The sequence below is a fragment of the Lacibacter sp. H375 genome, from assembly GCF_037892425.1.
Taxonomy (GTDB): domain Bacteria; phylum Bacteroidota; class Bacteroidia; order Chitinophagales; family Chitinophagaceae; genus Lacibacter.
On record NZ_JBBKTT010000001.1, the window covers coordinates 3,690,434 to 3,805,776 of the forward strand.

The following is a 115,343-nucleotide window of genomic DNA, read 5'->3' on the forward strand; positions in this document are numbered from 1 at the left end:
GTTGAAAGTAAAGGCAGAACAAAAAAAGAACTCCACCAGGTAATAGAATGGCTCACCGGTTTCGATGAAAAAAAACTGCAGACACTTATTGATGAACGAGTAACGTTTGAAACTTTTTTTAAAAAAGCAAAACTCAATCCCAATGCTCAACTCATTACAGGCATGATCTGTGGTTATCGCATCGAAGAAATTGAAACTCCCTTAACAAAACAAGCCCGTTATCTAGATAAGCTGGTAGATGAATTAGCCAAAGGCAAAAAAATTGAAAAGATATTGCGGGTGGCGTAACTGATAGAACAGCATCTAAACTGTTATCATTTCTTTATGGTGTGCTTCAGCAAAAAATAAGGTTCATCAGCAGCAAATCGCTACTGTTCATCATCCGGGCTTGACGGAATTCTGTTCATCAATTTATTGTTAACTTCAACTTTTTAACCATTATTCGGCTGCAGTTCCGGGCGGACACAACAACAATTATCCCGCCTTCGGCAATACTAGGCCGTTGTACGCAAATTTAGCCAAGCCTCAATCAACATCAGTATGAATATACGTACCTTCCGAAAGGTTGTTTCTATTGTAACTTGTATTGCTTTTTGCTTGATATCCTATTGTCAACGACCCGACTCTCTTAAAATTCGTGCAGTAGATAGCCTGCTCAATGGCAGTATGAAATCAATGAGCATTCCAGGTCTTTCGATATCGGTGTTGAAGAAAGGGAAGGTCATTTATAAAAAAGCCTTTGGCTACAGTAATATTGAACTAAAGTCTCCATCGACAATCCAGTCAAACTATCTCATTGGCTCTGTTACAAAAACATTTACAGCAGTTGCAGCAATGTTGTTATGGGAACAGGAAAAATTCAAGCTTGATGATGACATAGGCACTTATTTACCAGACCTCCCATCTCATTGGAAGCCTGTCACTATCAGGCAGCTTTTGAATCATACTTCAGGTATCACCACTAATCTGGAAAAGCCCGACTCCTTCTGTAAGTTTAATTATACAATTGAGAACTATACACATCGAAATGTCATCGAAGAAACAGCTTGTCTTCCTTTACGTTTTGCACCGGGATCAAAATTTGAATATAGCGGTAGAAATTATTTTTTGATTGGAATGTTGATTGAAAAGCTGGCGGGAAAGCCATACGAAGAGTTTTTGAGGGAGAACATCTTTCTTCCATTGGTCATGGACAAGACAAGTATGATTAATTATGAAAAACTTATTTCGAATAGAGCGGATGGGTATAATCTGGACAACGGTATTTTTATTAATAGTCAGCAAATGAACCCCGTTATTGAATTTTCCGATGGCGGGCTGGTTTCAACAATTGAAGACTTAGAAAAATGGATGGTTGGGCTAAAATCAGGTAACGTGTTGAAGCAAGCTACCTTAGATATGATGTGGAGTAATCCTGTCCTATCAGACGGTAAAACAGCACCATACGGTATCGGATTTGGATTGTCACCCTATAATGGACAGCGAAGAGTTGGGCATACCGGTGGAATCCCTGGTTATTCCAGTTGCATAACTCATTTTATAGATTCAGACGTTATTGTAATTCTGTTATCGAACACTTACCATGAAAACTATAATGTAGGACTTCTCGGTAACCGTGTTGCCGAGCTATTTGGCAAATAAGCTGCGTACAACAGCAGTTTTGCAGAAGCTGGGCTGACGGACTAAATTTAAACTGTCAATCACTATCCATCATTTGTGCATAGGTTGAGCTGACGAATTACAAATAACCAACCTTCGCAAAGCTGATAGACGTTGTACGCTACCAATTGACAGTCCAAATTATTCATCATCGTATGACTGACTTTCTCAAAAAATACTTTCACGATACAGTCGATAATGTAAATAAATTTAACTCACCTGCAACAGATGGACAGATTTTGCAGTTAGAAAATCAATTGCAAATAATTCTGCCAGAAGATTACAAAGAATTTCTGCAACAGACAAACGGGTTTAAAGGACTCGTAAACGAATTCATTGTAGACTTTGACTCGACTGACAAAATCTACCAAAGCACGCAGGATGCTTTGGCTCAATTTTTTCCTTGGGCTATTTATATAGGCACGAACGGTGGCGGAGAAATGTTTATTATTGACAAGCGACAAACTCCTTATCAATTTGGGCTTTTACCCAACATTGCGGACGAGAAGGATTTTCTTCCGTTGGGCGACACGTTTGCAAAGTTTATTCAACGGCTTTATAATGACACAGCGTTTGACAAAATATAGTTGGACTGTCCGAAGGCAGCGTACAAAATTGGGTTTTATGTAAGTTGGGCTTGACAAGCAAACTTCAGCCAATTGCAAATCCAAGTTGTGGTTCGATTTGGATAAACAACTTTCAACTTTAGTTCTTACATTCAATTTTGTATTTTATTCTGCAGCGGTTACAGGCGATCGGAATAGTATTTCCTAATCTTCAAAAAGCGCATGGCCCTGCTTTTAATTTACTGGCCCTTTAAGAAATGCATAAACTTTTTTGTTACATACCGATTTTACTTTCTGTCTTTTCCTGTAAGCAATCAGTTACCGGAGATATTTTAATTGAAAATGTGAATGTAATTGACATGGAAGCCGGTAAAATTATTCCTAGCCAGGATGTAGTTATTACCGCAAATAAAATAACAAACATCGTATATCATGGCGATATTGATATTCATTCAAACACTGTTATTAACGGCAGTAATCAATATCTCATTCCCGGGTTTTGGGATATGCATGAACATATGATGCGGTACCAATGGTACAAATCACAAATGCCACTGTTACGGGCAAATGGCATTACCGGGTTTCGTGAAATGTGGGGCGATCTTACTATTGCAACCTACGTACAATCCCAAATTCAAAACGATAGCTTGCCTTACTTCCGTTTTGTTGCGTCCGGACATATTCTGGATGGAAAAAAAGCTTTCTGGGAAGGCTCAATACCTGTTGCAACTAAAGTCGCCGCTATAAAAATTGTTGATTCATTGCGAAACGCTAAAGTAGATTTTATTAAAACGTATAGCTTTTTGTCGCCTGATGTGTTTTATACAATTGCAGAAAGATGTAAGGAAAATAAGTTTCCATTTGCCGGGCATGTACCTCACACTGTATGGTTAACAGAAGCATCGGATGCAGGAATGGCATCGATGGAACATTTATATGGTTTTTTAACGGAGGCTTGTTCAAATAGTGATTCAGCCATGGCACTTATGAAACGATCGGTAGCAGCATTTGAAAGCGGTAACAAAGAAGAAAGGGCAAAAATATCCCTACTTTTTCATTCCCTTGTTCTAAATAATTTTTCAGAAGAAAAATTAATAACTATTGCAAAGAGATTGAGAAAGAACAATACTTACATCGTACCAACTCTTGTAACGTTGCGGGGGCAATATTTTACTAACGACACGTCATTCACCAATGACCCAAGATTGAAGTATATGTCAAAGGAAACGCTTGAATACTGGAAAGAACAAACCAGAAATGATCTGGAGAAGAATACCGACATTCAATGGCAGAATATGCGAAAACGCTGGCAGATAGAGAAACAGATAATGAGGATATTAATTTCAGAGAAAGTTCCCATAATGGCAGGTACCGATGCTGATAATCCGTATGCATTCCCGGGCTTCAGCCTCCACGATGAAATGGCTTTATATGTTGAGTGTGGAATGACGCCATTAGAAGCCTTACGCTCGGCAATAACTGTCCCGGTAAAATTTCTTAAAATGTCCGATTCATTAGGAACTATTAAAAAAGACAAACTTGCAGATTTGGTTTTATTAGAAGCAAATCCACTTGACGACATAAAAAACACAACGAAGATAAATACGGTTATTGCGAACGGCAGGTTGTATGACAAAAAGTATATTAATTCAATTTTAAAAAAGTAATCAATTCCGTCGGCCCGGGGTCTGGTGCAACCGACCCCGGGAGTTAGAATGCTTAAACAAGGTTTGACAAGAACTCCAAATCCAACAATTAAACAACAACATTCGATACATGAGCATGATTGCCAATTTACTTCGGGTTACAACTTCTGAGCTTGAAGAATATTTGAAAGACAGCTCTTTACTGGAGAGCAGAATTTATAATGATGAGACTGACGAAGAAGACCCCAACTTAGTTGACATCGATCAATCATGGGACGGTATTGTCTTTTTATTAACCGGGAATAGTTTTGAAAATAATACACATCCTTTGGCGAACGTGTTATTCAGCGACCAGGTGATAGACGAAGAACAGGATCTTGGTTACGGGCCGGGGCAGTATTTAACTGCAGAACAGGTAAAAGAGCTGCATGCACAAATTGCAACCATTTCAACCGAAGAGCTAAAGAAGAGATTTGATGCCGGCAAAATGAAGGAGGTGGGCGTTTTTCCAGATGTGTGGGATAACCCGGATACAGTTGATTACCTGATTGAATATTTCGAAACCATTAAGGAAGTGTATGCACTGGCGGCTAAAAACCATGAAGCACTTATTACGTTTATAAATTAGGATGAACAGCCAAACAACCTTTATAAATACCTTACCCAATACGAATGCTCAGGAATCTTTATAAAACACTCTACAAAACATTTTACTACAATCATTTTGTGTATGTGGTGCACGCTCCGTTGGAAACTGTGATTGAGCAGCTTGATCATTTGTTCAGGGAAAAGTCGGGGCTTTTCAAATCGCCCAATTTAAGCGGCAGGTTTATAAGTTTCCCCGGTAGTTTCCGGATGACAGCAAAATGGTCGCTTGGCATTATTCAAAACTTCGAAAAAGACCCTGCCATTTTAAAAGGACTTTTATCCAGTGCCGGCGATACAAAGACAAGGATCGACATTTCAATTCGTCCCAACTCTGTGTTTTTGATTCTATCCATCTTTTTTTTACCCATCGGTTTGTACAATCTTTATCAAGCGGCCACAACAAAAGACGCAAACAGCTTACTCATCGGTTTGTGGATGACGTTTGTTGCAATTCCGGTTTTATTTTTCTTTGCAAGAGGCGCATCAAACGCACTTCGAAAAAATTTTCAACAATATATGAATGTAAGACCCGCCAGTGAAGACGAATTGTTGTAATGGTAAAGCTTTAGAATATATAAATCCCGGGGTCCACTGCGTGATACCCCGGGCATACAACGTAAATTAAAAGCAGGGTAGTGCTTACGTTGCACTGGTTGTCACCGCAGCTGTTACAGCAGCCTGTGTTGCAGCTGAGGCGGCAGCAGCCGATTCGTTTGTAACGCCAGCCATACTAATGAAGTTATAACCCCATCCTTTCAGTTCGTTTACCCATATGAGTGAGCCATCTTTTGCACTTAAGCAAAACAAGATACCCGATGAGGCAACAAAAATTTTGTCGGCTTCAACAGAAATTTGTCCGTAGTTATACCCGTTACTGTTTTTATGGTACTCTTTCAGTTTAATTTCCCAAACAATGGAGCCATCTTTTTTATTTACTGCGGCTACTTTTCCTTTTGACAGAATATAGAGGTGATTGACAGGTTTCATGTTTTTTTTATAAAAATAGGAAATACGCCTGAAGAGAGGTGAAGGAGTTGGTTGGCTATAAAAAAACAATCCGTAAATCTGGGGGACTGTTGCAACCGACCCGGGAGTCAACGTATGAAAATCCGGTCACCATTATTTGAGACCACGGGCAGATGAAAAAGTGCTGTCTAAGCTTTATTTAAAATTTGCCTTTTCGTTTCCTCATCACGCTTGCTTAAATAATTATCAATTGCATCCTGCATATCACGCACTGCCATTGATACTTCCTGGTAATTTGTGCTGTTAATCTCGGCCTTGGTTACTTTCCATTTTTGCCGTTTTAATTCGATTCTTTTTTCCATTAAAATAAAGCGGTCGCTCTTTCCTTTTATTTTAAAACGCTCTACCTGTGGGCTGCTGTAATAATGTTCCACTTCCATACGAAAGCGGCCCTTGGTTGTTGTATCAACCGTTATATAAAAACTTACGTTGATATTCATAGAGACGGCAGATTGTCATAATGAAATTCTTTTGTCGGGTCATCGGCATACAGAAAGTTTTTGGCAACAGGCCATGCTTTTATTTTAACAGGATCGTATTGATGGGTTGCCAATTTTGCAATGCGTTCTTCCGTTAAATCGTTCTGTATCCATTCAAATGCCAGTTCTGGTGGAAGAATAACAGGCATGCGTTTTTTGGTATTGTGTATCTGAATCATGGGGCCCACGGCATTGGTTGTAACAACCGCAAAGGTGGCTGCTTTCTGATCTATTTCGAGATTATGCCACACTCGTGAAACCCCCGCCATAAAAAAATATTCTTCATTATTGTCAACCGTTATATAGTAAGGTATCTTCTCTGTTTCTTTTAACGGTTGCCCACGTTTGCCAATTTTCGGAATATGCCGCCATTCAAAGAATCCGGTTGAAAGTGCCAGTACTCGTCCCTCTAATGCCCCTTCACGATACATCGATTCTCGTCCTTTTTCATTGATGAGAATGTTTTCGCCTTTAGCATTGAGCCAGGTAAATTTTTTACGTGCTGCACTCAGCTCATCAGCATCATGAATTGATTCGGGAATATATTCCCAATGCATCAGCTGTATATCAACATCAGTTCCGTTACCGACAGGTACAATCACCGGCCAGTCACGATATTCGAATCCGTTTTGTACGGGGCGGTTTAAAAAAAGAAGATTCTTTATTTCTTTTTCAATGGCCATAAGGCGTAAGTATTCGGCACGGGTAACCCGGCAACCATTGTAGTAACACATAGTATAAAGATAATTTTTATTCCTGTCAACGATTTTCAAATGATAACAATAAAGTACATGCACACACTTATGCCCCGTTGCATAGTACAGTTAACAACGACATCAGCTAATCGCAATGACACTAACTGGTAACACTTCTAAGAAACTAGTGACTTAAATTTCCTGCTATAATATCTGTATCAGTTTCAAATAAGTTGAGTACCCAGTCAGGCGGTTTCTTATGTAGGTTTTTTACACCGGCGCTTTCGAGTATTTGCCGTAATAGTTGAGGTTTGTCTTTTTTCCATATTAAGGCTCTTGTAATACCCACAGCTTTTGTTTCTTCCTGTTGTTCAAATTTATGGATATGGTACACCCATTTTTCATCCCAGCCCGCTGTGGTTACTTTAAGTGTAAATTTTGTCCAGCGTTTTAGTGGTTTTCTGTAAATGATTTTTTGTGAGCCAAGAGTAGGCGCTAAACCCTTCAAGACAATTTCACGATAAAGTTTTGAACGGGCAATCATCTCCCAACGTATAAAGTCCATATACGCTGCATATTTGAATGCGGTCATCACACGCAACCCATCACAGTCAAATAGTCGAACTGTAAATGTTCTGCTCAGTTCTGCCTCAACGTCTATTTGTTTCTGAAAATTTTTCGCAATTAGAATCCTGATAATACGATACCAATAGTAGAACATACATGATATGTTTTGGTGGTGGGGAAACAAGAGAACGCTTAACTCTTAAATATACGCAGCGCCCTTTAAATTCTTACCTCGTTTTGTCGAGCAAAAGTCTTGTGTAGCCAATCTTGCGAGTTCTACTATATAAATCCAGGTATCCAATAAGTGACAGCACGGGCGTACAAAAGCAAACTGATGTATGGTTCATAAATGATTGGCACGATATTCACACCCTGCATTAAAAAATAACAACTTAATTTATGAAGAATATTTTCTTACTGCTGTCAGGTATCATCATTACCTGTAGCATACAGGCGCAAAATAGCCAGTCGCAAAGAACAGGTGCGGTATATATTACTGTAAACGGGAACAAAAATCTACAGGTTGCCATTGATGGGGTTGTAAAAACATTTATCAGCACAGCCAGTACAAGCACTGTTAATAAAACTGCTCCCATTGCCAATCTTGAAGCAGGTATGCATACCCTCACTTTTCCCGGAACAGGGGCAAACAATAACCGCACAGGTGAAAACATGACAACAGAATTTAACCTGAGACGGAATTTTGATATGCATATTAATGTTAATGCGGATGGCAGCATTGAATTGATTGAAAAACGAAAAGCAGGTGGGGGCAGCAATGCTTCGCAGTTCAATACCACGCTGCGGAACCTGAAAGCACAAACAACCAATCAAAGCAGGAATGCATATTTAAACTCATTATTTAACACGCCTAATACTTATTTTACATCTATACAGGTTGTACAATTGCTGCAACAAATACGTGTAGAGGCCGACAGATTGCCTTTGGCTAAATTATCGTTCCGTACGGTAACAGATCCGGCTAATTTCAGCCCGGTATATGGTTTATTTAATGTGCAGGCAAACAGAACCGAACTGGAGAATTATGTAAACTATTATGATGCAAACACTGCTGGTTCTGCAACAACAACTAATGGCACGGCGATGTCAGACAGTTATTTCAACAGCTTATATCAAAACATCAGGTACCAGTCGCCCGTTTCAACACAGGTAGCTTCAATCAACAATGCATTTAATGTATCAGGTAATTATTTTACATCCAGCCAGGTGGTGCAATTGCTGCAATTGATTACGGCGGAAACAAGCAGGTTACAATTGGCAAAAGCATCTTATCGCACAGTTGTTGATCCAGTAAATTTTACAGCCGTTTCTAATTTATTGTATACACAAAGCAGTCGTGATGAACTTTCGGCGTATATCAATAATGGTGCTACAGGAACCACTACTGCAGGTGCAGCAATGTCGGAGGCAGATTATACAACTTTACACCGTTCCATCAGCTCTCAGTTTATGCCCTTTTCAAAAATAACCATGCTCACCAATACCTTTAATAACACTGCTTATTATTTTACCAGCAGCCAGGTGAGAGGTCTTTTATTATTAATCAGCAGCGAGACAAACAGGCTGCAGTTAGCTAAAAAGGCTTATCGTAATACAGTTGACCGTGTAAATTATACGCAGTTAAACGACTTGTTTACCACTGCAAGTTATAAAGATGATTTAACTGCCTATGTAAAGGCCTACAGAGATTAAATAGTTACTATCTGTTCTTATGGAAGGGTCGTTCTTTTTTAATGGAAGGGAATGATCCTTTTTATTTTTTCGGCAACTTTGTTACGGTTCCATATTAGGATTTTTTCAAAAATGTGAGCGGTGGGCCAATATGTTCAAACCCATGTGCTTTCCTTGCTTTATCTTTTTCTTCTTCCGTCATTTTTGCAATTTCACCATTGTGTACACGGTTAAACCATTCTTCCATTTTACCTGCGGGTTGAAATAACATGAGCAGTTTACTTTCTCCCTTACCCACTTTTGCAAATGTATGTGGCACACCACGTGGGCCAAACACACAATCGCCGGCTTTTGCATGATAAAGTTCATCACCCACTTTTATCATATACTCTCCTGAAATGATGTACCACCATTCGTCCTGTTCATAGTGAAAATGTAATGCCGGACCTCCTTCTTTCAATCTGGTTGAATCAAAGATGTACAGATCGCCATCTGTATCCTTGCCCGATACTTTACAATAAAACTTATCGCCTTCAAAAAGCGACAGGGGTTTGTTAAAACGGTCATTGCCGTTTTTAACCATAATGCCTTTGCCAACCCTGGTTTTTTGTTTTCTACCTGCTTCTGTTTTAAAAGGCGCTGCTGCTATGCTGCCTATGGCCAAACAAAACTTTAGAAAAGAACTACGTTTCATAAAACTTGTTTTTGGCTGAAGAAAGAGTGTTGTTTAAAGCTACTTCATTTTCTTCGTTAACACAATGGCCCCCGCAGGTTTTGTTAATTGAAAGATGTTGCGTAAACTAGCGGAATGTATGTGTTGGTAAGCATGGGTAGTTAAACTGCCCGCACAGGTTTTATCAATTTAAACTACACGTAAATCAATATGAACGGCACGCTACGTTATTTGTTAACAATCAGTTTTATCCTCTGGAAGTTTAGCAGCTCTGCGCAACAATTACATTATACTGCAACGCAAACTGAACTTATACACGACAGTATCAGTAAAAGCAGGTGGGATATTGGCGGAAGTTTATCGCAATACAGTTTCAGGTATATGTCGGAGTTTTTTCCGGTTAGTATAATTCGTAAATCAAACCAGGCTTATGTATTCAGAGCGAACAACAAAAAATCAGTTGACAATATTGTTGTGAAGTCTGGAAAGAATACACTCACGCTCGAAAACTATTTAAAGCAATTACATTTTGCAGGTTTTATTGTTGTGCATAAAGGCGCCATTGCTTATGAAAAGTATTTCTCCATGCTTCCCGAAGATCAGCATACACTGCAATCGGTAACCAAAGTAATTACTTCGCTCTTAATTACCGGATTGATCAATGAAGGTAAAATTGATATGAACCAGTCAGTTGAAAAATACATTAGCGATTTAAAAGGTTCTGACTGGCAGGGTATATCGGTAAAAGATATTCTGAATATGCGTTCGGGCATGGACAGTTATTCGATCGATTTCGCAAGTGGACCGTTTACAAATCCCTTGCATAAAAATTATCAGCTTGAGTCTTCACTGGGTGTGTTGCCAAAAGCGAACAAAACGCCGCTTTCTCCTTACAAATTCATTGCAGGTATAAAAAAAGACAAGATGCCCGGTTTAAATGCCGAATACTCAAATCTTAATACGTTTGTTTTAGGATGGCTTGCCGAAACTGTTACAGGTAAAAAGTATGCTGACCTTGTATCAGAAAGAATATGGAAGCCGATGGGTGCATCATCCAATGCGTATGTATGTGTTTCTGATAAAGGTATTCCATGGACGCATGGAGGTATGTCGGCCACACTCAGAGATCTTGCACGTTTCGGAATGCTTTTTACCAACAGCGAAATCAAAGCAAGAAAAGAAAACCTGATCAGTTTTAAGCAGGTAAAAGAGATTTTTGATGCGCCACCAATAACCAATTCCTTTGCGCCATTTAAATGGGCTTATCAATGGGATCTTGCCAGTGATGGCATTATGATGAAAAGTGGTTTTGGCGGACAGGCTTTATACATTCATCCGGAAAAAGAAATCGTTATTGCCTGTTATAATTATATTGACAGCGATTGGAGTATTATGAACACTATTTCTGATGCGGTGATCAATGATATTATAAAAGCGGTTGAGAAGTGACGCTTGTGAAAAGTAATCATTCTTAAACCGACAAGAATAAACACAATAAAAAGCAAAACCAAATGAGAAAAATTATTTCATTTATGCATATGTCGCTTGACGGATTTGTAGCAGGACCGAACGGAGAAATGGATTGGATCAAAGTTGATGAAGAAATTTTTGATCATGTTGGTAAACGGATAAGCAAAGGGGACACTGCATTATATGGACGTGTAACTTTTGAAATGATGGAAAGTTACTGGCCTACGGCAGCAGACAAGCCAACTGCGACCAAGCACGACATTGAACATTCAAAATGGTATAGCAAAGTGTACAAAGTTGTTTTATCAAAAACATTGAATGACGAAGGTTTTACTAATACACAAATTATCAGCGACAATCTTACTGACAGAATAAATGAAATAAAACAAGGGGAAGGTGAAGATATCCTGCTTTTTGGCAGCCCCACAGCAACACATTCTCTTATTCAATTAAACTTAATTGATGGCTACTGGCTGTTTGTTAATCCAATTATTCTTGGGCGTGGCATTCCTTTGTTTACAAACACCAAAGAGAAAATAAAATTGAACCTTTTAACTACCAGACCATTTACTTGCGGAGTAACTCAACTGAATTACACAGTAGACAAATAATAATTATTTGCAGTTGATGGTGTTAGCCTGCTCGGATTTAACTTCAGCATGCTATAATCAAATATGAAAAAGATTTGCAGAGGCTAGGAGACGTGCCCAGGTTCATGTATTCATAGATTTAAGTAAATTACCGTTCCCTCTTCTTTAAAATCTTCTTCGCCCTTGAATGAAACGCCGCTGTTTCATAATCCCATCGTTCTTCAATAACAGTAATGATCTCGGGTAATATCTCAGGATATTCTTTAGCTAACTGTTCAAGTATGGTTAAGGAGAATGCTTTCACCGCTGCTTTTTCCTGCACATCGCAGATGAAAGAGAAACAGGCATCCATTACATCGCCCTTCAATGCTTCAGGAATGGTGATGTATTGCAGCAGTCTTGTAATATTTCTGCGCACTGCATTGTGGAGGCCGGGCTTTCGTAATAATGCTACAAAGACGGGTAGATGTTTCTTCAGCAACTGTGGTTGTGTTTCGGCAATAGTTCCAATGGGCCAGGCTGCCCGTTGCACCACACGGTACTCATCGGTAAGAAATAAGTGAACCAATTCATCAAAACGTTTTTGTGAACTGCCGATCCATGCAATGATCTTATTGGTTTGCTCTTTGGAATGTTTGGCTAATATTTCTTCACGGAGATTCAAAACCTGAGCTAAGAGATTAAAGTGAGGAAAAAGATAAGGAGAAAAGAGTTAAGAGGTTTGCTGGAGTCTGTTTAATTCGGCCAGGCAGGCAATCACTTCATTGCTGTCAACAGTAACTGCAGTTAAATTTTCATTCATCTGATCATTGATGTATTGCATGCCCGTAGCAACATTCGTTCTTGCTGATGTATGAAACTCAACAGCACCAGTAAACTGAGCAAGCTCCGCAATCATGTTATGTCTTACACCGCTGCCCGGCATAATGATGATGCGTTCATCGGCTGTTGTTACCAATTGTTTCAGCAACTGTTTGCCGCCGGTAACATTGGGCATTAAGCCGGATGTTAGCACACGTTCGCAACCAATATCTATTAGAGTATCCAATGCTTCAAATGCATCACGCACTCGATCAAATGCACGGTGAAAAGTTACACCCATAGGATAAGCCAGTTCAACCAAAGCAGCGGCACGGGCTTTATCAACAGTGCCATCAGCATTCAATAAACCAAACACCACACCATCGCAGCCGAGTTTTTTACAATGTTTAATATCTTCTTTCATTGCATCAAACTCATCAGCAGTATATAGAAAATCACCACCACGTGGACGGATCATTGTATATAATTCAATTGATGCAAGTTCTCTCGCTTTCTTAATAAAACCAAAGGAGGGAGTAGTGCCACCTTCGCCGGGATTATCGCATAACTCAATACGATGCGCACCCGCCTGCTGAATAAGTGAACAGGATTCAATGCTGAAGGCGATTACTTCGAGTTTGTAATTCATTTGAAATACAGTTAAAAGTTTTGGGTTACGGGTTGCCGGTTTCGCAGTTTTTGTTGATTAGTAAGTGTTGGAGTTTAAATGTATTTCACCTTTAACCCGTACTATTACTTCTAAACTTCCTTTAGCTAAACCAACACTTTGGTGTTACTGATTTTTCAAAACCAGCTTTTGTTACAGCCATATCAAAATTCTTCAAAACAGAATAGCCGCCATAGTCGCCTTTTTTATTGATGGCAATAAAACCAACCTGCACATTCTTTGCATTGGTTCCATTGTTCTTTACAATTCTTCTTACCGCTTCTTTGCAGGCTGCTTCAGGAGTTGCACCGTTGCGCATCATTTCAACCACAGTATGTGCACCACATATCTTAACTACTTCTTCTCCAACACCTGTAGCCGATGCAGCACCTACTTCATTATCTACAAACAAACCTGCACCAATAATAGGAGAGTCGCCAACACGTCCACGCATTTTATAAGCCATCCCGCTTGTTGTACAGGCGCCACTTAAATTTCCTTTGGCATCAAGCGCTACCATACCGATGGTATCATGATTCAGCAAAGCAACCGGCCATGGGTAAGGTTCAGGTTCATTCTTTTCATTTTGCTTTTTTTCTAACAGGTTAGGAATGATCATGGGGTCGTACTTCGATGTCTTTAACCATTCCTTCCACATTTTTTCGGCTTCTTCTGTTAACAGGTTTTCTTTTTTAAAACCCTTGCTTAATGCAAACTGCAAAGCACCATCACCCACCAATTGCACATGTGGTGTTTGTTCCATCACCAATCTTGCAACATTTATGGGATGCATTATATGTTCAAGGTGCATCACAGCACCGCATTGTCCTTTCTCGTTCATGATGCAAGCGTCAAGCGTAACTCGTCCATCACGGTCGGGGAGACCACCATAACCCACGCTGATATCAGCAGGGTCTGCCTCAGGCACCATCACGCCTGCTTCCACCGCATCAAGGGCACGGCCGCCTTTACTTAAAATCTTCCAGGCATCCTTGTTGGCTTTCAGGTTGGCTCCCCAGGTTGATACTACAATCGGGCCTTTACCCGATTGGGCACTGCCGGCAAAGCTTTCGGTTGATAATAAAGCAGTTGAGAGACCGGTGAGCTGTATAAATCGTCTTCTGTTTAGCATAGATTTCAGATGTTAATGAGCGGTGAATGTAAGATGATTTTAAAATTTTTCAAGCTTTCCTTTAAACCTTCTTGATGGGCTGTGGTCTGTAATTACGTATCTGAAAACAAAATAAAAAACTTAAAAATCACCACATGAAGAAGCTTATCATTTTATCCGTAGTTGCAATGGCAGCCTTTGTTTTTTCAATTAATGAATCTGCTGCACAAACCAGGCGCAAGCTTGATCGTAAAGAAAACCGTGTTGATCGTCGTGAAGACGTTCGTGACCGAAAAGAAGATGTACGTGACCGTCGTGAAGATGTAAAGGACCGCAGAGAAGACGTTCGTGATCGCAGAGAAGATGTACGTGATGCGAAGCACAATGGTGGCCGCAGAGATCGTATTGAAGATGTACGTGACCGTCGTGAAGATGTGAGAGATCGTAAAGAAGATGTTCGTGATCGTCGTGAAGACAAGCATGACCGCAGAGAAGATGTGCGTGACCGTAAGGAAGATCGCAGAGACCGTAAGCGTGGCCGTTTCTAATCATATAAAACCCTATGCTAGTGAACTCTTCCCATATCCTGGGGTAACATGAAAATGTTACCCTTTTCTATTTTTAGTCGGAACTGTAGGTGAGATAGAAAAAGGCTGTTGTCCGTCCGAGAGGGCGTAATAAATCAATGAATCCTGTCGCCCCTTATCTCCATCCGTTGCATCAACTCTTTTTCAAACGCCAACCATTCTTTCCATCGGTCACGCACTTTCTTTTTAGGAAGATAATGTTCAGCCATGGTGATGAACAAGGTATAATGTCCGGCTTCGCTTTCCATAAACTTGCGGTAGAATTTGCGTAGATAAGCATCGTTCAATCCTTCGCTCAATCGTTTAAAACGTTCGCAACTGCGGGCCTCAATTAATGCCATTGTCAATAGTTCATCAAGAAAACGATCATCCACGTGTCCACCTTTTTTCTGGAAGGTCAATAACTCATTTACATAAATATCTTTTCGTTGACGACCGAGTTTCAATCCACGTTTGTGCAGCTCAGCAAGTACGGCACGGAAATGTCCCCACTCTTCAGTAACAATAGGAGCCAGCTCCGTTATCAGCAATTCATATTGACTATAACGTTGAATAAGTGTAATGCAGGTGGTGGCGGCTTTCTGCTCACAATAAGCATGATCGGTTAATATATCTTCCAGTGAAATGGCCGTAAGATCGACCCAGCGTGGATCGCTGGGTAGCTGCAGGCCGAGTATGTTTTTTACATCAATTGATTCCTTCTCCATGCTGCAAAAATAAAGCTCTCTTAAGAAGAGAGCTTACTTACTTTTCAAAACTTGCTGATGAGAAGGTTGTTTATCATAGGTCTGCAACAGACCACGATTAAGAATGAAAGGTGTAATGGTTAGCTGATTGCACAGCAAAGTGAACGATAATTTTGAATATGAACAATACCTCAAAGCGGGTATAAGCAACACCTTTTTGTTAAGCAAACAGGCTATCTGCTATTCTCACAGTTTAACAAACCAGGTAATTATTATTTTATCAAGAAATCTCTTGCTGTTGCATTTGTAATTAACATTTAATCCTTATTGTTATCAATTAGCAGCTGTGCAAATACTTTTTTTAGCTAATTTTCATTTTTTATACCCCCACAGACTATGCGTTTAATTCCATTCCTGCTTGCAACAACCGTAACCGTTACCCTGGTAATAGTGCTTAACACAAGAATAGGCCCGGCACCTGCACTCGGCAAATTTTTAAGTCCTCAACACGGGTTTTGGCAGAATGCTGACCGTGCATCACAAAGTTTTACAGAAGAACTCAGCTTTCCTCAACTCAATGGAACTGCAAATGTATATTTCGATGAACGGTTAGTGCCGCATGTAGTTGCGGAGAATGATGCAGATGCTTATTTCATACAAGGATACCTGCATGCAAAATTCCGGTTATGGCAAATGGAATTTTCAACACGTGCTGCTGCAGGTCGCATTAGTGAAGTAATTGGCGAACGTGCAGTGAACTTTGATAAAGAACAACGCCGCATCGGGATGGTATTTGCGGCAGAGAATATGTTGAAGGAGATGGAAGCAAATGAATTTACAAAATTGTCGGTTGATAATTATACAAAAGGAGTGAATGCTTTTATCGAAAACCTCACTGAAAGCGCAATGCCTATCGAATACAAAATACTCGGTTACCAACCGGAGAAATGGAATAATCTTAAAACGGCTCTCTTCATCAAACAGATGACGAAGACACTTGCTTTCTCGGTTGATGATCTTCCATTAACGGCCTTGCGTAAAGTATTCAGTGACGATCAGATCGAAATTCTTTACCCGCAATTACAGGATTCGTTAGATCCAATTGTTCCAAAAGGAACAGTGTTTGATCCGCCTGCAGCTGCTGCTGTTGCACCGGCAAGTGTTGATTCATTATACCTGCAGAAAAAAGATTCAGCATTGAAAGTGGCAATGGTTGATCAACCATCCAAAGATAATGGCAGTAACAACTGGGCAGTAAGTGGAACAAAAACAAAAAGTGGTGCACCTATTCTTTGTAATGATCCGCATCTTGAATTAAGCTTACCTGCCATCTGGTATGAAATGCAGATCACCACAAAAAATATGAATGCTTATGGGGTGTCTTTTCCTGGAATACCCGGTGTAGTGATTGGATTTAACGACAGCATTGCATTTGGATTTACAAACGCAGGAAGAGATGTGCGTGATTTTTATGAGATCAAATTTAAAGATGAAACAAAGAAGCAATATTGGTTCAATAATGAATGGCGTGAAGCTCCGCAACGTGTGGAAGAAATAAAAGTAAAAGGCAAACCTTCGGTATTTGATACAGTAGCTTATACGGTATTCGGCCCTGTAACTTATGATGAAAGTTTTTCGACGCCGCTCACCAATAAAAAAGCAATTGCAACGAGATGGATCGCTCATGATCCAAGCAATGAATTACTGATGTGGCATTATCTTGATCGTGCAAAGAATTATGATGATTACTACAATGCCATCAAATATTTCACCGTGCCTGCACAGAACATGATCTTTGCGAGCAAACGTGGCGATATTGCTATCTGGCAGCAAGGGCATTTTCCTTTAAGATGGAATAAACAGGGCTTGTTTGTTATGCCGGGCGAAGACAGCAGTTATATGTGGCAGGGTATTATTCCGCCGGCTGAAAATCCGCACCAGGTTAATCCTGAACGTGGTTTTGTAAGCAGCGCCAACCAACGTCCTGTTGATGGAACTTATCCTTATTTTATTCCCGGTGGTTATGATGTATATCGTGGAGTGGAGATTAACCGGCGTTTAACCAGCATGAGCAATATAACGCCGCAGGATATGCAGCGTTTACAGAATGTAAATTATAATCCGTTGGCAGAAGTGGTAACAAAGCTGATGAAGAAATATACAAACGAAGCTGATCTTGGCGCAGATGAAAAACGTTTCTTCAATATGATCAAAACCTGGGATCTGCAAAACATCGCTGATTCAAAAGCTGCAACTGTTTTCCAGGTTTGGTATGATAGCCTGGAACGTAATGTTTGGTATGATGAGTTAACGCAAAAAGATTCGGTGGTGTATGAGTGGCCGTATGAATATACATTGGCTGATGCACTAACAAAAGATTCCCTGTTTTCATTTATTGATGATGTGCGAACGCCAACAACCGAAACCATTTTCCAGGTGTTTGCATCGTCATTAAAAAAAGCAACTGTTGAATTGCTGCAAATGGAAAAGGAAAACACATTGGATTGGGCGGTGCATAAAAACACAACGGTCTATCACATCTTAAAAGATGCAGTGATGCCTTTTGCACGAAAGGGTTTGCAGATTGGTGGTGGCAAGCACATTATCAATGCAACGCAACATAGTCATGGCCCCAGCTGGCGCATGGTTGTGCATCTCACCAATGAAACAGAAGCGTATGTTGTTTACCCCGGTGGACAAAGTGGCAATCCTGGAAGCAAATATTACGACCAGTTTATTGACACATGGGCCGCCGGTCAATATTACAAAGCATGGGTGATGAAGACAGGAGAGGAAAAGAGTGAAAAAGTAAAATGGACAATGACGTTTAAAAAAGCATAATTCCTAACACGCTCCGTCTGACGCCATCGTCTGACGGATTAATTAAAATACATGAAATTCTTAGTTGCCTTTATACTCACTGCTCTCTTAAGTTACGCTGCTGGTTTTTATTTTCCCTGGTGGAGTATTGCTATTGCCTCATTTGTTGTGGCGACTGTAATTCCGCAGAAGCCCTTTAAAGCATTTCTGGCTGGCTTTCTCTCCTTGTTTTTTATGTGGCTCATCCTTGCATTGTATATCGATATGGGCAACCAGCATATTCTCTCCATGAAAATTGCTGAACTGTTGTTTAAATCTCATTCGCATGCACTCATTATGAGTGTCACCGGTTTGGTAGCAGGTTTGGTGGGAGGTTTTGCGGCCTTGAGTGGGTCGTATCTGCGACAAACAAAGAAAGCAACAACATAGCCTTTTTTGGTGCTGAGAAGGTAGAGCATAGAGATGCCCTCTGTGTTTATTTTTTTCTCATATTCTCTCCGACCAAATTCTCAATAAGAATTAGTTTTTTCCTAACAACAGCACAAGTACTTTCGTGTACCATGCGCATATTATTCCTGCTGTTTACAGTTTGTATTACCTTGTCATCTTACGCCGGAAAAATCACCGGTACTGTCACAAACGAAAAAGGTGAGCCATTACCTTATTCTTCACTCAACATTAAAGGAAGCAAAGAAGGTACATCGGCCAACAGCCTCGGTGTTTATTTTTTTCAATTGTCCGCAGGTACCTATACCATCATATGCAGGCATGTTGGTTACGAACGACAGGAGAAAACGATCACTGTTAGCAATGAAGATGTACAGTTGAATTTTGTGTTGAAAGAACAAACAGTTAGCCTTAGTGAAGTAGTGGTGAAGGCCGGAGCAGAAGATCCTGCATATGCCATCATCCGTAAAGCTATTAAGAAACGTAAGGAATATGTGAACGAAAACGATAGTTATAGTTGCGAAGTGTATAGTAAGGGCACTATGAACCTGCGTGATTATCCGAAAAAATTTATGGGTGAGAAGGTTGATTTTGAAGATGGCGATACAAGTAAAAAGAAAATGATCTATCTCTCTGAAACCGTATCAAAACTTTCAGTTGATAAACCCAATAAAATAAAGATCGATGTACTGAGTACGAGAGTGAGCGGACAAAGCGACGGCTTTGGTTTTGCCGGTGCCCGTTTCTTTTCGTTTTATGAAAACAATGTGCAGATCAGTAATTCACTCAATCCACGTGGTTTTGTTTCACCCATTGCAGAAAATGCAATGCACTTCTACAAATATAAATATGAAGGAGCTTTCAGTGAAGAAGGTAAGCTCATCAGCAAAATCAAAGTAACACCAAAGCGTTTGTATGAACCTTGTTTCAGTGGCTACATTAATATTGTGGAAGATGAATGGCGTATCCACAGTCTTGAACTGAGTATCACCAAACAAAACCAGATGAACTTTGCTGATACAGTTCGTATTGAACAACTGTACAGGCAAATGGGAACAAACTTCTGGGTAATGCAAAGCCAACTGTTATACCCCGCTGTTAAGTTTTTTGGATTTGATGCTTATGGCAGCTTTGCTAATGTATATCGTAACTACAACACAGAACCTGCTTTCGATAAAAAATACTTTGGCAACACCATCTTAAAGTATGAAAAGGGCAGCAACAAAAAATCGATTAACTATTGGGATAGTATTCGTCCGCTTGCGTTAACAAAAGATGAGCAAAAAGATTATGTCAAAAAAGATAGCCTTGAGCAGCTGCGGAAAGATCCGGCATATCTTGATTCACTTGATCGCATCAGTAACAAAGTCAAATTCAATCATATTCTGCTTAGTGGTAAAACATTCAATAAACAAAGTAAGAAGTTGAGTATTGGGTTGCCGGGCCTGCTCTCTGCTGCCAGTTTTAATACAGTGGAAGGGTTGGTGCTGGATGTGCCTGTGACAATCCGCAAAGAATTTACTGATCGAAAAAACCTTACGGTCATACCTCATTTCCGTTATGGCTTCAGTAATGAACGTTTTAATGCATGGGCAACTGCAAGATATAATTTCGGTAATAAATTTTTATCATCTGTAAGTATCGGCGGGGGTAAGCGGGTATTTCAATTGAACAATGAAAATCCTATAGAGCCACTATCGAATACAATTGCCACTCTGTTTTACAAAAACAATTTTATGAAGTTGTATGCTGCTGATTATGCACGCATCAATTTCAGCAAAGGAATAGGTGGAGGAGTTACTATCAACGCTGCACTTCAATACCAAAACAGGCAACCATTAAAAAATACAACTGAGTACAACTGGGCGAATAAAAGTACCAAGCAATACAATCCTAACTATCCTGTGGAGTTAATGTCGCAGAATTTTGATGCACACCAGGCAGCTGTTATAACACTTGGCATAAGTGTTCAGCCGGGAGCAAGGTATATTGAGTTTCCTGATCGTGTGGTGAACGTTGGTAACAAATGGCCCGTGTTTAATTTGCAATACAGCAAGGGATTAAAGAATGTGTTCAAGAGTGACGTTGATTACGATAAATGGCAGTTTACGGTAAGAGATAATCTCAACTTAAAAATGATCGGCCGTTTTAATTACCGTGCACAAACCGGTGGTTTCTTAAATCGTAATGCTGTATTTGTTCAAGACCTAAAGCATTTTCCCGGGAATCGTTTATTCCGTGCAACAGATTTTATGACCACTTTTCAACTGCCGCAATATTATCAATACAGCAACGCCGACAAAATGTATGCAGCGGTATTTACTGAACATCATTTCAATGGGTTCATCACAAATAAAATTCCCGGGTTGAAACAATTGAACTGGCACCTCGTAAGTGGTGTAAGTTCACTATGGTTGCCAAAACATACTTATGCTGAATGGCATGTTGGGTTAGAAAACATTTTCCGTTTCTTTCGTGTAGATGTAGTAACCGGTTATCAACAAACAATGCGTCCGAGAATGGAACTAAGGATCGGTACAACTATTAATGTGGGAGGAAATTCTACAGACTAAAACAGTTCTGAGTTTTGTAGTTCTTAGTTCTTAAGTTGTGGTTAAGAGTTATGAGTTGCGGGTATTGCAACACTCGTTCTTTAATCTCCTGTTTTTTCTTCCTAGGTTTTAGGGTTTTGGTTCTTGTATCTGGTTCATTTATCTTTGCTCCGCTTTCGGATTTTGCCCAACCTGCAATTGGGGTTCAAAGCAGATTTACTGAACTAAAATTCAAACAATGGCCGTATTACACAACCGTATCTCCCGCAAGGAGCTTAAAGAGCGTATTATTAACGATCCTACACCACGCACCACCATTTCTTTTTATTGTTATTTTAAAATTGAAGAGCCAAAAGCTTTCCGTGATCAACTGTACAAAGATTTTACAGCATTGGGTGTGTTAGGTCGTATTTACCTGGCGCATGAAGGCATCAATGCACAGATCAGTTTACCAACTGCAAATATGGATGCGTTTCGAACCTATCTCTATGCTATTGAACCACTCAATGGATTGCGGTTGAATGTAGCAGTGGATGATGATGGCAAAAGTTTTTATGTACTCGACATAAAAGTGCGTAACAAAATTGTGGCTGATGGTATTGATGATCCGACATTTGATATGGCCAACAAAGGCAAGTATGTAAATGCGGAACAATTCAATCAACTCACAAATGATCCCAACACGGTAGTGATCGATATGAGGAATCATTATGAATTTGAAGTGGGGCATTTTGAAAAAGCCATAGAAATTCCCAGTGATACTTTTCGTGAACAATTACCCATGGCTGCTGATATGATGGATGCAGATAAAAACAAGAACATCATCATGTATTGCACAGGTGGCATCCGTTGTGAGAAAGCAAGTGCTTATATGCTGCACAAAGGTTTCAAAAATGTATTTCATCTTGAAGGTGGCATTATCAACTATGTAAACCAGGTAAAAGAAAAGGGTCTAGATAATAAATTCCATGGAAAGAATTTTGTATTTGATCAACGGTTGGGTGAACGGGTAACTGAAGAAATCATTTCCAGCTGTCATCAATGCGGCAAACCTGCCGATACCCATGTGAACTGTGTAAACGATGCCTGTCATCTTTTATTCATTCAATGCGATGAATGCAAAGAAAAAATGGCAGGTACCTGCAGCAAAGAATGTTATGATTTCATTCACCTTCCTGAAGAAGAACAGAAGCGGTTACGCAGCGGTATTGATAAGGGAAGAAATGTGTTTAATAAAGCCAAGTCGAGATTGAAGGATTTGAAAGTGGAGTAGGGGTAGCGATTTTCAACTTTCATCCCACTGAATAAGTTTTATCTTCATTACATGGTATTAGTATTTCAGATCATAACCGTTTTGTTGCTGATCGTGCTTATCATCATCATTGCATTCCGCATCAGGCGGGCAAAGCTGCACAGCCAATTACCTGAAAATTACAAAGAGTTGTTGGCCGACTATGTGAAGTTCTACCGTCAATTAGATGATGAAGGAAAAGTGGCATTCGAAAAAAGAGTAGAGCAATTCTTAGCTGCCGTAAAAATTACCGGCGTCAATGCAGAAGTAGAAGATCTGGATAAAATACTCATTGCAGCAGGCGCTATCATTCCCGTTTATTCCATTCATGATTGGCAGTATATCAACCTGCATGAAGTGTTGTTATACCCCGGCGCATTTAATAACGATTTCGATCAACATGGCGACGACAGGAATATCGCAGGTATGGTGGGTACAGGTGCTTTGCAGAATGTAATGGTGATCACCAAATGGCAACTACGGCAAGGCTTCATCAACAACAACGATGCACGCAACACAGCCATCCATGAGTTTGTACACCTCGTTGATAAAATGGATGGAACAGTTGATGGTGTGCCCGAAATTATTCTTGAACGCAAGTACACAGGACAATGGAAAAACCTGATGGAAGCAACAATACTGCAAATGAAAACACACGGTTCAGATATTGATATGTATGGCGCCACCAACACAGCTGAGTTTTTTGCTGTGATCTCCGAATACTTTTTTGAACAACCGGAATCCTTGCAAGCCAATCATCCGGATTTGTTTTATATGCTGAAACGCATTTACAGAACTGAAATAAGCAGTTGACAAAACCAGCCATCAACAAATCGATGATTAATAATCTGCTATTGCTTTACATGCAATTGGATCAGGTTATTGTCTTTATGAATGGCTGCCCAAAAAAGTCAATTAAATGAATGCTTTCATTAAACAGTGAGTATAAATTTTCACATCTTTATGTGATTGGTATGGCTGTTTCAATTTGTTTTCTTTGTTAGTGAATAATTGCATCCCGGTTTCTAAGGATAGAGGTGTGCGTTTCTTCCATTGTACTTTTAATGATTGTTATGCAGGACATTCAACGGGTTTTAGAGCGTGAAGTAAAAGCGGGTAAAACTCCATCTGTTCAATATTATCTTTTTACAAAAGATGCCATCCTGGAGGAGTTTCGTTATGGATTTGCAGATGTTGAAAAGCAAACATCCATTACAGCTGATCATTCATATACTGCCTACTCTGTTACAAAAACGTTTACAGCCTTAGCTATACTCCAGCTGGCCGAAAAAAAGCAATTGGATCTATGCGATTGTGTTGTTGATCATTTGCCCGATTTTCCATACGGTCATTTAGTTACAATCAGGCATTTGCTGAACCATACAGCAGGTATTCCAAATCCAATTCCATTAAGCTGGATCCATTTAAGTCATGAACACCGTTCATTTAATGCAGCAGCTTTTTTTAAACATATCATTTCGAAAAACAAAAAACCAAAAGCAAAGCCGGGCGAACGTTTTGCCTATTCGAACCTCGGTTATATTTTTCTCGGACAGATCATTGAAAAAGTAACGGGTAAACGTTATGAAGATTATGTCAACGAATTTATAATTGACAAATTACCTGCAGACAGCAGCGATTTAGGATTTGAAACAACCGTTATCAGTAAGCAGGCAAGGGGCTATCATAAACGGTTTAGTTTTACAAACCTTATACTTGGTTTATTTTTAGATAAGCGCAAGTACATGGATAAAGCTGTTGGCAATTGGAAGCCCTTTAAATCTTTTTATGTAAATGGTGCGGCGTATGGCGGCTTAATTGGAAAGCCGTCTGCTTTTGTAAAATATATTCAGGTATTGTTGAAATGTAATTGTCAACTTATTTCAAGTCCGTATAATAAATTGTTATTCCAGGAATACAAATTGAACAACGGGCATAAAACCGGAATGTGTATATCGTGGTTTAAAGGAGAGTTGAACGGACGAACTTATTTTGCACATGCAGGCGGTGGTGGTGGTTACTATTGTGAAATCAGGATATATCCTGAACATAATATTGGCAGCGTGGTTTTCTTTAACCGCACAGGTATGACTGATGAACGGTTTTTAGATAAAACAGACGCACTTTATTTTTCCAGATCTGTGTTGAGCGAAGACACAAGTAACCTGGTTTATTCTTTGTAATGACGAAATATAGATGGTCTGCAATTAATTTATCTTTTGAAGAGAAACTTAAGTATAAAAAACGGGCAGAAGATATCATCTGCCCGTTTCATGTATTGTATAGATGATCTGTTTATTCTTTCTTCGCCGGCATTTCTCTTCCACCCTGGTATAATACCAACGATTCGGTTTTGCCTTCCGCATTTTGTTTGAACTCGATCTTAGCGTCAACACCTTTTGTCTGGAACATTGTCTTACTGATGGCTTGCAGTTCAAGTCTCTGCTGTCCTGTTGCCTGTGCAAACAACTGGCTGCCTTCATGCGTAATCGTGAGTATAAAACCAGGTGCCAATGTATAATTGCCCACATAACCAGCCAGCACCGATGCATCAACTGTTATGAATGTAACGGCTGCGGGTAAGGGCTTGCTGCTTTTTTTCCATGTACTTTCTTCGGTGTTACTTTTAAAGATCAACGATTCAACAGCACCTCTTTGGTTTCGTGTAAATTCAATGATTGAAACAGAATTTTCGAAAAAGAATCTATCCTTCTCAAATTTTTCGATCACGAACTGTGTTCCACTGCCACGTTGCGACGTAAGCTTCCCGTTTGCATAACGGATAACACGTTCTTCTCCCTCATCATTTACATAAACAGCTTCGTATGCTTTTGCATCTGTTTCTGAAATGGGGATAGCTTTAAAATTCAGCGGCTTGCCAATTGCAAGAGCAGCCATTTTATAGGTAACATTGTTAGGAGACTTACATCCGCAATTGCTGAATACGGCCACAAATACATCTTCGGCAGGTAAGTAAATAGCATCGGTTAAGAAACCGGGAATACCACCACCATGTTCAATGGCTTTACTGCCCTGCACAAGATTTATCGATAAGCCATAACCATATCTTGTTGACTTTCCATTGGGCAGCACGTAAGGAGTAGTGGCTTTATCAACCCATTCTTTTTTTATGAATTTATAACTGTACAAGGCTTTGTTCCATTTCCAGAGATCTTCAACTGTTGAAAGCAGGGAACCACCGGCATAAGGTAAGGTCATGCTGATGTAATCAGAATTCTGAAACGTGTTTTTTTCCTTTTCATAACCTTTAGCCCTGTTTTTAATGATCTTCGATTCACTGCCGTAATATGAATTATTCATTCCCGCAGGTGCAAATAAATTTTGCTGTACATATTCTTCATAAGTTTTGCCACTCAGCTTTTCAATAATGTAACCGAGTATGATGTAACCTGTGTTATTGTAATTCCATTTTGTACCCGGTTTAAACTCAAGTGTGTCTTTTGATGTAAGATGGATGATCTCCATTGGCTTCATGTCGGTACGCATCTTTGATGGAAAATCTGCTTTATTCGTGTAACTCACAATGCCACTTGTATGATTAAGCAAATGCTCTACTGTAATGTTTTCTTTAAACGTTAGTTCAGGAACAAATTTTTTAATATCATCCTGCAGCGAAAGCTTTCCCTGTTCAGCAAGTTGCAGAATAGCTACGGCGGTAAATTGTTTTGTGATAGAACCAATACGAAAGATCATATCGGCCTGCAGCGGAACATTCAGTTCCATATCGGCCATGCCAATGGCTTTTTTATAAATCACCTGGCCTTTACGCACCACGATGGCCGTAGCACCCGGTTCGCCAGATTTAAATTCTTTGTTGAGAAGTGTGTCGAACGAGGCTGTAAGAAGCTGATCTGTTTTAGTTGATGTTTGTGCAGTAGTAGTGAAGACTGTCAACAACAAGCACAAACAGGAGATAAGGGTCAAGCGCATATGTTATGGTTTTAAATGAACTGAGGCTAAAAGGTAAAACATGTTTTTGATTTTTTATTTATGGGCTGCAAAATTTACAGCTATCCGGAAGGGTAACTTTTGGCAAACCTGTTTTTACCGTTACATTTGGTAAACAAAAATCGTTACTATGAAGCTGCTGTATGTATTGATATTCTTTTTTCTTGTTGCAGTAAACACAAATGCGCAAACCGATACAAAAGGAAAACTCATTAAGGAAATGCTTGAACTTTCGGGGGCAAAGAAGATGGCCCTCCAAACAATGGAGATGATGATAGCTTCCTATAAAAAGCAATTGCCTGCGGTGGATACTGATTTTTGGGATGAGTTTATGAAAGAAGCCCAGGCCGGCGACCTTATTGATATGATAGCACCTGTGTATGCCAAACATTTCACTGAAGCTGAAATAAAGGAACTTGTTGCCTTTTATAAAACGCCCATTGGTAAAAAGCTGGTGGATAAACTTCCGGTTATTACGCAGGAATCGTATGGCATTGGTGAAGAGTGGGGGAAGGCACTGGGTGAAAAAGTTGCTGCTAAACTAAAAGCAGCAGGATATTTCCAATAGCATTTTAAAAACAACAAAGCCTCACAATTGTGAGGCTTTGTTTAATAAGGCAATATATTAAAATTAATATCTGTTCTTATTGTAGCTGTTGCCATTGTTGTAACCACCACCGCTGCGAGCAGGACGATCTTCTTTAGGCTTAGCTTCTACTACTTTAATAGCACGACCTTCAACAGTTGCGCCATCGAGTTCAGCGATTGCTTTTTTAGAAGCAGCATCATCACTCATTTCAACGAAACCGAAACCACGTGAGCGGCCGCTTTCTCTGTCGTTAATGATTTTTGCTGAAGTTACTTCTCCGTAAGGAGTGAAAAATTCTCTTAAGTCTTCATCTTGTACGTTGAAGCTCAAGTTTGAAACATAAATGTTCATGTTCTTGGAAAAATTAAAATTGAAAATGCTTGAGGCACAAGAAGTAAAAAACTAACTAAGATGCAGATTACTGAGCAGACTAATTAACTATACTGATGCGAGACTCAAATTAACGATGCAAATATAGGGGTTCTTTTGATGTGAGCGATTAAATCTTTCACATACATCCATATTATGGACCTTATGCAACCACACAACTGCATCTTAAATACTCAACAATAACAAACTAACTGCCGCAGGCTAAGCCTGTTACAACCTAACCTGCAGCAATTGTTAATTTAATAAATGTTGCAGCGAAATTTCTTCTAAATAAGGTTCTAAGGGAGCGGTGTTCTCAAACATGCGGTATTCGGTAACCGACCGGTTTGCAACATTGCACCATGTTTCTACATAATAAGCTCCGAGCTGAAATAGAAATACGAGACTGGTTTCCTCCGTGCGTTTTGCAACAAGTACACCCCGGTGCAAAACCGTGTGCTGCTTTTCCGCTTCGCCTAACAAGATAAATTCAGAAAGCTTCATCGTACAATTGTTTAAAAGTGTGAACTGATAAATACAATACTGACGCTAACGATACTGAACTGATAACCTGACTAAACTAACATGTAATACTGATGCTGAAACTGAGCACTCACCGGCAACGTTGTAACAAGAATCTGTGAGGCAGTTGCTTGCCGGTTTAATTAGAGACTTGGTGAAGATACGGAAAGTAAAAAGGAAATGGCAAAAAAGAAGGCACAAGGTACAAGGGACAAGGTGCAAGAAGGAAAATCCAAAATCCAAAAAAGAAGGCGCAAGGTACAGGGGACAAGGTGGAAGGAACAAGAGCCAAAGCCCGATAAACAACCTCCAAAAAAAGGATTGTTTATTATAATTCGGCGGTCGTTGTTGTACGTAAAGTTAATCGTGGTTTTGTAGGTTTGTTTTATAACCTTCAATTCAAAAAACAATCACTACATACGAAATCTGCCATGAACAGAAAATACAAATCCTTGTTGCCGGTTATTGCTTTTGTGGTTTTATCATTCTTACAAATAATTACCATTAACGCATTTGCGCAGGCGCCGGGTCAGCCACCAAGGCCATCACTGCCGCCCATACCCATTAAAGGCGATACCTCTCATACTCTTTCTAAACATTTTATAGTAGCATCGCCCGCTAAAAAAACACCCAATGCCAAAGGATTTATTCAACGTTGGTTGGTGCTTGAACCGGTGAAGAAAGACATTGCCCGGAATAATATATTCACCGACAATTATCTCAAAACAGCTTTTTCAACTGATAATTTTTCCAACGATTACAACACAGTTCCCAAACATGGTGAAATGATAAAACTGGGAAACCAGGAATTGAAATGGCATGCGTTAGAGAGCAAAACATTCAACTTTAATTTATACCATTTTACATATGCTTTAAACAAACCAACTTACGGCATACTTGTTTGGCTTGTTACTGTTATTGATAGCCCGGAAGAAATGAAAAATGTAAGAATGACAGCGGGATGTAATTCAGGAAGCATGTGGTGGCTGAATGGACAGGAAGCACTTATGCTTTCAGGCGACAGGGATATGATTGTTGATAATGTTACCTCTTCACGTTTAACACTTAAAAAGGGAAAGAACATCATCCGTGGCGCAGTAATAAACGGACCCGGTATGGCTAACTTCTGTGTTCGCTTTTTAGATGAAAAAGGAGCACCAATCAAAAACTTCACCATCAGTTACCAATAACATTTGCCACACGGTTCAAGCTATCAATTATTCTGAAATCATTATTATGAAACGAATGAAAACAATTATAACTGCATTGCTGGCAGTATTCACACAAATAACATCAGCCCAGGTAGGAAGACCATTTATTCATGATCCGTCAACCATTGTTGAATGTGAAGGAAAGTATTACACATTTGGCACCGGCGGTGGCGGGTTAATATCAACAGATGGTTGGACATGGTATGGCGGCGCTGTACGTCCCGGTGGTGGTGCTGCACCCGATGCCATAAAAATTGGCGACCGCTATCTTGTAATCTATGGAGCAACAGGAGGCTCAAGCAATCATAAGGGCGCCATACTCACCATGTGGAATAAAACACTTGATCCAACATCACCCGACTTTAAATATTCTGAACCAATTGTAGTTGCAACTTCTGATGGTTATGAAGAAAATGATGCCATCGATCCGGGGGTAATGTTAGACCCTAATACAGGACGTCTTTGGCTCACCTACGGTACTTATTTTGGATTCACCCGTTTGATTGAATTAGATCCCAAAACCGGTAAACTCAAAGAAGGTAATAAACCTGTTGATGTAGCTATTGTATGTGAAGCTTCTACATTAGTTTATCGTGATGGTTGGTATTACTTACTCGCTACTCATGGAAGTTGTTGCGATGGTGCTAACTCCACTTATAATGTAGTGGTAGGTCGTTCAAAACAAATAACAGGTCCTTACATAGATAATGTAGGAAGAAGTATGTTAGAAGGTGGCGGTAAAATGGTGGTTGCCACACGTGGAGGATTAATTGGCCCGGGACATTTTGGTCACATGATTCTTGAGAAAGGAGTGGAGAAAATGTCGTTGCATTATGAAGCAGATCTGGAGCAGGGCGGTCGGAGTGTACTAGGCATACTTCCCGTCGTTTGGAAAGATGGATGGCCCATTGCCGGTGAGAAGTTTAAAGAAGGCACATATGAAATTGAATCGGTAAGAAGAGGATATGCGTTAGAGCTGGCAGTTGATTTTACAAGAATGCCGGGTGGCCCTCGTGGATTTGGACAGCCCAACAACGAACCAATAAAACCCGTTGCTCCCCAGGAACTGGCCGATTTAATGAAGAACTGGCCAACAGGAAATATCAATCTGCGGATAGGGGATTATATGTCCCGCCCTCATCAGAAATGGACCATAACAGATGCTCCTGATACAACAGGGTATTTAGGCGGACCGTATTACAAAATTGTATTAGCAGGAACCGACCGCACTTTAGCAGCCACTGCCGATGCAGAAGTAATAACAGTGCCAGCATTTACAGGTGCTCCTGAACAGTTATGGAGGATTGATCAGTTGACCGATGGCAGCTACAGAATAATGCCGAAGATTGTTCCCAATTCAGGAAAGAAGTTAGCATTGGTATCTTCAGGAGACAGTACACCCACACTTGCAGAATTTGATTTTACCAGTGATAATTCGAAATGGAATTTTAAGGCTCACTAAGGAACCAAAATCCAAAAAACAAAATCCAAGGAACAAGGCACAAGGCAAAGGGGATAAGGTGCAAGAAGGAATCCAAAAGACAAAACCCCAAAAAAAATGTGAACGCAGTTATTATTAGAAGCAATTGTGCAATCCACAATCTAAAAAGCGTATATAGCAGCTGATGAAAATCAAATGGTTGGAAATTTTGAAATTAGTTCGGGTGCGAATATTTATGTCTTAGCAGTAATTATACAACGACTCTTCTGTATTGATAAACAATTTGAAAATCCAATATGATATTCAACCTTAAATTAGAAGACCGACTTAATAAATTCAAGTCTTTAAAATTAACAGGAGTAACAATTTTGGCTTTAGAACTATTATTTGGTGCAGATAGTTTGACACCGAAATTGAACCATTTAAGAACATTACAATTTGGGACAGTTGGTAAAGCAATTGCAGATTTGCTTGACAAAAGACAATACAGGTTAATACCCAAATTTGAGAATCACGATTTAAAACATATAGTTTTGGAATATGAGATGACAATGCAAGACGAAATCAGAATGCAAGCTTATTTGGTGGGTAATGGCAACCTTACTTTACCTTGTTTAACTTTTCTTTCTTTAGGACTATTTTATCCAAGAATTTGGAAAGACTTACCAAAACATTTTAGACAAGGACAAGCTTCAAACTCGATCTATTATCTAACATTAGAACAATGTTTGGACAAAGACTTGATAGAAGTTAGAAATCTTTACGGCCGAAAAAAATAACTACCATCTCAGGCGCAAGTGATCCTGCGGAACACTTACGCCAGTTAAGATTCAACAGCAAAGCACATTGCAATTTTCAGCTTTGTTTTATAACTTGAGTAAGCTGTTTTTAACGGGTAGTTGTAAGGAGTTTAATAAACTTAATTTTTCTGCGTTGCAAAAACCCAAAGGAGATAAGCGCATCATCAACCAAACCGCAAGCTATGATTTATCAATACATAGCCGCCAGTCCTGCTTTACAGGAGTTTGTAAGAGATTACTTAATTGCTCATTTTATTTTTGATAAAGATCAGGACATTCCTTTCAAACCATATTCTCCTAAACCCGAACAAACAATCACCTTTTTACCAAAAGGGGGATTAACGATCAGCAATCCGGTAACAGGTGAAACAAATGTTGCTCCGGCAATTTCTATCAGTGGGCAGCAGATATCGAGATATAATTTTTATCTCACTTCTGAATACCAGATGTTGCGGGTGCATTTTCATCCCGGGGCGCTCTACCGTTTACTTAATATTCCATTGAGTACATTCACAGATGAATGGTTTGATGCAGGAAATGTGATTAACCGTGAAATACAGGAAGTGAATGATCGTTTGGCCAATTGTATAAACTACGCTCAAATGATTGCTGTTGTGGAAGACTTCCTGCTGAAAAAAATTAAAAATGTAAAAGAAGAAGCACACCCGCTTGATAAAGTTGCTTCTCATATACTTGCAAACCCTTCCCGGTTTTCATTGGATTGGCTGGCAAAACAATCATGTTTATGTACAAGGCAATTCAATCGCAAGTTCACTGAAAGAATGGGTGTGGGGCCAAAACTTTATAGCCGTGTAGTTCGTTTTTACAAAGCATATCAATACAAAGAAACTCACCCGCAGGATGATTGGCTTACCATTGCACTGCTGTTTGGTTATACAGATTATCAGCATATGGTAAAAGACTTCCGCCAATTTGCGCAGGTTACGCCCAACTTATGGATCAACCAGGACAATCAATCGCCTGAACGAATTCTGCAACTCGAATAAAAATGTTTTCTTTCTTAACTTATTGTGAGTGGAGGCCCAACCACTTTCATTCCATGTGCTGCAAAAGCTTCTTCAGCTTCCTGTGGTGTTGGTGGTTTTGTCATTTCACAACTTTTCATAAAGAATTCTTCAAGGGAACCTGCGGGTTGCACAGCGAGGAGTAATGATCCGGGTTTGTCGCCCACATAAGCCCAAACATGTGGAATCATTCTTGGAGCAAAGAGAGAATCACCGGCCTGTAATACAAATTTTTCATCGCCCACTTCAAAATGAAATTCACCTTCCATGGCATAAAACCATTCATCCTGTTCATAATGGAAATGACGGGGAGGTCCGCCTTTGCTCATATCAATATGTTCGAAAACAAACAGGGAGCCATCAGTATCTTTCCTTGATACTTTTATCTGAAGAGGAATAACACCCCAGATCATTAACTCCTGTTGAAAACGGTTTTTACCGTTGGGAACAAACACTGCTTTATCAACTCTTGCAGCTTTATCATTTGTTGGTGCAGGTGTTGCAGATTTGCCGGTTTCATTGTTATTACATCCGGCTAGTCCACCAAGGGCTGCTGTAGCTGTACCAATACCCGCCAGTTGTACAAATTGTTTTCTGTTCATAACCTTAATTTTAAAGTTGATGTGGTATAAGTATAACAATTACGAAAACAAACCTACTGCATTGTATAAGCAGGGTAGTGGTAGAAAAAAGACATTTTTATTGAAGGAGGGAATCACCAAATATATTAATGCTAATCACATAGCACATTGTTCGCTGAGGAGTCAGATGAAAAGCATTTACACTTTTCATGACGACTTGTTAAAACGAATGTATATCGAACTCCTGTAAGTTCTTTAATCAAACAACAAGGTCAATAATAAAACAACGCTGCATAGTTTTTAGCAAAGGTTTGCCACGCATCAGTATCCCGTAATTGCCAAAGCACAGAGCCAACCAGTAATACAATAAAAACGGTGAGGAATGGCTTGTAGTTTTTCTTCCGGTATACATCAACACCCAATAAGATGCCAACGATCACAAGGTCGAGCACATCCGTAATCGTTATGGCATCGCCTAAGCTCATTCCAAAACTGGCCCCCAGTCCCCGTCCTACACCGGGCCCTATTGCAAGAATTCCAGTGGCGATCATGTACCGCATGTGCGTATCAGGCACTTTGCGTTTGAGCATGGCAAGGCACCAGAAAATAGCAAAGGATAAAAAGCCCCGCATATCAAGCACAATAAACGTGAGATTTTCATGCTCGGGTACATTTGCCTCTATACCTCTGAAATAACCGCCTCTGCCAATAAGGAAAAGCGAAATAATAATGAGCGGTCCCAGCACCCATGATACTTTACCGATGGTTCTGTGGAGTGCGGCCCTGCCTGTTTGTATCAGTAAAGGCTGTGCTATCAGCAACAGCATCCAGGTCATAAGCAAAGCACCGTGAATATGAACCAGCGGCGTAGCATTTTTAAAATGCGGGAAGTGGCTCGTGTATGATTGGTAAAACCCCCATTGTACACCAATTAAAATGATGAATATAAAAATAGAGGTGTTGAGATATACTCGTTGCATGGCATGTTTTTAAATGTGAAGATTGGGTAAGTTGAAACTAGTTATTTGATTTCATATTTGCAAGCACAGTTCTTTGTAGTTTCGTTCGGCCCGTTATTTGTGCAGGTGGATTGGCATATATTAGCCCGGCAAAAAAAAATCTAAAACAACAAACAGCATTTAAGCAATGATAAAAACGGTACTGGTAATCTTGATGGCAATAACATTTATCAACTGTAGCTCTCAACAACGAAATATCTTCAAACCCAAAGAGGTTTACAAATCAAAAGATTTGATCATCACCCAAATTGCCGAAAACTCGTTTAAACATACCTCGTTTAAGCAAACGCAGGATTTTGGATATGTTCCCTGCAACGGCCTGCTGGTGAGAAATAATGGCGAAGCAATTATTTTTGACACACCAACCAACGATAAAAGTTCAGAAGAGCTGATCAAATGGATAAAAGAAACACTTGGTTGTAAAATCAATGCCATTATTCCAACCCATTTTCACGACGATTGTTTGGGAGGGCTGAAAGCGTTTCATGAAAACAATATTTCCTCTTATGCATATTTTAAAACAATTGCATTGGCAACAGAAAATAAATATGTTGTTCCGAAAAACAGCTTCAACGATTCACTTACTTTAAAAGTGGGCAAGGAGAATGTTGTTGTAAAGTTTTTTGGAGAAGGACATACAAAAGATAATGTAGTTGGATATTTTCCAAGCGAAAGCATCCTGTTTGGTGGTTGTTTAATAAAAGAAGTAGATGCCAGTAAAGGTTATTTAGGCGACGCTAATGTGGCAGACTGGTCGGCTACAGTTGAGAAAATTAAAATGGCGTACCCAAATGTAAAGATCGTTGTTCCGGGACATGGTGAATATGGTAACAAAGCATTGCTGGACTATACTATTAACTTGTTTAAGACAAAATAAAGGTTTTTGAGTGATGAACCCCTGAATTTGCAAATTCTAATTAGTTGATTAACACAAAACAAAATGAGTTTAACGAAAACAATCACAAACAGCGTTGACTACAACATTTGGGTAACAGAGCAATTAGTAAACTGGTTACAGAATTATCCCGAAGACTTATTGCAAAAAGAATGTGCATCGAGTTTTAACAGTATTGCAAAAACGCTGAAGCATATCAGCGATACGCAATTGTATTGGTCGTCGATGATCCGGGGAACGGCAACACCGGCATTTGATTATATTGCTACGAGTGTGGATATTAAAACTGAAATGGAAAATTTAGTAAATGAAGCTAAACTGCTGGCGGCTTATGTAAAGGAGAACAACGAAGCAATGCATAAACAGCATTTGATTGAATCAGAATGGTTCTCTTCAAATTTTCCCAAGTATGAATACTTGCAGCATTTGATTATTCACACAACCTACCATCGGGGTCAAATTGTTACTATCGGTCATCATGTAGGTGTTACTAAAGCACCTATGATGGATTATAATTTTTGGAATGTTATGAGCCAACAGAATAGCGAGCCACAGCTCTCCGGCAACTAATATTCCTTTTTAATTGTTCAATTGGTGCTTTCTTGGCAAGCGAGCCAGTGAAACCGGCTCGCTTGCCAAGAAACTTCTTTCTGAATTAGCTCATACAAAAAATTAAAGTCCGAGCCATTCCCATCCTTTGCTCCATTCATCGGTAATCAGTCCGTCTTTAATACGAAACATATGGAGTGTTTCACCGGTAAGAACTTTGTTATTTGCTTTCATGGTTACCGTCCATGTTTCGTGTGTTGCCACCATATCACCCTCGGCAATAATTTCTTTTACTGTTATTTCAACTTTTGAAAACATACCTAAAAACTCAGTTACAGCTTTTTTAAAACCAGCTAGTCCTTGTTGCTGGCCCTCCAGTGCACCATGATCAAAAATGCCGGGAGCAAAGAACGAATCGATCAGTGCATAATTCTGCTTGTTGGCCATATCGACATAAACACGTTTAATAAGTTCTTTGTTTTTTTGTGTTTCTGTGTCAATGGTGTTTGTAGTAGTTGTTTGATTTGTTTCAGCGGCATCATTCTTGGGTGCACATGCATTTAAAAATAGCAGACAGGCTGCAATTAACAGTTTCATAATAGTTGGTTTTGGGTGAAGAGTGAAGAATTCCTGTTCTAATTTAATTAAATTTTCAAGATATTGCAATGCATATTTGTAGTGAAAATAGCTGCTGATATAACAGCAATAAAGTAATCAGTGCACAAAAAAATAACGACTGAAAAAGCGGGTATCTGCTACAATAAGAGCACCACAGTTAAATATTTTTTTGTGAGAAAGAAATTGGATTGGCATTTGATTCTTCCCAATGTATAACATAACGGATTCGATGTGTGCTTTTACACTAACAATTAACCTCTACTAAAAAACATTGGTCATGGAAAAAAATGAAACCAACAATCAGCCGGTAAATGCTGCTGCAAGTGCTTTTGCGCAAACCTTTTTTCATGGTACAAAAGCTGATCTTAAGATTGGGGACTTTATTGAAACAGGTATCAATTCCAATTATGGTCAAAAGAAAGAAGCGAAATATATCTATTGCACGGCAACGCTTGATGCTTCTGTATGGGGGGCTGAACTTGCAGAAGGTAATAGCCCGGAACGGATCTACCTGGTTGAGCCAACTGGAGCAATTGAAGACGATCCAAATTTAACCGATAAGAAATTTCCAGGCAATCCAACGATGTCTTACCGTTCAAAGCATCCGTTCAGGGTTATAGGTGAAGTTACTGTATGGCAGGGGCATGCAGCAGAACAGGTGAAGGCAATGAAAGATCATCTGGAGAAACTTAAACAGGATGGTATTGAAGCGATAGAAGATTAATGGTTATGTACTTTTTCATTTGCGGTTCCTAACTATCATAGCCATCGATGACGGTCATCATTGGTCAATTGCGTAAACCTTATTCACTTTGTAGTTCCTAGAACCAAAGAAAATGGGACGCAACAGTTTGCTCATCTGCGGAATTCTTGCCATGCTTTGGTATGTAGCTATCAACATACTTGTACCAACGCAATACCCGGGTTATGATATTGCATCGTACACCGTGAGTGAACTTTCTGCAATAGATGCACCCACCCGAACTCTTTGGTTTATTCTTTGTATTTTTTATTCCCTGTTGTTTATTGCATTTGGAGCAGGCGTGTGGTTATCTGCAAACGGAAACCGGAAACTACAGATCGTTGCTGTGGTCATTATCGTCGATTCTGTTTTAGGATTCTTCTGGCCACCTATGCACCAGCGGCAGATCATTGCGGCTGGAGGCGGCACACTCACAGACACACTTCATCTTGTATGGGCTTTTGTTCATCTTACCATGATGTTATTGATGATCGGGTTTGGTGCAGCTGCATTTGATAAAAAAATCCGCATCTTTTCAATATTCATTGTGCTGATCTTTTTTGTGTTCGGCATTTTAACCAGTATCGAAAGCCGGGGTATTGAGGCAGGTTTGCCCACGCCCTATGTAGGTATATGGGAGCGCATCAATATTGCGGCTTATATGCTTTGGGTAATTGTATTTGCCAACTTGCTGCTGAAGAGAAAGGCGGCTGTTGCCTGATTTGTTTACATCTTCTCTTAATTCTGTCGGCCCTGTTTTTCGTTTCCTTTAGTTGGTTAATTGATTAATTTTAAAATCATGAAAATTGAATCAAGCAATTTTAAACGGCTTGTCGGAATTTGGAACACCGAAGGAACAATTCTTTCAGGACTGGAAAATTCTACATTGCATGGAACTGACAGTTATGAATTTATCCTTGACGGAACATGTATGTTGCACAAGGCGGATGTAATGATGGGCAATGAAAAAAGCGAAACGTTTGAAATTATAACATTGGATGATTCTGTTGAACAGATTAAGATGCAGTATTATAATTCAAAAGGTGAAAGCGGTATCATGAAAGGTTCATTGATCAATAACGATTTTAAAATAGAAGGCGATAAGCTGAAGTTTGTAGGTATGCTCAATAGTGATAATTCACTATTAGCTGGCAAGTGGTATCTGCAATCGGCGGAGAATGTGTGGACTGAGTTTATTGAATTGCAACTGACAAAACAAAACTGATTACTCGATATTCTCTATGCAAAAAATTACCAACCTGCTTACGCAAAACCCAAAAATTATTTTCCTGGTTGATGGAATAGGTGCATTTGTAACTGCATTTCTCTTGTTTGCAGTTTTAAGAACATACCACGAATTCATTGGTTTGCCTGGAACAACCTTGACTTATCTTTCTGTTGTTGCAGCAGGCTTCAGCGTTTATTCACTTGGTTGCTTTTACTTTGTAAAAGAAAACTGGCAACATTTTCTGCAATTCATCAGCATCGCCAATTTGCTTTATTGTTGTGTAACGATAATGCTTCTAGTTTATAATTACTCAAGTGTTACTGTGCCGGGCATTGTTTACTTTACAGGGGAGATTATTGTTGTATGCATACTTGTTTCTTTGGAATTAAAAGTATTGCGAAACAACAAGTAAAATTGCTTGACAGGTCACTTAATTCAGCCATATATTCATTACTGTAAAAAAAAGGAGGCTTACATGAGCAAAGCAGAAATTACCGGCATAGCTCCATTCTTTATTGTAAGGAATGTTCCTGCCGCACTGAAGTTTTATCATGACAAACTCGGTTTCGATATCACATTTCAAGGACCGGATGAAGACGATATTTTCTTTGGCATAGTTCAAAGGGATTCGGCTATGATCATGATGAAGGATATTGAGGTTGATACTATACCTAATTACACAAGGGATACCACACATGGCATTGCACGGTGGGATGCTTACCTGCATGTGCCCGATCCGGATGCTTTGGCAGCCGAATTCTCCGCACGCAATGTTGAGTTTTTTCAGCCACTCAGTAATAATGATGATGGATTGCGTGGATTTGAAGTGAAAGATTCCGACGGCTACCTGTTGTATTTCGGATGTCCTTATAACAAGAATGAACCATAAAAATATTAGATAAAATTGTGTAACAAACTTATCAGCAGCCTTTCTTACATTCGAATATGAGCGATGCAAAATATCACACCGGGTTCAGGCGTTTGGGCGCAGCTGTTATCGATAGCATTATTTTTACACCACTTCTGATGCTGGACCTTTGGATACTAAATCAAACAGACAATGTTTGGATTGTTTTTGCATGGACTGCCTTTAATTCTGCTCTGTATTACTTATACAGTATTTACTTTCATTATAAATTTGGCCGCACAATTGGCAAATGGGTGCTGCGTATAAAAGTGCTCGACGTCAGCGAAAACAAATTGCTTACACTCAAACAATCCTTCCTGCGGGATTCGTTGTATATCGTCATTCAGATCGTCGGCTTGTTGTATTTTCTTTTCTTAGTTGCAAAGACAGGTGATCTTGATATCATTATTATGGATTATCGCAACTTTATCGACTATAGTTTTCTTTGCTGGATGGCACTTGAGTTGATCACCATGTTAACCAACGAAAAACGAAGAGCCATTCATGATCGGCTTGCGGGATCGGTGGTGATTGTTGCAAAGTCTCAGGAATAAACCGGTAGAGCCACAATTGATACCTTTCGCAGTTTCCTCGCTAGCGGATTTTATGCGTCGCTGCTGTTACATCTACAACTTCTAAGAATCGCTAACTTTATTCTTCAACTCAACTTGTCATGCTGCGTATCTCTTTTTTCTTTTTGTTGATGTGTTTACAGTTATCGCTACTCGCTCAACAACAACCATTACGTATAGGAGTAATTGGTCTCACTCATACACATGTACATTGGATATTGGGTCGGGCTGACCGTGGCGATATTAAGATTGTTGGCATTGTTGAACCTAACCGTGAACTGGCAGAACGTTATGCCAAACAACATGGATACTCTATGAAGATTGTCTTTAACAGCATGGAAGAAATGATCGCTGCAACAAATCCTGAAGCGGTAACTGCTTTCGGCACCATCTATGAACATTTGCAAGTGGTGGAAACAGCAGCGCCAAAAGGTATTCATGTAATGGTTGAAAAACCAATGGCAGTAAGTATGGAGCATGCACGAAAAATGGAAGCACTTGCAAAGAAGCACAACATCCAGTTGCTTACGAATTATGAAACAACCTGGTATCCATCAAACAAGAAAGTGAATGAGCTGTTGCAAAACGGGACTGTTGGTGGATTGCGTAAGGTAGTGGTGCGTGACGGACACAGAGGCCCGAAACGAATTGGCATCAATAAAGAATTTCTTGATTGGCTTACTGATCCTGTTCAGAATGGAGGAGGTGCATTAATGGATTTTGGCTGCTATGGTGCAAACCTTGTAACATGGCTGCAGCATGGTAAGCGGCCAGCATCAGTAACGGCAGTTACACAGCAATTACAATCGGAAAATAATCCTAAGGTGGATGATGAAGCAACGATCATTTTGAACTACGATACTGTGCAGGCCATTATCCAGGCATCGTGGAACTGGCCCATTGGCCGTAAGGATATGGAAGTGTATGGATTGACGGGTGCACTGTATGCTGATAACCGCACAACAGTGAGATGGCGCAAAGCAGAAGGGTATGATGGATATAAAGAAGAAGCATTTCAATTGAAGGAAAATGAAACACCCTATGATGATCCTTTTGCATTATTTGCTGCCGTTATCAGGAAGTTGGTGGTACTAAAACCGTATGATCTTTCTTCACTTGAAAATAATATGCTTGTCGTTGAGATATTGCAGGCTGCCAGCGAAAGTGCTAAAACGGGGCGTACTGTAAAGCTGAAGTAAACAAATCATAGCAATAGTATGGCCGGATAGGAACTGCGGGTAGTTTTTCCTACCTTGTATTTAAATAGGAATTGTATGAACCAGTATAAATGTTTGCCATCCTTGATTCTTCTCTCTTTATTAACTGCCTGTGGTAATGGGCTTGAAGAAGGAAGTACAACCGCACCCACCACAACAACACCGCCTCCTGTAACTATACAACCGGCAAAACCCCAACCAACTACAACCGCTGCAACAAGTACTGCAGGATTGAATCCAGCACATGGGCAGCCTGGTCATCGTTGTGATATTCAGGTAGGGGCACCTTTGAACAGTGCACCGGCCCAAACAACCGCAACGCCACCGCAACAACAAACCATCGTGATGCCGCCGCCGGCAACAACAACACCTGTTACCACAACAGCAGCCGGAAAAAATCCACCGCATGGTCAACCCGGCCATCGTTGCGATATTGCAGTTGGAGCACCGCTGCCGAAGTAAAAATCATGATTTAATGTAAGGGTGATGATTAATTAAACCACTCACAAAACTTTTTCAGATCTACATTTCCTCCCGAAAGAATAATGCCTGCACGCTTGCCGGCAAACAATTCTTTATTCTTTAGTAAAGCTGCTAATGGTACCACGCAGCTTGGTTCAACTATGATTTTCATCCGTTCGTAAACCAACCGCAGCGTTGAAATAATTTCTTCATCACTTACAGTAAGAATATCTGAAACATATTGTTGAATGATAGGAAATGTTTTATCGCCGAGTTTGGTTAATAATCCATCAGCAATAGTATTGATGTAAGGAGCTGCTTCAATCTTTCCGCTTTTTAACGATAACACTGCATCGGCAGCACCTTCCGGTTCACCTGCATAAACTTTTGTTGTTGGTGAAAAATAATGAGCGCTTAATAATGTGCCGCTTAATAAACCACCGCCACCGACAGGAGCTAATAAAAAATCGAGCGAAGGAATTTCTTCCAGTAATTCTTTGGCACAAGTTGCCTGTCCTGTAATAACACGTTCATCGTTATAAGGATGAATGAACTCTGCACCAGTTCTGTCAACAATGGCTTGCAGTGTTTCTTCACGTGCCTGTTGATTGGGTTCGCAAAAAGTAACTTCAGCACCATAGCCTTTCACTGCATTTACTTTTACGCTGGGCGAATTGTTGGGCATTACGATATAAGCTTTTGTTCCCACTTGTCTTGCAGCATACGCAATGGCCTGTGCATGATTGCCCGATGAATGTGTGGATATTCCTTTCGCTGCCTTTTCTTTTGGTAACGTAAGCACGGCATTCATGCCGCCACGTATTTTAAAAGCGCCGATCTTTTGAAAATTCTCACACTTGAAAAATAATTCTGCACCTGCAAGTTCATTAATAGTGTTGCAGGTAAGAACAGGCGTTTTATGAATGAACGGTTTAATGCGCTCGTGTGCCTGTTCAATTTGCTCTTTAGTAATGCTCATGATAATTATTCTGCTGTTGCTGCGATGCAATCTATTTCAATACCACAACCATAGTTGAGTTGGTTGCAAGGCACAACAATACGTGCAGGTTTATGTTCGCCCATGATTTCTGCAAACACCTGGTTGAATTTTGGCCAGTTGCTGATATCTGCAATAAACACATTTACTTTTAAGATATGATGTAAACTGCTGCCGCTTGCTTTCAGAATTATTTCAATATTCTTCATGCACTGTCTCACTTCATCTTCAATGCTTCCAATTTGCGGTTCGCCTTTTTCATTGATAGCTAATTGTCCGCTTACATACACAGTCCCGTTATGCACAATAGCGGGAGAGTAGTAGCCCTTTGGCGTAGGCATTGATTCGGGATAAATCTTTTTCATTTGACGATATAATTATTTAGTAACGATCCATTTGATGCAAACAGGTTTAGATACTTTGATGCGCTTCTTGGTATCTTCCAACAAACCTGTTTGTTTATCGATCTTAAAGATCACGATCTCATCTGTATCACGATTGGCCACTAGTAAAAAATTTCCTGTCGGGTCGAAATTAAAATTGCGTGGATGAATACCAAGTGATGGTTGAAAACCTATCGGCTGTATCATTCCGTTATCCTGGTCGATCCTGAAAATAGCAATGGAGTTTGCATCGCCACGGTTACTGGCATAAAGAAAATTTCCATCAGGAGATACATGAATATCAGCTGAACCATAAGCACCCTGGTAACTGATAGGGTGCGAAGATGTATTTTGTACCAGTGTTAACTTTCCTTCATTGTATTTGAATACAGTGATGGTGCCAGTAAGTTCTTCGATGAGATAAGCAAAGCCCAGTTTTGGATGAAAGTCGATATGACGTGGACCGGCGCCTGCATTCACATCAACAAAAGGTTCTTCAGCCGGCTGCAAGGCACCACTTCCTGGAGCGACTTTATAAATCATTACTTTATCTGTTCCAAGATCGGGCACAAAAAGAAAACGATTGTCGGGCGAAAAAACTGTTGCATGCACATGTGCCTTCTCTTGCCTGCTTCGGTTTACACTACTGCCTTTTAATTGAATGATCTGCTTTGGTTGATTAAGTTGCCCATCTTGTCTTACTTCCATTACAGCTAAATTTCCGGAGCTGTAATTTCCTGCTACAACAATATTCCCTTTTTTGTTTATGCTTATATAACATGGGCCGGCTCCGGCACTTGTAACCTTGTTTAAAAATTTAAGTGAGCCATCCTGTTTGTTGAATTGAAACGCACTCACCATACCATCATTGTCTGAATTTACTGCATAAACAAATTTGTTATCGGGTGAAACAGCGAGATAAGATGGGTTTGAAGTTTTAACTGAACTCATTGCTGTTGCATCGCCGGTTTGTGCATTAAACTTATAGGTATAGATTCCTTCGCTACCGGCATCTGTGTAAGTACCAACGAGCAAATGATACTGTTGAGCGCAAACAGATCCGGTAAATAACATACAAAGAGGCAGCAACAATTTATACATGAACATAATTTTAAGATAAATGACAGCTGCAATAATGTTCATTTCTTCATTATTGCAACGGCAATAAAGGTAAGGCATTCAATGCCTGGAACAAAAGAGCTGTTGCAGCAGCGGCATAAATAAAACTTAAACCAATGATCTGTTGTTTTGTGCGTGTTACGTAGTAGCCGAGTAAAGGCAAAAGTTGCAACGCATGCATTCCAAAGAAGTGCGCAATACGCAAATCGCCTGATTCCCGGCTCCAGTTTAAAACCGGTAAACCTTGCGTTGTTTCCATTACACTGCCAACGGTATGACTGAGCCGTGCCGCCATCATGCCACCTGAAAATGCAAACACCACAAACAGTAAAAGTCCGAACCGGATGCCCCACAAATATGCTGTTGGTAGTTCCGGAAAAGATCGCTTCCAGAAAAGAATGGCAACATAAGCAGTCCACAAAGTGATAATTGTGATTGCGATGCCCATTAAACTAAACATAAGCCCATTGAATTGGGAAGAAATATTAAAGTGTGATAATTGTCCTTGTGATGCACGCAGTGTGATGTAGACTAATTCAAATGAAAGTGTAATGATGAGCGTCCAGCTATAGAAGATAGTGTGCAAAGGTTTGTTGAGATAATACATCAACCATCCCATTGTACAACTGAAGATCACAGTTGAAAGAAAAAACTTCATGGGTTTATACCATGCGTTAATGCCAAGCACAACAGTATCATTTAGAAAAACCATCGCAATACAAACCAAGGCACCAAACAAACAAATCAAACTAAACAAATACAGCGTTTGATTTCTTCTTTTTAATTCAGTGATAAAGTAATTCATATAATCAATAGTTATCGGCGAAGTATTGTTTGGCATAAGCCAGCCGAATGATGAGATACAGCAATAAGCCAACGGGACCCAACATAAATGTAAAGAACAGGCAGGGGATGAGTATCCAATGATTAATGCCGTGTTTTTGTGCGTTCTTCTTGATCCAGATACCAGTCATGAGATCAAAAGCGAGGTAGTGTACCCATCCGGCAGTAACAGCAGTTTTATCGGTAAACAATTGCATGACGCCTTCAAGTGTATTGAATTTTTCTACATCACCCGGATTGAAGCTTTGGAAGATGAGCCAAGCATAAACAATGGCAAAAAGTGTGATGACCACACCGATCAATAGTTTGTCAACCGCTGGCCAGAATGGGCTTGTGATCAACAGAATTAACCATGAAACCAAAGCAATGCTGCTACATAATTGGAAAATAGAATCGGGGCTCATGCAGAGAAGTTTCATGAAAGATAAAGAATTTTCAAGAGGCTCTTTATCAAACCGATTCTATTTCAATAAAAGCTTACTTCTGTTTTTATGAAGCACAAGTCACATTAAATCTTTACGCAAGTAGCTGTAGAGCGCTAACGATTCGTGATTGAGTTTCTTCATCACTTAGTTCTTCCGGTACAAAAGTTTCTCCAATCACTTTTTCGTAGAGTTCAATATAGCGTTTGCTGATGGTATTGATCCAGTCATCGCTCATTTCCGGAACAGTTTGTCCTTCTTTGCCCATGAAATTATTTTCGATGAGCCATTCTCTCACAAACTCTTTACTTAATTGTTTTTGGCGTTCACCTGTTTGCTGACGCTCTTCAAAACCCTCGGCATAAAAGTAACGGGATGAATCGGGTGTATGTATTTCATCCATCAGGTAAATCGTTTCACCTATTTTGCCAAATTCATATTTGGTATCAACAAGTATCAATCCTTGTTTGGCTGCAATTTCTTTTCCACGTGCAAACAGCTTCAATGCATAACTGCTTAATTGGTTCCATTCAGTTTCTGTGCAAATACCTTTTTCAATGATTTCTGCAGGCGAAATGTCTTCATCATGTCCTGCATCCGCTTTTGTAGAAGGTGTAATAATTGGAGTAGGGAAGTAATCATTTTCCTTCAAACCGTCAGGCATTGCTGCTCCGCAAAGCTCTCTTTTGCCAGAAGAATAAGTACGCCATGCATGACCAACAAGATTGCCACGAACAACCATCTCTATCTTGAAAGGAACACAGCGCTTACCGATACTTACATTAGGTGCAGGAACATTTACCAGCCAGTTGGGGCAAATATCTTCCGTTGCCTTGAGCATATAAGCAGCAATTTGATTTAATACCTGTCCTTTAAATGGAATGGGACGGGGGAGAATAACGTCGAAGGCAGATATGCGGTTACTGGCAATCATCACCAGCCAGTCAGAACCTATGCTGTAAACATCTCTGACTTTGCCTTTATAGTAGTTTGTTTGATTGGGAAATTGAAAAGAATTCATGCGCTCGAAGATAATTTACCTTGCCCAACCAGCGAGTTTTCAACTGTCTTTTTTCTTGAATTCTTTGCTGTTTTCGCAAATAAGCTATCTCAGTTTTGGCAAAAACTAAGTATCGTATCACAGGATCAACTAAAAGGTTGCAGATAATAATAATAATAATGTGGATTTATAACCTGTTTATGGTATTGCTGCTGACTAATAGGAATGTGTCGCAGAGAATAATTAGAATTAACTAATTAATGAAAATAATTTTATCCTGCTGCCGTATGAAAAACTACATCACGTTAAACGAAAAGCCTTCTTTCCCGATTTGTCAACTAAAATTCAAAATAAACGTTTCTAAATGGTTGGAAAGAAAATTTTTGAATAATACTAACAATCAGTATTTTGCTAATTACTTAACCAAAAACGACTTGACCATGCGAAAAAAACTGCCAGTTTTATTACTGCTGTTAACGTCCTGCCTGATTTCCATTTCTTCCTTTGCTCAATCTGTAACCATAAAAGGAAGTGTAAAAGGCACCAGCAACGGAGAAGCCTTGCCGGCTGTTTCAGTAACAGTGAAAGGTTCATCCGCCGGCGTTTATACAAATGACAAAGGGGAATTCAGCATCACAGTTCCTTCGCTACCTGTAACACTTATTATTTCTTCGATTGGTTTCGAAAGCAAGGAAGTAACAGTCAGTTCTGCTTCCCAGGCTGTTAATGTTACACTTGCCACCGCTTCTTCGCTGGGTGAGGAAATTGTTGTTTCAGCAACGAGGGTAGCAATCCGTAAAATTGAATCACCGGTAACAATTGAGCAAGTAAGTGCGGCTAATATCCGTAACTCACCTGCTTCAACCTATTACGAAGTGGTTCAAAATCTGAAAGGGGTGGATATGCTTACATCATCACTTACCTTTAAAACTCCCACAACAAGAGGTTTTAACGGAAGTGGTAATACACGTTTCAACCAGATTACGGATGGCATGGATAACCAGGCTCCGGGTCTTAACTTTTCAGTAGGAAGTATAATTGGACTTTCAGAACTGGATGTGGATAATATGGAATTGCTCCCTGGTGCATCATCGGCGTTATATGGCCCGGGTGGTATGAACGGAACACTACTTATAAATAGTAAGAGCCCATTTAAATACCAAGGTTTTTCTTTCCAGATAAAACAAGGAATTATGCATGCCGACCGGAAATACCGCCAGGAAGTTTCTCCCTATTATAACTGGAATATCCGGTGGGCTGAAAAAATTGGCGAAAGGGCAGCATTTAAAATCACCTCAGAATTTGTGCAGGCAAAAGATTGGTTGGCAGCAGATCAGCGAAACTATAAACGCCTTGGTACAACAGGTAATATTATACCCGGCACACGCAGCACCGACCCGAATTATGACGGAATAAATATGTATGGCGATGAAACAACGATAGATCTGCGACAAGTATTTACAGCTATCGGAGCTCAGGCTCCATTCCTTGTTCCTTATATGAATTCTCTTTCCGGCAGTGCAATCAATGTTTCACGCACAGGCTACGCTGAACGGGATCTGGTTGACCCAAATACTGTAAATTTTAAATTAGGCGGGGCATTTCATTACAAAATAACCGACGATATTGAAGCGATTGCGATGGGATATCTAGGGTCAGGAAATTCGGTTTATACCGGAAGCGACCGCTATTCATTTAAAAATTTTATAATTAAGCAGTACAAATTAGAATTAAACGCAAAGAATTGGTTTATCCGTGGATGGGCCACTCAGGAAGATGCTGGCGAATCGTATAACGCAACCGTAACAACACGTTTAACAAATGAGCGTATAAAACCATCTACACAATGGTATGGTGAATATGGCCAGACATATCTTGCAGGTAAGTTAAGCGGGCTCACTGATATTGATGCTCACAATAATGCCCGTGCATTTGCTGATGCAGGTGCACCAAAACCCGGAAGCACACAATTTAAACAGATATTCGACCAGGTGCGTTCCGTTCCTATTTCTAAGGGCGGTGGCTTGTTCATTGAAAAATCAGATCTGTTTGTTGCAGAAGGACAATATAATTTCTCGCATCTAACAGGTGGTGTAGTTGATATCCTGGTTGGAGGAGATTTCCGCAGATTTGTTTTAGATTCAGAAGGCACTTTGTTTGCCGATTCTGCAGCTCCGATACCGATTAACCAGTTTGGCGGTTATGTGCAGGCCAGTAAAAAGTTGTTTGATGATCGTTTGAACCTGACAGTTTCCGGCCGTTACGACAAAAACGAAAATTTTGACGGACGATTTACTCCACGAGCAACGGCTCTTATTAAATTAAATAAAAACAACAGCATCCGCCTGTCTTATCAAACAGCGTATCGTTTTCCCAGTACACAACAGCAATGGATCAACCTGAGGGTAGGGGGAGATGTGCTCTTGATCGGCGGTGTACAAGAGTTAAGAGATTATTACAAGTTTAACTCCAATCCTATTTACACTTTAGAAAGTGTACAGGCCAACGCTCCAAAAGTGTATGATTACAAGGATTTGAAGCCGGAAAATGTTACCTCTTATGAACTTGGTTATAAAGGGGTGGTTGCAGATAATAAACTGCTGATTGATGTTTATGGTTATTATGGACAGTATGAAAATTTTCTTGCACGTGCTTTAGTTGTGCAATCAAAAACCGGGAATATTGGAGGTTTGGTCTCCGCTTCAACAAGACAAGTGTATTCTGTACCTGTTAACACAGAAGCAATTGTAAAAACTTACGGTTATGGTTTGGGGTTCGAGTATAAGCTTCCGGGTAATTTTGTGGTGACTGTAAACGGATCTTCTGATGTATTGCAGGATGTTCCTCCAGGTTATGTAGCATTTTTTAACTCCCCTAAATACCGTGCAAATGTGATCTTAGGAAATAGCATGTTGGGAAAGCGCAAGAATATTGGCTTTAATATTGCTTATCGCTGGCAGGATGCTTATTTCTTTGAAGGTGATTTTGCAACAGGTGAAGTGCCTGCTATTCAAACATTGGATGCACAGGTTAGTTATAAAATACCTAAGACAAAATCGCTATTTAAGTTAGGCGCAAATAACCTGTTGAATCAATATTATTATCACGCACCGGGTAACCCTTCCATAGGTGGATTATATTATGTGAGTTATTCTTACAACATATTCTAATTCACTTATCGAACATTATTTAATCATTCATGAAACTGACTTCACATATGAAAAAGATTGTAAGCTACTCACTGGTTGCCTTGCTGTTACTGTCTTCGTGTAACAAAGATATTTCAGCGCCGGTACCAAATACATTCCCAACACCAACGGGACAAAGCATTGGCGAGATCATCAACACAGATGCTAATTATTCATTGCTGAAACATGCGTTAACACGTGCAAGTCTTTTAACTGCTGTTACAAACAAGAATTCTGTGTTTACGTTATTTGCCCCTAGTAATGCAGCCTTTACGGCGTCTGGTATACCAAGCACAGCGGTAATTGATGCGGTGCCATTAGCCCAGCTAACCGCTATTTTAAGTTATCACCTTATACCTGGTCAGAAAATCAGTTCAACAGGAATTCCTACAACATTCCCCAATGTGCAGATGCCTACCGGTTTAATTTTCCCAGCACCTAACACAAGTCCTTTAGCACGTTTCAGTATTTTTCCTTCAAGAAGGGGAAGTGCTGCATGGGCAAACAATATTCCTGTAACTGCTGCAGACATTGCCGTTGCAAATGGTGTTATGCACCAGGTAGCAGCAATTGTTGCACCTCCATCAAAGTTGTTGCTTGATACAATTAAGAACGATCCCGATCTCGATTATTTTGAAGCAGCAATTGTTAGAGCCGATTCAGGATTAGCTACAACAGCTGCTCCAAGTTTTCAATATTACTTAGGTAACCCGGCAATTGCTCCCGGCGCAAACTTTACTGTTTTTGCACCCAACAATGCGGCATTTCAAGCTCTGATTTACTTCCTCGTTTATCAGCAGGTATTTGCATTAACCGGGAGTGCGGCTACTGCAGATGCGCAAGCTAATGGAGCCGTAGCTGCGGGGCCTGCATTTTTGTCAACAAATAATGTGACTACAGCATTAGTTAGGGGTGTTGTGGCATATCATATAATGACACAGCGAGCCTTTTCCGTTAATTTTACAAGCACAGCTGCTAATTATCCAACATTTGTTAATGCATCAATAGCAGCTCATCCTGGTATTGCCGTTTCATCTACCATTACAGGTGGTTTCGGGTCGGCATTAAGTGTTAAAGGCGTTGGTAACCCCAGTGCAGCGGCTGCCATTCCTACTGCTGCAGGTATTGATCGTCCTGCCGTTAATGGTAATTTCTTTAAAATAAATCAGGTACTGCTGCCACAATAATAATAATAACTACTGATAAATAGTGTCTTCAAACAGTCCCTTCACAGGGACTGTTTTCGTTTACGGTCATCATTAAAATGATTCCTGTATTTTTACAACGGGCCAATTAAAACCAGCAGATGCAAGTCATTTTGTTTGATACAACCAGGACAACATTTTATCCGTTTTCGCTAATAAGGCCGTTGTCTGCATTTCGCTGTGGCATCTTTACTCCAAATGAACGTTGGGCATTTGTATTACAGCAGGAAGTATTCACACTTACAGAAGATTATTTAGCGTCTGGTAATCCTTTTTCTGCAATCAAGGACGATGATTTTTTATACATCAATGCATCGCTTATTTTTTCAACAGATCTGGCGAATGAAGTGAAAGCGTTAGCAGCTGAAAGTGTCTTGCGCCGAAATAATAATCTCGTTGCTGTTCGTACAAAGAACAGATTAACTTTTCCACTATCAACCGAACAAACAAAACATTGCAAAGAAGTTGAGCTGAGTGTTGCCGTTCGCTTTCTGCATTATCCATACGATCTCGTTCTTGCAAACGATCAAATGATACGTACAGATTTTGAATTGATCCGTTCAAAAAAATTATCTGCAACAATTTCTTCATCTAATCAATTGATCAACCCTGAACATATCTTTATTGAAGAAGGAGCAGAGGTTGAATATTGTACGCTCAATGCATCAACTGGGCCGATTTATATTGGAAAGAACGCATTGGTGATGGAAGGCAGTATGATCCGTGGACCTTTTGTTGCATTGGAAAATGCAGTAGTAAAAATGGGCAGCAAGATCTATGGCGCAACAACAGTTGGGAAAAAATGTACTGTGGGAGGTGAAATTAAAAATTCGATCTTCTTCGATTATTCAAATAAAGCACATGATGGTTATTTAGGTGATGCGGTAATTGGATCGTGGTGTAATATCGGTGCTGGTGCGTCCTGTTCAAATGTAAAGAACACTGCGGGAGAAGTGAAATTCTGGAATCCATTATTGCATCAATGGATCAGTGCAGGAACAAAGTGCGGCGTAATGCTGGGCGATTACTCAAAAGTGTCCATCAATGCATCGCTTACAACAGGCATGGTTAGTGGGATTTGCAGCAATATTCTTACTACCGGATTATCACCTAAATTTATCGCCGATTTCACCTGGAACATTCATACCGGTGAAAAATACATGTTGGAAAAAGCACTCCATGATATTGAGAACTGGATGCAGATGAAACAACAATCTTTAACTAACAACGATAAGCAGATACTGGAATATATTTACGCCCTACAAACATAAACTACGAATAAAAACAACAAGATTATGAGACAGCAAGTAGCCGCAGCAAACTGGAAAATGAATTTGACGTATCAACAGGCTGAAGAATTAATTGATGGAATCATTCACACACCATTTACATTAGGAAAAGATCAACGTGCAGTATTTGCTGTTCCGTTTCCTTATCTCACAATGGTAGTAGAAAAATTAAAAGGAAAGCTCAATACTGGCGTTGCAGCACAAAATGCTTATACAAAAACCTCTGGTGCATATACAGGAGAAACTTCAGTTGAAATGCTGAAGTCGATTAATGTTGGTTATGTGGTATTGGGTCATAGCGAACGTCGTGAATACTTCAACGAAAGCAATCAAATGCTTGCAGAAAAAGTAAATACTGCTTTAGCTGCCGGCATTACACCAATCTTTTGTTGTGGCGAAGCGCTTGATATTCGTGAAGCAGGTACTCAAAATGAGTATGTAGGTAATCAATTGAAAGAAAGCTTATTTCATTTAAGTGCAGATGAAATTAAAAAGATCATCATTGCATACGAACCTATCTGGGCAATTGGTACGGGTAAAACAGCTACTTCTGAACAGGCGCAGGAAATGCATGCGCATTTGCGAAGTGTATTGGCGGCCCAGTACGGTACAGAAGTTGCTAACGAAATTTCAATTTTATATGGTGGCAGTGTGAAAGGTTCAAACGCAAAAGAAATTTTTGGTCAGCCTGATGTTGATGGCGGACTTGTTGGTGGAGCATCTTTAAAAGCCGATGAATTTGTACAAATCATTCAGTCATTAAAATAAAAGAGGTATGAAGCGTGAAGAACAGCTGCAACCGCTTTCACATCAACATCACAATGGATTGATGGCGGCATTGCTTCTGAAAAAAGGAGTGGGGAAGCAGGCTGATTCAACTGTGATGGGTGATTTTATTGTGTCTGTTTGGAATACTGAATTGAGAAATCATTTTATTAAAGAAGAAGTATATCTGCATCCGCACGTGTTGCAGATACCTTCGCTCATGGAGAAATATGAGCAAATGAAAACAGAGCATCACCAGATTCGTCGTATAGTTGATGCAATACGAAATGGTGATTCAAGCATATCTCTCATCACCGATTTTCATACCCTTCTTGAAAGACATATACGTTTCGAAGAGCGTGATCTGTTCCCTTTTATTGAGGAGCAGATACAACCGGAACAGTTAAATGAATTGGGTAGAAATTTACAGCCACTCGAAAGCAAAGCCTGTTCTGATTATCCTGTAAAATTCTGGGAATAATGGTTTGATCATTCTAAAACACCGTTGCTTATGGCAAAAGTTCTCATCCTCTTTGCACATCCTGCAATGGAAAAGTCAAGGGTACATAAACGTCTTGTAGAGCACATCCCACGGTCGGCTGAAATACGGTTTCATGATCTGTATGAACGTTATCCCGATTTTGATATTGATGTGCCATATGAGCAACGCTTGTTACTGCAGCATGATGTGGTGATCTTTCAACATCCATTTTATTGGTATAGTTCTCCCGCTATTATCAAACAATGGCAAGATCTTGTGCTGGAACATGGCTGGGCTTATGGTACCGGCGGTCGTGCAATTGCAGGTAAAAAATTTATGCACGCTATTTCAACCGGTGGTTCTAAAAACTCTTATAGTGAAGAAGGCAGGAATAAGTATTCTCTCGCAGATTATATGTTGCCGTTTCAGCAAACTGCTTATTTGTGTGGTGTTGAATACCTGCCACCGTTTGTGATACATGGTACGCATCGTTTACCCGAGACCGATATGGATCTTCATGCCTTGCAGTATGAACAGATGTTGCTTGCACTTATACAAGATCGCATCAGCAAGCCGGAGATCGAAAGTTGTATATACATGAACGATCTTGTTCCCATTCCTAACGCAATACAATCATAACCTATGGACAATAATTCAATTCTTTTCCAGGCGATGGTGTATTTGGCAGCTGCGGTTGTAATGGTGCCGCTTGCCAAACGGTTGGGACTCGGTTCGGTACTAGGTTATTTATTGGCCGGTATTTTAATTGGACCTACTGTTTTGCAGTTCATTGGCACAGAAGGACAGGATCTGATGCATTCAGCAGAGTTTGGTGTAGTGATGATGTTATTCCTGATTGGTCTTGAACTGGAACCGGCATTGCTTTGGAAATTAAGAAAAGCAATTCTTGGATTGGGCGGATTACAGGTGCTTATAACGTCGATCATTATATCAGCTATTGCATATTTTTTGAACCTGCCATGGCAATCGTCATTGGCGATAGGAATGGCATTGGCACTCAGTTCAACCGCATTGGTGTTGCAAACTCTTGCTGAAAAAGGGATCAATCGCACAACTGCCGGACGAAGTGCATTTGCCGTATTGTTGTTTCAGGATATTGCCGTGATCCCTATGCTTGCTTTTTTTCCCTTGCTTGCAATTGCAGGTTTAACATCTGCGGATGTGAATGTGAACGAAGCAGAAGGCTGGATAGAAAGTCAAAGTGGGTGGATGCGTGCATTGATTATTTCAGGAGCAATAGGGTTTATTATTATTGGCGGACGTTATTTGATTCCACCAATTTTCCGTTTAGTAGCAGCAACGCAGTTACGTGAAATGTTTACCGCAACTGCGTTGTTATTGGTGGTTGGTATAGCTGTGTTAATGTCTTCTGTAGGATTGAGCCCTGCATTAGGAACATTTCTTTCCGGTGTCGTGCTCGCAAACAGTGAATATAAACACGAATTGGAAAGTGATATAGAGCCATTCAAAGGGTTGTTGCTAGGTTTATTTTTTATTGCAGTTGGCGCATCCATCAATTTTGAATTGATCATGAATCAGCCATTATTGATCTTCGGTTTAGTGTTGGCGTTGATGTTTGTAAAAGCAGTTGTGTTATTAGTTTTGGGTAAGGTATTTAAACTGCGTGTCGATCAGAATATTATTTTTTCCTCGTCTTTATCACAAGTGGGAGAGTTTGCATTCGTGTTGTTGAGTTTTTCGTTAACTGAAGGTATTGTTGAAAGAGGTTATGTTGAGATATTGATGGCTGTGGTTGCTATCAGTATGGCACTTACACCCATTGCTTTTTTCCTGAATGAAAAAATTGTATTGCCGTTTATTGATAAACGTTTGTCATCAACCAAAACAGAAAAAGAAGCAGATGAGGTGAACGAGAAAAATCCTGTGATCATTGCAGGCTTCGGTCATTTTGGAAATACAATCGGACGTTTTCTTAGAGCGCATGGTGTAAAGACAACGGTATTGGATATTGACAGCAACCGTGTAGAATTTCTGCGCAAGATGGGCTTTAAAGTCTATTATGGTGATGCAAGCCGTTATGATATTCTGTTGGCTGCCGGTGCTGCTGAAGCAAAGATGATCATTATTGCCGTTGATGATCCGGAGAAGCGTTTACAGATGATTGAAACCATCAAAAAGCATTTTCCTGATCTGCAAATGCTGGTACGCAGCAGCACAAGGGAAGATACCTACGATCAGATGAATGCGGGAATCCTGCACATTTACCGTGAAACGATTGATACTTCACTCCGTATGGGTGTGGATGCGATGAAATTGCTGGGACATCGTTCTTACACTGCACAACGTGCTGCCCGAACGTTCTTCCGTTACGATGAGCAGAAGTTGAAAGACCTTTCCAAGCTCAGGGATAATGAAAAAGAATACATCAACCAGGCAAGAGAATACATTGAAGAACTGGAAGAAATCATTAAAGCCGATAGCAAACAACTGCATCTTGTAAAAGATCTTGGTTGGGATGAGGATAGTTTGATTGCAGATGAGAAGGTGAAGAAGGATGAGTAAAGGAATGAATAATGAGTGATGAATTAGAAAGTGATGACTATTACTATTATCCGATATTCTCATCACTGATTACTCATCACTCATCAACCTTTCATACTATGTTGCGCCCTTTCAAGTCGATCATTCACTGCTCTTCCTAAACCTTCATCAGGTAATAATTCCGCAAGAATAACATCCGCATTCATACTGTCAACTTCACGCAATATTCGAAATAGATTCTTGGCAGCTTCATCTGCACTTCCACTTTTTGATAAAATCAGCTGTTGTTCTTTTGCAATACCGGAATGATATTCTTTGAATTTGATAAGAATGATTTTCTTGTCTACAAATGTTGGCAACAGTTCATCGATCTTCCCTAAGTACAAAGGAGTATGTGTTGCGTAATGACTTTTCAATTGCCCGGGTGTATGGGGATTATCAGTAACCTTTTTATGATGGCTGATTTTTTTTTCAATCACAGATTCGATCTTTTCAACAGCAATACCACCTAAGCGATACAATTCAATTTCGCCTTCTTCGTTCCAGCCCACAATAGTTGATTCAACGCCAATGCCACATTCACCACCATCAAGTATGTAAGAGATCTTATCATGTAAACCTTCATATACATGTTGTGCTGAAGTTGGGCTAACATAACCCGATGGGTTGGCACTTGGCGCAGCAACAGGAAAATCAAGTTGAGAAAGCAATTGTAATGTCAATGTATGATTTGGAACACGTATAGCCACACGTTTACTTCCAGCAGTTACAAGATCAGGTACGTTTTGTTTTTTGTTAAACAACATTGTTAACGGGCCGGGCCAGAATGCTTCAGCTAATTTTTGTGCTTCAGCAGGAATATCTTTGATGAATTGTTTTGCTTGTTCAAATGAAGCCACATGTATGATCAGTGGATTGAACTGTGGTCTGTTCTTCGCAGCATATATTTTCAAAACTGCATCTTCATTTAGTGCATTGGCAGCAAGTCCATACACAGTTTCGGTAGGTATGGCAACTAATTCGCCTTTCGTTAAATGTTTAGCTGCTGTCGTTACATCAATGCCAATTTCTGTCTTCATCTTAAATGCTTACAGGTAATTTTTCTTCGTGATAACTATCCAGCTTATCCATATGAAGTATTGTTGTGCTCTTGTCTTCGCTGGGCTCGTACATCATATTAAACTTTGCACCGTAAATAAATTCATTCGGCACATACGATGTACGGCTGACAACAGTGTTTGCATACTCTTCGTCGTATCCTTTTACAAAAACAAGAATTTCAGTTTCTGCTTCTTCAATTTCATTTCTTGTTAGCTGATAAAGCGGGCTTTTTTCGTTTATCATATGTACAATCGTCCAATTGCTTGACAATGTATTGGCTTTCGCCAGTTCGAGTTCCAGACTGTAAAAAGTATTCTTCCGTTCTGTTTCATTTTCTGTGTATTTCATAACACAGGTCACTTTTACTTCAACATCAGTTAAAAAGTGTTGCTTAAAAGGTGCAAATCGAAACATCAACGCATAGCCATCTTTAAAAGGAGAAAACAAAGCAATGCTGCTGTATTTGATGTATGCCTTTGGTTGAGAGAACCGGCCATAGAGCAAGCCTGTTGCCAATGCTAACATCAAAATACCTGTAAACGATTCAACAGCTGCAATGGTGTTTGAGGTTAAGGAATCTGGGAAAACATGACCATAACCAACTGTGGAGAGAGTTTGAGTACTAAAGAAAAATGCTTCCCAGAATTTGCCCATCACCGTTATTTCTTCCATTCCGCCCAAATGTTGAACACCTACGATAAAATAAACACAGGCAAAGAAAAGATTCACCACTACATAGGCCGCAGCAACCAAGAAAATAAATTTCCAGGAAGGTATCTTTAACATGTATTGAAACACGCTGAAACGTTGCAAATACGAGATGCCACGGAAACGTATGTTTGGCCGGCCATCTTTTTGGAAGAATCGACCGCCACTTTGTTTGCTGTTTACACTCAGCCCTGTTTCATTATTTTCTTTTGCCAGGCGATTGCGCCGGCCTCTGGTTGATGCCATGATTCAAATATCTGTAAAACTACAGAAATGAAGGCTAGTAGAAATATTGCCCGATACTGACATGGCAAATATTGTTTTTTGTACAACCTATTCGCTCTATATTTGAAACTGACTATCCTTAGTATGAAACTTGCTACTGCACTTTCCAAGAGTATTTTATGGCGGGGATTTTACTTTCTTTCGGTGATGTTGCTTAATATCCTGGTGGCAAGACATTTTCAATCGGATGGTAGCGGGCAGATTTACTACATTATTAACCTCCTTTCTTTTTCACTCATCATCATTAGTCTTTGTCTGGAGGCCCCAATGGGTTATTATCTCTCGCAACAAAAACTTAATGAAACCCAACTTGCCGCTATTTCTGTTGCATGGACGATACTAATAATGTTTCCGGCTTGGTTCATTATCCATTCGCTGGAAGTGCCAAAGGAAGGAATATTGCAGTTGGCAGGTTTTCATTTTTCGGCAACTGCTTTTCTAACCGGTAATCTGCTCATTACTTTTTTTATTTCATTGTTTTATGCAAAGATGGATTTTGTGTTGCCTAATCTTTTGCTGGTTGCAGTAAACCTTTTACTGATCGTTTTAGTACCGAATAACGATTGGGTAAAAGGTTTTATGAGCGATGAAAAGTATGTGCAAGTATATTTCCTTGGTTTCTTCATGCAAGGTTTTTTATTGATGATCGCTTTCCTGTTTCGCTATTTTACACTAAGTGATTTGAAGCGTATTCCGGCAGAACTCATCAAGCCATTCATGTCTTTTGCTTTGATTGCTGTTGTTACAAATTCTATGACTTTTTTAATGTACCGTATCGATTACTGGTTTGTTAATAAATATTGTGATGATGCTGATCTGGGAAATTATATACAGGCATGTAAACTTGCACAGCTTTTCTTTATCATTCCATCTATACTTGCAGCGGTAGTTTTTCCTATGACAGCATCGGGCAGGAGAGAAGAGATGAATGAAAAAATGCAATTGCTTTCCCGTGGACTAATTCTGTTTTACTGTATTGCATGTTTGGGATTGGTTGCTGTTGGTTATTGGTTATTCCCATTCGTATTTGGTGAAACATTCAACAAAATGTACCTGCCTTTTTTATTGCTGGTGCCGGCAATTCTTTCATACTCAGTCATTCATTTACTGGCGGCCTATTATAGCGGCAAAAAAGTATTGAGTGTAAATTTCAAAGGGAACCTTCTTGCACTCATCATCATTATTGGTGGCGATTTGCTTGCGATTCCCCGCTTTGGTATTACCGGTGCGGCTATCGTGAGCAGTATTGGTTATATCTGTTACATGAGCTTTATTTTATTGATGCATCGCAAGGAATACAAAAGTAGCTTTGCTGATTTTCTCTTTTTCAGGAAGAAAGATGGACAACTTTTTTATAAGCTGCTGATGGAAAAAATATCTTCACGTAAAACCGATGTATCATGAAAATACTCTGGCTTTGCAGTTGGTATCCTCATAGCATTGATCCTTACGATGGAGATTTTATTGAACGACAGGCAAAAGCATTGTCGGCACACACGCAGGTTGATCTAATTCATGTAGTGCAGAATTTCGATTTCCTAAAAAAGGAAACGAGTTTACGAACAGAAGAAAAACAGGAAGGTCAATTGCATTCATCTGTATATTTTTTGCCATTGACAAAAACAACGATCAATTTTTTTCAAAAACTTCTCTTCAATAAGGAATATCAATCGTTATATAAAAAACTGATTGCTGATTATATCAGCAAAAACGGGAAGCCTGATCTTATTCATTTACATGTGCCAGTTAAGGCAGGTTCAGTAGTTGTAAAGATGAAAAAAGAGTACGACATTCCATTTGTTGTTACTGAACATAGCTCGGCTTACTTTGAACATATTCCTGAAAATTATTTCAATCGTAACCGCTACTTCAGGTTTATTACAAAACAATCATTTGAAGAAGCAGTTGCTGTAAGCTCAGTATCGGATTGGTTGTTGAAGCGATTAAATACTCTTTTTAACATCATGCAGACAAAGCTCATCCGCAACGTTGTTGATACGTCTGTTTTCTATCCTGTAGAAATCAAGAATGATCGACCAAGATTCATTCATGTGTCAATGATGCATGAATTGAAAAACGTTAAAGGCATTTTACATGCATTAGCAGCGCTTAAAGAAAAGAATGTTCATTGGGAAATGTGGTTCGTAGGTCCGGTGTTGAAAGAAAATACAGCATTGGCCCAACAACTCGGAATTTCTGATCAAATAACCTGGAAAGGAGCATTGTCATACAGGGCTGTTGCAGAATGTGTGCGTTCTGCAGATGCATTAGTACACTTCAGCAATTATGAAAACCTTCCTTGTGTAATCAATGAAGCATTGTGTTGCGGCCTGCCTGTTATTTCATCGAATGTTGGAGGAATAGCCGAGCTGGTAAATTCATCAAACGGTGTTTTGATTGCTCCGGGCGATGTAACGACTTTGACAAATACATTGGAAGATTTTCTTCAACAGAAAATCAACTACAATAAAACAGAAATAGCTGCAAACGCAGCTAATCAGTTTAATGAAAATATTATCGGCAAACAATTACTGGATTGGTACCAGGAACTACTTGCTAAAAAATAAATCAGGATTTCAGTTTTGAAACAAGTTCAATGTATTCCTGCATAGCGGCTTCTTTACTCTTTCCTTTCAATGCATCCCATGCTTCGTATTTCGCTTTGGCAACAAAATCAAATGGATTGGAAGGAGCTTCAATATTCACGTCGCCCTCACTTGCCTGTTTGTAAAGTGAGTAAAGTTGTAGAAGAGTATCATTGCTTGGCTTTTCACTCAGCTCTTTACTGTCAGCTACAGCCTGTTCAAATTGTTGATGTAGATCCATAAGTTGTAAGTTTTTACGAAAATAGGGGAATCCACCTAAATATTTTTTTCCAAAACCAGAAATTCTAAGGGCTGCAAGTGCTTTCCTGTAACGTCATCTTCCACAAATGGTTTACGCTCACCTGTTTCTGTATAGCCATGGCGTTTATACCAATCGATCAATTCTTTGCGAACGGATACTACCCACATATAAATGGTTGCAACGCTAACTTCTTTTGCGTGATCATCAGCCGCTTTTAACAGTTGTTTGCCAATACCACCACCTTGCAGCACAGGTGAAACAGCAAACATGCCGAGATAGAGACCACGCTCATGTTGTTGAAGATTTACAGTGCCGATGATCTCATTCTCTTCGTTTGTGTATTTGAGAATAATGCTGCCCGGTTGTTCCATCACATTTTTTACCGATGCAATGTCTGTACGTCGTTCACCTGCAATAAGATCAGCTTCTGTTGTCCAGCCTTTTTTAGAATTTTCACCACGGTAAGCACTGTTGAGCAATTCAACAATTTGTGGAATATCTTCTGTTGTGGCTATTGCAATCATATGAGTTGATTTTAAGACGATGCAATTTACATTTCCTCGTCGAAGTAGATCTTGTAATATCGTTTACCCGTTACTTCATCATAACCCTGTTCAATTAACTCACGGTTGCCATGAATATAAATATGAAAGTTACGATCCAGTTTAATTACACTCTTAAACACTCTTGCCTGTTTTTTTACCGCAGAAGGGGAGATGGCAAATGAATCGGCAATTTCCATATTGCGTTCGTGCAGATACGTTGAGCCAAATTGCTGAAATGATTCAATCAGTTCGGGTTCACGAAATACTGCTTCCTGGAAATTATTGATATTAAAATTCTCATTTTCTTTAAAATAGGCAACTGATTTGTTTAGCAATCCTGCCTGGTCTGCCTTTGTTGTTTCGAATGAAGCAGGCATATTGTTGACGATGAATTCTTTTGCAACTGATAGAAAGTTTTTGGTGAATGCAAAACTATCAGCACATTCTTTTACACCTAAAAAATCTTCTTTCCAATAAATAGCTTCGTGGCCTTTGTTGGTGTGATCAATCAAAAACAGTCGATAGCCATCTTCTGATTCTGTATTGAGAATGACACAGGCTTTATCTGCTTTGTTTGGATCAAGTCCTTTTTTTGATTGGATATTCAGCTGATCACGCATCAGATCAACCAACAGGAAATCTTTCTTGTTTTCTGCTTTGATGAGTACAATGCCATCAACAGTTTTATTGTCGAAACTTAAGTTTCTGAAATAAGCAGTGAACAATTCACCGGGCTTAATACCGGGATGTGTACTTGCTGCTGCAAGATGTTTTGCCATTGCTACCGATTGCTCATGCAAACTGTTTGGCTTTTGAAATACAGCTTTGCAATACCCATACATTTCGTTATACTTTAAATCTGTTTCGTGTACAAACTGGTATTGCTGTTCTTCTTTAAATGCAGTTAAAAAGAATTGACTGAGCAGATCACGAAGGGCAGTGTCGGTTAAAGAAAAACTTTCTTCCGTTAAAACAGTTTGTCCTTCCTGATCGATATAATGTACGGAAAGGGCTTCAAGACTTGAATCGGTAAATGTAAACATGAACTACAATTGGCTAATGTGCCGCAAGATAGATGAATGTGCAGATAGGTTTGCATGCTTTTCAAATAAGTATGCCATACCAATCAATCTGATCCATTCAGTTGGAAAATGCAATAGGTATGGCATACTTAAATTAGGGTATGGCGTCTAATCTCTATAATTCAAAGCCGGTTTACGATCGCCCAGTAATGCTTTGTATTGATAAGTGCCAACCTGTTGCTTGAATTCAACTTTTGCTTTTTCAATTAATTCAGGATGAAGGAACAAATCAATTGCTGTTAAGGCCATTGTTTTTGCAGATACCATCATGCCTTTTGTACCAATTTCAGTTCCACCACATGCAACTGCCTGCCAGCTATGAGCCGCTGTGCCCGATACCCATGTTGCAGAACGTAAACCAACTGTTGGTACTGCATAGCTTACATCGCCCACATCGGTACTGCCACCACCTGCATCCATGTCGATTTTCAAAGGCTTTACAATACCTGCATTTGCAACGGGAGGAGCGGGGAAACCAAAAGTTGCCTGGAGTTTATTCCCGAAGTCAACTTCAGCAGCCGTGTATTGTACACCGCCGGTTTTCTCTAGATTTTTCTGCATCACTTCTGCCAATGTTCTGTTGAGTAACAGATCATGTGTGCCGCCAATCATTTCAAATTCCATTTTTGTATCAGTACCGAGTGCAGCACCATTTGCTGTATTCACAACACGGTTGAAAATACTTTGCACATGATCACGTTTTGGATGACGAACATAATAATACACTTCTGCAAAATCAGGGATCACGTTCGGTGCTTTACCGCCACTTGTAATTACATAATGAATACGTGTTTCCTGTGGAATATGTTCACGCATCATGTTCACCATATTGTTCATTGCTTCAACACCATCTAATGCTGAACGGCCACGTTCAGGGGAAGCAGCCGCATGAGCAGAAATGCCACGGAAACGAAACTTAGCACTCATGTTTGCTAATGCACTTGTCATTGTTACGCCGTTATCATTTCCGGGATGCCAGTGAATAGCAACATCAACATCTTTAAACAAACCTGCTCTTACCAAATACACTTTACCACTACCACCTTCTTCTGCAGGACAACCAAATACTTTAATAGTGCCGGTGATTTTTTTTTCTTCAATCAATTTTTTAATGGCAATGCCCGATGCAACTGATGCCACGCCAAACAAATGATGACCACATGCATGACCTGCATCCTTACCGGCACTAATTTTTTCAGGCGCATTGGTTTGTGACAAACCTGGTAATGCATCAAACTCGGCAAGAATAGCAATCACCGGGCTGCCACTTCCGTAAGTAGCAACAAAAGCTGTTGGTATGTCGGCAACACCTGCTTCAACGTTGAAACCATTCTCTTTTAAGGTTTGTTGTAGGAGTGCACTGCTCTTTACTTCTTTATAACCAACTTCAGCAAAATCCCATATTTGGAACGCCATCGTTTTATACTGATCATAATTCGATTGAATGGAAGTTGATGCCTGTGTTTTCAACTGATCATCTTTTGTTACAGTTAGTTTTTTTTGCGCTGTTGCAAATGTGAACAGTAACAGGGAAGTAATAATTAAAACGCTTCTCATGCTGATTTGATTTTTTTTGGAAGGATGGAAGATAAGAAGCATTCACTGAATAAATTCACCGTTTACATATACAATCTTTTGTAATCTCACATGTTTATGCGATAGTAAAGGGAGAATATACAAACTACTTTTGCAACGTTTCTTCCATATGTGGAGTCACACAAATAGCCATGACATACAAATTAACCTTATTCATTACGGCAATTACGATGCTGCTTTTTGTTGCCTGCAGAAAAACACCTGTTGTGCCGGTGCCTTCACCTGCCCCTGCCGATCTTGTTATTCAATTGAATAATGCTTATCTCACAGATGATAATACAGATTCAGCTTATATCTGGTGGAATGTAAATGGACAGCGTGTTCAAAAGAACATGAAGAAAGAGACCGGGAAATTTATTATTTCGCTTGATTCATTAACAAACGGAGCTGCAACAATGGAGATCAGGTTGTATACAAAGAAACTGATGAACAGTCACCGTTCGATGTATGTTAAAAAGATAAACAAACCTGCTAATAACAAAACGGGATTAGTTTATGCGGCTCCTGCTGCTGTTAAAGATGTAAACTGGGTACCCCGGGTATTTATGAAAGATGGAGGGAATGGTGTGATCGCTGTAATGGGTATTCGTCCCGAAGATACGTTTCTTGGTTTGTATAATGTTGGTGCTAAATGGATCGATCTCACCGTTGAGAAGATCTACTACAAAGGATTGAATGCAGTTGCCGCAAAATCATGGACCTGTAATGGCGATCATTGCGTTATCGCCAATGGAATGTTTGAGAGCGAAAGTTTCTTTGCTTCAATACCACAGCAGCTTGTGGGAAAAGAATACAACCACATTGAGCAGTTGTTTATGTTTGGCGATGGCAACTATCGTAATGGCTGGAGCGTGTTGAGTTTTACGTATGATTTCTAAAGGTCTTAACTCATCAGGTCAATCAGCCCTTTAAACACCAATACAAGCCCTATGATGGTGAGACCGTATAAAGCAAAATTAAAATTGCTGTTATTGCTGAACAGGAATACAGTGAAAAGAAATCCCGTTGTTAACAGGAATACGCCAATGCCACAGTAAACAAAAGCTGCGTTTCGTTTCTTTTCAAGGCGGGGTTTTTTCCACTCATTGACATATTGCTGTGCCGCCTCACCGGGTAACCCGGTTTCCAGTAAACTTTGAAGAATTTCCTCGTTGCTGAGGCCTTGTTGTTTAAGTGTAGAGATTTGCAGCAATACATTTGGCATTTGGGCAGTATCCATATATGGCAAGTTTAGCAGGAAGATAAAAAAAATCCGCTATTCTGTTATTCAGTTGAACAGACTTTTTTCACCTGCTTCGTGATCTTTACGGCGCAAATTTGTCTTCTATCAATTGTGTTGGTCTAAAAGGGCTTAAACCTCAACCTTATCATTGCCTTTCTTCACTTTATCCCCAGCTCAAACACACTACTTTCCACTCGCTCTTTTCACCTATCTTTGCCGCCTTGAAAATGAAGGAGATTTGAATGAAGAATATCAGAAATTTTTGCATCATTGCGCATATTGACCACGGAAAAAGTACCCTGGCTGATCGTTTATTACAAACCACCGGCACCATCAGCGACCGTGATATGATGGACCAGGTTTTGGACGATATGGACCTGGAACGTGAAAAAGGCATCACCATCAAGAGTCACGCCATCCAGATAAATTACAAACACAAAGATGGCCAGGAGTATATTCTGAACCTGATCGATACTCCCGGTCACGTTGACTTCAGCTATGAAGTGAGCCGTGCACTGGCTGCCTGCGAAGGTGCTTTGTTGCTGGTTGATGCGGCACAGGGTATCCAGGCACAAACCATTTCGAATTTATACTTAGCGATTGATAATAACCTTGAGATCATACCCGTGATCAACAAAATTGATATGGACGGGGCGATGATCGAGGAAGTAAAAGACCAGATCGTAGAATTGATCGGTTGTAAACCTGAAGAAATTTTGTTGGCCAGTGGCCGTGCAGGAATTGGAATTGAAGAAATACTGGAAGCCATTGTTGAGCGTATTCCGCCTCCGGTTGGTAAGCCCGATGAGCCATTACAGGCGTTGATCTTTGATAGCGTGTTTAATAGTTTTCGTGGTGTAATTGTTTACTATCGTATCCGCAACGGAAAGATCAGAAAAGGTGATAAGGTGAAGTTTGTAAGTACCGGTCAGGAATACGAAGCCAGCGAAATCGGTATCCTGAAATTGAAGATGACAGAAAAAAAAGAAGTCACTTGCGGCGATGTTGGTTATATCATCACTGGTGTAAAAAATGCCAAAGAGGTGAAAGTGGGTGATACTATTACACTGGCATCAAATCCTACGCAGGAACCTATTCAAGGTTTCCAGGAAGTAAAGCCAATGGTGTTTGCCGGGATCTTCCCCGTTGTTACAGAAGATTTTGAAGAGTTACGTGATTGCATGGATAAACTCCAGTTGAACGATGCTTCATTAACGTTTGAATTGGAAACATCCCAGGCGCTTGGCTTTGGTTTCCGTTGCGGCTTCCTTGGTTTGCTGCACATGGAAATTATCCAGGAGCGTTTAGAACGTGAATACAATCAAACAGTAATCACCACTGTACCCAACGTAAGTTTTATTGCGTATACCACACGTGGTGAAAAGATACAGGTGAACAATCCTACACAAATGCCAGAACCAACAGCCATGGACAGGATTGAAGAACCTTTTATTAAAGCACAGATCATTACCAAGCCCGATTACATTGGTAACATCATGACGCTTTGTTTAGGCAAGCGAGGAATTCTGATCAATCAAAGCTACCTCACACCAACACGTGTTGAGCTGATGTTTGAAATGCCGTTGACAGAGATTGTATTTGATTTTTATGATAAGCTGAAATCGCAAACCCGTGGTTATGCATCATTCGATTATCATCCCATTGGTTATCGTGATGCAGACATCATTAAAATGGATGTGCTGTTGAATGGCGATAAAGTGGATGCCTTGAGTGCATTGATCCATCGTAGCCGTGCACAGGAATTTGGTCGCAAGCTTTGTGAAAAGTTGAAGGAATTAGTTCCACGTCAGCAATTCCAGATCGCTATACAGGCAGCTATTGGAGCAAAGGTTGTTGCCCGTGAAACCATTAGTGCTATGCGTAAAGATGTAACAGCGAAATGTTATGGTGGTGATATCAGCCGTAAACGTAAGCTCTTGGAAAAGCAGAAAGAAGGTAAGAAACGTATGCGCCAGATCGGTAATGTGGAAGTGCCGCAGGAAGCTTTCTTAGCAGTGTTGAAACTGGATGATTAAGATGTTCAATGAAGTTGTCATCCCGAAGAATGAGGGAACTGTTCACTAAATACTTTAAGCACAAAGATTTTTTCTTTGTGCTTTTTTATTGCAGTTTGATCAATTCTTTTGCAATGGTTGCTCCATTGATCTTGAACACAATTGTATAAACACCTTCAGCCAGTTGATATTTATTTAGTGTGAAAGGAATTGAATAAGAGCCGGCGGGTTGATTTTTTTCCTGGATCAGGTGTGTGCTGGTTCCATTCATGGAGATCAATTGCACACTCACTGCTGATCTTCGTTCCAATTTGTATTGCAACACCAGGCTTTCGCTGAATGGGTTCGGGAATATTTTTAAACTGGCTCTGAATACATCAGGTTCCTGCACACCAGTTATCATACTTACTTGCCAACTGATGTTTGTTGTGTGAATGGTTAAATGATTATCGGCACGTGATAGTTGCGTTGTATCTGCAACAGTAGCAAGCAAAGTATAATTTCCATTTACCAAGCTGCCTTGCAGTAAAGTAAATGTATCGGTGTTCAATGCTTTCTCCTCCGTATTAACCAACCAACGAACTTTTAATGTGTTGGGAAGAGGCTGCAGCAGGTTTAACTTAAAACCAACTGTACTGTAAACGTTGAATGTTGTTGCATTTGAAGGTGAATAACTATCAAGAGGTGAGGATAGTTCATGTATCCGTTCAACAAATGTCTCTTTACATACACTGCAAAAAGCAGTACCCAGTGCCTCCATTTTGCAAGTGCCTCCAGTTGTTGGTTTATACCAGCCGGCTCCACCGGTATGCTGATGAACACCAATGCCGGGTGCGCCGATCCAATTTTTCCATTTTACCAAAGCCGGGCTGCTTTGTGCAGTCATGTTTGGTTTTTCAAGTGCGTATTGTGGGCCTGCCCAATATTCATCAGCCAGTCTGGCAAACGAATGACCTATTTCATGGATCATAATTTCGGCTGCGTTGGTGTGCGTAGTACTTGTTGCGACGGTTCCGCCGGAGCCACCATAGAAACTTGTGTTTGCCACAATAAATGCATGATCATATAAAGGGAAATTGGTGGCAAGTACAGAATTGATATTGGCATAGCCTGATGGCACAACTAAACGATGAATGTTACCTGCATCGAAAGTTGTTCCAAAATAATTATTTGGATTTGATTGAGGATGTGTGGCAGCAGATGGGCAATCGCTTGCGGTGATTGGGTGTTTTACGCCGCTTTCTATCGAAATAACCCTGATCGCAAATACATTAAAATAGTTTTTGTATTCTTTTATAGGAACTGTGTTGAAGAGTTTGTCGTTAATGCTGATAACATCGTTTATGAATTTGGCTTGCTCGCCGGCAGTATAACCATCGGCAAGATAAACAAGATTGATACGTTTTTCTAATGGACCGGTTTTACTGATGGTATCAACCGTAAATACCTGTGCTGTTGCAGTTGAAGAGAGGAAGAGGAAGATTATAAGGTTCGTAAAACTTTTCATGTGCTCAGTTTGTTTGGTAATTGGTCACACAGAATTGATTCGATCGACAGGACAGACGTTGCTTCTCGGATAAAAATTATAAAATCAGTACTGAACGAAAGAGTGGTTTATTGTTCAAATCTCCCGTTATCTCTATTACTTCAATTTCCTTTACAGCTGAAGAGTAGTTGAACCTGAACGGCACTTCAGTTCTGATATACTGAATTTTTCGTATTGCAAACTCACCCTTGTCATTTACATACTCCATATCCCGGATATGTGGATCTTCAACAATGAGCGAATCTATACGTTTGCCTTTCCTGTCGAGCAGAGAAATTTGCCAGTCGCCGGGTTTGGATGTTGGATCAGCATCTCCTTTTAATTCTCCATTTACAAGTTGTTGCTGAATGATCTTCATGTTTGGGTTGCCTGTAACAGAATCAATAGTGGATTCGATAGTCAGGTATAGTAGCTGAGGGTTATCACTTGTCTTTTTTTCTTCATTTGATGATAATGCCATCATTTGTTTTCTATTACAGCTGTAGTTTGCAGAAATAAGAAAAAAGCAAAGGAGCAATTGTAAAAAGAAAGTATATTTATGATGTGGCGCTTTCATGCGGCATGCGTTATGTAACCGTGTAAAAATACTGTATTTCACCACATTGTTTACCCAAACAAAAATGCACTATGAGCGATTTTACACTTAACAAAGAGCCGGATCTTGTCGTTACTGCCCGATTTATAGAGAAGGGAGATGATGCTCCTTTACATGGCGATGATTTTACCGTAAGACTATATGATCGTGATATTGCTGATGATGATTTCTTAGGTGAAAGCCGTTTGGATGCTGATGGCCACATACGCATTGCTTTTGCACATGATGCTTTTGTAAATGATGCAGCGTTTAATGAAGCCAGGCCCGATTTTTATTTCATGATCATGAAAAATGGCAAACCCGTTTACACCACCAAAGTATTAGAAGAACTGAGCATTGAAGACCTGCAGCAGTTCAGGATGGGAGAGGGAGATGTGGTTGATCTTGGAAGTTTTTTGGTGGATGTGAAATAACCATACGTCGATTTTTTTTTGATTGTTCATATGCTTGATGTTTATCGCTTTAGCTTTTTTGATCTGCCTTTTTTGAAAATAGCACTTCTGTTAGCCATTTTTATCATGTTCCTGTATGGGCAATATTTAGCATTTGAGGCTATTTCGCAAAACAGCAGGAAGTTGGCACCAAATGATATATGGTTTCAGTTGATACCTCTGTTTAATGTCTATTGGGCTTTTGTTGTAGTAAATCGTTTATCTGCTTCATTCGCTGCGGAGTTTCAACGTCTGGGCATTCCAACTAATGAATTATATCCTACACGTGCGATAGGTATTTCATCCCTGATTTTAAATTTTGCATCGCTCATTCCCATCGAAGAATTAAGAATAGTGGTACCCTTAATTTGGCTTGTTTGTTTTGTTCTGTACTGGATACAAGTTTATAAATCCCGCAAACTGATTCTTGCAAATAAGGAATATGAACTTTTGGATGTTGAACGGGATGCATTTGAGAAAACTACTTAGTTTCTCTTTTCGTTAAACACAATGCCGTGTTGTTTTAATTCTTCTAACACAGGTATATAAATTTCTTTGCGGGTTGGAATATGCAGGCCTTTCAGTTTTATTTTTTCTTCAAGTATAAGTTTTGCAGCAATGCCCAATGGTAAACCTACTGTTTTTGCCATGGCGGTACGCAAGCTGTCTTCACCTTCAACGACTAAACTGCTGTTGATTGTTTTTATTTCACCATTCAGTTCATAAGCTATCTCATGCAACATTACGATCATGTCTTTGTCACTTGGTTGTAAAGCAAGTTTTTGTTCAACCTTTGATTGAAGGATATCTGCACTGCACTTCGCATTTGCCGGTAAGTTTTCATGACCATCCAGTTCAAGAAATGCAAATTGTTCAAGGATAATGTCATGATCAGCTTCTTTCACATACAATTCAAGATACATACGCAGGCTTAGTTCTCTGCCTTCAATTTGCTGAAGCTTTGCATCTAGCCATTCACGATATGTTTTGCTTTTACTTATCAATGCTTGATCCTGTTCATTCGTGAGATCAAGATCAACAATAACATCCCAGCCTTTACAGAAATCAGCATAGCGTAAAGTTGTGCGGATAAATGTGCTGGTATTTTCTAATCCATACAAGGGCATATAACTTAATGAGTCCCGGTTGGGATACCATGCAAAAGCCGGCAACTCATCTAGAACAATTTCCTGGCAGTTCTCAAACACTTCGTTGTATGTTCTCTGTACAAGTTGGCCGTTCTCTTTATAAGCAGCACCGGCATGACCGGCCATTACAATGTTGCGAGGGTTCCAGCTTATTTTATAGTGCCAGGGATTGTCATCACTTTCCGGTGCAACCAAACCTCCGCAGTGCGATTTAAACGATGTAATGTTCCCGCCTCTTTCTCTTATCTCATCAAACAACTGCATAGCACTCATGTGATCAATACCAGGGTCGAGCCCCATTTCACATAAAAACAATAATTCTTTGCTTCGTATTTCTGCTTCGAGGTTTCTGATAGCATCATCCACATACGATGCATTAAGCAGAGTTCGTCCAATAGCCACACAATCTTTCACTACATGAATATGCAAAAAAGGAGGCAGGAGGGAGATCACAAGATCAGATGATTCGATGAGCATGCGGCGTTCATCAGCATCTGTTACATTTACTTCAATCGCTTCGGTGTTGGGAGCATCACCCAATTTTGCTTTGGCCTGTTCAGCATTAGCATCTGCCACAATCAGTTTCCAGTTTTTTTCGCTAACAGTTGTTTTCAGATAATCAATTAAAACTGTTGCAGATTTACCTGCGCCAAATACAAGAATCGTTTTCAATCAAAATAATTTTTAAGAAATATAAAGTAAGGTGAGAATTTGCAAATAACCATATGCTAATTATTGGCTGAATCAGTTTTGGGTGTTTGGCCTTCTATCAATAAATTTGCCCCACTTTAAAAACAAAGCTATTTCAATGAGAACAATTGCCATGCGTGAAGCATTGCGTGAAGCCATGCAAGAGGAAATGCGCAGAGACGAGAAAGTATTTTTGCTGGGTGAAGAAGTTGCCGAATACAACGGTGCCTATAAAGTAAGCCAGGGTATGCTCGATGAGTTTGGTGAAAAGCGTGTAATTGACACGCCAATTTCTGAGCTTGGTTTTGCTGCCATTGCCGTAGGTGCTGCACAAAATGGCTTACGCCCAATCGTTGAATTTATGACATGGAACTTTGCTGCTTTGGCCTTGGACCAGATCCTTAATACAGCGTCAAAAATGCTGGCAATGAGTGGTGGACAGGTAGGTTGCCCTATCGTTTTCCGTGGACCAAATGGTTCTGCAGGTCAGTTAGGTGCTCAGCACTCAACTGCTTTTGAAAGCTATTATGCCAACATTCCGGGATTGAAAGTAATTTCTCCCTCTAACCCATATGATGCCAAAGGCTTGCTGAAAGCCGCCATCCGTGATAACGACCCGGTTGTTTTTATGGAGTGCGAAGTATGTTATGGCGACAAAGGTGATGTACCTGAAGGCGAATACATTATTGAAATAGGTAAAGCTGATGTAAAACGTTCGGGTCGTGACGTAACAATAGTTTCTTACAATAAAATGATGAAAGTAGCGCTTAATGCTGCTGAAGAATTGGCAAAAGAAGGTATTGAAGCTGAAGTAATCGATTTGCGCACAGTACGTCCGTTGGATTGGTTTACCATACTTGAGAGCGTTAAGAAAACAAATCGCCTGGTGATTGTTGAAGAGCAATGGCCTTTCGCTTCAATTTCATCTGAAATTGCCTATCGTATTCAGAAAGAAGGGTTTGACTATCTTGATGCGCCCATTCGTCGTATCACAAGTGCAGATGCCCCTATGCACTACGCACCAACTTTAGTGGGTGGCTACCTGCCTGATGTGCCTCGCACTGTGAAGCTGGTAAAGGAAGTGATGTATATGAAGAAATAAGAAATTAGAAATAATGCTTTAAAGCCGGTCAATATGATCGGCTTTTTGCATTACTGGACAAATAAATGTCTGTATAATTTTTTATTCGAAAGAATTGCAGCATATTTGCCACGGTTTTTCATAGGATATTGGATTTTAAACGAAGCTGGATTTCTATCCGGCTTTCTTTTTTTTAACGCAAAGGGGAGTCAGCCGCATTGCGGAATTACAATTATGTGGAAGCTAAGTATACTACGGCATCAGTCCTTCAACAAACAGACGCAGGGTGCTTAAAAGCAACCAGACAAAGCCGTAAGTAATACATACAAGTGAGAGGCCTAAAGCTGAAATCTTAACAGCGATCTTCCAGGCCGGCTGCGTAGAGATTGAACTTAACTTCATAGGGATTGGTTTTGGTACGTATCAAAAGTAAACATCATCCCATTCAAAAACAATCGGAGAAAACCTGTATTTTCTTTCGGTAATTACCGAAGCTGTTTTAACGCCAGCTACGTAGTTGGGTAGCGTAGAATGTCCATTCGGGAGTAGCTATTCTGTCACTTAAAGGCTCTCGATACCATGGACTTAGCCTTTTATCATTCAAATTCTGAAGTACACGAATATCCTGTGCCGGCATGTAACTTTGGGCCAGCAGGAATATAATTTTACCCGAGCTTCTGTGTCTTGCGATATCCATGATAATGACTGCATGGCCTGGTGAACCACCTTTTATCAGCACATCGCCCACAGCTAAATTTTTCCAGTCCTTGTTTTAATTCCTTTTCAAGTGAAATGGTACCACACATACCGAACACAGTTTCAAGGTAACCTTGCCAGCCCCGATTCTTGTATTGTTGCCAGCAATATTTCTTGTTGGCGTTGTCTGAGAAGCAAATTGACTTCTGCTGCTGTTTGAGATACTCAGCACGTAGCCGCATCACAGCATCGGCACATTGTTGCAGATCTTTTTGTCCTACCGATATATTCAACACTGCGTATTGAGCAGTTTGATTGTATTTCGGCCGACCATTGTACAGGTAAACTGTCTTATCGTTTTTTAAAGATTGTTGACGTAGAAAATTACCAAAACTGTTTTCCTGTAAATGCAATCGTTCATAATCATCAGGCAAAGGAATATCCTTAATATGTTTTGGGGGAGTATATTCAGCGACAACTTTATCTGTTTTAAACTGTGGTGCTACTACAAAGCAGACACTAAGAAAGAAAAAAGCAGCTGCATACATACTTGCATGGTTTTTGGTTAGCTTTGAAGCAATTCAAAAAAAATTCCATAAAAGAACCTGTTAAACCGTATGAGTCACATATTAATTATCGACGATGAGAAAGCAATCAGGAAAACATTAGGTGAAATTCTTTCTTATGAAGGTTATAAAATTGATGATGCAGAGAATGGTGATGAAGGATTAAAGAAGATCAGAGAAAAAACATACGATGTTGTTTTGTGCGATATCAAGATGCCCAAAGTAGATGGTCTTGAATTTTTAGAAAAAGCAAAAGAGATCAATCCGGATGTGCCGATCATTATGATCTCAGGTCACGGCACAATTGAAACAGCTGTAGAAGCAGTGAAAAAAGGAGCATTTGATTATGTAGCCAAGCCACCGGATTTAAACAGGTTGCTCATCACCATCCGCAATGCAATGGATAAGCAAACGCTTGTAACGGAAACAAAGGTGCTGAAACGCAAGGTGAGTAAGGTGCAGGAGATGATTGGTGAGAGCAGTGCCTTGAAAAAAATAAAAGACACGATTGAAAAAGTTGCACCTACAGATGCACGTGTGCTGATTACCGGTGAAAATGGTTCAGGTAAAGAATTAGTGGCGAGATGGATGCATGAAAAAAGCAACAGAGCTAACGGGCCAATTGTTGAAGTGAATTGCGCTGCTATTCCAGGCGAATTGATCGAAAGTGAATTGTTTGGTCATGAGAAAGGATCGTTTACCTCAGCCATTAAACAGCGAATTGGCAAGTTTGAACAGGCAAATGGCGGAACACTGTTTCTGGATGAGATCGGTGATATGAGTTTAACTGCACAAGCGAAAGTGTTGCGTGCATTGCAGGAAAGCAAGATCACACGTGTGGGTGGTGAAAAAGATATTACTGTTGATGTGCGTGTGATCGCTGCAACAAATAAAGATTTGTTGAAGGAAGTGGAAGCAAAAAATTTCCGTCTTGATCTTTACCATCGTTTAAGTGTCATCATTATTCATGTTCCTTCATTGAACGAACGTAGAGAAGATATTCCGTTACTGGCCGATCATTTTCTGCAACAGGTTGCTGACGATTACGGACAGGCGAAAAAAGCAATCGACAAAAAAGCAGTTGAAGCATTGCAGAAACATAACTGGAGCGGTAATATCCGTGAGTTCAGGAATGTAATGGAGCGTCTTGTTATCCTTTCAGGAAAAGTTATTTCCGAAGAAGATGTCTACAATTTTGTGATTCCAAGGGCATGAGCCAATCAATTTATTGCATCAGCGGTTTAGGAGCCGATGAACGGGCTTTCGCCCGGCTTCAGTTGCCGGGTTATGAACTTCATTATATCAAATGGATAGATCCTGAGCCGAATGAGTCGTTTGCTGATTATGCCAAACGTATGAGCAGTTTCATTACAGAACCTGAACCTATCATTATTGGTTTGTCATTTGGTGGCATGCTGGCTATTGAATTAACAAAGCTGATCAATGTAAAAAAACTTATCCTTATCTCATCTGTTAAAACAAGAAATGAAGAACCTTGGTGGATGCGTACTGCGGGCAAGCTAAAACTACATCAACTCATCAAGCCACAACCTCATCCTTTGCTTTACCCAATCGAAAATTATTTCCTGGGTACGCATACAAAGCCTGAGAAGATGCTGGCCAATCATTTCAGAGAAACTGTTAATAAACAATATCTCAAGTGGGCCATTCATCAAATTGTGAACTGGAACAATGTAACAATTCCTGCTAATTGCCTACATATCCATGGAAATGCCGATAAACTGTTCCCGATCAGGTATGTGAAGGCTGATTATGTAGTTGATAAAGGCGGACATTTTATGGTATTTAATAAAGCTGAGAAGATCAGTCGTATTATCTCCGATGAACTAAAACGTAGTTAACAGATACAGAATATTTCAGGGGCAATTCGGGCTGCAAAACCGAAACCCTTACTTTTGTGAGCATTAAAAAAAGAGAGCATGTCTTTAAACGAGTTTCTTTGGATTTTTTACATCAACCTTTTCCTGGTTTTGTTACCTGCTATTGGCTTATATGGCATGTTTAAAAAAGCCGGTGTGGAAGGATGGAAAGCATTTGTGCCTTTTTACAACGTATGGATCATGGTTGAGCTGGCAGGGATGAAACGTTACTGGTTTTACCTGCAGTTTATTCCAATCGTGGGATGGTTCATCACCATTGCTATATTGATCGATTTTGTAAAAACGTTTGGAAAGTTTTCTTTTTGGGAACATACGTTAACTGTACTGGTACCAATTCTTTACTTCAGCTATATAGGTTTTAACAGCACAGACAAATATTTAGGAGCTGATACTGCTCACAAACATAAAAAATCTACCATTCGTGAGTGGATTGACGCCGCCATATTTGCTATTGTAGCTGCCGGTTTAATTAGAATGTTTGTGTTTGAAGCCTATGTGATTCCAACGCCATCTATGGAACGTTCGTTACTGGTAAATGACTTTTTGTTTGTAAGTAAAACAGCCTATGGTACACGTGTACCAAACACTCCATTAGCTTTCCCATTAGTGCATCACACATTTCCGGGAATCAAAACCAAATCATACCTCGAATGGATTAAGCTTGATTACCGCCGTTGGTTTGCAAAACCGGTTAAGCGGAATGATGTGGTGGTGTTTAACTTGCCAGTAGGCGACACCGTTATTAACGACGAAGTAAATTTCGGATCGAAAGTAACTTATTACGATGCGATTCAGATGGCCGGTGGCGACAGAAACCGTATCTGGAATGATTACGGTGATATCATCATCACTCGTCCCGTTGATAAGCGTGAGAACTTTATTAAACGTGCTGTTGCGGTTGCTGGAGATACGCTTGAAATAAAAAATGGAGTAGTGTATATCAATGGCAAAGTGAACGATATTCCAAAAGGTGTTCAAACAAATTATTACTTAAGAACAAAAGGGCAGCCACTTGATTATACCATGCTTGAAGAAGAATATGGCATCAGGGAAAGTTTGCGTGAAGTAACACAGGCTCCCGGCCTGGGTAATAATGTGTACGAGATATTCCTTACCCAGGAACAGTTCGATATTTTCCGCAAGTTGCCTTACGTAGATTCGATTGCACCATTTGTATCAACTTATTCAAATAATGGCCCAACAATGGGGGGCGATGTGTTTCCTAACGATACTACTTATTGCAAATGGACACTTGACAACTTCGGACCATTATATATCCCTAAAAAAGGAGCAACTATCCAGCTTACTCCTGAAATTTATAGCCGCTATGAACGTGTCATCCGCACATATGAGCACAATGATTTTGAAATGAAAGGTGGCAAGTTCATTCTCAACGGTCAGCCTGCCAACAGCTACACATTCAAGATGAGTTATTATTGGTTGATGGGTGATAACCGTCATAACTCCCTCGACAGCCGCTATTGGGGCTTTGTGCCGGAAGATCATGTGGTAGGTAAAGCATCGCTCATTTTCTTTAGTTGGGACGGCGGGCCACGCTGGAAGAGGATTTTCCGTTCAATTAAATAAAACCTTATATTTGATACCGAGCTTTTATGATGGATCCTCCGACATGTTCGGGGGATTTTTTGTCTTTTACCTTTTCTGAACGGTTCTTGCCAAAGTATCTGATGAGGTAAAATGCCGGATGAAAGTTCGGTATTTAAATATGTGATCATGGATAAACACGAGTATCATTTCGAGTACGAGGTGTACGATTCAATAGACGACCTCACAGAAGAAGATAAGTGGCTGCTTGATGAGGCGAGGGAAGTAACTCAACATGCGTATGCACCTTATTCCCGTTTCCAGGTAGGAGCAGTGGCCAAACTTAATAATGGAGAGATCGTTGCCGGTAGTAACCAGGAGAACGCTTCTTTTCCCGCCGGTCTTTGTGCTGAGCGTGTAGTGTTGGCTTCTATTTCTTCGCTTTATCCCAAAATGCCCATTGAGTCGATTGCTATCAGCTATTTCAACAACAATGGCGAAAGTAATCATCCCATTTCTCCCTGTGGCATTTGTCGCCAGGCATTGCAGGAGTTTAAAGAAAAGACCAAACAGCCGACACGGCTAATATTGGGTGGCATGCATGGTAAGGTATACATCATACCCGACGCAGCAATGCTGTTGCCATTATCGTTTACAAGTACAGATCTGAAATAATCAGAAAAGGGAAGAAGATTTGCCCGCCATTTTAGCTTCATGCTCTAGTAACCATTGCTTACGGTGAAGTCCACCCGCATAGCCGGTTAACTTTCCATCAGCACCAACTACTCGATGGCATGGAATAATAATACCAATCGGGTTCTTTCCATTAGCCGATGCTGCAGCACGAATGCTTTTTACATTCCCCAAACGTTTGGCCATGTGCAGATAAGTAACCGTTTCGGCGTATGGTAGCTTCATGAGTTGATCCCATACTTTTTGTTGAAACGCCGTGCCTGCAGGCTGAAGTGGCAGATCAAACTGCTTCCTTCTTCCTGCAAAGTATTCATCTAATTGGTTGATAGTTGCTTTCAGAACAGACGATGTTGTGTTTGCTGTTTCTGCAACCGAGATGTCATCACGAAACGATACAGTAGTCAAGTGTTCATCTTCCGACTCTAATAAAATTGTACCTATAGGTGAATTGTAATAAACAGTATGAAGTAATTCGTCAGCCAATTCTTCCTCCGTTTTGAACCTTCTTATCCGGTGTTAGCAAAATAACTTCTTTGTTTTCGTCATACACACCCAATACCAAACACTCGCTGAAGAAATTAGCAATTTGTTTTACGGGGAAGTTTATAACAGCAACGATCTGTTTTCCGATCAACTCTTCTTTGTTATAATGATGTGTTATTTGTGCCGATGAACGCTTAATACCGTGTTCACCAAAATCAATGGTTATTTGATAAGCAGGTTTTCTTGCATTGGGGAAATCAGTTACTTCAATAACAGTGCCTGCACAAATTTCTACTTTTTCAAAATCGGTCCATGTAATCAATTCACTCATCCGATTCATTTAATTGTGCGGCAAGTGAGAGAAGATCGTTTTTCTTATAGGCATTCTTTTCATTGTCAAAACACTTTGCATATTCTTCCAGCATACGTTGTATGATGCGTTTGTTGTTAAGTGGTTTGAAATAAGAAGCAGTAGGAGGTACGCTGATGCGTTTGAAATATGTTTCAACATCCTTGTGCGAAAAAATTTGTCCGGAAGCTCCATCCATATAAAACTGGATATGTTCAGGCGGAAATTCACTGTTGGTATTATTTTCCGGATCATCATCAAAGTAAGCCAGTATAAACTGGCGTGGGATGTTGATCATGTACAGATTAATATCAAGCAGGCTTGCCATTGAAAGAAGCAAAATGCCAATCGGTATGGCATTGCCTTTTTTCACTTCCACCAGTTTATGAACAAGAAAATCATCAGGGTGACTATAATTGATCTCTGTGCCTTTGATCTTGTAGTAATTGAAAAGAATATTGTTAAGCACATTCACTTTCTCAAGAGAAGTAAGAAAACTATTGAGCTCAAGCCACACGTTCCTGCGCATTTTCTCGAGCTCCTGGTAATATGTGAGCAGGTTAAGATCGGGATATTGATAGCGACTTACGAGCAAAGCACCGGTGAACAGATCGTGTTCTTTATCATTTGCCCATGCTTTCAGGTCCATTTGCAAATCACGGAAATGAAGGCTATGGATGAGCATTTCAATACGCTCCTGCGTATATTCATCAGCCGTTGTTTCCCATAAATGTTCAAGGTTAGGGATGATCTCCTTACCAAGTGAAATGATTTTTTCACTCACTTGTGAATACACTTCATCATCGGGATCGTCAATGAGGTGGAGAAGGGCGGCTATTTCTTTTGTTTGTTCCATTACATGGGTTTCGGTAATCTAACGCTGTAAATCTGGATTTTAAATTGCAAAAACTGTTGAACATTACTAAAAAAAGTTGTTCACAACAGTGTGAATGAATAAAGTTGGAGGCTGATGCAGCGGAAAAATACCTCTATTAGGTAGTATCACTTAGTCATGACTGAGGTTAGCACGAATTTTTGAAACAAAGCATATACAATTGTTCATAAGACAATTTAACTGAAGTATTCTTGCATGACCAACAGTAATCCAATACCGAAAAACCAATCGGCGAAAGCCACTTTAAATCCAATGAAGGCCTGTTTTTGAATCCTGGCCCTATGAACCAACCAAGCTGGCTTCTGTACCTTAAGAGAACGGATAAGAAACAGAATAATTTTGAAGCAGCATAAAAATCCCCCGGATAACGGGGGATTTTTTATTTGATCAGTTTTATTCTAAGGTTGTGATGTTTCATTGCTGTTCGTCTTTATTAACACCTGCGTATTCACTAGGAGTTTTTCCAAACTGTTTTTTAAACTCCCTGCTGAAGTATTTACGATCGTTATAGCCAACATTATAAGCCACTTCATAAACGGTCATATCGGTTTGTTGTAGCAGCTGTGCAGCTTTCTTCAATCTCAATGATTTCACAAATTCATTCACCGACATATTTGATACGGCCTTGATCTTCTTGTAAAGGATAGGTGGACTCATTGCCACTTTTCTTGCCAGTTTCTCTACACCAAAATCAGGATCATCCATATGTTCATCCACCAACTGCATCACTCTTGTTAGAAACTCTTTGTCAACAGTATTTACAAATGCATCAGCAACTGTTTCTGTTGTTGCGGTTGTTTCAGGTGCTGCAATGATCTGTTGACTGAATTTTTCTCTCAGTTTTTCACGTGCTGCCAGCAGGTTACGCACATTCAGTTCAAGTATTTTTTTACTGAATGGTTTTGTAATATAGATGTCAGCACCGGTTTCCAATCCATTTACCTGGTCGTCCTGCGAACTTTTAGCAGTAAGTAAAATCACAGGTATATGACTCGTACGCTCATCGGTTTTTAATTTGGTACAAAGCGTAAATCCATCCATCTCAGGCATCATCACATCACTGATGATGAGATCCGGTATCAGTTCAACAGCAGTGTTCCATCCTTGCAGCCCATCTTCGCAGGCTATTACATTGTATTGATCAATGAATGTTTCCTTAACCAGGCTGCGTAATTCCGCATTGTCTTCTGTAATTAAAATACTGAATTGTTTTTCTCTCGGTGTTTCTGCTGTCGTAATTGGCTGATGGGCTGCCTCAACAGGTACAGATTCAATAACCGTTGTTTTAACAACAGGATTTGTTTCTGTAAGATTAGGCGTTTCGAAGTGCCGATTGCCTTGCAGTAATGTAACCTTGAAAACAGTTCGACCTTCTTTTCCGTTCAACGATTGTTCACTCTCAACGCCGATTGTTCCTTTATGCAGCTCCACTATATTTTTCGACAAAGCCAAGCCAATTCCATAACCTGTGTTTTGCAAGCCATGTTCTGCCACCTGGAAGAAATTGGTAAACAGTTTATCCAGATATTCGGGTGCAATACCTTTACCATTATCTGTGACAGAAATATTCACCCTATTATCTTTCCGTTCCACCATTAAAGAAATTCGCCCACCTTCATGCGTGAACTTAAATGCATTTGCCAACAGGTTAAAGAACACTTTCTCCAGCTGTTCCTTGTCAAAATACACAGGAATATCTTCAGCATCATGAATAAAGGAAACATGAATATGCTTTGCTGCTGATATTTCCTGGAAGCTGCTGCAAATATCCTGAAGGAAGGGGATCAGGTTGTGCCTTTCAAAACGTAAGTTTAAATGATTAGTCTCTGCTTTTCGGAAATCCATCAGTTCACTTACAAGTTTTAGTAGACGGTTGGCATTAGTTTTTACCTGGGTTAATTGCTGTTGAACAAACCCATCGTTTTGTTTTTTGTCGAGCAGTTTGTCAACAGGTGCCATAATCAACGTAAGATGTGTACGGATCTCATGCGATACATTGGTGAAAAAATTCAGTTTCACCTGGTGTAATTCATCTTCTTTCTTTAATAATGCACGAAGAAAGAAGAAACGAATCACTAAAAATAAAATGGCCGCAAAAGCAAGTATATAAATGCAATAGGCCCACCATGTAAGCCAAAAAGGTGGAAGTATTTTCAATTCAATTGATGCAGGCTGGCTCCACACGCCGTCATTATTAGCAGCTTTTACAACGAAGGTATAAGTACCTGAGGGGAGATTGGTGTATGTGGCAGAAGCAGTTGTTACTTTGTTCCAGTTTTTATCAAAGCCTTCGAGTTTGTAAGCGTATTGATTTTTGTTGCTTTTAATAAAATTCAGAAGCGCAAATTCAATTGTAAATACATTCTGTTTGTGTGTGAACACAATGCGTTTCATTTGGTTAATGTTGCGATCAAGCAATCCGTCTTCACCATTAATTTCAACATTATTATTGAATAGCCGCAAACCCGTAAACACAACCGGGGCAACATAGCTGTTGGTTTCAATATTGCCGGGAAAAAAGCTGGTAATGCCATGATAGCCGCCAAAGAAAAACTCACCCCGGCTGTCTCTGAGGTAAGAGTTGTAATTAAATTCATTGCCTGCAAGTCCATCGCTCACTGTATAGGTTTGAGCTGTTTTTAAAACAGGATCGTATTTGATCAATCCATTATCAGTACTGAGCCAAAAGAAACCATTGTCATCTTCCAGCAAACTGATGACATTTGTATTGGGCAAACCATCTTTCTCCGTATAGCGTACAAACTGTCCGTTACTGCTGTTATACATTGCTATACCGCCATAGCTTAGTGCCGCCCATATATTTCCTTTCTTATCCTGTGTTATGGTATTGATGTAAAGATCATCGTTCAGCTCTTTCATGTTGTTGCCATTCACTACATACAAGCCAGGCGCACCACCAATCCACACTGCTCCTTGTGCATCATTATAAAATGTTCTTGCCGTGATACCGTTTACAAATCCATTTATTGTACTGAACGAAAGGGGCGTAAGCTCTATCCCTTTTTTACTGAACAGATGCAAACCGGAATTTGATCCTACCCATAGCCGTTCGTTGTCATCTTCAACCAGCGAGATGATTTCAGAATGCAGTGTAGCAGCATCATTTTCCTTATACATGTAACGTTTAAATTTATTTTGTCTGCGGTCGAGGACATTTAAGCCACCGCCATGTGTACCACACCAGATGTTTTGTTCTTTATCCACCAATACAATCTTTACCAAATTCGAACCAAGACTTGCCGCATCGTTAATATCGTTTTTATAAACCGTAAACAAACCGGTGCTGCGGTTGTAATAATTTAAACCACCACCTTCGGTACCCATCCATAAATTGTGTTGCCCGTCTTCAACAATACTGCTCACAACATTATTACCAAGGCTCGTGCGGCTTGCATTATTTTGCAAAACTGAAAATTTGGTACTGTAGGGATACGTGGAATTTGCGCCGCCGAAGTAAGTGCCGATCCATACTGAACCGTTGGCATCTTCGTACAAACTGTGAATAGAATTCTGACTGAGACTTTTTTTATTGCCGGGATCGTTTTGATAAGAATGTATGTTTTTTGTGACCGGGTCAATAATGCTTAATCCTTCCTGTGTACCAACCCACAACATACCATTGCGTGTTGTGGTAATAATGCGGATATTATTATTGATCAGTCCGCTAGTGCTATTTCCTGTTTTACCAAAACGTGTAAAAGAATTTGCAGCAGCATCAAATAAATTAATGCCGTTGTTCAATGTGCCAATCCACAACTGCTGTTTGGCATCTTCTGCAATTGCAGTAACATTCCTGGCACTTAACGAACGTGGATTGGCCGGATCATGCGTAAAGTTTTCGAAACGATAGCCATTGGCTTGTGGCACCATTCGTGTAAGGCCATTGTTACTGCCCACCCATAAATGACCGTTATGATCTTCAAATAGGGTCCTTACATTATTACCTGCAATACTATTGACATTTCCTGCCCTGAAGATTTTTCTTTTATCTGGTTGCCCGTTGACAAGGGCATACAAACCATCTGAACTTCCAATCCAGATTGTGCCTTTCCTGTCTTCATAAATATAACTGATATAAAGCGTGCCTGTGGTTAGCGGTATCCGTTCGAAATAATCTTTTGTTTCGTTATAGCGGTTAAGCCCGGAGGATGTGCCCGCCCAGATGGTGTTGCGGGAATCGCAGAAAAGGGAAAGTACATTATTATTATTAAGGGTATTGCTGTCTTTGTCGTTGTGGAGATAATGTTTAAACCGGGTACCATCGTAGCGGTTAACACCCATGCGTGTACCAAACCAAAGAAACCCCTTGTGGTCTTGCGTAATGGATAAAACTGAATTGCTCGATAAGCCATGTTCTAATGTTACATGATTGAAGAGCATAGTTTGCCCCTTCACTTGCGGGTGCAAAAAACGGGCAGGTAACACTAGCAGACAGGTTATAAGAAGAAATCGGGAGATGCAGGAGTATTTGCGGCACATATCGTTCGTATCAACTGCAATAAAAGTAAAGATATTTACAAACAGCGCAGTGACAAATTGAAATCTGCTTTAATTATTCTTCATTGAAAATCAAGGGTTTGATTTCTGGTTTATAAAATTCACCCTATTCTTTTAGGTTTGTCACCCCCTCTTTTTTTCACCGCAGCAAATATTGCATCCAGAAATGTGCTGCTAAGAATCTTTATAGCTTTAAGAGCTTAAAATTCAAACCGCACATCCGTTGATTATTTACTAAAAAACTTCTGCTCATGCGATTGCTTAAAAATCTTTCATTGCCTCCCGGCACTAAATTTCTATCCGGGTTGGTTGCTCTCTTATTCCTTCCATTCCTCGTTTTTGCTCAGTCAAAAACAATAACAGGAACAGTAAAAGATGAAAACGGGAGGCCCGTTTCAGGTGCGTCTGTTAGCATTAAAAAGCAAAACAAAGGCACCACTACCAATGAGGCCGGCAACTTTACAATTACCGCTGCATCCGGCGATGTCCTGATTATTACTGCTATAACTTTTGAATCAAATGAGGTTACTGTTGGATCCGAAAAGACTATTACTATTCAACTAAAAACAAAGGCTACTGAGTTAAGTGATGTGGTAGTGGTGGGTTACGGCACCAAGACCAAACGTGATATTGGAGGTGGTGTATTAACAGTTGATCAGCGGTTATTGCAAAACAGACCGGTAACAAATACATTCGATGCCTTGCAGGGAACCACCCCCGGGCTTGTAATTACCCGTACAAATGGACAGCCAGGCCGTGAGGGTCTTGCGGCCAGGATAAGAGGCATTACTTCGCTTGGTGTAGATAATTCTCCCCTGGTTATTATTGATGGAGTTGAAGGAGATCTTGCTTCATTAAATCCTAATGATATTGAGACAATATCAATTTTGGAAGATGCAGCCTCGGCATCCATTTACGGTGCAAAAGCAGGCGGGGGTGTGATTTTGGTGACTACAAAAGCTGGCAGGGCGAGTCTAAAACCCCGTTTTGAGCTGACGACGATGTACACGACCCGTACTCCGTTTGCACGACCCGAATTGTTAAGTTCACGCAAGCAGGGTGAACTGATAAACGCCGCCAGGGTGTCTGCCAACCAGAATAAAGACTTTACCAATCAGCAACTGGAGTGGTTTGATGACCCAACTGTAGAGGATGTATGGAATTCAAATTCCAAAACCTGGGAATACTACTACAATAATGATATGGTTGATATTTTGATGCGTAAACAAAGTACGCAACGAAATATCAATCTTAGTGCTTCAGGTGGCAGCGACAAATCGACCTACCTGTTTTCTGTAGGATACCTGAGTCAGCAGGGTGTATTCAAATTTGGACCCGACAGCTACAGCAGGTTTAACGCAAGGATGAACTATAATACCAAATTGTCTAAGATATTCTCACTTGATACACGTTTGTCTTTTGTTAAGGAGAATATACTTGCTCCGTCAACAGGTATTACAGGCGAAGGTTTGATGTATCATATTTATTCGCTCCGTGCTGCACGTAACCCTATTTTCACACCGGGAACAAACGACAGTAAATATGCATTTATTGGTACAATATCCACTGCTTATCCGATTTTGAAAGATGGTGGTTACGATCAGGAGGACAGGTACAACATGAATGGCGTTATCAGCCTTAACGCTAAACAAATTTTAAAGGGGCTTGATTTAAAAGCAGTTTATAGTCCGGGTATGGTTTTCTCAGCAAGGGAAGTGTTTGCTAAAACTGTTCCACGCTTTACGATTGATTCAAACAAGCTGCCTGTTGCCAGTACGGCTATTAACCAGGTAAACTCGCTGAATAAAACAAGGCCCTATGTGCTTAATCAAAACTTCTTTGCAACTGCCGACTATGATTATAAACTCAATGATCACCATTTCCATTTATTGGGAGGTTTTGAGTACAAAACCTATAAATATGACTGGGTGCAGGCGATGCAGAGAGCATTATTACTAAACAATTTTGAAACATTAAATTATACGACGCTTGCTACTGCCGATGTGACGAATGTAGCTGACAACATACAAGAAAACAGATGGTTGTCTTATTTCGGACGCTTGAGCTACAATTTTGCGAGCAGGTATTATTTTGAAGGTGTACTTCGCCGTGATGGCAGCTCACGTTTATCTCCGGGTAATAAGTTTCAGACATTCTATTCGCTTAACGCATTTTGGCGTGCATCACAGGAAGAGTGGTTTAAACAAACATTGCCCTGGATCAATGAATTTAAATTAGCGGTTTCTTACGGAACGGCCGGTGGTGCGCAGACGTCCAATCCTAATGCCAGCAATTATGAATTTCAGAGTCTGTTGTTGAGAGGGTTTTATCCATTCAATGATTCCCGTACGGCTTTTTTACGGCAGGGTCAACTGCCTTCAGATGGCAAACAATGGGAAATCATAGAAACAACCAACTTCGGCGTTGATATCGAAGTGTTGAAAAGAAGGTTACGTATACATTTTGATTATTTTATCAAAGAAAACAACAATGTATTTGTCCAGCAAAATCTTCCGGCACTGCTGGGCGTAACGCCGAATGCCGCCAACCTTGCCGCTATCAGGGTGAAAGGCTGGGGTGTTACGGTTAACTGGACCGATAAATTCAGAAACGGTGGGTATTTTGTTTCGGCTAACCTCAGCGATGATATTAATAAAGTTATTCGCTATGATGGTTCCAATACTTATGCTGCAGGAATAAACAACACAATTTTAGGCATGTCAACCAACTCAATATTTGGTTACAAAGCTGATGGATATTTTGATACACCAGAAGAAGTACAAGGATCGCCCCGCAGAACCACGAATACCGGTGTAGGCGATATCAAATTGCTCGACATAAATAAAGATGGTTTCATTAACCAGGGTATAGGCACTGCTGCCAATCATGGTGACCTCGTTTATCTTGGTAATACAAACCCCCGTTATGTTTTTGGTGTGAGTGCCGGAGTTAACTGGAAGGGCTTCGATTTGTCCTTCCTCTTCAACGGTGTTGGCAAAAGAAGTATCCTGATTGATCCGATTGCAAGTATCGGTCTGTATGACGGTTGGAGAATGCCTTGGGCTATACACCAGGATTATTGGAGGCCGGATAATTTAAATGCCAAATTCCCAACCATACGTTTTGCTGACAGGGTAAACGACCAGGTTTCATCTCATTGGGTGCAAGATGCGAGTTACATACGGTTGAAAAACCTGCAAGTGGGTTATACATTCAGCAAGGCCAAGCATCACGTAAAAGGATTGGGCGATATCAGGCTCTATTTTTCCGGACAGGATCTTTGGGAGTTGACGGGTATGTGGTTTAATTACTATGATCCGGAGAATACCGATAGAATATCATTTGGTTACCCGCTTTGGAGAAGCTATGCTATGGGCTTAAACATCAGCTTTTAACCTTTCAGGAAATGGAATCACAATTATTCATTATTACAAAGTTCAAGAAATGCGTTTACATAAAATCTTTATCATAAACTGTATTACTGTTGCAGCTGTATCGCTTATCAGCAACGGGTGTACAAAGCAACTGGATCTCAATACCAGGACAGTGATTACAGACCCGGTTTTTTGGAAAGACTCCAGCGATTTAATTGTGGGTACTAACTATTTGTATTTAAGTATCCCTGATTTCGATGCGCCTTTGGAAGATCGTTACAGCGACCTGGCGATCAATCTAAGTTCTACGGGTGCTTTTAATCTTAATACTGTGAGTGATGGAAGCCGTCCTATTCCTGCAACCGACGGGCAGTGGAATAATTTATATACTTTCATAAGGGCTGCAAATAATGTAATTGAAAAAGCTGCCGGTATTCCGGATGGTCCTATGAAAAGCAATTGTATCGGACAGGCACGTTTCTTCAGGGCTATGGCTTATTTTCGGTTGGTAAGAACTTATGGGTCGGTGCCTTATATCGGCAAAACCATTAATGGCAGCACTGACCCTGCATTATATACTCCCCGAACAGACCGAAAAGCGGTTGTAGATTCTATTTATGCAGATCTTGATTTTGCTGCGAGTGTTTGTCCGCAGGCAGATAAGCTACCTGGTAGCACCGCTTCAGCAGGTCAGCCAGGGAGAGAGTATGGACGAATTACAAGGAGCGCAGCGCTCGCTTTTAAATCCCGTGTAGCATTGTATGAGGGTTCATGGCACAAGTTTCACGGTGCGCCTGAATTTACAGGAACAAAAGATCCGGAAAAGCATTTCACCATAGCACGTGATGCGGCTTTGCTTGTAATGAACGAGGGAAAACATAGTCTTTATACAAAAGACGGTGCCTTGAGTTATCAAAATCTGTTCAGGTACCCCGGCGAAGGTTATACAAATAACAAAGAAAATATCCTCGTAAGAATTTATGGGAAGGATATAAGCAATTTTATTGCCGGTCACTCATACATGCGTAATCAACTTACTGATGGAGGAAATGCCGCATCAAGAACTTTTCATTTGCTGGCGCTTTATGCTGATGGTTTACCTGCAGGTAAATCCTCTCTTGATTCAAATGGTATGGAAACAGGTTTGCTGACAGATTACCGGAACAGGGATCCCCGTTTTGTATTGACTTCATTTAAAGTTGGCGATCCATCTGCTTCTATCGCAGGGGGTAATCCTACCTACGGCAACACATACCATTATCATCAACAAAAATACTGGACGGGCCAGGCAGACTTTTTAGTATCGCCCGCTATTTTCTTAGACTTTATTGCAATACGTTATGGTGAAGTGCTGTTAAACTATGCTGAAGCTGTATATGAATTAAATAACAGTATATCTGATGCAGATCTGAATATATCTGTTAATCTGCTGCGTAACAGGGCCACCAACAATGATATTACAAAGTTACCCTTGTTGACCAACGCCTTTGTTACTGCCAACGGATTAAATATGCAAACAGAAATACGCAGAGAACGATCAGTTGAACTAGCATTTGAAGGATTTCGTTACTGGGATCTGCTACGCTGGAAAACAGCGGAAACAGAGCTGCCGAAAGTTGTACTGGGACGTAAATATTTCACCAGTGGGGTAAGCTATGGTGGCGCTACTGCTCCCACCATGCAGAATGGTTACGTTCTGTACCAGGCAGCAGATAAAAGGAAGTTTGATCCCGCCAGAGATTATTTATGGCCCATACCCACTTCGCAAATTGGGTTGAGCAATAACACATTGACACAAAACCCTAACTGGTAATCGAAATATGATAATATAGATTTTTAAAACAGCAGCAGTTCTAGTTTTCATATAGCACACAGCACCTGTTTATTTGAACGGGTGCCTTTTTAAATCTTGTTTGTGTATTGTATTATTCTTCACATCTGCCAATTGGCTTTTGTATTTACATCAACAGATTGTGCTGATAATATACTTTGCATGATACAATCGAACCTCGCTCTGTATAAATTTCTAGTCTTCAACAATTAAAACGACTGTGTATGCTTCGTGCATTTATTCTTATTGTGCTTTTCCTGAATGCTTTTACAGTAACTGCATATGAAACACGTAACCTGTTGCAGAAGAAAGCATCTGTTGATCAGGTGAAAGCAAGTCTTGTTGCAAAAGAAGCATGGATCAAGTATCCTGCCTATACAAACAGGAATGGTTGGGATGCATTTACCGGTTCTCTGAAAGATGATTTGATAAAAGAAGGTGAAGCTTATCTCGATTATACCTGGAAAGTTGTAAGAGCTTCTGATTATTTAGAATACGAACGCAGCGGCAGCCGGGTGGCAATGGAAAATCCGTTTAACGCAAACAACACGGCATTAAGTCGATTGCTGTTTGCAGAATTAGCCGAAGGGAAGGGGCGTTTCATGAATCAAATCATCAACGGTGTGTGGCAAACTTGTGAGATGTCGTCGTGGGTATTGTCTGCACATCTCTCTGTACAAAAATCAAAAAGAGCGCTGCCCGATTATCGTGAAGAGATCATTGATCTTACTTCTGCTGATATGGGTTCTTTTTTATCGTGGACATGGTATTTTTTGCATGATGCATTTGATAAAGTAAACCCTGTTATTTCATCAAGACTTCGTGCAAATATTCAGAAACGTATTCTTGATCCATACATGCAGCGTAGTGACTATTGGTGGCAGGCATTCAATTACAAACCCGGAGTGTTGGTAAACAACTGGAATCCCTGGTGTAATTCGAATGTGCTTACCTGTTTTCTTTTATTGGAAGAAGACGCCACAAAACTTGCGGCTGCAGTGCATCGCACCATGCAAAGCGTTGATCACTTTATTAACTATGTAAAAGAAGACGGTGCTTGCGAAGAAGGCCCATCTTATTGGGGACACGCTGCCGGGAAACTATACGATTATCTTCAACTGCTGAGTAATGCAAGCAATGGCAAGCTCAGCATCTTTAATGAGCCCATGATCAAAAACATGGGCGAATACATTGCCCGCAGTTATGTTGGCAATGGTTGGGTGGTGAATTTTGCTGACGCTTCTGCAAAAGGTGGTGGCGATGCAGGTGTGATCTATCGTTACGGCAAAGCCGTGAACAGTGAAGAGATGCAGGCATTTGGTGCTTATCTTGTAAAGGCAAATAAGGGGAAAGTTGAGGTCAATGCGGGAAGAGATTTCTTCCGTAGTATTGAAAACATTGCATCATACAACGAATTGCTCCAGGCAAAACCAGCATTGCCAACAGCAAACTATACATGGTATCCGCAAACACAATTTTGCTACATGAAAAACAAAGAAGGTTTCTTCTTTGCAGGCAAAGCCGGGTTCAATAACGAAAGTCATAACCACAATGATGTAGGAACATTTTCATTATATGTAAACGAAGTACCCATGTTTATTGATGCAGGGGTAGGAACATACACAAGACAAACATTCAGCAGCGAACGTTATACCATCTGGACAATGCAGAGCAACTATCACAATCTGCCTGTGATCAATGGTAAGCCCCAGGAGTTTGGTGCACAGTTTAAAGCAAAGGATGTTTTGTTTGATGCAAAAATGAATTTGTTCCGTGCCGATATAAGTGACGCATACAATAAAGATGCATCTGTAAAAAAATGGGTACGCAGTTATACTCTTTCAGCAAACAAACTAATCATCGATGATGCATTTGAGTTAACTGAATTAATAACAGCAAACCAACTCAACTTTCTAACCTGGGCGAAACCAGATCTATCAAAACCGGGCATGGTCGTGCTTGAAAAAGAAGGTAAGGCTGTTAAGATGCAATATGATGCTGCACAATTTGATGCAACTGTTGAAACTATTCCGCAAACAGACCCACGTTTGACCAAAGTATGGGGTAGTGAAATTTACCGTCTCAGCTTAACAGCAAAAAAGCAACAGTTAAAAGGTCGGTACAAATTTGAGATCGCAAAAAATGAATCTATCAACGGAAAATAATTTTTAATGAAACAATTACTCGTAATTCTTGGCTTGATTTCTTTAGTTGCATTTGCTTTCCGGAGCGATGAGAAAGATACTTTTTCTGTAAAAGAAAATTTTACATACGCAGGTAAGCAATTAAAGAATATGCTTACTGCAACGGAAAATAACAAACTTGGTTTTCCCCGTACCATAAATAAAACAGGAAAGTTGGTTACAACAAATATGTATGACTGGACACCGGGTTTCTTTCCCGGAAGCTTGTGGTATGCAGCAGAGTTTACAAAAGATACTGCATTGAAAAATGCAGCACGGCAATGGACAGAACGTCTTGAGCCTCTGAAAACATTTACCCAGCATCACGATCTTGGTTTTATGATGTATTGCAGTTATGGTAATGCCTACCGGCTCACCGGAAATGAAGCTTATAAAAATATTCTTGTAGAGTCTGCTAAATCGCTCAGTACAAGATTTAACCCGGCTGTAGGCTGTATTAAATCGTGGAATTCATTCAAGTCGTGGCATGGAGATAAAACCTACAACTACCCGGTGATTATTGACAATATGATGAATCTTGAATTACTCTTCTTTGCATCAAAGGTTACAGGCGATACCTCCTTCCGACATATTGCTATTACCCATGCAGAAAATACTATGAAGAACCAGGTAAGAAAAGATTACTCATCGTATCATGTTGTCTGTTACGATACCATTACCGGTAAAGTGGCAGGAAGAGAAACCGCACAAGGCTATGCAGATAATTCAACCTGGTCGAGAGGACAGGCATGGGCGATTTATGGGTTCACTATGGTGTATCGTGAAACAAAAGATCCCCGCTTTTTAAAAACAGCAGAAGGGTTGGCAGATTTTTTTATGAATCACAAAAATCTTCCTGCCGATAAAATTCCCTATTGGGATTTTAATGCAAATCAACAAGGCTATACGCCCGGTGTTCGTTCTAACGCAAATAATGTGCAACAACTTTACCGTGATGCATCAGCAGCAGCAATTGTGGCTTCAGCTTTAATGGAGCTGAGTACATATAGCAGAACTAAAGGAAATAAGTATCGCAGTTTTGCAGTGAAGATACTGCATACATTATCAAGTAAGGCTTACAGGGCGCCTATAGGTAATAATGGTAATTTTCTATTGATGCAATCTGTTGGTAGTGTCCCTCACAACTCTGAAATTAATGTGCCGCTGGTGTATGCTGATTATTATTTTCTCGAAGCACTGCACCGTCACGATCTGTTGATAAAAGGAAAGAAACTCTTTACAATTCAGAAAGGATAAGTTCTGTAATTTCATGCCTTCTTCTATTTTATGCTCAATTGATTTCCATGAAAAAAAGTTTCACACTTTTAGCCTTTTTATTTTTAGCAATTTTATCGATACATAATGTACTTGCACAAAAGACAAAGAAAAAAGAACAGCTGCAACCTGCAGTCATAACTGGTCAGCAAGACAGGTTGTTTTGGGCAAATACATTGTATAAGATCGCTTATCCCGTTGTACATAATCTTGCCGAAGGAACACTGAAACAAAATTTGCCATTAGAACAAGGTCCTGGTTATTTCTTACCGGTAAAGAAGGTTACTTATTTGGAAGCTGTTGGCCGCACAATGGCAGGGCTTGCACCTTGGTTAGCATTGCCTGATGATGAAACAGCAGAGGGCAAAATGCGTAAACAAATGCGAGATGAATTGTTGAAAGGTTTAGCCAATGCTGTCGATCCGAACCACCCGGATTATCTCAACTTCAGAACAGAAGCTCAGCCGATTGTTGATGCAGCTTTTTTAGCGCATGCATTCATCCGTGCACCGAAAGCATTGTGGGAGCCGCTCGATGAAATAACAAAGAAACGTTTCATTGAAGAATTTAAATCATTACGCACAAGAAAAGCAGGGTATAACAACTGGTTATTGTTTGCAGGACTTACAGAGGGATTTTTATTGACAACAGGAGAGCAGCATGATCCTGCACGTATCGATTTTTCTATTCGTAAAATGAAAGAATGGTATGAGGGTGATGGCTGGTATTCTGATGGAGAAAAATTCAGCATGGATTATTACAACTCGTTTGTCATTCATCCAATGCTTGTTGATCTGCTTGGAATATTGGTTGAAAAGAAAATGGCACAGCAGCAGGAATATGATCTTGCTTTGCAACGTATGATCCGTTACAGTGAATTTCTTGAACGTGTGATTGCACCGGATGGAACTTATCCTGCATTTGGCCGTTCCATTACTTACCGCACAGCTGCGTTCCAGGCATTGGCACAAACTGCATTAATGGAAAAACTACCTGCACATGTTTCACCTGCACAGGTTCGCTGCGGATTAACTGCGGTAATGCATAAGATGTTTGATGGCAACCAGAACTTCGATGCCAATGGTTGGCTGGTTTTAGGTTTCAACGGACATCAACCAATGGTGGCTGATCAATACACTTCAACAGGTAGTTTGTATTTGACCACACTTGGTTTTTTAACATTGGGTCTTCCGGCAGAAAATAAATTCTGGACAGATCCTGCTGCTAGCTGGACAAGCAAAAAAGCATGGAATGGTGATGTGCTCAAAAAAGATTACAAAGTGGAATATTGATTTTTCATTCTACAGCAAGATTATTAAATGGCTCAATGTTTTGCGCAAATATCCTTGCTTCTCACTTTTTTATTTCAGATGAAAGTAACGGCCAATCAGGATTATACACATGTTCCTGTTTCATCAGCTGCTCAATTACTTTTACAACTTGTGGATATTTCGCTGCAAGATTTGTTTGTTCTGATGGATCTGTATTGAGATTATATAATTCAATCGGCGCATTTTCGTTTTTACTTACACCTAAACGAACACCTTTCCATTTGCCCCAACGTACGGCTTGCCGTCCATCGTTTTCATGAAACTCCCAATAGAAATGCGGATGGAGCTTTTGTTTGCCTTTATTCAATAACAATAGCGGCGCAATCGAAATGCCGTCGATCTTTTCTGTCACAGGTACATTCGCCAGTTCTAAAAAAGTTGGATACATATCCCATAAAGCAGCAGGTTGTGTTACAACAGCAGGTTTGATTTTTGTTGGCCAGTATGCAATGAAAGGAACACGCATACCACCTTCATACAAATCACGTTTGATACCACGATAAATTCCATTGCTGTTAAAGAAATCAGGATCACCACCGTTTTCTTTATGCGGCCCATTATCGCTGCTGAAGATGATGAGAGTATTTTCTGCCAATCCTTTTTCTTTAATGGCTTTTACAATTTCACCAACATACATATCCAGACGGCCAACCATTGCCGCAAATTGTGCATGTGGATATGGTTCGGGCTGCATATTGTGTGGTCTTGTTTTTAATGCATTGCCGGTAAGTGGCTGTTCATTGAATTTCTGTTTGTAATAATTATACAAACTGTCATGTGGGCCAATCACGTCTCCATGCGGTAACGTGTAAGAGAGATACATGAAGAACGGTTTATTGTTCGCTTCTTTAATGTATTGCATGGCTTGCTGATGAATTAACGCAGCAGAATAAATTGAATCGTATTGTTTGTTGAGTGAAAGATCAACCTTGTCATGATTCTTCCAGAGATAAGGCGGATAGAAATCGTGTGCTAAACTCTGATCGTTATAACCATAAAACAAATCGAAACCTTTCTTATTCGGGTCTCCACTGTTCTGGTTAAAACCCATTCCCCATTTGCCAAATGTTGCTGTTGCATATCCATTTTGCTGTAAATAGTTGGCAAAGGTTTTGGTTGATTCAGGCAAAGGAGTTTGACCTTCGGGTGCAAATTGTTTATTGCCACGAATAGGAGTGTGGCCTGTATGCAAACCCGTCATCAACGATGTACGTGAAGGAGCACATACTGATGTGCCTGAATAAAATGAAGTAAACTTTTTTCCTTTTGCTGCCAGCGTATCAAGATTGGGTGTTTCAATTTTCTGTTGACCATAACAACCGATCTCGCCATAACCAAGATCATCGGCAAAAATGAAAATGATATTCGGTTGTTTTGTTTGTGCTGTAACTACCGACGATGCACTAAAAATCAAAAGCAGGAATATCGGGGAAGCAAGTTTCATTGATGAATACATTGGTTAATTAGTTAGTAAAAGTTACTTTAAGTAGCCCTATTTCTTTTTTATTTATGTATGGAACAATTATGTATTCATTTTCTACAACTTGAAGCTGCGGCAACAGAAAGTTGTAGCTGCTTTGTACTCGTAAAGGAATGGTTTCAAAATGATTTTGTTCTCCGGGGTAAACCAACAACAAGCCCCTTTTTCTTGCAACAAGCTCTTCAATCACTAATAAGTACGATCTGTTTTGCATTTTAAAATGAGCATAAGGCCAGGGATGTATTTTATAGTAATTACCATCGTTCTTCACAAGACTATCTTTGATCCGCTCAAAATTATTGTTTAATAACGTCATTAGCACAGCAGTAGGCTTGAAGTTACTGTTGGAATTTGAACTGAAAGCATTTAAGCCAACCTCCGGTACATACGGAGTAAAGTCGGCAGTAGGAGGCGTGAATCTAGGCAAAACAGAACTTTTATCTAAGTTGGAATTGTTGCTGTAGCTTTTTGGTTGCAGATAGAAGGAACTTACCCAACCAAGTGTATTTGTTTTTTCTATCATAAACGCAGAGGCAGCGTTGTTCCGGAAAATGTTTGCCAACGTTTGTACAGGTACTATTTCATTAAGTGTACTGTTTAAACTTGCCATAAACATACCGGGGTTTGCTCCTCTGTAACCCAAAGGCGTTTTGAGTATAGAATAAAGGAAAAAGCTTGAATCGTCTGGATTGTACCTGAATTTCGGATTGAAGTAAACATATTTGCCACTTTCAAATTGCTTACTGAAAAAAAGGCTGGTATGCAGATCGATTTTATAAAAACTGAGAATATTTTTCTCGTCATCATCTTTGCTGGTTTTTAATATCAGCAACTGATTTTCCTGCAGTGTTGCTTCTTTAAGATCGTCATACTTCAGATCGAAAGGAAACAATATCTGTGTTATTGATTTCTTGTTATCATCAGTAAAGTTTACAATGGTAGATCTTATTTTTTTCAGCTGACTATGGTAGGTATGTGCAATTAATGAAAGATTATTGTTGTTATTAAAAAGCTGAAAAGTTGCTGTGCTTTTGTTCCAGAGCGAATCAGCAGGATCAGTAAGTAAATACGAAACATCCTTTAAACTTCCTTCTCTATTAATTCGGATTAGTTGATGATACGATGGTTGAAATGCATGCATGTACAATAAATAGTGATCACGTAATTGCAGCATACGGATATCGCATTTTTCGGGGAAGCGGATATTTAGTTCCCTGGTTGTATGCAGTTGTAACTGATCGTTAAAAACATAAACAACAGGTTTGTTGCCTGGGGCGAGGTAAAGTAAGTGATGAAAACCGTTGATATTTGCCAGTAGCTGAAGTTCGCCTGCGCCAGGTGTTTTTAACACACTTTTGCTGTATTGTATCTTCTGTGCTGAACATACAATACAGCATAAAGAAAGTAATATGGTAAGCAGTCGATAGTAGTTCATATGCAAACAAATAGCCGTGTTCATAAAAGTAACCGGCTATTTCTAAATGATCTGTTACAAATTGGTCCGGCACTTTATTTCACCGGCTCATAAATTTCAACTTCTATGATACTGATACGGCCTTTGCTGTTGGCATCATTACGACTGACGCCATCATCCAGCTTCTTACCAGATACTTCTGTTGTTGTTTCGCCGGTTAAGTTAGCTGATTTTACTAATTCAATTTTCACCTTCTTGCCGGTCAATCGTTTGCACACAAGAGTACAATAACCTAAGCTTGTTGGCGTGTTTCCGCTAAATACTTCCTGCCCATCAACTGAAATGCGTATGGGGTAGCTGCGTGAACGGAAATTATTAAGTTTCAATGTTACCTCACTAACAATAGTCGGTTGTTGCAGTTCATATTCTATCCATGCCGTTGAAAGATTTCCATCATTATACCAATCAGTCAATTCGTTGTCATCATAGCTGGCAAAAACGCTATCGCTCATTGAACCTGCAGTTGCTTTTACAATCGTTAAGGCATTTCTTTTTTGCACAAACGATGGAGTGGTAGGAGTGGGGCCACGTTGAAGATTACTTTTTAATCCGAACGATGGTAACTGTGCACTAAGACCATTGTTAACAAGTACAGCTGTTGATAGTAATTGCAATGAAGCAGGTTTTAGTCCATCAGCAGTGGCACTTAGTTTTATTTGTCCGGCTTTTGTTGTAGAGCGGATGAGTACACGGTTCACGCCGTTTTCAACAGGAAGTTGTTTAGCAAGTATATAATTATCTTTTCCTTGCGCCATACCACCTCGCCATTCTGCTTCACCTTCCAGTTTAAAGTTGATCATGTTCATAGCAATTGGACAACGCTGACCGGAAGCATCAACTACTTCTACTTCCACTAATGCCAGATCATTACCATTGGCCTGTATTCCTTTTGGATGAGTGATGGACTTTAAACGAATTGCAACAGGCTTGCCGGACGTTGCTTTTTGTGTGCTGCAGAGTTGTTTGCCATTTGCATCATAGCCAACTGCTTTGATGATTCCTGTTTGCCAGCGAACCTGTTTAAATGTAAACTGGAAACGGTTGCTCTGTACACCAAAGCCTAAGGATTTTCCGTTGACAAACAGTTCCACTTTTTCGGCAGATGAGATTACAAACATATCCTTCACGATTGTATCACTGTAATTCCAATGACCAATAATGTGAATGCCCGGTTTTTCAACATCAACCCAACCATCCCACATTACCTGATGCGCATAGAAATTTTCTTTGATGATACGTAATGCATCAACTTCACCGCTTCTTCTGTAATTTTCTGCACCCCGGTGATGGGTGTTTGTTTCGGAGAACACAATGTTCACACCGCCGGAACTAACTCGTTTACCTGTGCCGGGCCGTTCTTTCCAGAAATCATACCAGCGTGCAATATTTTCCAACGCATGCGATTCCATGTTTCGGTTATAAACTTTTGCCGGTTCACCTTTATGCAAAGGGCCATCTCCGTCTTTGTGATAAGGTGGTGAATAATCATCCCAATACTTACGTAAACCTTCGTCCCTTGAATACTCCATCGCCCATACCGGAATGTTTGCACTTTTATTGACGTATAACATCTCGCCGCCATACTCAGCAGTATAGCTGTTGAGCATTTCTCTGCTGCCAATGGCACGACCACCAAACGGATCGTATTCATCACGAATGCATTTCATTTCGATCATGTGTTGTTCACTGATGCTTTCATTACCACATTCGTAAAATATAATGCTGGGATTGTTACGGTTATAAATAATGGCATCACGCATAACAGTTTTGCGTTGTTCCCAACGTGTACCTGTTACATCTCTTTCTGCATCGCCAGCAGGCATTGCCTGCATCAACCCAACACGATCACAACTTTCCACATCCTGTTTCCATGGTGTGATATGCATCCAACGTACAAGATTGCCATTGCTCTCCACCATCAGTTTATTACTGTAATCGCTTAACCATGCAGGAACGCTCATGCCAATGGCTGGCCACTCATTTGATGTACGTTGCGCATAACCATGCACCTGTATCACACGATCATTTAAATAGATCATGCCGTCTTTAAATGCTGTTTTGCGAAATCCTGTTTTTGTAACAACAACATCCACCACTTTGCCATTGATCAATAAACTTGTTTCTACATCGTATAAATAACCATAACCCCAGCTCCAGAAATTAAGATTTTCTGTGGCAGCTGATGAACTGATCGTTTTTGTTTCGTTTGGACCAATGATAATTTGAGCAGACGAAAATGTTTTAACCAACAGCCCGTTCATATCTTTTACTGTAACAGCATAGGATACGGTTTGCACTTTACCTGATTCATTCTTTACTTCAGATGCTGCAACAATGGTTGCTTTCCTGTTTTTAATATCAAAGTCATTGGCATAGATATAAGTTCCTGTGGTGCCAAGATTATTATACAGTGGTAATGTTTGATAAACGTTTCCGGTAACATGCAGAAATACATTTTTACTAAGGCCACCATAGTTTGCATTAAAATTCTTATCGATCCATTGGTATTTTGTGTTGGTTGCTTTCTCACGGTATTCCCAACTGTTGTCCGTACGCACAGCAATTATGTTTTCTTCGTTACCAAACTTCAATAATTTGCTGATGTCGAAACCAAAAGCTGTTACACCATTTTCATGCAATCCAACATATTGACCATTAACATATATGGCAGCGGCTTGTCGCACACCTTCAAATTCAATAAATACTTTTTGTCCTTTTGCAGTCAGGGGAAGTATGAATTTCTTCCTGTACCATGCAATGCCAGTTGAAAGATCAACGATGTCGTTTTTAAACGCTTCATCTTCGTTCCAGGCATAGGGTAGTGTTACCTGTTTCCATTTTGAATCATCGTAAGACAAATTGATTGCTGATGAATCATCTCCTTTATATACTTTCCATGCAGGATTGAAATTATATTTCGTTCGTTGTGCAAATGAGTTTACACTTGCTGATAAAAGAACAGCAAACAGCAGCAATCTTTTCATGTGTCAGGTGTTATTTTAATTTACTTATTTCTGTTCCCGCCAGCAGGAAACAGCCTAAGCCATAATCTTCAAAATCGGGAGTATTTGTATACGAAACCGGTTGACCATCTTTAGGTTCTTTACCTGTGCCTTGAACATAGCCCAATTTACCATCGGGATGAACTGCTTCTTTGCACATAGCATTCCACGCTTTTGCAATGGATGATTTGTATGTTTTTTTATCGAGGATGCCGTTGTTAATACCCCATGCGAACCCATAGATAAATAATGATGTGCCGGAAACTTCTTTACCACCAAAATTATTGGGATCATTTAAACTTACATTCCAATAACCATCTGCACGTTGCAACGGTAATAAAGCAGCACACATATCTTTAAAGTCCTGTAAGTATTCATTGTAGTGCGGATCAGTTTTTGGCAATGCTTCCAATGTCTTTGCTAAAGCTGCAACAACCCAGCCATTACCACGGCTCCAGTAACAATCATCGCCATTAGGTTCTTTATAAGGTGGAACAAAATCTTTATCTCTCCACCAGAGTTTTTCAGTCTGGTTGTACAATCCATTGCCACCATGTTTGTATTTGGTGAAGGCGTACATTTCATACATACGGCTGAAATAATTTGTATCATTATACAGGTTGCCGAGTTTTACAAACACCGGCATCGCCATTTGTAATGCATCGATCCAGTTCCAGTCATCCACTTTTTTTGTGATCATCATTGAGTCGATGGACGCTTTAATATCTTTTACACGTTCAGGATGTTGTTTGTTATCGATCAGGTACATGTCGATATAGGTTTGTCCGCAACATTGGTTATCGGCATTACGTGTTTTAATTCCACCACGTAAACCCCATTTATGTTTTTCGCCCCATTGCAATGCGTAATCGTAATATGCTTTTTGTTTATCAATGCTGTATAAAGCCATCAAACCTTCATAGTAAACAGCACGTGTCCAGATATTGCTGGGACGTTCGATATTGGTAAAAATTGATTTGCCAGCATCGGGCCATTTATTCATGAAATACTGGTTGGTAAGTCGGAGAGTCTTCAGAATTTTTTTCTTTGATGGAATTTTTTGAGCCGATGTGGTTAGTGTTAAGGCACAAAACAGCAGCAGGCAACTGATTCTTTTTAGCATAGCAGCAATGTTAATTATTTAAGATTCAATATTACTCGATTATAAAGGGGGGAGCGTCCTGCTGCATCCTGAACAGCTTCTTATTATTTTTTGCCTTTACACTTCGTCATTAAGGTTTTTAAATATCCATCAGTCGATATATAACAACTTTTGTAACGTTATATAGGTGATTGGTAAAATTCTTCGGGAACGATTGCGTAAAAAAAATAAGCGAAACAGGATGGGGCAGGATAGGGTCACTTCGGATTTCTTATACTTTTAACCGTCTTTTTTTAACCTTAACAATTGCTGCTAATATGAATTTAAAAAATCAAGCACGCTCCTGCGTGCTGTTGTTGCTGTCATTTGTATTTATCTCTACGTCCTTTTCACAAAACACATTTAAAGTTTCGGGTAAAGTAACCGATGATGCAGGGAGAGCTGTTTCCGGTGCCAGTGTTTTAGTGAAAGGAACTACAATCGGTACTACTACTAGTCTTGATGGAGGGTTTGAGTTAAATGCTCCTTCAGGTAAATCGGTACTGGTTATTTCCTCAGTTGGTTTTGCCGATCAGGAAATCGATATTAATAACCGGTCAACAATTACTGTATCGTTAGTAACCGGAGCATCAAATCTTGAAGATGTGGTAGTGGTAGGTTACGGAACCCGAAAAAAGAGTGATGTAACGGGCTCTGTTGCTGGTATAAACCAGAAAGAAATCAGGTCTCGCCCGGTAGACAATGCTTTAATGGCTATGCAAGGTAAAGTTGCCGGTGTTGATATTACTTCAAACGAAAGGCCGGGTCAAGTAGGTAGTATCAATATTCGTGGCGTTCGTTCGCTTACAGCATCTAATACACCGCTTTTTGTTGTTGATGGTATCCCATTAACAACCGGGGGTATTGATTACATTAATCCAAACGACATTGAATCAATTGACGTTTTAAAAGATGCATCAGCTACTGCAATTTTTGGATCGAGAGGCGCCAATGGGGTTGTTATCGTTACAACTAAACAGGGTAAAGTTGGTAAAGTGCAAGTGAATCTTTACAACTCAGTTACTTTCGAAACAATCAGAGATTGGGCTCCAATCATGTCAGCGTCGGAATACATTGATTTTCGCCGCTGGGCCGTATATTACAGTAACCCGGCAGTGCGCCCTAGAGGTGATGCGCCCACAATTGCCAATGACAGGGATATTTTCCTCGCCACAGCTGATCCGACAGCCTGGAAAAATATTAGCAAAGGCTGGGCTTCAGGCACATGGGATGGTTCAAAAGTGGGTAACACCGATTGGACAGGGTTAGTATCACAAACTGGTATTACAACTGATAATACCATTAGTGTTAGTGGTGGTACAAAAAATATAAAGGCGTATGGTTCATTCGGGTATTTGAATAATAAGGGTACTTCTCTTGGCCAAAAATTTACAAGGTATTCAGCAAAAACAAGCGTGGATATACAAGCTACTGACTGGTTTAACATGGGAGCCAGTATGAATGTTACTTACGGAATCCAGGAGTTTGGTCAGTCCAATCTCATCATTGGTTCATTTGTTGGAACACCTGCTACAAGTATCTATGGTTCGGCCAGGGGATTGTTTAAGTGGGCACAACCATATGATTCGGCAGGAAACAGAATTCTTTACCCCGGAGGAGATGTGGCAATAAAAACAGTTGTGGGTGAACAGAATTTTACACAAGATCAGAGAGCTACATTACGTGCTTTCGGAAGCCTTCATGCACAACTTGATTTCGGAAAAATTCATCCAGTTTTGAAAGGATTAAAATACCGTCTGAACTTTGGCCCTGATTTCTCAAGCTATACAAATGGCGTTTACATTGATGGCCAGTCTGCAGCCAGCAGTGGTATTAACGGAGCTTCTTTGCAGGAATCCAAGACATATTCGTGGACATTGGATAATCTTGTTTACTACGATAAAGAAATTAAGAAACACAGTTTTGGTCTAACGCTATTGCAAAGTGCTACTAAGTTTCATGCTAATCCTGTAAATCGTATTACAGGTACAGGCATACCTTTTGCAAGCCAAAAATGGAATGCACTCCACAACGGAGTACTTCCAGCTACTAATTTAACTGTTGCTCAAACTTCAGATTTGATCGAGCGTCAGTTAGTGAGTTACATGGCTCGTTTAAATTATGGATTTGACGATAAATATTTATTGACTGTTTCTGTACGTTCAGATGGAGCATCACAGCTTGCGGAAGGAAATAAATTTGACCTGTTCCCAAGTGCTGCAGTGGCATGGAGAATCAACAGAGAAAACTTTATGCAAAATGTTGGCTGGTTGAATGATTTAAAACTTCGTGTAGGGGTGGGTGTTACAGGTAACTCAGCAATTGATGCTTATAAAACAAAAGGTAGAACATCGCCTTTCTTTTATCCAGTAGGAGGTGCTGTTAATGCTGCCTCGCTTCCTGTTGTAGAGTTTGCAAACAAAGATCTTCGTTGGGAAAAAACAACCCAATATAATCTGGGTCTTGATTTCTCAATATTCAAAAGCAGAATTTCAGGTGTGATTGATGCTTACACTTCACAAACCAAAGATCTGTTAATGGCCCGTTTGATACCCAGCGTTACAGGTTATACAACAACATTTCAAAACGTAGGAGAAACGGCAAACAAGGGTGTTGACATTAACATCAATACAGTTAACATTACTACCAAAAACTTTCAATGGACAAGCAATATAAATGCTTCATGGCAAAAGGATAAAATTGTTACCCTCGCAAATGGTAAACAAGATGACATCAATAATAACTGGTTTATTGGCCAACCAAATGGGGTAATTTATGGCTTTGAATCAAATGGTATGTGGCAATATGCCGATACAGGAACAATGCGCAAGTTTGGTCTTAACGGTAACACATTTACTCCGGGTCAGGTAAGACCCATTGACCAGAATGGCGATAACAAAATAGATGCCAACAACGATCGTACAATTATTGGTCACACAAGACCCCGTTGGATAGTTGGTATGACAAACAGTTTCACCTATAAAAACTTTGAGTTGTCAATCTTTATTTACGGTCGTCTCAATTATTGGTTTAGTACAGGTGGTGAAGCTCAAACTGCACGTGGCAATCAACGTCAGATCGACTACTGGACAGAAAATAACCAGGATGCGGAATATCAGAAGCCATTCTATTCTGTTGGTTCTGGTGATAATTATTCTGCTTCACTGGGCTACAAAAAAGCATCGTTTTTGAAAATCAGGAACATTTCTGCTGCATATAACGTTCCGGCAAAACTCCTGACTAATCTGCACATGTCAAGTCTTCGTGTTTATTTCCAGGCAGCAAACCCCGGTATGCTGTTTTCGCAAATCAAATTCATGGACATGGATGCAGTATCAATGTTCTCAAACCGTGGTTATACTTTTGGAGTTAACGTAGGATTCTAAATTGATTATTACTTGTTGGTATACTTTTAAGATAAGGATCAACAATAAAAAAATAAAAGATGAAAAATAAAATAATTAAAATAAGCATTGTTGCCATCCTTGCAGTGATGGTTACTTCGTGTAAAAAAACATTTTTGGACGAGAATCTTCAAACCATAAGGGATCTGGAGTATTATAAAACAGATGCCGGAATTCAGCAGTTGGTTTATGGAGCCTATCACCAGGTATTTGCTACACCTTTTAATGGCGAAATGGCATTTTCAAATATGTGCTATGGCGTGGATGAATTTCGTGTAGGTGGCGATCCTTCAAACGGAATGTATAATTCTTATGGCAATACGTTTGGATCATTTATTACACCGAATAATGGAAATACGGTAGCAGCAAACGCACAATGGGATAATTTATACATTGGTATCGGGCATGCTAACATGATCATTGAAAATGCAACTGCCAGTGCATCTACTGCCGATGCCATTAAGAAAACAGCCTTAGGTGAAGGCTATTTTTTACGTGCCTATAATTATTTGAGATTGGTTAGCCAGTATGGTGCAGTGCCGTTAAAAACTAAATCAAGTACTTCCGTTGAACTTGAATTTACACGTGCCACTCCAAAGGAAGTTTATGATTTGATTATTGCTGATTTTACACAAGCTTATAATCTCTTAGGCAATGCAGGTTCTCCTGCCAAAATAACCAAAGATGCTGCAGCTCACTTCCTGGCAAAAGCTTATTTGAGCCGAAGCAGTGAAATTAATGATTCATGGAACTCTTCAACAAAAGCTGCTGACTTAGCTGCAATCGGGCCATTATGCGATGCGGTTATTGCTAACCATTCATTAGCTCCCAACTTTGGTGATTTGTGGCGCTATACCGCACCTAACGGTGCCAATGAAAACCTCAGGGAAATCATTTTATCTGCACAGTTTACCTCAGACCTATCTGCAAGCGGTTCAAATACACAGCATTTATATTTTGTTTCACGCTATGAAGATATAACTCAAATGCAAAGGGATCTTAGTGGCGACCGTCCGTTCAGCCGTCTGGCACCAACCCATTTTATGTACAGGGTCTATGATATGCAAAACGACTCAAGGTTTTGGAAATCATTCAGAACAAAACACAAGGTTAATGCAGCGGCACCAACGGCCCCATATGTACAGGGTGATTTAGGAATTATGTATGTGATCAATCAACCTGGAGACACACGGTTTTCTGCGAACCTGTTAAATAATTCGGTGATCTATAGCGGAACCAATAAAACAATACCCCATGTTTATATTGCATATCGAAATGGACAGACAAATGACATTGGATGGAACGATACCCGCAAATTTCCATCACTAAGTAAGTTTATGGATGGGTCACGCACAGCAGGTTTTAACGATGTAAGAGGACTTCGTGATATTACACTTGCCCGTTCTGCTGAGACTTACTTAATTGCTGCGGAAGCAAAAATCAGGTTGGCAAAGTCAGGTACAGGATCTTATGCAGACGCCTTGCCATATATCAATACTGTAAGAGCCAGGGCTCAATATCAATCAGGTGAAAACCGTTCTGTTTATTATGATGGAGGTGCTGCACCAAGCAGTGCCCCTCAATCGATACCACCTTCTTTTTTCCCTGAGAATTCTTATTACGAATCAAATAATATTCCCGTAACAACTGCGGCTTCTGCAAGTTTAGCCGTTACTAACATTGCAACCTTACCGGCAAGTGATGAGTACATTATTAATGTGCTTGGCTATTCATCTACCTACGACCGGATGTTATGTTTCTTGCTGAATGAAAGATCGAGAGAACTTGCTGGTGAGTATTTGCGCTGGCAGGATCTGTCACGCACCAAAACATTGATAGCCCGTGCCAAGGCATTTAATCCTGATGCTGCACCCAACATTCAAGACCGTCATTTACTGAGGCCAATACCTCAGACATTCCTTGATGGTATTCAAATGAACGGTGTGGCCTTAACCGGAACACAAAAACAAGCAATGCAAAACCCAGGGTATTAATTATTTTTCATATTTAAAAAAAGCTGCTCAGTGAGCAGCTTTTTTTTTGCACGGAATTTACGGCATCGATTGCGTAAATGCTACTGCTTTTCAGGATGGCACATGACGGTTGACTGTTATTCCTACGCTAATTTAGTATCGTTAATAATAACATCGATTGCTGTTCGATGTGTTAACACAAATATTGATTGCTAAACGAAAAGATTGCTGCTGTATGACCTCTACAATTAAACTTGCTGCTGTATATCGTCATTTCAGACACCAGTTTCCATCCTGCAGCGCTCTACAACGGTTTCTTTCGAACAATCGATTTCTCCTTTATATCAATTCCGAAATTCTGTATTTATCAAACGAAATAAGAAATGATCTGTAGTAATATGTCTAAGAAAATAGCACAGGTATTCTTTTTTTTGGCGACGATGACGTCGTTCTTTGCCTGCCAGAAAAAATTCGACAAATTTTATGAGCGTCCTGATACGCTGGAACAGCCAATCTACCAGCAGTTGCAGGCAAAAGGAAAGTTTGGTCAATTCCTGAAGTTGATCGACAAAGCAGGGTATAAGCAAACGCTTTCCACTGCAGGTTTCTGGACACTTTTTGCACCACATGATTCTGCTGTCACCGTTTACCTTACGCAAAACAGTATTGCAAATGTTGATGCAATTGATTCGGCTTCGGCAAGAAAAATTGTAACATACTGCCTGGTGTACAATGCGTTTAAGCAAGAACGTATATCCGACTTCCAGAGCAATCTTGGCTGGGTTGAGAATGCAGCATTTAAACGCCGTACAGCAAACTACACAGGTGTTTATGATGCCGTAAACCTAACTGGACAAAGCATAAAAGCGATCGCATCAAATCGAAATAATACAGGAACATTTTTTTATGTTGATGCAGATAATAACAATAAGCATATCCCTATTTTCGAAACAGGGTTTATGACAGGTAAAACCTTAACAGCAACTGACTATAATTATTTCTACCCAACTTCAACTTATACTGGTTTTAATGTTGCTGAAGCAAAAGTGGTGGAAAAGGATATTCCCGCTGAAAATGGAGTTATTCACGTTGTTGACAGGGTGATCACCTCATTGCCAAGCCTCGATCAATACATTGGCAGTAATCCTAAATACAGTGAGTTTAAAAAATTAATGGACAGGTTTCTTGTAGCCTATGTATTAAATCAAACCGTATCCCAGAACTATAAAAATATTTACGGAACCTCTACTGATATCTACACAAAAGTGTTTGTTCCCAACATTGCTTTTTCTCCAAATAACGAGAATTTCCTGAAGCAGCAAGATAACGATGCTCAGTCTGATACCTATACCATGTTTGTGCCAGAGAATGCGGCTCTTCTGAATTATATTAATACAGTACTGTTAGAACATTACCCAAGTGTAGAATCGTTGCCTGTTAATATTATTTATGATTTTATGAATGCGCATATGTGGCGCACCGCAGTATGGCCTTCCAAATTTGCAACTACGTTTAACTCGGTTGGTGAAGAAGCAAGGTTTAATGCACAAACTGATGTTACTGATAAAAAGGTTTTGAGTAATGGTATCTTCTACGGTACAAACAAAGTGCAGGATGCAAATGTGTTCACGAGTGTATATGGAAAGGCTTACCTAAACCCGGCATATTCAATGATGACAGGGTTATTAAATCTTGATTTGAAATTCCAGATTTCGAATATTTATCAGAAATACACATTGTTTCTTATTAGCAATGCGGCTCTCAATGCAGCAGGCTATACCGCCGATGCTACAGTGAGTAATAACGTAAATGAGCAATGGCGTTATACACCACCTAATGGAGGTGCTGCCATAGTTGGTTCATCTGCTTTGGTGCGTTTGCAACGTATTTTAAATATGCACGTAATACCGGGAAGAGATATTACTTCTGCAACAACAGCTGGTGTTGCACAGTCTTATTCCGGTGAGTTTATTAAGTTCGATAACAACCAGGTGGTTGGTGCAGGTAATGGAGATCTTGGCACGGTGGCGAATGTTGTAAATAAGAAAACAGCCAGAAATGGAACAGTTTATTATATTGATAAGATACTTCAATTCAGTGATACCACTATTGGTAAACACATTTCAAAATTGGGTACACTGCCAACACCAGCAACCTCACCTTACAATTATTTCTGGCAATATTTAAGTAATTCACCAATATATACAGCCTCATCCGGCGAAATATTGCAGGTCGCATCCGGATCGTTCTATACTTTTTTTATACCTGATAATGCAGCCATATTAGCAGCCGTAAATGCCAATTTATTGCCCGGCACAGGAACAGCTCCTAATAAGGTTCCTCTCTTTAATCCAACATTACCAGCCGATAGAGAGAAGGTGTCTAATTTCATTTACTATCACATTTTGAATAAGAAAAATATTGCGACAGATGGGCAGGAGAGCGGAAGCTTCGAAACAATTTTCAAATTTCCGAATGGCGATCCTTCGAGCATTTTCGTGAATAATTCAACACCTAACACAATTATTTTGAATGATATGATGAACCGCTCTGCTAATGTAATAGTGGCATCAAGCAATCGTTTAAGCAACAGGTGTACCATTCATCTTATTAATAACTACCTGCGTTATAATTAAACCAATGACCCAAACAATGCAAAGTATGCGGAATAAAATTATCCTGATCTTTTCCTTTACGGCATTTCTTACCGTTCTCAGCTTCGCAGCAGTGGCGCAGGAAGTTGTTAGAGGAAAAATTACAGACAAAGAAAACAAGCCATTGCAAGGTGTGTCGGTTTCTGAAATGGATGTTGATAACCGTATTGTAAAAGGTACGCAAACAGATATTGAAGGAAATTTTGTGTTGAAGAATGTAAATCCGAAGAACAGAATATCTCTTTCCTACATCGGTTACAAAACAATTACTCAACGTTTAAATGGAAGAACCACGCTTAATCTTTCAATGGAAGATTCGCAGGGTGATTTGGGTGAAGTGGTAATTATCGGCCGTCCGTCTACATCAAACGGCATGGTGAATATCCCGGAAAAAAATCTTACAACTGCTGTAGCAAAGATCGCTGCTAAAGAACTGGAAGAAATGCAGGCACCAAGTATCGATCAGGCATTACAAGGTCGTTTAAGTGGTGTTGATATTACTGCATCAAGTGGTGATCCCGGTGCTGCAATGAACATCCGTATTCGTGGTGTATCATCCATTAACTCTACAGGTATTCCAATGATCGTTTTGGATGGCATGCCTTATGAAACCGAGATACCAAGTGATTTCAACTTTGGTACTGCTGATGAGCAAGGTTATGCGCAATTACTAAACATTTCTCCTGCTGATATTAAAGATATTACTGTATTGAAAGATGCAGCTGCAACGGCTATCTGGGGTTCAAAAGCTGCAAACGGTGTATTGGTAATTACAACAAAACGAGGCAGCATTGGTAAGCCTTCTATCAACTACACATTTAAAGGTTCAGTATCATTAGTGCCAAAACCAATTCCGTTATTAAATGGTGATCAGTATTCTACATTGATCCCTGAAGCATTCATGAACAGGATCGGTACTTCGCTTAACACAACCGTTAACCGTGAATTCAACTACGATCCAAATGATCCATACTGGTATCATAACTATAGTAACAATACAAACTGGATCGATGCTGTTTCAAGAACAGGTTACTTGCAGGATCATACGGTGAGTTTAACTGGCGGTGGCGAAAAAGCAAAATACTTCGCATCAGTTGGTTACTTCGATCAGAAAGGTATTACCATTGGTACAGCGTTACAACGTATCAGCACCCGTATCAACCTTGATTACACAGTGTCTGAAAAAATAAAATTCTTTACCAGCTTTTCGTTCACACATTCAAACCAGTCAAGAAACTATCTCGGTTCAAATTCAGCGAGTGGCGAAGCCTCAATTCGTGGTATGGCTTATATTAAAATGCCAAACATGAGTGTGTTTGAGTATGATGCCTTAGGTAATCTTACAACGAATTATTTTTCTCCTGCAGCAAATACCCAGGGTCAATACAGCCGTATTTACAATCCGGTTGCAATGGCCGATAAAGCAAAATACTCAGTATTGGGCGACAGAGTTATTCCTCGTTTCCAGGTTGATTATGACATTGTGAAAAAAGTATTGAAGGCTACATTTGATATCCAGTTCGATATCAACAATACAAAGAACAACAGCTTCCTTCCGCAAATTGCAACAGGTCGTCCAAACACGGAGACAGTTGTAAACCGTGCTTATGATGGTGATGTTGATGCTTTCAGTGTAGGAACAAAAACAAGTCTGGTTTATACACCACAATTTAAAAGTGATAAGCATAGCGTACAGGCATACATGAATGTTCTCACCAATGATTACACTGCGGTGTACCAGGAAGTGATGTCATCGAACACAGCATCTTCTTTGTTGGTTGATCCTTCTATTTCTTCAAGAACGCAGAATAATGACCTCAGAGCTGTATCGGGCCAATCGCAAACACGTTCAGTGGGTGCTTTAATTGGTGCGCAATACAGCTTTATGGATAAGTACCTCTTCAACGCTACAGTTCGTGGCGATGGTAATTCACGTTTTGGTCCTAATTACAGGTATGGTGTATTCCCATCATTATCTTTTCGTTGGAGAATTTCAGGAGAAAATTTCCTGAAAGATGTTAAAAAGATCGATGATATCAGCTTCAGAGCGAGCTATGGTATTTCGGGTGAAGCACCCCGTTATGATTACCTGTTTTATAACACCTACACTACTTACGACTATGCATATCTTGATCAGGCAGGTATTTTTCCTTCACGTATGGAGTTAAAGAATCTGCGTTGGCAAAACCTGCACGGTACAAACATTGGTTACAACTTCAGTTTGTTCAAAGGCAGATTGCGTATGGATGGTGAAGTATATCGCAACAGAACAAAAGATCTGTTCTTTGATGGTTTGCAGATCGCTTCTTATACAGGGTTCAATTCATTGTTCATGAACGTTGGTACAATGGATAACCAGGGATGGGAAGTAGCTGTATGGACACAGCCTTACAAAACAAAGAATCTGACCATTGGTTTTGATTTCAATATTTCAGGTAACCAGAATGTAATTCGTGAAATTTCTGAATTCTATCCTGCACAACGTGGCGATGTAACAAAGAATGGAGAGTATCTCCGCCTTTTACAGATCAACAATCCTTTTGGTTCTTTTTATGGTTACAGATACAAAGGCGTTTACAAAGACAAATCATCAACCATTGCATCTGATTCAAAAGGCAACCCCATCGTTGGGCCAAACGGACAAACGATCTACATGCGTTTCAACTATCCGCAAACCGATTATATTTTTCAACCGGGTGATGCGATGTATGAAGACATCAATAACGATGGTAACATCAACTATATGGATGTAGTATATCTCGGAAACAGTAACCCTAAACTCTCAGGTGGCTTTGGCCCGTCTATTACATGGAAAAATCTGCGTATCACTTCTTTCTTCAGTTTCCGTTGGGGATACGATGTAATTAACGGTACAAAGATGAACACAACAAACATGTACAATTTCGATAATCAAAGCACAGCTGTGTTAAGCCGTTGGAAAAAAGAAGGCGATGTAACTGATATGCCACGTGCATTGATCGCAGGAGGTTATAACTGGCTTGGAAGCGATCGCTATGTGGAAGATGCATCTTATATCCGTTTCAGAACAATTACTGCACGTTACAATTTCGATAAAAAGTGGTTGAAGAAAATGGGCATGAAGTCGGCCAGTTTTTATGTAACCGCTGAGAACCTGTTCACGTTCACCAATTACTTAGGCCAGGATCCTGAAGTATCTATGCGTGGTTCAGATCCGTTCAGGGTTTCTTATGATAATTCAATGACGCCACCGGCAAAAAATATTACACTGGGAATTGTTGCAGGCTTCTAATTAAAAACAATATGAAAAAGAATATCATACTATCTTATTTACTGCTTTTTGTTTTTGCTGTAAGTTTTACAGGATGCAAAAAATGGCTGGCACTAAAGCCGCAGGATGGAATTGTGAAGGACGAGTTCTGGAAAACAAAAGAACAGGTTCAGGCATCTGTTATTGGCATTTACTCTTCAATGATGGAGTACTCAACCGGAACATACGGTAATGTGAACTATGTTCCATCAATGGCAGAGTTGCTGTTTATCTGGGGTGAGGGCAGGGCTGATCATGTTGCGAATGCAACTGCTTCAAGTGCTGATGATATTGCACTCATTAATGTAAATATTCAGTCAACCAATGTAAATGCAAACTGGCGACCATTCTACCGCACTATTAATTTCTGTAATACAGTAATTGAAAAAGCTCCTGAAGTACTTGCGAACGATAACACATTTACACAGGCACAACTTGATCAATACCTGAGTGAAGCATTAACCATCCGTGCATTAATGTATTTCTATCTGGTAAGGACATTTGGCGATGTACCATTAAAAACTGATGCAACATTAAGCGATGAAAATATTACGCCCATTCCTAAATCACCAAAGGCAGATGTTTTTAACCAGATAGTAGCTGATCTGAAATTGGCAGAAACAAAAGCAGTAACTACCTATGGTAACGTCGCTTCTGATAAAGGAAGAGTAACTGTTTACACAGTTAATGCAATACTTGCTGACGTTTATCTCTGGATGGAAAAATATACAGAAAGTGTAGCTGCCTGCGATAAGATCATTAACTCCGGAAAATTTGGATTGATCAAAGGTGCCACAAGAAATGGCCCGGTGGTTGAATACAGCGATAGTTGGTTCAATACACTTTATTATAACGGTAATTCAAACGAAGGGATTTTTGAATTACAGTATAGTCCGCAACGCCTCAACCCTTATTTTCCGATTTTTTCTTCAACTTTTTCTGCTAGAAGGTGGACTGCAGTAGGTGATCTGATGGAAAGAGTGTTTACCATTGACCTCACTGATGATAAAAATTATGATATACGTGGAGATGGCGCTTCTGTAAGAGCGGCTTCATCAAGCGTATGGAAATATATTGGCGCATCGGCAACTGGATTACGTGCAACAGATCAGAGCTATGCGCACTGGTTCTTTTACCGCTACGCCGACATATTGTTGATGAAAGCTGAAGCATTAAATGAACTAGGCGGAAAAGGGCAGGAGGCATTGGATCTAATTTATACGGTACGTGAAAGAGCAAATGCACTAGATGCAACTGACCTTACACCTGGGCCAAATGATAAAATGTTGATACAGGATTTTATTGTGGAAGAAAGAGCACGGGAATTTTGCTTTGAGGGCAAGCGTTGGTATGATGTACTTCGTAATGCAAAGCGGAATAACTATGAACGGCTTAACATGTTACTGAGTATGGTGGCCCTAAGCGTACCATCAAACATGCAGCAATCAGCACAAGCTAAATTTAAAGATGTTAATAGTCACTATTTACCCATTTTTTTATATGAGATACAAACAAATAAACTGTTAATACAAAATCCCTTTTATAAATAATTGAAACCTGTTTTATGAAAAAAAACATTGTTATTGCCTTAAGTATAATTGTTGTTGTTGCAGCAACTATATTTTCAGCACAAGGGTGCAGAAAATTAAAAATTGAAGAATCAACAACAGGCGATGTTAACATTGTAGGTTATCTCGATAAGAACCTCGATTCATTTTCGTTGTTCCGCCAGATACTTGACAGAACTGGGAATGCAGCATTCCTGAATGCTTATGGTGCATATACATGCTTCGCCCCGACAAACAGTGGTGTAAAAACATATCTCACCAGTATTGGCGCTGCATCAGTTGATGCGGCAGACCTTAATACGTTGAAGGATATGGTAAGGCTGCATTTGCTGGAGGATACTATTTACACAAGCTCGTTTACTGATGGGAAGTTGCCGGTTATTACCATGTATGGACAGTACCTTGTTACGGCTGTTGCAAACTCAGAAGGTGTATCAAGTTATCTCATCAACAGACAGGCAATCGTTCTCAAGTCGAATGTAAGAGTTGGTAACGGTATCATACATGTAATTAACAATGTATTGAAACCGGCGGTTAAAACAATTGCCAGGCAACTCGAAGAAAATTCCAATTATTCCATCTTCGTAGAAGCATTAAAAGAAACTGGCTTCTTTACAAAACTAAACACAGTAGATAGCGATTCTTCGAAACGATGGATAACTGTTTTTGCCGAAAGCAACCATGCGTTGGCTGATAGTGGTATAACCAATTACGCCGGGTTAAAAACAAGATATTCAAAGACAGGAAACCCGGCTAACCCGAGCGATAGCTTATACATTTACGTAGCCTATCATATTTCACAAGGACTTAAATTTTTAGGCGATATTATTTCGATACCTACACACGCAACGTTTCAGCCACAGGAAGTTATCAGTGTAAAGCTTATAAACCAACAGGTAGTGTTGAACGAAGATGTATTTAATGATGTACTTGAAAAAGGAATTACATTAAACCGAGACAAAAGTGACGTGGCAGCTACCAATGGAGTGTGGCACGATGCTGCTGCACATTTTATGGTAAAATACCGTAAACCAACTGCTTTGTATTGGGATGTATCAACTTTCGAAGAAATTAAAAAACTACCCGCTTATTACAAAAAAGCACAATATACGTTTAGTCGGCTAACACAAGCAGACAATCCTATTAAAGATATTTATTGGGGCTGGGGAGCTTTGGCAGGTACAAATTATTTAAGATATCTCTATGGAACATCAGGAGTAAC

The 115,343-nt window shown here is 40.0% G+C and carries 101 protein-coding genes (2 of these 101 running past the window's edge); 60 read left to right on the forward strand and 41 right to left on the reverse strand.

The genetic code is table 11. From position 1 onward, the window contains the following. The 6 genes from WG954_RS15805 to WG954_RS15830 all read left to right on the forward strand — a co-directional run. Nucleotides 1–288, forward strand: the 3' portion of a protein-coding gene (locus WG954_RS15805) for a DUF2200 domain-containing protein (RefSeq protein WP_340437665.1). It extends 78 nt beyond the left edge of the window; the window shows 288 of its 366 coding nt (coding positions 79–366); the start codon falls outside the window, past its left edge; it ends in the stop codon at nucleotides 286–288. 252 nt (nucleotides 289–540) lie between these two features. Then, nucleotides 541–1,641, forward strand: coding sequence for a serine hydrolase domain-containing protein (locus tag WG954_RS15810; RefSeq protein WP_340437666.1), 1,101 nt, complete (start codon nucleotides 541–543; stop codon nucleotides 1,639–1,641). 173 nt (nucleotides 1,642–1,814) lie between these two features. Then, complete coding sequence (locus tag WG954_RS15815; protein ID WP_340437667.1) at nucleotides 1,815–2,246, forward strand: SMI1/KNR4 family protein; 432 nt, start codon at nucleotides 1,815–1,817, stop codon at nucleotides 2,244–2,246. Between the two features lie 236 nt (nucleotides 2,247–2,482). Beyond that, complete coding sequence (locus WG954_RS15820; RefSeq protein WP_340437668.1) at nucleotides 2,483–3,892, forward strand: amidohydrolase family protein; 1,410 nt, start codon at nucleotides 2,483–2,485, stop codon at nucleotides 3,890–3,892. Nucleotides 3,893–4,001: 109 nt separating this feature from the next. Then, entirely contained in the window at nucleotides 4,002–4,499 is a 498-nt protein-coding gene (locus WG954_RS15825; protein WP_340437669.1) for a YfbM family protein, read from the forward strand. Between the two features lie 44 nt (nucleotides 4,500–4,543). Next, a complete protein-coding gene (locus WG954_RS15830) occupies nucleotides 4,544–5,074 on the forward strand; it encodes a hypothetical protein (RefSeq protein ID WP_340437670.1) in 531 nt (176 codons plus the stop codon). 84 nt (nucleotides 5,075–5,158) lie between these two features. Here the strand turns inward: WG954_RS15830 and WG954_RS15835 are convergent, their stop codons facing one another. The 4 genes from WG954_RS15835 to WG954_RS15850 all read right to left on the reverse strand — a co-directional run bounded on the left by WG954_RS15835 (nucleotide 5,159) and on the right by WG954_RS15850 (nucleotide 7,440). Then, the gene (locus WG954_RS15835) at nucleotides 5,159–5,506 is read right to left on the reverse strand and encodes an outer membrane protein assembly factor BamB family protein (protein WP_340437671.1); all 348 of its coding nucleotides are present in this window, start codon (nucleotides 5,504–5,506) and stop codon (nucleotides 5,159–5,161) included. Between the two features lie 167 nt (nucleotides 5,507–5,673). After that, a complete protein-coding gene (locus WG954_RS15840; protein ID WP_340437673.1) occupies nucleotides 5,674–5,985 on the reverse strand; it encodes a hypothetical protein in 312 nt (103 codons plus the stop codon). Further along, on the reverse strand, nucleotides 5,982–6,707 hold the full coding sequence (locus WG954_RS15845; protein WP_340437674.1) for an SOS response-associated peptidase: 726 nt from the start codon (nucleotides 6,705–6,707) through the stop codon (nucleotides 5,982–5,984). The genes WG954_RS15840 and WG954_RS15845 overlap by 4 nt, the downstream gene beginning before the upstream one ends. Before the next feature lie 196 nt (nucleotides 6,708–6,903). Continuing rightward, nucleotides 6,904–7,440, reverse strand: a complete 537-nt coding sequence (locus tag WG954_RS15850; RefSeq protein ID WP_340437676.1) for an acyl-CoA thioesterase — start codon at nucleotides 7,438–7,440, stop codon at nucleotides 6,904–6,906. A gap of 245 nt (nucleotides 7,441–7,685) precedes the next feature. Here WG954_RS15850 and WG954_RS15855 point away from each other — a divergent pair, with 245 nt between their 5' ends. Continuing rightward, nucleotides 7,686–8,999 carry a proline and serine-rich protein 1 family protein gene (locus WG954_RS15855; RefSeq protein ID WP_340437678.1) on the forward strand — a complete coding sequence of 438 codons (1,314 nt, stop codon included), beginning with the start codon at nucleotides 7,686–7,688 and terminating at the stop codon, nucleotides 8,997–8,999. A gap of 94 nt (nucleotides 9,000–9,093) precedes the next feature. On the opposite strand, the gene WG954_RS15860 is transcribed toward WG954_RS15855, so the two are convergent. Then, nucleotides 9,094–9,672: a cupin domain-containing protein gene (locus WG954_RS15860; protein ID WP_340437679.1), complete on the reverse strand. Its 579-nt coding sequence runs from the start codon at nucleotides 9,670–9,672 to the stop codon at nucleotides 9,094–9,096. A 189-nt stretch (nucleotides 9,673–9,861) separates the two neighbouring features. Here WG954_RS15860 and WG954_RS15865 point away from each other — a divergent pair, with 189 nt between their 5' ends. Both WG954_RS15865 and WG954_RS15870 read left to right on the forward strand, forming a co-directional pair. After that, nucleotides 9,862–11,100, forward strand: coding sequence for a serine hydrolase domain-containing protein (locus tag WG954_RS15865; RefSeq protein ID WP_340437680.1), 1,239 nt, complete (start codon nucleotides 9,862–9,864; stop codon nucleotides 11,098–11,100). A gap of 62 nt (nucleotides 11,101–11,162) precedes the next feature. Beyond that, nucleotides 11,163–11,732, forward strand: a complete 570-nt coding sequence (locus WG954_RS15870) for a dihydrofolate reductase family protein (protein WP_340437682.1) — start codon at nucleotides 11,163–11,165, stop codon at nucleotides 11,730–11,732. 127 nt (nucleotides 11,733–11,859) lie between these two features. Here the strand turns inward: WG954_RS15870 and WG954_RS15875 are convergent, their stop codons facing one another. The 3 genes from WG954_RS15875 to WG954_RS15885 form a co-directional block, all read right to left on the reverse strand. Continuing rightward, nucleotides 11,860–12,375: a HEAT-like fold family protein gene (locus tag WG954_RS15875; RefSeq protein WP_340437684.1), complete on the reverse strand. Its 516-nt coding sequence runs from the start codon at nucleotides 12,373–12,375 to the stop codon at nucleotides 11,860–11,862. A 48-nt stretch (nucleotides 12,376–12,423) separates the two neighbouring features. Continuing rightward, the gene (locus tag WG954_RS15880) at nucleotides 12,424–13,161 is read right to left on the reverse strand and encodes a copper homeostasis protein CutC (protein ID WP_340437685.1); all 738 of its coding nucleotides are present in this window, start codon (nucleotides 13,159–13,161) and stop codon (nucleotides 12,424–12,426) included. 121 nt (nucleotides 13,162–13,282) lie between these two features. Further along, the gene (locus WG954_RS15885) at nucleotides 13,283–14,311 is read right to left on the reverse strand and encodes a glycosylasparaginase (RefSeq protein ID WP_340437686.1); all 1,029 of its coding nucleotides are present in this window, start codon (nucleotides 14,309–14,311) and stop codon (nucleotides 13,283–13,285) included. 134 nt (nucleotides 14,312–14,445) lie between these two features. Here WG954_RS15885 and WG954_RS15890 point away from each other — a divergent pair, with 134 nt between their 5' ends. Continuing rightward, nucleotides 14,446–14,838, forward strand: coding sequence for a hypothetical protein (locus WG954_RS15890; protein ID WP_340437688.1), 393 nt, complete (start codon nucleotides 14,446–14,448; stop codon nucleotides 14,836–14,838). 134 nt (nucleotides 14,839–14,972) lie between these two features. Here WG954_RS15890 and WG954_RS15895 read toward each other — a convergent pair whose 3' ends face one another. Further along, nucleotides 14,973–15,584 (reverse strand): MiaE family protein, encoded by a 612-nt coding sequence (locus tag WG954_RS15895; RefSeq protein ID WP_182806493.1) that lies wholly within the window; start codon nucleotides 15,582–15,584, stop codon nucleotides 14,973–14,975. 375 nt (nucleotides 15,585–15,959) lie between these two features. On the opposite strand from WG954_RS15895, the gene WG954_RS15900 reads away from it, so the two are divergent. The 6 genes from WG954_RS15900 (at nucleotide 15,960) to WG954_RS15925 (ending at nucleotide 24,856) form a co-directional block, all read left to right on the forward strand. Continuing rightward, nucleotides 15,960–18,404 carry a penicillin acylase family protein gene (locus WG954_RS15900; protein WP_340437692.1) on the forward strand — a complete coding sequence of 815 codons (2,445 nt, stop codon included), beginning with the start codon at nucleotides 15,960–15,962 and terminating at the stop codon, nucleotides 18,402–18,404. A 51-nt stretch (nucleotides 18,405–18,455) separates the two neighbouring features. Further along, the gene (locus WG954_RS15905) at nucleotides 18,456–18,812 is read left to right on the forward strand and encodes a hypothetical protein (protein ID WP_340437694.1); all 357 of its coding nucleotides are present in this window, start codon (nucleotides 18,456–18,458) and stop codon (nucleotides 18,810–18,812) included. A 131-nt stretch (nucleotides 18,813–18,943) separates the two neighbouring features. After that, a complete protein-coding gene (locus WG954_RS15910; protein ID WP_340437695.1) occupies nucleotides 18,944–21,403 on the forward strand; it encodes a DUF5686 and carboxypeptidase regulatory-like domain-containing protein in 2,460 nt (819 codons plus the stop codon). Between the two features lie 217 nt (nucleotides 21,404–21,620). Then, a complete protein-coding gene (gene trhO / locus WG954_RS15915; RefSeq protein WP_340437697.1) occupies nucleotides 21,621–22,655 on the forward strand; it encodes an oxygen-dependent tRNA uridine(34) hydroxylase TrhO in 1,035 nt (344 codons plus the stop codon). A gap of 51 nt (nucleotides 22,656–22,706) precedes the next feature. Next, nucleotides 22,707–23,486, forward strand: a complete 780-nt coding sequence (locus WG954_RS15920; RefSeq protein ID WP_340437699.1) for a M90 family metallopeptidase — start codon at nucleotides 22,707–22,709, stop codon at nucleotides 23,484–23,486. 260 nt (nucleotides 23,487–23,746) lie between these two features. Continuing rightward, nucleotides 23,747–24,856, forward strand: a complete 1,110-nt coding sequence (locus WG954_RS15925; RefSeq protein WP_340437701.1) for a serine hydrolase domain-containing protein — start codon at nucleotides 23,747–23,749, stop codon at nucleotides 24,854–24,856. A gap of 112 nt (nucleotides 24,857–24,968) precedes the next feature. Here the strand turns inward: WG954_RS15925 and WG954_RS15930 are convergent, their stop codons facing one another. Further along, on the reverse strand, nucleotides 24,969–26,624 hold the full coding sequence (locus WG954_RS15930; protein ID WP_340437702.1) for a serine hydrolase: 1,656 nt from the start codon (nucleotides 26,622–26,624) through the stop codon (nucleotides 24,969–24,971). Between the two features lie 148 nt (nucleotides 26,625–26,772). On the opposite strand from WG954_RS15930, the gene WG954_RS15935 reads away from it, so the two are divergent. After that, nucleotides 26,773–27,210: a DUF2059 domain-containing protein gene (locus WG954_RS15935; RefSeq protein WP_340437703.1), complete on the forward strand. Its 438-nt coding sequence runs from the start codon at nucleotides 26,773–26,775 to the stop codon at nucleotides 27,208–27,210. A 63-nt stretch (nucleotides 27,211–27,273) separates the two neighbouring features. Here WG954_RS15935 and rbp read toward each other — a convergent pair whose 3' ends face one another. After that, nucleotides 27,274–27,582 carry an RNA-binding regulator gene (gene rbp / locus WG954_RS15940; protein WP_182806505.1) on the reverse strand — a complete coding sequence of 103 codons (309 nt, stop codon included), beginning with the start codon at nucleotides 27,580–27,582 and terminating at the stop codon, nucleotides 27,274–27,276. Between the two features lie 273 nt (nucleotides 27,583–27,855). Beyond that, nucleotides 27,856–28,104, reverse strand: a complete 249-nt coding sequence (locus WG954_RS15945) for a hypothetical protein (protein ID WP_340437704.1) — start codon at nucleotides 28,102–28,104, stop codon at nucleotides 27,856–27,858. Between the two features lie 449 nt (nucleotides 28,105–28,553). Here WG954_RS15945 and WG954_RS15950 point away from each other — a divergent pair, with 449 nt between their 5' ends. The 4 genes from WG954_RS15950 (at nucleotide 28,554) to WG954_RS15965 (ending at nucleotide 32,581) form a co-directional block, all read left to right on the forward strand. Beyond that, the gene (locus tag WG954_RS15950) at nucleotides 28,554–29,312 is read left to right on the forward strand and encodes a protein kinase family protein (protein ID WP_340437705.1); all 759 of its coding nucleotides are present in this window, start codon (nucleotides 28,554–28,556) and stop codon (nucleotides 29,310–29,312) included. 46 nt (nucleotides 29,313–29,358) lie between these two features. Further along, nucleotides 29,359–30,795, forward strand: coding sequence for a family 43 glycosylhydrolase (locus WG954_RS15955; protein ID WP_340437706.1), 1,437 nt, complete (start codon nucleotides 29,359–29,361; stop codon nucleotides 30,793–30,795). A 275-nt stretch (nucleotides 30,796–31,070) separates the two neighbouring features. Next, on the forward strand, nucleotides 31,071–31,553 hold the full coding sequence (locus tag WG954_RS15960) for a hypothetical protein (protein ID WP_340437708.1): 483 nt from the start codon (nucleotides 31,071–31,073) through the stop codon (nucleotides 31,551–31,553). A gap of 203 nt (nucleotides 31,554–31,756) precedes the next feature. Further along, nucleotides 31,757–32,581, forward strand: a complete 825-nt coding sequence (locus WG954_RS15965; protein ID WP_340437709.1) for a DUF6597 domain-containing transcriptional factor — start codon at nucleotides 31,757–31,759, stop codon at nucleotides 32,579–32,581. Between the two features lie 14 nt (nucleotides 32,582–32,595). On the opposite strand, the gene WG954_RS15970 is transcribed toward WG954_RS15965, so the two are convergent. Then, complete coding sequence (locus WG954_RS15970; RefSeq protein ID WP_340437710.1) at nucleotides 32,596–33,201, reverse strand: cupin domain-containing protein; 606 nt, start codon at nucleotides 33,199–33,201, stop codon at nucleotides 32,596–32,598. A gap of 251 nt (nucleotides 33,202–33,452) precedes the next feature. Then, nucleotides 33,453–34,160: a hypothetical protein gene (locus WG954_RS15975; protein ID WP_340437711.1), complete on the reverse strand. Its 708-nt coding sequence runs from the start codon at nucleotides 34,158–34,160 to the stop codon at nucleotides 33,453–33,455. Between the two features lie 166 nt (nucleotides 34,161–34,326). On the opposite strand from WG954_RS15975, the gene bla reads away from it, so the two are divergent. Together bla and WG954_RS15985 are read left to right on the forward strand one after the other, a co-directional pair. Next, nucleotides 34,327–35,076, forward strand: a complete 750-nt coding sequence (gene bla, locus WG954_RS15980; protein ID WP_340437712.1) for a subclass B1 metallo-beta-lactamase — start codon at nucleotides 34,327–34,329, stop codon at nucleotides 35,074–35,076. Nucleotides 35,077–35,139: 63 nt separating this feature from the next. Continuing rightward, entirely contained in the window at nucleotides 35,140–35,664 is a 525-nt protein-coding gene (locus WG954_RS15985) for a DinB family protein (protein WP_340437713.1), read from the forward strand. Nucleotides 35,665–35,766: 102 nt separating this feature from the next. On the opposite strand, the gene WG954_RS15990 is transcribed toward WG954_RS15985, so the two are convergent. After that, entirely contained in the window at nucleotides 35,767–36,240 is a 474-nt protein-coding gene (locus tag WG954_RS15990; protein WP_340437714.1) for an ester cyclase, read from the reverse strand. 298 nt (nucleotides 36,241–36,538) lie between these two features. Here WG954_RS15990 and arr point away from each other — a divergent pair, with 298 nt between their 5' ends. The 8 genes from arr to WG954_RS16030 all read left to right on the forward strand — a co-directional run bounded on the left by arr (nucleotide 36,539) and on the right by WG954_RS16030 (nucleotide 41,389). After that, complete coding sequence (gene arr, locus WG954_RS15995; RefSeq protein WP_340437715.1) at nucleotides 36,539–36,985, forward strand: NAD(+)--rifampin ADP-ribosyltransferase; 447 nt, start codon at nucleotides 36,539–36,541, stop codon at nucleotides 36,983–36,985. Nucleotides 36,986–37,097: 112 nt separating this feature from the next. After that, nucleotides 37,098–37,724 carry a DUF998 domain-containing protein gene (locus tag WG954_RS16000; RefSeq protein WP_340437716.1) on the forward strand — a complete coding sequence of 209 codons (627 nt, stop codon included), beginning with the start codon at nucleotides 37,098–37,100 and terminating at the stop codon, nucleotides 37,722–37,724. Between the two features lie 78 nt (nucleotides 37,725–37,802). Beyond that, a complete protein-coding gene (locus WG954_RS16005; protein WP_340437717.1) occupies nucleotides 37,803–38,228 on the forward strand; it encodes a hypothetical protein in 426 nt (141 codons plus the stop codon). Between the two features lie 16 nt (nucleotides 38,229–38,244). Next, nucleotides 38,245–38,643: a hypothetical protein gene (locus WG954_RS16010; protein ID WP_340437718.1), complete on the forward strand. Its 399-nt coding sequence runs from the start codon at nucleotides 38,245–38,247 to the stop codon at nucleotides 38,641–38,643. Nucleotides 38,644–38,706: 63 nt separating this feature from the next. Continuing rightward, the gene (locus WG954_RS16015) at nucleotides 38,707–39,120 is read left to right on the forward strand and encodes a VOC family protein (protein ID WP_340437719.1); all 414 of its coding nucleotides are present in this window, start codon (nucleotides 38,707–38,709) and stop codon (nucleotides 39,118–39,120) included. A 56-nt stretch (nucleotides 39,121–39,176) separates the two neighbouring features. Continuing rightward, entirely contained in the window at nucleotides 39,177–39,692 is a 516-nt protein-coding gene (locus tag WG954_RS16020; RefSeq protein WP_340437720.1) for an RDD family protein, read from the forward strand. Between the two features lie 119 nt (nucleotides 39,693–39,811). Further along, entirely contained in the window at nucleotides 39,812–40,909 is a 1,098-nt protein-coding gene (locus WG954_RS16025) for a Gfo/Idh/MocA family protein (RefSeq protein ID WP_340437722.1), read from the forward strand. A 75-nt stretch (nucleotides 40,910–40,984) separates the two neighbouring features. Continuing rightward, nucleotides 40,985–41,389 (forward strand): hypothetical protein, encoded by a 405-nt coding sequence (locus WG954_RS16030; RefSeq protein ID WP_340437724.1) that lies wholly within the window; start codon nucleotides 40,985–40,987, stop codon nucleotides 41,387–41,389. A 28-nt stretch (nucleotides 41,390–41,417) separates the two neighbouring features. Here WG954_RS16030 and WG954_RS16035 read toward each other — a convergent pair whose 3' ends face one another. The 6 genes from WG954_RS16035 to WG954_RS16060 form a co-directional block, all read right to left on the reverse strand. Continuing rightward, entirely contained in the window at nucleotides 41,418–42,368 is a 951-nt protein-coding gene (locus tag WG954_RS16035) for a pyridoxal-phosphate dependent enzyme (protein ID WP_340437725.1), read from the reverse strand. Between the two features lie 5 nt (nucleotides 42,369–42,373). Next, nucleotides 42,374–42,751 carry a RidA family protein gene (locus WG954_RS16040; RefSeq protein WP_340437726.1) on the reverse strand — a complete coding sequence of 126 codons (378 nt, stop codon included), beginning with the start codon at nucleotides 42,749–42,751 and terminating at the stop codon, nucleotides 42,374–42,376. 12 nt (nucleotides 42,752–42,763) lie between these two features. After that, complete coding sequence (locus WG954_RS16045; protein ID WP_340437727.1) at nucleotides 42,764–43,870, reverse strand: lactonase family protein; 1,107 nt, start codon at nucleotides 43,868–43,870, stop codon at nucleotides 42,764–42,766. A gap of 49 nt (nucleotides 43,871–43,919) precedes the next feature. Then, nucleotides 43,920–44,693, reverse strand: a complete 774-nt coding sequence (locus WG954_RS16050; RefSeq protein ID WP_340437728.1) for a hypothetical protein — start codon at nucleotides 44,691–44,693, stop codon at nucleotides 43,920–43,922. A 4-nt stretch (nucleotides 44,694–44,697) separates the two neighbouring features. Continuing rightward, on the reverse strand, nucleotides 44,698–45,150 hold the full coding sequence (locus tag WG954_RS16055) for an ABA4-like family protein (protein ID WP_340437730.1): 453 nt from the start codon (nucleotides 45,148–45,150) through the stop codon (nucleotides 44,698–44,700). Between the two features lie 97 nt (nucleotides 45,151–45,247). After that, a complete protein-coding gene (locus WG954_RS16060) occupies nucleotides 45,248–46,174 on the reverse strand; it encodes a phosphoribosylaminoimidazolesuccinocarboxamide synthase (protein ID WP_340437731.1) in 927 nt (308 codons plus the stop codon). Between the two features lie 419 nt (nucleotides 46,175–46,593). On the opposite strand from WG954_RS16060, the gene WG954_RS16065 reads away from it, so the two are divergent. The 7 genes from WG954_RS16065 (at nucleotide 46,594) to WG954_RS16095 (ending at nucleotide 55,625) form a co-directional block, all read left to right on the forward strand. Continuing rightward, the gene (locus WG954_RS16065) at nucleotides 46,594–49,323 is read left to right on the forward strand and encodes a TonB-dependent receptor (RefSeq protein WP_340437732.1); all 2,730 of its coding nucleotides are present in this window, start codon (nucleotides 46,594–46,596) and stop codon (nucleotides 49,321–49,323) included. A gap of 47 nt (nucleotides 49,324–49,370) precedes the next feature. Continuing rightward, nucleotides 49,371–50,528 carry a fasciclin domain-containing protein gene (locus WG954_RS16070; RefSeq protein ID WP_340437733.1) on the forward strand — a complete coding sequence of 386 codons (1,158 nt, stop codon included), beginning with the start codon at nucleotides 49,371–49,373 and terminating at the stop codon, nucleotides 50,526–50,528. 119 nt (nucleotides 50,529–50,647) lie between these two features. Continuing rightward, nucleotides 50,648–51,817 carry a putative sugar nucleotidyl transferase gene (locus tag WG954_RS16075; protein WP_340437734.1) on the forward strand — a complete coding sequence of 390 codons (1,170 nt, stop codon included), beginning with the start codon at nucleotides 50,648–50,650 and terminating at the stop codon, nucleotides 51,815–51,817. 24 nt (nucleotides 51,818–51,841) lie between these two features. Further along, on the forward strand, nucleotides 51,842–52,603 hold the full coding sequence (gene tpiA, locus WG954_RS16080) for a triose-phosphate isomerase (RefSeq protein ID WP_340437735.1): 762 nt from the start codon (nucleotides 51,842–51,844) through the stop codon (nucleotides 52,601–52,603). Nucleotides 52,604–52,610: 7 nt separating this feature from the next. Beyond that, complete coding sequence (locus WG954_RS16085; protein ID WP_340437736.1) at nucleotides 52,611–53,081, forward strand: hemerythrin domain-containing protein; 471 nt, start codon at nucleotides 52,611–52,613, stop codon at nucleotides 53,079–53,081. Nucleotides 53,082–53,111: 30 nt separating this feature from the next. Beyond that, a complete protein-coding gene (gene kefF / locus WG954_RS16090; protein ID WP_340437737.1) occupies nucleotides 53,112–53,720 on the forward strand; it encodes a glutathione-regulated potassium-efflux system oxidoreductase KefF in 609 nt (202 codons plus the stop codon). A gap of 3 nt (nucleotides 53,721–53,723) precedes the next feature. Beyond that, nucleotides 53,724–55,625, forward strand: a complete 1,902-nt coding sequence (locus tag WG954_RS16095; protein ID WP_340437738.1) for a monovalent cation:proton antiporter-2 (CPA2) family protein — start codon at nucleotides 53,724–53,726, stop codon at nucleotides 55,623–55,625. A gap of 83 nt (nucleotides 55,626–55,708) precedes the next feature. Here the strand turns inward: WG954_RS16095 and WG954_RS16100 are convergent, their stop codons facing one another. Both WG954_RS16100 and WG954_RS16105 read right to left on the reverse strand, forming a co-directional pair. Then, complete coding sequence (locus tag WG954_RS16100; RefSeq protein ID WP_340437739.1) at nucleotides 55,709–56,683, reverse strand: L-threonylcarbamoyladenylate synthase; 975 nt, start codon at nucleotides 56,681–56,683, stop codon at nucleotides 55,709–55,711. Nucleotide 56,684: 1 nt separating this feature from the next. After that, entirely contained in the window at nucleotides 56,685–57,659 is a 975-nt protein-coding gene (locus tag WG954_RS16105; RefSeq protein ID WP_340437740.1) for an ion channel, read from the reverse strand. A gap of 123 nt (nucleotides 57,660–57,782) precedes the next feature. Here WG954_RS16105 and WG954_RS16110 point away from each other — a divergent pair, with 123 nt between their 5' ends. Beyond that, complete coding sequence (locus tag WG954_RS16110; RefSeq protein ID WP_340437741.1) at nucleotides 57,783–59,102, forward strand: lipopolysaccharide biosynthesis protein; 1,320 nt, start codon at nucleotides 57,783–57,785, stop codon at nucleotides 59,100–59,102. Continuing rightward, nucleotides 59,099–60,265, forward strand: coding sequence for a glycosyltransferase (locus tag WG954_RS16115; protein WP_340437743.1), 1,167 nt, complete (start codon nucleotides 59,099–59,101; stop codon nucleotides 60,263–60,265). The genes WG954_RS16110 and WG954_RS16115 overlap by 4 nt, the downstream gene beginning before the upstream one ends. A 1-nt stretch (nucleotide 60,266) precedes the next feature. On the opposite strand, the gene WG954_RS16120 is transcribed toward WG954_RS16115, so the two are convergent. From WG954_RS16120 to WG954_RS16135, 4 genes are all read right to left on the reverse strand, one after another. After that, the gene (locus tag WG954_RS16120) at nucleotides 60,267–60,524 is read right to left on the reverse strand and encodes an acyl-CoA-binding protein (RefSeq protein ID WP_340437744.1); all 258 of its coding nucleotides are present in this window, start codon (nucleotides 60,522–60,524) and stop codon (nucleotides 60,267–60,269) included. A 35-nt stretch (nucleotides 60,525–60,559) separates the two neighbouring features. Then, entirely contained in the window at nucleotides 60,560–61,069 is a 510-nt protein-coding gene (locus WG954_RS16125) for a GNAT family N-acetyltransferase (protein WP_340437745.1), read from the reverse strand. A gap of 26 nt (nucleotides 61,070–61,095) precedes the next feature. After that, a complete protein-coding gene (locus WG954_RS16130) occupies nucleotides 61,096–62,133 on the reverse strand; it encodes a nucleoid-associated protein (protein WP_340437747.1) in 1,038 nt (345 codons plus the stop codon). 147 nt (nucleotides 62,134–62,280) lie between these two features. Then, on the reverse strand, nucleotides 62,281–63,729 hold the full coding sequence (locus WG954_RS16135) for an amidohydrolase (protein WP_340437748.1): 1,449 nt from the start codon (nucleotides 63,727–63,729) through the stop codon (nucleotides 62,281–62,283). 170 nt (nucleotides 63,730–63,899) lie between these two features. Between WG954_RS16135 and WG954_RS16140 the strand changes: the two genes are divergently transcribed. Next, nucleotides 63,900–64,646 (forward strand): hypothetical protein, encoded by a 747-nt coding sequence (locus tag WG954_RS16140; protein WP_340437749.1) that lies wholly within the window; start codon nucleotides 63,900–63,902, stop codon nucleotides 64,644–64,646. A gap of 5 nt (nucleotides 64,647–64,651) precedes the next feature. Here WG954_RS16140 and WG954_RS16145 read toward each other — a convergent pair whose 3' ends face one another. Then, nucleotides 64,652–64,987, reverse strand: a complete 336-nt coding sequence (locus WG954_RS16145) for a hypothetical protein (RefSeq protein WP_340437750.1) — start codon at nucleotides 64,985–64,987, stop codon at nucleotides 64,652–64,654. A gap of 245 nt (nucleotides 64,988–65,232) precedes the next feature. Here WG954_RS16145 and lepA point away from each other — a divergent pair, with 245 nt between their 5' ends. Beyond that, nucleotides 65,233–67,026: a translation elongation factor 4 gene (gene lepA / locus WG954_RS16150; protein WP_324230846.1), complete on the forward strand. Its 1,794-nt coding sequence runs from the start codon at nucleotides 65,233–65,235 to the stop codon at nucleotides 67,024–67,026. A gap of 85 nt (nucleotides 67,027–67,111) precedes the next feature. Here the strand turns inward: lepA and WG954_RS16155 are convergent, their stop codons facing one another. Continuing rightward, complete coding sequence (locus tag WG954_RS16155) at nucleotides 67,112–68,512, reverse strand: M64 family metallopeptidase (protein WP_340437752.1); 1,401 nt, start codon at nucleotides 68,510–68,512, stop codon at nucleotides 67,112–67,114. Nucleotides 68,513–68,588: 76 nt separating this feature from the next. Then, nucleotides 68,589–69,014, reverse strand: a complete 426-nt coding sequence (locus WG954_RS16160; protein ID WP_340437753.1) for a hypothetical protein — start codon at nucleotides 69,012–69,014, stop codon at nucleotides 68,589–68,591. A 164-nt stretch (nucleotides 69,015–69,178) separates the two neighbouring features. Between WG954_RS16160 and WG954_RS16165 the strand changes: the two genes are divergently transcribed. Both WG954_RS16165 and WG954_RS16170 read left to right on the forward strand, forming a co-directional pair. Then, nucleotides 69,179–69,559: a hypothetical protein gene (locus WG954_RS16165; protein WP_324230849.1), complete on the forward strand. Its 381-nt coding sequence runs from the start codon at nucleotides 69,179–69,181 to the stop codon at nucleotides 69,557–69,559. A 30-nt stretch (nucleotides 69,560–69,589) separates the two neighbouring features. Beyond that, nucleotides 69,590–70,066, forward strand: a complete 477-nt coding sequence (locus WG954_RS16170; RefSeq protein ID WP_340437755.1) for a hypothetical protein — start codon at nucleotides 69,590–69,592, stop codon at nucleotides 70,064–70,066. On the opposite strand, the gene WG954_RS16175 is transcribed toward WG954_RS16170, so the two are convergent. Beyond that, a complete protein-coding gene (locus WG954_RS16175; RefSeq protein WP_340437756.1) occupies nucleotides 70,063–71,397 on the reverse strand; it encodes a saccharopine dehydrogenase C-terminal domain-containing protein in 1,335 nt (444 codons plus the stop codon). The two genes, WG954_RS16170 and WG954_RS16175, sit on opposite strands and share 4 nt — an antisense overlap. 136 nt (nucleotides 71,398–71,533) lie before the next feature. Between WG954_RS16175 and WG954_RS16180 the strand changes: the two genes are divergently transcribed. After that, nucleotides 71,534–72,517, forward strand: a complete 984-nt coding sequence (locus tag WG954_RS16180) for a pyruvate dehydrogenase complex E1 component subunit beta (protein ID WP_340437757.1) — start codon at nucleotides 71,534–71,536, stop codon at nucleotides 72,515–72,517. 478 nt (nucleotides 72,518–72,995) lie between these two features. Here WG954_RS16180 and WG954_RS21655 read toward each other — a convergent pair whose 3' ends face one another. Together WG954_RS21655 and WG954_RS16185 are read right to left on the reverse strand one after the other, a co-directional pair. After that, nucleotides 72,996–73,244 (reverse strand): DUF4846 domain-containing protein, encoded by a 249-nt coding sequence (locus WG954_RS21655; RefSeq protein WP_445298457.1) that lies wholly within the window; start codon nucleotides 73,242–73,244, stop codon nucleotides 72,996–72,998. Next, complete coding sequence (locus WG954_RS16185) at nucleotides 73,162–73,740, reverse strand: DUF4846 domain-containing protein (protein ID WP_340437758.1); 579 nt, start codon at nucleotides 73,738–73,740, stop codon at nucleotides 73,162–73,164. Before WG954_RS16185 ends, WG954_RS21655 begins: the two co-directional genes overlap by 83 nt. Before the next feature lie 69 nt (nucleotides 73,741–73,809). Between WG954_RS16185 and WG954_RS16190 the strand changes: the two genes are divergently transcribed. The 4 genes from WG954_RS16190 (at nucleotide 73,810) to WG954_RS16205 (ending at nucleotide 77,879) form a co-directional block, all read left to right on the forward strand. Then, on the forward strand, nucleotides 73,810–74,973 hold the full coding sequence (locus tag WG954_RS16190; protein WP_340437759.1) for a sigma-54-dependent transcriptional regulator: 1,164 nt from the start codon (nucleotides 73,810–73,812) through the stop codon (nucleotides 74,971–74,973). Then, nucleotides 74,970–75,620 carry an alpha/beta fold hydrolase gene (locus WG954_RS16195; RefSeq protein WP_340437760.1) on the forward strand — a complete coding sequence of 217 codons (651 nt, stop codon included), beginning with the start codon at nucleotides 74,970–74,972 and terminating at the stop codon, nucleotides 75,618–75,620. The genes WG954_RS16190 and WG954_RS16195 overlap by 4 nt, the downstream gene beginning before the upstream one ends. 78 nt (nucleotides 75,621–75,698) lie before the next feature. Continuing rightward, nucleotides 75,699–77,246 carry a S26 family signal peptidase gene (locus WG954_RS16200; RefSeq protein ID WP_340437761.1) on the forward strand — a complete coding sequence of 516 codons (1,548 nt, stop codon included), beginning with the start codon at nucleotides 75,699–75,701 and terminating at the stop codon, nucleotides 77,244–77,246. Between the two features lie 147 nt (nucleotides 77,247–77,393). After that, nucleotides 77,394–77,879: a cytidine deaminase gene (locus WG954_RS16205; RefSeq protein ID WP_340437762.1), complete on the forward strand. Its 486-nt coding sequence runs from the start codon at nucleotides 77,394–77,396 to the stop codon at nucleotides 77,877–77,879. Here WG954_RS16205 and WG954_RS16210 read toward each other — a convergent pair whose 3' ends face one another. The 4 genes from WG954_RS16210 to WG954_RS16225 all read right to left on the reverse strand — a co-directional run bounded on the left by WG954_RS16210 (nucleotide 77,880) and on the right by WG954_RS16225 (nucleotide 84,025). Further along, entirely contained in the window at nucleotides 77,880–78,380 is a 501-nt protein-coding gene (locus WG954_RS16210; RefSeq protein ID WP_340437763.1) for a methylated-DNA--[protein]-cysteine S-methyltransferase, read from the reverse strand. It lies immediately after the preceding gene. After that, the gene (locus tag WG954_RS16215) at nucleotides 78,373–78,711 is read right to left on the reverse strand and encodes a tRNA-binding protein (RefSeq protein ID WP_340437764.1); all 339 of its coding nucleotides are present in this window, start codon (nucleotides 78,709–78,711) and stop codon (nucleotides 78,373–78,375) included. Before WG954_RS16215 ends, WG954_RS16210 begins: the two co-directional genes overlap by 8 nt. Then, a complete protein-coding gene (locus tag WG954_RS16220; RefSeq protein WP_340437765.1) occupies nucleotides 78,704–79,585 on the reverse strand; it encodes a transglutaminase family protein in 882 nt (293 codons plus the stop codon). The genes WG954_RS16215 and WG954_RS16220 overlap by 8 nt, the downstream gene beginning before the upstream one ends. A gap of 453 nt (nucleotides 79,586–80,038) precedes the next feature. Then, entirely contained in the window at nucleotides 80,039–84,025 is a 3,987-nt protein-coding gene (locus WG954_RS16225; protein ID WP_340437767.1) for a hybrid sensor histidine kinase/response regulator transcription factor, read from the reverse strand. 368 nt (nucleotides 84,026–84,393) lie between these two features. On the opposite strand from WG954_RS16225, the gene WG954_RS16230 reads away from it, so the two are divergent. From WG954_RS16230 to WG954_RS16250, 5 genes are all read left to right on the forward strand, one after another. After that, a complete protein-coding gene (locus WG954_RS16230; protein WP_340437769.1) occupies nucleotides 84,394–87,537 on the forward strand; it encodes a SusC/RagA family TonB-linked outer membrane protein in 3,144 nt (1,047 codons plus the stop codon). Between the two features lie 49 nt (nucleotides 87,538–87,586). Then, nucleotides 87,587–89,329: a RagB/SusD family nutrient uptake outer membrane protein gene (locus WG954_RS16235; protein WP_340437770.1), complete on the forward strand. Its 1,743-nt coding sequence runs from the start codon at nucleotides 87,587–87,589 to the stop codon at nucleotides 89,327–89,329. Nucleotides 89,330–89,571: 242 nt separating this feature from the next. Further along, nucleotides 89,572–91,512 (forward strand): heparinase II/III domain-containing protein, encoded by a 1,941-nt coding sequence (locus tag WG954_RS16240; protein ID WP_340437771.1) that lies wholly within the window; start codon nucleotides 89,572–89,574, stop codon nucleotides 91,510–91,512. Between the two features lie 6 nt (nucleotides 91,513–91,518). Then, complete coding sequence (locus WG954_RS16245) at nucleotides 91,519–92,787, forward strand: glycoside hydrolase family 88 protein (RefSeq protein WP_340437772.1); 1,269 nt, start codon at nucleotides 91,519–91,521, stop codon at nucleotides 92,785–92,787. Between the two features lie 47 nt (nucleotides 92,788–92,834). Next, nucleotides 92,835–94,097, forward strand: a complete 1,263-nt coding sequence (locus tag WG954_RS16250; protein ID WP_340437773.1) for a DUF2264 domain-containing protein — start codon at nucleotides 92,835–92,837, stop codon at nucleotides 94,095–94,097. A 61-nt stretch (nucleotides 94,098–94,158) separates the two neighbouring features. On the opposite strand, the gene WG954_RS16255 is transcribed toward WG954_RS16250, so the two are convergent. Genes WG954_RS16255 through WG954_RS16270 form a run of 4 tightly spaced genes read right to left on the reverse strand, consistent with a single transcriptional unit; the run spans nucleotide 94,159 to nucleotide 101,215 of the window. Then, nucleotides 94,159–95,580: an arylsulfatase gene (locus WG954_RS16255; RefSeq protein WP_340437774.1), complete on the reverse strand. Its 1,422-nt coding sequence runs from the start codon at nucleotides 95,578–95,580 to the stop codon at nucleotides 94,159–94,161. A 19-nt stretch (nucleotides 95,581–95,599) separates the two neighbouring features. Next, nucleotides 95,600–97,075: a hypothetical protein gene (locus WG954_RS16260; protein WP_340437775.1), complete on the reverse strand. Its 1,476-nt coding sequence runs from the start codon at nucleotides 97,073–97,075 to the stop codon at nucleotides 95,600–95,602. Nucleotides 97,076–97,125: 50 nt separating this feature from the next. Continuing rightward, entirely contained in the window at nucleotides 97,126–100,074 is a 2,949-nt protein-coding gene (locus tag WG954_RS16265) for a DUF4982 domain-containing protein (RefSeq protein WP_340437776.1), read from the reverse strand. Nucleotides 100,075–100,084: 10 nt separating this feature from the next. Next, the gene (locus tag WG954_RS16270; protein WP_340437777.1) at nucleotides 100,085–101,215 is read right to left on the reverse strand and encodes a glycoside hydrolase family 88/105 protein; all 1,131 of its coding nucleotides are present in this window, start codon (nucleotides 101,213–101,215) and stop codon (nucleotides 100,085–100,087) included. A gap of 296 nt (nucleotides 101,216–101,511) precedes the next feature. Between WG954_RS16270 and WG954_RS16275 the strand changes: the two genes are divergently transcribed. The 6 genes from WG954_RS16275 to WG954_RS16300 form a co-directional block, all read left to right on the forward strand. Next, nucleotides 101,512–104,619: a SusC/RagA family TonB-linked outer membrane protein gene (locus WG954_RS16275; protein ID WP_340437778.1), complete on the forward strand. Its 3,108-nt coding sequence runs from the start codon at nucleotides 101,512–101,514 to the stop codon at nucleotides 104,617–104,619. Nucleotides 104,620–104,678: 59 nt separating this feature from the next. After that, nucleotides 104,679–106,631 (forward strand): RagB/SusD family nutrient uptake outer membrane protein, encoded by a 1,953-nt coding sequence (locus WG954_RS16280; protein WP_340437779.1) that lies wholly within the window; start codon nucleotides 104,679–104,681, stop codon nucleotides 106,629–106,631. A gap of 377 nt (nucleotides 106,632–107,008) precedes the next feature. Beyond that, on the forward strand, nucleotides 107,009–109,246 hold the full coding sequence (locus WG954_RS16285) for a fasciclin domain-containing protein (protein ID WP_340437780.1): 2,238 nt from the start codon (nucleotides 107,009–107,011) through the stop codon (nucleotides 109,244–109,246). A 25-nt stretch (nucleotides 109,247–109,271) separates the two neighbouring features. Further along, nucleotides 109,272–112,535 (forward strand): SusC/RagA family TonB-linked outer membrane protein, encoded by a 3,264-nt coding sequence (locus WG954_RS16290; RefSeq protein WP_340437781.1) that lies wholly within the window; start codon nucleotides 109,272–109,274, stop codon nucleotides 112,533–112,535. Between the two features lie 11 nt (nucleotides 112,536–112,546). After that, nucleotides 112,547–114,103 carry a RagB/SusD family nutrient uptake outer membrane protein gene (locus tag WG954_RS16295; protein ID WP_340437783.1) on the forward strand — a complete coding sequence of 519 codons (1,557 nt, stop codon included), beginning with the start codon at nucleotides 112,547–112,549 and terminating at the stop codon, nucleotides 114,101–114,103. Between the two features lie 14 nt (nucleotides 114,104–114,117). After that, a protein-coding gene (locus tag WG954_RS16300; RefSeq protein WP_340437784.1) for a fasciclin domain-containing protein crosses the window boundary here: on the forward strand, nucleotides 114,118–115,343 show its 5' portion. Its footprint extends 466 nt past the window's final position; the window shows 1,226 of its 1,692 coding nt (coding positions 1–1,226); it begins with the start codon at nucleotides 114,118–114,120; the stop codon falls past the right edge of the window.

What these genes read in the sequence shown, in the direction of transcription:
- WG954_RS15935 (WP_340437703.1), top strand. Translation starts at nt 26,773, where the DNA reads ATGAAGCTGCTGTATGTATTGATATTCTTTTTTCTTGTTGCAGTAAAC.
- WG954_RS16245 (WP_340437772.1), top strand. Translation starts at nt 91,519, where the DNA reads ATGAAACAATTACTCGTAATTCTTGGCTTGATTTCTTTAGTTGCATTT.
- WG954_RS15945 (WP_340437704.1), bottom strand. Translation starts at nt 28,104, where the DNA reads ATGAAGCTTTCTGAATTTATCTTGTTAGGCGAAGCGGAAAAGCAGCAC.
- WG954_RS16180 (WP_340437757.1), top strand. Translation starts at nt 71,534, where the DNA reads ATGAGAACAATTGCCATGCGTGAAGCATTGCGTGAAGCCATGCAAGAG.
- trhO (WP_340437697.1), top strand. Translation starts at nt 21,621, where the DNA reads ATGGCCGTATTACACAACCGTATCTCCCGCAAGGAGCTTAAAGAGCGT.
- WG954_RS15975 (WP_340437711.1), bottom strand. Translation starts at nt 34,160, where the DNA reads ATGCAACGAGTATATCTCAACACCTCTATTTTTATATTCATCATTTTA.
- WG954_RS15970 (WP_340437710.1), bottom strand. Translation starts at nt 33,201, where the DNA reads ATGAACAGAAAACAATTTGTACAACTGGCGGGTATTGGTACAGCTACA.
- WG954_RS15845 (WP_340437674.1), bottom strand. Translation starts at nt 6,707, where the DNA reads ATGGCCATTGAAAAAGAAATAAAGAATCTTCTTTTTTTAAACCGCCCC.
- WG954_RS15950 (WP_340437705.1), top strand. Translation starts at nt 28,554, where the DNA reads ATGAACAGAAAATACAAATCCTTGTTGCCGGTTATTGCTTTTGTGGTT.
- WG954_RS16290 (WP_340437781.1), top strand. Translation starts at nt 109,272, where the DNA reads ATGCGGAATAAAATTATCCTGATCTTTTCCTTTACGGCATTTCTTACC.
- WG954_RS16010 (WP_340437718.1), top strand. Translation starts at nt 38,245, where the DNA reads ATGCAAAAAATTACCAACCTGCTTACGCAAAACCCAAAAATTATTTTC.
- WG954_RS15930 (WP_340437702.1), bottom strand. Translation starts at nt 26,624, where the DNA reads ATGCGCTTGACCCTTATCTCCTGTTTGTGCTTGTTGTTGACAGTCTTC.
- WG954_RS16115 (WP_340437743.1), top strand. Translation starts at nt 59,099, where the DNA reads ATGAAAATACTCTGGCTTTGCAGTTGGTATCCTCATAGCATTGATCCT.
- WG954_RS16265 (WP_340437776.1), bottom strand. Translation starts at nt 100,074, where the DNA reads ATGAAAAGATTGCTGCTGTTTGCTGTTCTTTTATCAGCAAGTGTAAAC.
- WG954_RS16095 (WP_340437738.1), top strand. Translation starts at nt 53,724, where the DNA reads ATGGACAATAATTCAATTCTTTTCCAGGCGATGGTGTATTTGGCAGCT.
- WG954_RS15960 (WP_340437708.1), top strand. Translation starts at nt 31,071, where the DNA reads ATGATATTCAACCTTAAATTAGAAGACCGACTTAATAAATTCAAGTCT.
- WG954_RS16155 (WP_340437752.1), bottom strand. Translation starts at nt 68,512, where the DNA reads ATGAAAAGTTTTACGAACCTTATAATCTTCCTCTTCCTCTCTTCAACT.
- WG954_RS16040 (WP_340437726.1), bottom strand. Translation starts at nt 42,751, where the DNA reads ATGAAAAAGATTTATCCCGAATCAATGCCTACGCCAAAGGGCTACTAC.
- WG954_RS16065 (WP_340437732.1), top strand. Translation starts at nt 46,594, where the DNA reads ATGCGAAAAAAACTGCCAGTTTTATTACTGCTGTTAACGTCCTGCCTG.
- WG954_RS16050 (WP_340437728.1), bottom strand. Translation starts at nt 44,693, where the DNA reads ATGAATTACTTTATCACTGAATTAAAAAGAAGAAATCAAACGCTGTAT.
- WG954_RS16135 (WP_340437748.1), bottom strand. Translation starts at nt 63,729, where the DNA reads ATGAGAAGCGTTTTAATTATTACTTCCCTGTTACTGTTCACATTTGCA.
- WG954_RS16015 (WP_340437719.1), top strand. Translation starts at nt 38,707, where the DNA reads ATGAGCAAAGCAGAAATTACCGGCATAGCTCCATTCTTTATTGTAAGG.
- WG954_RS16200 (WP_340437761.1), top strand. Translation starts at nt 75,699, where the DNA reads ATGTCTTTAAACGAGTTTCTTTGGATTTTTTACATCAACCTTTTCCTG.
- WG954_RS16105 (WP_340437740.1), bottom strand. Translation starts at nt 57,659, where the DNA reads ATGGCATCAACCAGAGGCCGGCGCAATCGCCTGGCAAAAGAAAATAAT.
- WG954_RS16280 (WP_340437779.1), top strand. Translation starts at nt 104,679, where the DNA reads ATGAAAAATAAAATAATTAAAATAAGCATTGTTGCCATCCTTGCAGTG.
- WG954_RS15865 (WP_340437680.1), top strand. Translation starts at nt 9,862, where the DNA reads ATGAACGGCACGCTACGTTATTTGTTAACAATCAGTTTTATCCTCTGG.
- WG954_RS16275 (WP_340437778.1), top strand. Translation starts at nt 101,512, where the DNA reads ATGAATTTAAAAAATCAAGCACGCTCCTGCGTGCTGTTGTTGCTGTCA.
- WG954_RS16125 (WP_340437745.1), bottom strand. Translation starts at nt 61,069, where the DNA reads ATGATTGCAATAGCCACAACAGAAGATATTCCACAAATTGTTGAATTG.
- WG954_RS16225 (WP_340437767.1), bottom strand. Translation starts at nt 84,025, where the DNA reads ATGCTCTTCAATCATGTAACATTAGAACATGGCTTATCGAGCAATTCA.
- WG954_RS16255 (WP_340437774.1), bottom strand. Translation starts at nt 95,580, where the DNA reads ATGAAACTTGCTTCCCCGATATTCCTGCTTTTGATTTTTAGTGCATCG.
- WG954_RS16000 (WP_340437716.1), top strand. Translation starts at nt 37,098, where the DNA reads ATGGGACGCAACAGTTTGCTCATCTGCGGAATTCTTGCCATGCTTTGG.
- WG954_RS15840 (WP_340437673.1), bottom strand. Translation starts at nt 5,985, where the DNA reads ATGAATATCAACGTAAGTTTTTATATAACGGTTGATACAACAACCAAG.
- WG954_RS15825 (WP_340437669.1), top strand. Translation starts at nt 4,002, where the DNA reads ATGAGCATGATTGCCAATTTACTTCGGGTTACAACTTCTGAGCTTGAA.
- arr (WP_340437715.1), top strand. Translation starts at nt 36,539, where the DNA reads ATGGAAAAAAATGAAACCAACAATCAGCCGGTAAATGCTGCTGCAAGT.
- WG954_RS16295 (WP_340437783.1), top strand. Translation starts at nt 112,547, where the DNA reads ATGAAAAAGAATATCATACTATCTTATTTACTGCTTTTTGTTTTTGCT.
- WG954_RS16100 (WP_340437739.1), bottom strand. Translation starts at nt 56,683, where the DNA reads ATGAAGACAGAAATTGGCATTGATGTAACGACAGCAGCTAAACATTTA.
- WG954_RS15905 (WP_340437694.1), top strand. Translation starts at nt 18,456, where the DNA reads ATGAAATTCTTAGTTGCCTTTATACTCACTGCTCTCTTAAGTTACGCT.
- WG954_RS16045 (WP_340437727.1), bottom strand. Translation starts at nt 43,870, where the DNA reads ATGTATAAATTGTTGCTGCCTCTTTGTATGTTATTTACCGGATCTGTT.
- WG954_RS16060 (WP_340437731.1), bottom strand. Translation starts at nt 46,174, where the DNA reads ATGAATTCTTTTCAATTTCCCAATCAAACAAACTACTATAAAGGCAAA.
- WG954_RS16250 (WP_340437773.1), top strand. Translation starts at nt 92,835, where the DNA reads ATGAAAAAAAGTTTCACACTTTTAGCCTTTTTATTTTTAGCAATTTTA.
- WG954_RS16140 (WP_340437749.1), top strand. Translation starts at nt 63,900, where the DNA reads ATGACATACAAATTAACCTTATTCATTACGGCAATTACGATGCTGCTT.
- WG954_RS15835 (WP_340437671.1), bottom strand. Translation starts at nt 5,506, where the DNA reads ATGAAACCTGTCAATCACCTCTATATTCTGTCAAAAGGAAAAGTAGCC.
- WG954_RS15890 (WP_340437688.1), top strand. Translation starts at nt 14,446, where the DNA reads ATGAAGAAGCTTATCATTTTATCCGTAGTTGCAATGGCAGCCTTTGTT.
- WG954_RS16020 (WP_340437720.1), top strand. Translation starts at nt 39,177, where the DNA reads ATGAGCGATGCAAAATATCACACCGGGTTCAGGCGTTTGGGCGCAGCT.
- WG954_RS15920 (WP_340437699.1), top strand. Translation starts at nt 22,707, where the DNA reads ATGGTATTAGTATTTCAGATCATAACCGTTTTGTTGCTGATCGTGCTT.
- WG954_RS15880 (WP_340437685.1), bottom strand. Translation starts at nt 13,161, where the DNA reads ATGAATTACAAACTCGAAGTAATCGCCTTCAGCATTGAATCCTGTTCA.
- WG954_RS15850 (WP_340437676.1), bottom strand. Translation starts at nt 7,440, where the DNA reads ATGTTCTACTATTGGTATCGTATTATCAGGATTCTAATTGCGAAAAAT.
- WG954_RS15990 (WP_340437714.1), bottom strand. Translation starts at nt 36,240, where the DNA reads ATGAAACTGTTAATTGCAGCCTGTCTGCTATTTTTAAATGCATGTGCA.
- WG954_RS16055 (WP_340437730.1), bottom strand. Translation starts at nt 45,150, where the DNA reads ATGAAACTTCTCTGCATGAGCCCCGATTCTATTTTCCAATTATGTAGC.
- lepA (WP_324230846.1), top strand. Translation starts at nt 65,233, where the DNA reads ATGAAGAATATCAGAAATTTTTGCATCATTGCGCATATTGACCACGGA.
- WG954_RS16145 (WP_340437750.1), bottom strand. Translation starts at nt 64,987, where the DNA reads ATGGATACTGCCCAAATGCCAAATGTATTGCTGCAAATCTCTACACTT.
- WG954_RS16030 (WP_340437724.1), top strand. Translation starts at nt 40,985, where the DNA reads ATGAACCAGTATAAATGTTTGCCATCCTTGATTCTTCTCTCTTTATTA.
- WG954_RS16120 (WP_340437744.1), bottom strand. Translation starts at nt 60,524, where the DNA reads ATGGATCTACATCAACAATTTGAACAGGCTGTAGCTGACAGTAAAGAG.
- WG954_RS16270 (WP_340437777.1), bottom strand. Translation starts at nt 101,215, where the DNA reads ATGCTAAAAAGAATCAGTTGCCTGCTGCTGTTTTGTGCCTTAACACTA.
- WG954_RS15820 (WP_340437668.1), top strand. Translation starts at nt 2,483, where the DNA reads ATGCATAAACTTTTTTGTTACATACCGATTTTACTTTCTGTCTTTTCC.
- WG954_RS15830 (WP_340437670.1), top strand. Translation starts at nt 4,544, where the DNA reads ATGCTCAGGAATCTTTATAAAACACTCTACAAAACATTTTACTACAAT.
- WG954_RS16230 (WP_340437769.1), top strand. Translation starts at nt 84,394, where the DNA reads ATGCGATTGCTTAAAAATCTTTCATTGCCTCCCGGCACTAAATTTCTA.
- WG954_RS15855 (WP_340437678.1), top strand. Translation starts at nt 7,686, where the DNA reads ATGAAGAATATTTTCTTACTGCTGTCAGGTATCATCATTACCTGTAGC.
- WG954_RS15870 (WP_340437682.1), top strand. Translation starts at nt 11,163, where the DNA reads ATGAGAAAAATTATTTCATTTATGCATATGTCGCTTGACGGATTTGTA.
- WG954_RS15965 (WP_340437709.1), top strand. Translation starts at nt 31,757, where the DNA reads ATGATTTATCAATACATAGCCGCCAGTCCTGCTTTACAGGAGTTTGTA.
- WG954_RS16285 (WP_340437780.1), top strand. Translation starts at nt 107,009, where the DNA reads ATGTCTAAGAAAATAGCACAGGTATTCTTTTTTTTGGCGACGATGACG.
- WG954_RS16085 (WP_340437736.1), top strand. Translation starts at nt 52,611, where the DNA reads ATGAAGCGTGAAGAACAGCTGCAACCGCTTTCACATCAACATCACAAT.
- WG954_RS16070 (WP_340437733.1), top strand. Translation starts at nt 49,371, where the DNA reads ATGAAAAAGATTGTAAGCTACTCACTGGTTGCCTTGCTGTTACTGTCT.
- WG954_RS15810 (WP_340437666.1), top strand. Translation starts at nt 541, where the DNA reads ATGAATATACGTACCTTCCGAAAGGTTGTTTCTATTGTAACTTGTATT.
- WG954_RS16235 (WP_340437770.1), top strand. Translation starts at nt 87,587, where the DNA reads ATGCGTTTACATAAAATCTTTATCATAAACTGTATTACTGTTGCAGCT.
- WG954_RS16240 (WP_340437771.1), top strand. Translation starts at nt 89,572, where the DNA reads ATGCTTCGTGCATTTATTCTTATTGTGCTTTTCCTGAATGCTTTTACA.
- WG954_RS16075 (WP_340437734.1), top strand. Translation starts at nt 50,648, where the DNA reads ATGCAAGTCATTTTGTTTGATACAACCAGGACAACATTTTATCCGTTT.
- WG954_RS16130 (WP_340437747.1), bottom strand. Translation starts at nt 62,133, where the DNA reads ATGTTTACATTTACCGATTCAAGTCTTGAAGCCCTTTCCGTACATTAT.
- WG954_RS16160 (WP_340437753.1), bottom strand. Translation starts at nt 69,014, where the DNA reads ATGATGGCATTATCATCAAATGAAGAAAAAAAGACAAGTGATAACCCT.
- WG954_RS15860 (WP_340437679.1), bottom strand. Translation starts at nt 9,672, where the DNA reads ATGAAACGTAGTTCTTTTCTAAAGTTTTGTTTGGCCATAGGCAGCATA.
- WG954_RS16260 (WP_340437775.1), bottom strand. Translation starts at nt 97,075, where the DNA reads ATGAACACGGCTATTTGTTTGCATATGAACTACTATCGACTGCTTACC.
- WG954_RS15900 (WP_340437692.1), top strand. Translation starts at nt 15,960, where the DNA reads ATGCGTTTAATTCCATTCCTGCTTGCAACAACCGTAACCGTTACCCTG.
- WG954_RS16170 (WP_340437755.1), top strand. Translation starts at nt 69,590, where the DNA reads ATGCTTGATGTTTATCGCTTTAGCTTTTTTGATCTGCCTTTTTTGAAA.
- WG954_RS16165 (WP_324230849.1), top strand. Translation starts at nt 69,179, where the DNA reads ATGAGCGATTTTACACTTAACAAAGAGCCGGATCTTGTCGTTACTGCC.
- WG954_RS15925 (WP_340437701.1), top strand. Translation starts at nt 23,747, where the DNA reads ATGCAGGACATTCAACGGGTTTTAGAGCGTGAAGTAAAAGCGGGTAAA.
- WG954_RS16205 (WP_340437762.1), top strand. Translation starts at nt 77,394, where the DNA reads ATGGATAAACACGAGTATCATTTCGAGTACGAGGTGTACGATTCAATA.
- WG954_RS15885 (WP_340437686.1), bottom strand. Translation starts at nt 14,311, where the DNA reads ATGCTAAACAGAAGACGATTTATACAGCTCACCGGTCTCTCAACTGCT.
- kefF (WP_340437737.1), top strand. Translation starts at nt 53,112, where the DNA reads ATGGCAAAAGTTCTCATCCTCTTTGCACATCCTGCAATGGAAAAGTCA.
- WG954_RS16110 (WP_340437741.1), top strand. Translation starts at nt 57,783, where the DNA reads ATGAAACTTGCTACTGCACTTTCCAAGAGTATTTTATGGCGGGGATTT.
- bla (WP_340437712.1), top strand. Translation starts at nt 34,327, where the DNA reads ATGATAAAAACGGTACTGGTAATCTTGATGGCAATAACATTTATCAAC.
- WG954_RS16005 (WP_340437717.1), top strand. Translation starts at nt 37,803, where the DNA reads ATGAAAATTGAATCAAGCAATTTTAAACGGCTTGTCGGAATTTGGAAC.
- WG954_RS16025 (WP_340437722.1), top strand. Translation starts at nt 39,812, where the DNA reads ATGCTGCGTATCTCTTTTTTCTTTTTGTTGATGTGTTTACAGTTATCG.
- tpiA (WP_340437735.1), top strand. Translation starts at nt 51,842, where the DNA reads ATGAGACAGCAAGTAGCCGCAGCAAACTGGAAAATGAATTTGACGTAT.
- WG954_RS16215 (WP_340437764.1), bottom strand. Translation starts at nt 78,711, where the DNA reads ATGAGTGAATTGATTACATGGACCGATTTTGAAAAAGTAGAAATTTGT.
- WG954_RS16190 (WP_340437759.1), top strand. Translation starts at nt 73,810, where the DNA reads ATGAGTCACATATTAATTATCGACGATGAGAAAGCAATCAGGAAAACA.
- WG954_RS16220 (WP_340437765.1), bottom strand. Translation starts at nt 79,585, where the DNA reads ATGGAACAAACAAAAGAAATAGCCGCCCTTCTCCACCTCATTGACGAT.
- WG954_RS15815 (WP_340437667.1), top strand. Translation starts at nt 1,815, where the DNA reads ATGACTGACTTTCTCAAAAAATACTTTCACGATACAGTCGATAATGTA.
- WG954_RS16035 (WP_340437725.1), bottom strand. Translation starts at nt 42,368, where the DNA reads ATGAGCATTACTAAAGAGCAAATTGAACAGGCACACGAGCGCATTAAA.
- WG954_RS15910 (WP_340437695.1), top strand. Translation starts at nt 18,944, where the DNA reads ATGCGCATATTATTCCTGCTGTTTACAGTTTGTATTACCTTGTCATCT.
- WG954_RS15985 (WP_340437713.1), top strand. Translation starts at nt 35,140, where the DNA reads ATGAGTTTAACGAAAACAATCACAAACAGCGTTGACTACAACATTTGG.
- rbp (WP_182806505.1), bottom strand. Translation starts at nt 27,582, where the DNA reads ATGAACATTTATGTTTCAAACTTGAGCTTCAACGTACAAGATGAAGAC.
- WG954_RS15895 (WP_182806493.1), bottom strand. Translation starts at nt 15,584, where the DNA reads ATGGAGAAGGAATCAATTGATGTAAAAAACATACTCGGCCTGCAGCTA.
- WG954_RS15955 (WP_340437706.1), top strand. Translation starts at nt 29,359, where the DNA reads ATGAAACGAATGAAAACAATTATAACTGCATTGCTGGCAGTATTCACA.
- WG954_RS16185 (WP_340437758.1), bottom strand. Translation starts at nt 73,740, where the DNA reads ATGTATGCAGCTGCTTTTTTCTTTCTTAGTGTCTGCTTTGTAGTAGCA.
- WG954_RS16195 (WP_340437760.1), top strand. Translation starts at nt 74,970, where the DNA reads ATGAGCCAATCAATTTATTGCATCAGCGGTTTAGGAGCCGATGAACGG.